Source organism: Candidatus Fokinia solitaria, from assembly GCF_003072485.1.
GTDB classification, from domain to species: Bacteria; Pseudomonadota; Alphaproteobacteria; order Rickettsiales; family Midichloriaceae; genus Fokinia; species Fokinia solitaria.
Genome location: NZ_CP025989.1, coordinates 57,672 through 173,014 on the forward strand (window position 1 = coordinate 57,672; position 115,343 = coordinate 173,014).

Annotated in this window: 96 protein-coding genes and 6 tRNA genes (1 of these 102 only partly in view); 55 read left to right on the forward strand and 47 right to left on the reverse strand. The window is 36.0% G+C overall.

Features of this window, described 5'->3' with window-relative positions; all coding sequences use genetic code 11:
- Nucleotides 1-385 carry the 5' portion of a hypothetical protein gene (locus tag Fsol_RS00305; RefSeq protein WP_108672923.1) on the reverse strand. 113 nt of this gene lie to the left of the window's left edge, so only the first 385 of its 498 coding nucleotides appear in the window; the start codon lies at nucleotides 383-385; its stop codon lies off the left edge, out of view.
- Nucleotides 386-588: 203 nt separating this feature from the next.
- On the opposite strand from Fsol_RS00305, the gene Fsol_RS00310 reads away from it, so the two are divergent.
- Both Fsol_RS00310 and Fsol_RS00315 read left to right on the forward strand, forming a co-directional pair.
- A complete protein-coding gene (locus Fsol_RS00310; RefSeq protein WP_158521580.1) occupies nucleotides 589-828 on the forward strand; it encodes an Asp-tRNA(Asn)/Glu-tRNA(Gln) amidotransferase subunit GatC in 240 nt (79 codons plus the stop codon).
- Nucleotides 829-839: 11 nt separating this feature from the next.
- Entirely contained in the window at nucleotides 840-2,189 is a 1,350-nt protein-coding gene (locus Fsol_RS00315) for a bifunctional folylpolyglutamate synthase/dihydrofolate synthase (protein WP_158521582.1), read from the forward strand.
- A 38-nt stretch (nucleotides 2,190-2,227) separates the two neighbouring features.
- Here Fsol_RS00315 and Fsol_RS00320 read toward each other — a convergent pair whose 3' ends face one another.
- Nucleotides 2,228-3,361, reverse strand: coding sequence for a hypothetical protein (locus tag Fsol_RS00320; RefSeq protein ID WP_108672926.1), 1,134 nt, complete (start codon nucleotides 3,359-3,361; stop codon nucleotides 2,228-2,230).
- 78 nt (nucleotides 3,362-3,439) lie between these two features.
- Between Fsol_RS00320 and Fsol_RS00325 the strand changes: the two genes are divergently transcribed.
- The 3 genes from Fsol_RS00325 to dinD all read left to right on the forward strand — a co-directional run bounded on the left by Fsol_RS00325 (nucleotide 3,440) and on the right by dinD (nucleotide 8,058).
- Complete coding sequence (locus Fsol_RS00325; protein ID WP_145958090.1) at nucleotides 3,440-5,140, forward strand: type I secretion system permease/ATPase; 1,701 nt, start codon at nucleotides 3,440-3,442, stop codon at nucleotides 5,138-5,140.
- A 19-nt stretch (nucleotides 5,141-5,159) separates the two neighbouring features.
- Entirely contained in the window at nucleotides 5,160-6,776 is a 1,617-nt protein-coding gene (locus Fsol_RS00330; RefSeq protein WP_108672928.1) for an HlyD family type I secretion periplasmic adaptor subunit, read from the forward strand.
- A gap of 415 nt (nucleotides 6,777-7,191) precedes the next feature.
- The gene (gene dinD, locus Fsol_RS00335) at nucleotides 7,192-8,058 is read left to right on the forward strand and encodes a DNA damage-inducible protein D (RefSeq protein WP_108672929.1); all 867 of its coding nucleotides are present in this window, start codon (nucleotides 7,192-7,194) and stop codon (nucleotides 8,056-8,058) included.
- Nucleotides 8,059-8,740: 682 nt separating this feature from the next.
- Here the strand turns inward: dinD and rpsN are convergent.
- The 3 genes from rpsN to cmk form a co-directional block, all read right to left on the reverse strand.
- On the reverse strand, nucleotides 8,741-9,046 hold the full coding sequence (gene rpsN, locus Fsol_RS00345) for a 30S ribosomal protein S14 (protein ID WP_108672931.1): 306 nt from the start codon (nucleotides 9,044-9,046) through the stop codon (nucleotides 8,741-8,743).
- 164 nt (nucleotides 9,047-9,210) lie between these two features.
- Nucleotides 9,211-10,914, reverse strand: a complete 1,704-nt coding sequence (locus Fsol_RS00350) for a S1 RNA-binding domain-containing protein (protein WP_108672932.1) — start codon at nucleotides 10,912-10,914, stop codon at nucleotides 9,211-9,213.
- A 54-nt stretch (nucleotides 10,915-10,968) separates the two neighbouring features.
- Nucleotides 10,969-11,652 carry a (d)CMP kinase gene (gene cmk / locus Fsol_RS00355; RefSeq protein ID WP_108672933.1) on the reverse strand — a complete coding sequence of 228 codons (684 nt, stop codon included), beginning with the start codon at nucleotides 11,650-11,652 and terminating at the stop codon, nucleotides 10,969-10,971.
- Between the two features lie 165 nt (nucleotides 11,653-11,817).
- Here cmk and Fsol_RS00360 point away from each other — a divergent pair, with 165 nt between their 5' ends.
- Genes Fsol_RS00360 through Fsol_RS00370 form a run of 3 tightly spaced genes read left to right on the forward strand, consistent with a single transcriptional unit; the run spans nucleotide 11,818 to nucleotide 14,571 of the window.
- On the forward strand, nucleotides 11,818-13,347 hold the full coding sequence (locus Fsol_RS00360; protein ID WP_108672934.1) for a Mur ligase family protein: 1,530 nt from the start codon (nucleotides 11,818-11,820) through the stop codon (nucleotides 13,345-13,347).
- Between the two features lie 47 nt (nucleotides 13,348-13,394).
- Nucleotides 13,395-14,156 carry a hypothetical protein gene (locus Fsol_RS00365; protein ID WP_108672935.1) on the forward strand — a complete coding sequence of 254 codons (762 nt, stop codon included), beginning with the start codon at nucleotides 13,395-13,397 and terminating at the stop codon, nucleotides 14,154-14,156.
- 4 nt (nucleotides 14,157-14,160) lie between these two features.
- Nucleotides 14,161-14,571 (forward strand): YraN family protein, encoded by a 411-nt coding sequence (locus Fsol_RS00370; protein ID WP_108672936.1) that lies wholly within the window; start codon nucleotides 14,161-14,163, stop codon nucleotides 14,569-14,571.
- Between the two features lie 223 nt (nucleotides 14,572-14,794).
- On the opposite strand, the gene htpG is transcribed toward Fsol_RS00370, so the two are convergent.
- A complete protein-coding gene (gene htpG / locus Fsol_RS00375) occupies nucleotides 14,795-16,678 on the reverse strand; it encodes a molecular chaperone HtpG (RefSeq protein WP_108672937.1) in 1,884 nt (627 codons plus the stop codon).
- Between the two features lie 54 nt (nucleotides 16,679-16,732).
- Nucleotides 16,733-17,767: an AI-2E family transporter gene (locus tag Fsol_RS00380; protein ID WP_108672938.1), complete on the reverse strand. Its 1,035-nt coding sequence runs from the start codon at nucleotides 17,765-17,767 to the stop codon at nucleotides 16,733-16,735.
- 78 nt (nucleotides 17,768-17,845) lie between these two features.
- Here Fsol_RS00380 and Fsol_RS00385 point away from each other — a divergent pair, with 78 nt between their 5' ends.
- Entirely contained in the window at nucleotides 17,846-18,571 is a 726-nt protein-coding gene (locus Fsol_RS00385) for an ABC transporter substrate-binding protein (protein ID WP_108672939.1), read from the forward strand.
- Nucleotides 18,572-19,036: 465 nt separating this feature from the next.
- Here the strand turns inward: Fsol_RS00385 and Fsol_RS00390 are convergent, their stop codons facing one another.
- On the reverse strand, nucleotides 19,037-20,875 hold the full coding sequence (locus Fsol_RS00390) for an ABC transporter ATP-binding protein (RefSeq protein WP_108672940.1): 1,839 nt from the start codon (nucleotides 20,873-20,875) through the stop codon (nucleotides 19,037-19,039).
- A gap of 114 nt (nucleotides 20,876-20,989) precedes the next feature.
- Between Fsol_RS00390 and Fsol_RS00395 the strand changes: the two genes are divergently transcribed.
- The 4 genes from Fsol_RS00395 (at nucleotide 20,990) to Fsol_RS00410 (ending at nucleotide 25,826) form a co-directional block, all read left to right on the forward strand.
- A complete protein-coding gene (locus tag Fsol_RS00395; RefSeq protein ID WP_233485216.1) occupies nucleotides 20,990-21,439 on the forward strand; it encodes a 6-pyruvoyl trahydropterin synthase family protein in 450 nt (149 codons plus the stop codon).
- A gap of 272 nt (nucleotides 21,440-21,711) precedes the next feature.
- On the forward strand, nucleotides 21,712-22,962 hold the full coding sequence (locus tag Fsol_RS00400; protein ID WP_145958091.1) for a hypothetical protein: 1,251 nt from the start codon (nucleotides 21,712-21,714) through the stop codon (nucleotides 22,960-22,962).
- Nucleotides 22,963-23,150: 188 nt separating this feature from the next.
- A complete protein-coding gene (locus tag Fsol_RS00405) occupies nucleotides 23,151-24,401 on the forward strand; it encodes a hypothetical protein (RefSeq protein ID WP_108672942.1) in 1,251 nt (416 codons plus the stop codon).
- A 231-nt stretch (nucleotides 24,402-24,632) separates the two neighbouring features.
- Nucleotides 24,633-25,826: a hypothetical protein gene (locus Fsol_RS00410; protein ID WP_145958092.1), complete on the forward strand. Its 1,194-nt coding sequence runs from the start codon at nucleotides 24,633-24,635 to the stop codon at nucleotides 25,824-25,826.
- A 383-nt stretch (nucleotides 25,827-26,209) separates the two neighbouring features.
- On the opposite strand, the gene Fsol_RS00415 is transcribed toward Fsol_RS00410, so the two are convergent.
- A tRNA-Ala gene (locus Fsol_RS00415) sits at nucleotides 26,210-26,285 on the reverse strand.
- Nucleotides 26,286-26,296: 11 nt separating this feature from the next.
- Nucleotides 26,297-26,371 (reverse strand) — tRNA-Gly (locus tag Fsol_RS00420).
- A gap of 296 nt (nucleotides 26,372-26,667) precedes the next feature.
- Here Fsol_RS00420 and Fsol_RS00425 point away from each other — a divergent pair.
- Together Fsol_RS00425 and rplQ are read left to right on the forward strand one after the other, a co-directional pair.
- Nucleotides 26,668-26,934, forward strand: coding sequence for an acyl carrier protein (locus tag Fsol_RS00425; RefSeq protein ID WP_145958093.1), 267 nt, complete (start codon nucleotides 26,668-26,670; stop codon nucleotides 26,932-26,934).
- Nucleotides 26,935-26,973: 39 nt separating this feature from the next.
- Nucleotides 26,974-27,324 carry a 50S ribosomal protein L17 gene (gene rplQ, locus Fsol_RS00430; RefSeq protein ID WP_108672945.1) on the forward strand — a complete coding sequence of 117 codons (351 nt, stop codon included), beginning with the start codon at nucleotides 26,974-26,976 and terminating at the stop codon, nucleotides 27,322-27,324.
- A 188-nt stretch (nucleotides 27,325-27,512) separates the two neighbouring features.
- Here the strand turns inward: rplQ and ispF are convergent, their stop codons facing one another.
- The 3 genes from ispF to Fsol_RS00445 are packed head-to-tail and all read right to left on the reverse strand — an operon-like array spanning nucleotide 27,513 to nucleotide 30,198.
- On the reverse strand, nucleotides 27,513-28,769 hold the full coding sequence (gene ispF / locus Fsol_RS00435) for a 2-C-methyl-D-erythritol 2,4-cyclodiphosphate synthase (protein ID WP_158521583.1): 1,257 nt from the start codon (nucleotides 28,767-28,769) through the stop codon (nucleotides 27,513-27,515).
- Nucleotides 28,762-29,592: a 16S rRNA (adenine(1518)-N(6)/adenine(1519)-N(6))-dimethyltransferase RsmA gene (gene rsmA, locus Fsol_RS00440; protein ID WP_108672947.1), complete on the reverse strand. Its 831-nt coding sequence runs from the start codon at nucleotides 29,590-29,592 to the stop codon at nucleotides 28,762-28,764. The genes ispF and rsmA overlap by 8 nt, the downstream gene beginning before the upstream one ends.
- Before the next feature lie 9 nt (nucleotides 29,593-29,601).
- Nucleotides 29,602-30,198 carry a ubiquinone biosynthesis protein COQ9 gene (locus Fsol_RS00445; RefSeq protein WP_108672948.1) on the reverse strand — a complete coding sequence of 199 codons (597 nt, stop codon included), beginning with the start codon at nucleotides 30,196-30,198 and terminating at the stop codon, nucleotides 29,602-29,604.
- Nucleotides 30,199-30,297: 99 nt separating this feature from the next.
- Between Fsol_RS00445 and Fsol_RS00450 the strand changes: the two genes are divergently transcribed.
- Genes Fsol_RS00450 through yihA form a run of 3 tightly spaced genes read left to right on the forward strand, consistent with a single transcriptional unit; the run spans nucleotide 30,298 to nucleotide 31,815 of the window.
- Nucleotides 30,298-30,867, forward strand: coding sequence for a NifU family protein (locus Fsol_RS00450; protein WP_108672949.1), 570 nt, complete (start codon nucleotides 30,298-30,300; stop codon nucleotides 30,865-30,867).
- A gap of 17 nt (nucleotides 30,868-30,884) precedes the next feature.
- Nucleotides 30,885-31,211, forward strand: coding sequence for a Grx4 family monothiol glutaredoxin (gene grxD, locus Fsol_RS00455; RefSeq protein ID WP_108672950.1), 327 nt, complete (start codon nucleotides 30,885-30,887; stop codon nucleotides 31,209-31,211).
- Nucleotides 31,204-31,815 carry a ribosome biogenesis GTP-binding protein YihA/YsxC gene (gene yihA / locus Fsol_RS00460; RefSeq protein WP_158521584.1) on the forward strand — a complete coding sequence of 204 codons (612 nt, stop codon included), beginning with the start codon at nucleotides 31,204-31,206 and terminating at the stop codon, nucleotides 31,813-31,815. Before grxD ends, yihA begins: the two co-directional genes overlap by 8 nt.
- Here the strand turns inward: yihA and Fsol_RS00465 are convergent.
- Nucleotides 31,808-32,347, reverse strand: a complete 540-nt coding sequence (locus Fsol_RS00465; protein WP_158521585.1) for an NADH-quinone oxidoreductase subunit J family protein — start codon at nucleotides 32,345-32,347, stop codon at nucleotides 31,808-31,810. The two genes, yihA and Fsol_RS00465, sit on opposite strands and share 8 nt — an antisense overlap.
- 76 nt (nucleotides 32,348-32,423) lie before the next feature.
- Nucleotides 32,424-32,499, reverse strand: a tRNA-Lys gene (locus tag Fsol_RS00470).
- Nucleotides 32,500-32,863: 364 nt separating this feature from the next.
- Between Fsol_RS00470 and Fsol_RS00475 the strand changes: the two genes are divergently transcribed.
- Nucleotides 32,864-34,882 carry an ATP-binding protein gene (locus tag Fsol_RS00475; RefSeq protein ID WP_145958094.1) on the forward strand — a complete coding sequence of 673 codons (2,019 nt, stop codon included), beginning with the start codon at nucleotides 32,864-32,866 and terminating at the stop codon, nucleotides 34,880-34,882.
- 123 nt (nucleotides 34,883-35,005) lie between these two features.
- Here the strand turns inward: Fsol_RS00475 and Fsol_RS00480 are convergent.
- Nucleotides 35,006-35,080: transfer RNA gene (locus Fsol_RS00480), tRNA-Asn, on the reverse strand.
- Between the two features lie 92 nt (nucleotides 35,081-35,172).
- Nucleotides 35,173-35,793: a ribonuclease D gene (locus Fsol_RS00485; RefSeq protein ID WP_108672954.1), complete on the reverse strand. Its 621-nt coding sequence runs from the start codon at nucleotides 35,791-35,793 to the stop codon at nucleotides 35,173-35,175.
- A 67-nt stretch (nucleotides 35,794-35,860) separates the two neighbouring features.
- On the opposite strand from Fsol_RS00485, the gene Fsol_RS00490 reads away from it, so the two are divergent.
- Complete coding sequence (locus Fsol_RS00490) at nucleotides 35,861-37,099, forward strand: glutamate--cysteine ligase (protein WP_108672955.1); 1,239 nt, start codon at nucleotides 35,861-35,863, stop codon at nucleotides 37,097-37,099.
- 33 nt (nucleotides 37,100-37,132) lie between these two features.
- Nucleotides 37,133-37,576 (forward strand): ATP synthase subunit B family protein, encoded by a 444-nt coding sequence (locus Fsol_RS00495; protein ID WP_108672956.1) that lies wholly within the window; start codon nucleotides 37,133-37,135, stop codon nucleotides 37,574-37,576.
- Here the strand turns inward: Fsol_RS00495 and secD are convergent.
- Together secD and ispE are read right to left on the reverse strand one after the other, a co-directional pair.
- Complete coding sequence (secD, locus tag Fsol_RS00500) at nucleotides 37,565-39,106, reverse strand: protein translocase subunit SecD (protein WP_158521586.1); 1,542 nt, start codon at nucleotides 39,104-39,106, stop codon at nucleotides 37,565-37,567. The two genes, Fsol_RS00495 and secD, sit on opposite strands and share 12 nt — an antisense overlap.
- A gap of 51 nt (nucleotides 39,107-39,157) precedes the next feature.
- Nucleotides 39,158-40,084, reverse strand: a complete 927-nt coding sequence (gene ispE, locus Fsol_RS00505) for a 4-(cytidine 5'-diphospho)-2-C-methyl-D-erythritol kinase (protein WP_108672958.1) — start codon at nucleotides 40,082-40,084, stop codon at nucleotides 39,158-39,160.
- Between the two features lie 11 nt (nucleotides 40,085-40,095).
- Here ispE and Fsol_RS00510 point away from each other — a divergent pair, with 11 nt between their 5' ends.
- From Fsol_RS00510 to Fsol_RS00520, 3 genes are read left to right on the forward strand one after another with little or no spacing between them, the layout of a single operon-like run.
- Complete coding sequence (locus Fsol_RS00510; protein WP_108672959.1) at nucleotides 40,096-41,295, forward strand: FAD-dependent monooxygenase; 1,200 nt, start codon at nucleotides 40,096-40,098, stop codon at nucleotides 41,293-41,295.
- A gap of 14 nt (nucleotides 41,296-41,309) precedes the next feature.
- Nucleotides 41,310-42,065, forward strand: a complete 756-nt coding sequence (gene lepB, locus Fsol_RS00515) for a signal peptidase I (RefSeq protein ID WP_108672960.1) — start codon at nucleotides 41,310-41,312, stop codon at nucleotides 42,063-42,065.
- Entirely contained in the window at nucleotides 42,062-43,168 is a 1,107-nt protein-coding gene (locus tag Fsol_RS00520; protein WP_108672961.1) for a D-alanine--D-alanine ligase family protein, read from the forward strand. The genes lepB and Fsol_RS00520 overlap by 4 nt, the downstream gene beginning before the upstream one ends.
- 216 nt (nucleotides 43,169-43,384) lie before the next feature.
- On the opposite strand, the gene secY is transcribed toward Fsol_RS00520, so the two are convergent.
- Entirely contained in the window at nucleotides 43,385-44,671 is a 1,287-nt protein-coding gene (gene secY, locus Fsol_RS00525) for a preprotein translocase subunit SecY (RefSeq protein ID WP_108672962.1), read from the reverse strand.
- A 46-nt stretch (nucleotides 44,672-44,717) separates the two neighbouring features.
- Nucleotides 44,718-46,565, reverse strand: coding sequence for an NADH-quinone oxidoreductase subunit L (gene nuoL, locus Fsol_RS00530; protein WP_108672963.1), 1,848 nt, complete (start codon nucleotides 46,563-46,565; stop codon nucleotides 44,718-44,720).
- Nucleotides 46,566-46,782: 217 nt separating this feature from the next.
- Between nuoL and metK the strand changes: the two genes are divergently transcribed.
- Nucleotides 46,783-47,928 carry a methionine adenosyltransferase gene (metK, locus tag Fsol_RS00535; protein WP_108672964.1) on the forward strand — a complete coding sequence of 382 codons (1,146 nt, stop codon included), beginning with the start codon at nucleotides 46,783-46,785 and terminating at the stop codon, nucleotides 47,926-47,928.
- 59 nt (nucleotides 47,929-47,987) lie between these two features.
- Complete coding sequence (locus Fsol_RS00540) at nucleotides 47,988-48,962, forward strand: ACP S-malonyltransferase (protein ID WP_108672965.1); 975 nt, start codon at nucleotides 47,988-47,990, stop codon at nucleotides 48,960-48,962.
- Between the two features lie 120 nt (nucleotides 48,963-49,082).
- On the opposite strand, the gene Fsol_RS00545 is transcribed toward Fsol_RS00540, so the two are convergent.
- The 3 genes from Fsol_RS00545 to rplF all read right to left on the reverse strand — a co-directional run bounded on the left by Fsol_RS00545 (nucleotide 49,083) and on the right by rplF (nucleotide 50,950).
- Nucleotides 49,083-49,748 (reverse strand): cell division protein FtsQ/DivIB, encoded by a 666-nt coding sequence (locus tag Fsol_RS00545; RefSeq protein WP_158521587.1) that lies wholly within the window; start codon nucleotides 49,746-49,748, stop codon nucleotides 49,083-49,085.
- A 98-nt stretch (nucleotides 49,749-49,846) separates the two neighbouring features.
- Entirely contained in the window at nucleotides 49,847-50,410 is a 564-nt protein-coding gene (locus Fsol_RS00550; protein ID WP_108672967.1) for an elongation factor P, read from the reverse strand.
- 6 nt (nucleotides 50,411-50,416) lie between these two features.
- Nucleotides 50,417-50,950 (reverse strand): 50S ribosomal protein L6, encoded by a 534-nt coding sequence (gene rplF, locus Fsol_RS00555; RefSeq protein WP_108672968.1) that lies wholly within the window; start codon nucleotides 50,948-50,950, stop codon nucleotides 50,417-50,419.
- A 178-nt stretch (nucleotides 50,951-51,128) separates the two neighbouring features.
- Here rplF and mutS point away from each other — a divergent pair, with 178 nt between their 5' ends.
- Nucleotides 51,129-53,558 carry a DNA mismatch repair protein MutS gene (gene mutS / locus Fsol_RS00560; protein ID WP_108672969.1) on the forward strand — a complete coding sequence of 810 codons (2,430 nt, stop codon included), beginning with the start codon at nucleotides 51,129-51,131 and terminating at the stop codon, nucleotides 53,556-53,558.
- A gap of 88 nt (nucleotides 53,559-53,646) precedes the next feature.
- Nucleotides 53,647-55,191 (forward strand): cell division protein FtsZ, encoded by a 1,545-nt coding sequence (ftsZ, locus tag Fsol_RS00565; protein ID WP_158521588.1) that lies wholly within the window; start codon nucleotides 53,647-53,649, stop codon nucleotides 55,189-55,191.
- Between the two features lie 328 nt (nucleotides 55,192-55,519).
- On the opposite strand, the gene Fsol_RS00570 is transcribed toward ftsZ, so the two are convergent.
- Both Fsol_RS00570 and ligA read right to left on the reverse strand, forming a co-directional pair.
- Entirely contained in the window at nucleotides 55,520-55,816 is a 297-nt protein-coding gene (locus Fsol_RS00570; protein ID WP_108672971.1) for a hypothetical protein, read from the reverse strand.
- 548 nt (nucleotides 55,817-56,364) lie between these two features.
- Nucleotides 56,365-58,629: an NAD-dependent DNA ligase LigA gene (gene ligA, locus Fsol_RS00575; protein ID WP_108672972.1), complete on the reverse strand. Its 2,265-nt coding sequence runs from the start codon at nucleotides 58,627-58,629 to the stop codon at nucleotides 56,365-56,367.
- 213 nt (nucleotides 58,630-58,842) lie between these two features.
- Here ligA and tgt point away from each other — a divergent pair, with 213 nt between their 5' ends.
- The 4 genes from tgt (at nucleotide 58,843) to tyrS (ending at nucleotide 64,340) form a co-directional block, all read left to right on the forward strand.
- Nucleotides 58,843-59,901 (forward strand): tRNA guanosine(34) transglycosylase Tgt, encoded by a 1,059-nt coding sequence (gene tgt, locus Fsol_RS00580; RefSeq protein WP_108673545.1) that lies wholly within the window; start codon nucleotides 58,843-58,845, stop codon nucleotides 59,899-59,901.
- A 122-nt stretch (nucleotides 59,902-60,023) separates the two neighbouring features.
- Nucleotides 60,024-62,123, forward strand: a complete 2,100-nt coding sequence (gene recD2, locus Fsol_RS00585) for an SF1B family DNA helicase RecD2 (protein WP_267895683.1) — start codon at nucleotides 60,024-60,026, stop codon at nucleotides 62,121-62,123.
- Nucleotides 62,101-63,087: a 4-hydroxy-3-methylbut-2-enyl diphosphate reductase gene (ispH, locus tag Fsol_RS00590; protein ID WP_108672974.1), complete on the forward strand. Its 987-nt coding sequence runs from the start codon at nucleotides 62,101-62,103 to the stop codon at nucleotides 63,085-63,087. Before recD2 ends, ispH begins: the two co-directional genes overlap by 23 nt.
- On the forward strand, nucleotides 63,084-64,340 hold the full coding sequence (gene tyrS, locus Fsol_RS00595) for a tyrosine--tRNA ligase (RefSeq protein ID WP_108672975.1): 1,257 nt from the start codon (nucleotides 63,084-63,086) through the stop codon (nucleotides 64,338-64,340). Before ispH ends, tyrS begins: the two co-directional genes overlap by 4 nt.
- A 181-nt stretch (nucleotides 64,341-64,521) precedes the next feature.
- On the opposite strand, the gene Fsol_RS00600 is transcribed toward tyrS, so the two are convergent.
- The gene (locus tag Fsol_RS00600) at nucleotides 64,522-66,702 is read right to left on the reverse strand and encodes a VirB4 family type IV secretion/conjugal transfer ATPase (RefSeq protein ID WP_108672976.1); all 2,181 of its coding nucleotides are present in this window, start codon (nucleotides 66,700-66,702) and stop codon (nucleotides 64,522-64,524) included.
- Between the two features lie 95 nt (nucleotides 66,703-66,797).
- On the opposite strand from Fsol_RS00600, the gene Fsol_RS00605 reads away from it, so the two are divergent.
- Genes Fsol_RS00605 through Fsol_RS00620 form a run of 4 tightly spaced genes read left to right on the forward strand, consistent with a single transcriptional unit; the run spans nucleotide 66,798 to nucleotide 76,430 of the window.
- Nucleotides 66,798-67,088, forward strand: coding sequence for a VirB3 family type IV secretion system protein (locus Fsol_RS00605; RefSeq protein WP_108672977.1), 291 nt, complete (start codon nucleotides 66,798-66,800; stop codon nucleotides 67,086-67,088).
- 9 nt (nucleotides 67,089-67,097) lie between these two features.
- Nucleotides 67,098-69,494 carry a VirB4 family type IV secretion/conjugal transfer ATPase gene (locus Fsol_RS00610; protein WP_108672978.1) on the forward strand — a complete coding sequence of 799 codons (2,397 nt, stop codon included), beginning with the start codon at nucleotides 67,098-67,100 and terminating at the stop codon, nucleotides 69,492-69,494.
- Entirely contained in the window at nucleotides 69,487-72,291 is a 2,805-nt protein-coding gene (locus Fsol_RS00615) for a hypothetical protein (RefSeq protein ID WP_108672979.1), read from the forward strand. The genes Fsol_RS00610 and Fsol_RS00615 overlap by 8 nt, the downstream gene beginning before the upstream one ends.
- The gene (locus Fsol_RS00620; protein WP_108672980.1) at nucleotides 72,288-76,430 is read left to right on the forward strand and encodes a TrbL/VirB6 family protein; all 4,143 of its coding nucleotides are present in this window, start codon (nucleotides 72,288-72,290) and stop codon (nucleotides 76,428-76,430) included. Before Fsol_RS00615 ends, Fsol_RS00620 begins: the two co-directional genes overlap by 4 nt.
- A gap of 46 nt (nucleotides 76,431-76,476) precedes the next feature.
- On the opposite strand, the gene Fsol_RS00625 is transcribed toward Fsol_RS00620, so the two are convergent.
- From Fsol_RS00625 to Fsol_RS00635, 3 genes are all read right to left on the reverse strand, one after another.
- Nucleotides 76,477-76,553: transfer RNA gene (locus Fsol_RS00625), tRNA-Arg, on the reverse strand.
- Between the two features lie 97 nt (nucleotides 76,554-76,650).
- Nucleotides 76,651-77,496 carry a hypothetical protein gene (locus Fsol_RS00630; RefSeq protein WP_108672981.1) on the reverse strand — a complete coding sequence of 282 codons (846 nt, stop codon included), beginning with the start codon at nucleotides 77,494-77,496 and terminating at the stop codon, nucleotides 76,651-76,653.
- A 56-nt stretch (nucleotides 77,497-77,552) separates the two neighbouring features.
- Complete coding sequence (locus Fsol_RS00635; protein WP_145958096.1) at nucleotides 77,553-78,164, reverse strand: hypothetical protein; 612 nt, start codon at nucleotides 78,162-78,164, stop codon at nucleotides 77,553-77,555.
- 14 nt (nucleotides 78,165-78,178) lie between these two features.
- Here Fsol_RS00635 and Fsol_RS00640 point away from each other — a divergent pair, with 14 nt between their 5' ends.
- The gene (locus tag Fsol_RS00640) at nucleotides 78,179-79,657 is read left to right on the forward strand and encodes a hypothetical protein (RefSeq protein WP_108672983.1); all 1,479 of its coding nucleotides are present in this window, start codon (nucleotides 78,179-78,181) and stop codon (nucleotides 79,655-79,657) included.
- A 14-nt stretch (nucleotides 79,658-79,671) separates the two neighbouring features.
- On the opposite strand, the gene Fsol_RS00645 is transcribed toward Fsol_RS00640, so the two are convergent.
- Both Fsol_RS00645 and Fsol_RS00650 read right to left on the reverse strand, forming a co-directional pair.
- A complete protein-coding gene (locus tag Fsol_RS00645) occupies nucleotides 79,672-80,541 on the reverse strand; it encodes a CDP-alcohol phosphatidyltransferase family protein (protein ID WP_108672984.1) in 870 nt (289 codons plus the stop codon).
- Nucleotides 80,542-80,630: 89 nt separating this feature from the next.
- A complete protein-coding gene (locus tag Fsol_RS00650; protein WP_108672985.1) occupies nucleotides 80,631-81,155 on the reverse strand; it encodes a DUF2610 domain-containing protein in 525 nt (174 codons plus the stop codon).
- A 124-nt stretch (nucleotides 81,156-81,279) separates the two neighbouring features.
- Between Fsol_RS00650 and Fsol_RS00655 the strand changes: the two genes are divergently transcribed.
- The gene (locus tag Fsol_RS00655) at nucleotides 81,280-81,999 is read left to right on the forward strand and encodes a 3-oxoacyl-ACP reductase (protein WP_108673546.1); all 720 of its coding nucleotides are present in this window, start codon (nucleotides 81,280-81,282) and stop codon (nucleotides 81,997-81,999) included.
- Between the two features lie 3 nt (nucleotides 82,000-82,002).
- Here Fsol_RS00655 and ruvA read toward each other — a convergent pair whose 3' ends face one another.
- Nucleotides 82,003-82,623 (reverse strand): Holliday junction branch migration protein RuvA, encoded by a 621-nt coding sequence (gene ruvA, locus Fsol_RS00660; protein WP_108673547.1) that lies wholly within the window; start codon nucleotides 82,621-82,623, stop codon nucleotides 82,003-82,005.
- Here ruvA and Fsol_RS00665 point away from each other — a divergent pair.
- Entirely contained in the window at nucleotides 82,610-83,548 is a 939-nt protein-coding gene (locus tag Fsol_RS00665; RefSeq protein ID WP_108672986.1) for a murein hydrolase activator EnvC family protein, read from the forward strand. The genes ruvA and Fsol_RS00665 overlap by 14 nt on opposite strands.
- A gap of 95 nt (nucleotides 83,549-83,643) precedes the next feature.
- Nucleotides 83,644-84,921, forward strand: coding sequence for a phosphopyruvate hydratase (gene eno / locus Fsol_RS00670; protein WP_158521590.1), 1,278 nt, complete (start codon nucleotides 83,644-83,646; stop codon nucleotides 84,919-84,921).
- A 30-nt stretch (nucleotides 84,922-84,951) separates the two neighbouring features.
- Here eno and Fsol_RS00675 read toward each other — a convergent pair whose 3' ends face one another.
- From Fsol_RS00675 to rplB, 3 genes are all read right to left on the reverse strand, one after another.
- A complete protein-coding gene (locus tag Fsol_RS00675; protein WP_108672988.1) occupies nucleotides 84,952-85,554 on the reverse strand; it encodes a shikimate kinase in 603 nt (200 codons plus the stop codon).
- Nucleotides 85,555-86,588: 1,034 nt separating this feature from the next.
- Nucleotides 86,589-86,876 (reverse strand): 30S ribosomal protein S19, encoded by a 288-nt coding sequence (rpsS, locus tag Fsol_RS00680; protein ID WP_108672989.1) that lies wholly within the window; start codon nucleotides 86,874-86,876, stop codon nucleotides 86,589-86,591.
- A 25-nt stretch (nucleotides 86,877-86,901) separates the two neighbouring features.
- Nucleotides 86,902-87,735, reverse strand: a complete 834-nt coding sequence (rplB, locus tag Fsol_RS00685; protein ID WP_108672990.1) for a 50S ribosomal protein L2 — start codon at nucleotides 87,733-87,735, stop codon at nucleotides 86,902-86,904.
- Nucleotides 87,736-88,041: 306 nt separating this feature from the next.
- Between rplB and Fsol_RS00690 the strand changes: the two genes are divergently transcribed.
- Complete coding sequence (locus Fsol_RS00690) at nucleotides 88,042-89,409, forward strand: cryptochrome/photolyase family protein (RefSeq protein WP_108672991.1); 1,368 nt, start codon at nucleotides 88,042-88,044, stop codon at nucleotides 89,407-89,409.
- Here the strand turns inward: Fsol_RS00690 and mraY are convergent.
- Nucleotides 89,406-90,431: a phospho-N-acetylmuramoyl-pentapeptide-transferase gene (mraY, locus tag Fsol_RS00695; RefSeq protein ID WP_108672992.1), complete on the reverse strand. Its 1,026-nt coding sequence runs from the start codon at nucleotides 90,429-90,431 to the stop codon at nucleotides 89,406-89,408. The genes Fsol_RS00690 and mraY overlap by 4 nt on opposite strands.
- Nucleotides 90,432-90,587: 156 nt before the next feature.
- Between mraY and Fsol_RS00700 the strand changes: the two genes are divergently transcribed.
- Entirely contained in the window at nucleotides 90,588-92,297 is a 1,710-nt protein-coding gene (locus tag Fsol_RS00700; protein WP_108672993.1) for a cation:proton antiporter domain-containing protein, read from the forward strand.
- A 66-nt stretch (nucleotides 92,298-92,363) separates the two neighbouring features.
- Nucleotides 92,364-92,822 carry an NADH-quinone oxidoreductase subunit NuoI gene (gene nuoI / locus Fsol_RS00705; RefSeq protein WP_108672994.1) on the forward strand — a complete coding sequence of 153 codons (459 nt, stop codon included), beginning with the start codon at nucleotides 92,364-92,366 and terminating at the stop codon, nucleotides 92,820-92,822.
- Here nuoI and Fsol_RS00710 read toward each other — a convergent pair.
- From Fsol_RS00710 to Fsol_RS00730, 5 genes are all read right to left on the reverse strand, one after another.
- Nucleotides 92,779-93,783 carry a DUF6765 family protein gene (locus Fsol_RS00710; protein ID WP_108672995.1) on the reverse strand — a complete coding sequence of 335 codons (1,005 nt, stop codon included), beginning with the start codon at nucleotides 93,781-93,783 and terminating at the stop codon, nucleotides 92,779-92,781. The genes nuoI and Fsol_RS00710 overlap by 44 nt on opposite strands.
- A gap of 69 nt (nucleotides 93,784-93,852) precedes the next feature.
- Complete coding sequence (locus tag Fsol_RS00715) at nucleotides 93,853-94,458, reverse strand: 3,4-dihydroxy-2-butanone-4-phosphate synthase (protein WP_108672996.1); 606 nt, start codon at nucleotides 94,456-94,458, stop codon at nucleotides 93,853-93,855.
- Nucleotides 94,459-94,626: 168 nt separating this feature from the next.
- Entirely contained in the window at nucleotides 94,627-96,459 is a 1,833-nt protein-coding gene (locus Fsol_RS00720; RefSeq protein WP_108672997.1) for a ribonucleoside-diphosphate reductase subunit alpha, read from the reverse strand.
- Nucleotides 96,460-96,648: 189 nt separating this feature from the next.
- Nucleotides 96,649-96,725 (reverse strand) — tRNA-Pro (locus Fsol_RS00725).
- Between the two features lie 85 nt (nucleotides 96,726-96,810).
- Nucleotides 96,811-98,019: a phage portal protein gene (locus Fsol_RS00730; RefSeq protein ID WP_108672998.1), complete on the reverse strand. Its 1,209-nt coding sequence runs from the start codon at nucleotides 98,017-98,019 to the stop codon at nucleotides 96,811-96,813.
- A 72-nt stretch (nucleotides 98,020-98,091) separates the two neighbouring features.
- Between Fsol_RS00730 and Fsol_RS00735 the strand changes: the two genes are divergently transcribed.
- A complete protein-coding gene (locus Fsol_RS00735; protein WP_108672999.1) occupies nucleotides 98,092-98,553 on the forward strand; it encodes a protein-export chaperone SecB in 462 nt (153 codons plus the stop codon).
- Nucleotides 98,531-99,280 (forward strand): lysophospholipid acyltransferase family protein, encoded by a 750-nt coding sequence (locus Fsol_RS00740; protein WP_108673000.1) that lies wholly within the window; start codon nucleotides 98,531-98,533, stop codon nucleotides 99,278-99,280. The genes Fsol_RS00735 and Fsol_RS00740 overlap by 23 nt, the downstream gene beginning before the upstream one ends.
- Nucleotides 99,281-99,329: 49 nt before the next feature.
- On the opposite strand, the gene Fsol_RS00745 is transcribed toward Fsol_RS00740, so the two are convergent.
- On the reverse strand, nucleotides 99,330-99,707 hold the full coding sequence (locus Fsol_RS00745; RefSeq protein WP_108673001.1) for a VOC family protein: 378 nt from the start codon (nucleotides 99,705-99,707) through the stop codon (nucleotides 99,330-99,332).
- A gap of 163 nt (nucleotides 99,708-99,870) precedes the next feature.
- Here Fsol_RS00745 and Fsol_RS00750 point away from each other — a divergent pair, with 163 nt between their 5' ends.
- Together Fsol_RS00750 and coaBC are read left to right on the forward strand one after the other, a co-directional pair.
- Entirely contained in the window at nucleotides 99,871-100,950 is a 1,080-nt protein-coding gene (locus Fsol_RS00750; protein ID WP_108673002.1) for a C45 family autoproteolytic acyltransferase/hydolase, read from the forward strand.
- A 13-nt stretch (nucleotides 100,951-100,963) separates the two neighbouring features.
- Nucleotides 100,964-102,160: a bifunctional phosphopantothenoylcysteine decarboxylase/phosphopantothenate--cysteine ligase CoaBC gene (coaBC, locus tag Fsol_RS00755; RefSeq protein WP_233485217.1), complete on the forward strand. Its 1,197-nt coding sequence runs from the start codon at nucleotides 100,964-100,966 to the stop codon at nucleotides 102,158-102,160.
- Here the strand turns inward: coaBC and Fsol_RS00760 are convergent.
- From Fsol_RS00760 to Fsol_RS00775, 4 genes are all read right to left on the reverse strand, one after another.
- Nucleotides 102,129-103,025 (reverse strand): DMT family transporter, encoded by an 897-nt coding sequence (locus Fsol_RS00760; RefSeq protein ID WP_108673004.1) that lies wholly within the window; start codon nucleotides 103,023-103,025, stop codon nucleotides 102,129-102,131. The genes coaBC and Fsol_RS00760 overlap by 32 nt on opposite strands.
- Nucleotides 103,026-103,154: 129 nt before the next feature.
- A complete protein-coding gene (locus tag Fsol_RS00765) occupies nucleotides 103,155-104,363 on the reverse strand; it encodes a cation:dicarboxylate symporter family transporter (protein WP_108673005.1) in 1,209 nt (402 codons plus the stop codon).
- Between the two features lie 18 nt (nucleotides 104,364-104,381).
- Nucleotides 104,382-105,545: a hypothetical protein gene (locus Fsol_RS00770; RefSeq protein WP_158521592.1), complete on the reverse strand. Its 1,164-nt coding sequence runs from the start codon at nucleotides 105,543-105,545 to the stop codon at nucleotides 104,382-104,384.
- A complete protein-coding gene (locus Fsol_RS00775; RefSeq protein WP_108673007.1) occupies nucleotides 105,542-106,147 on the reverse strand; it encodes a ribonuclease HII in 606 nt (201 codons plus the stop codon). Before Fsol_RS00775 ends, Fsol_RS00770 begins: the two co-directional genes overlap by 4 nt.
- A gap of 26 nt (nucleotides 106,148-106,173) precedes the next feature.
- Here Fsol_RS00775 and Fsol_RS00780 point away from each other — a divergent pair, with 26 nt between their 5' ends.
- The 8 genes from Fsol_RS00780 (at nucleotide 106,174) to fdxA (ending at nucleotide 114,235) form a co-directional block, all read left to right on the forward strand.
- The gene (locus Fsol_RS00780) at nucleotides 106,174-107,598 is read left to right on the forward strand and encodes an Hsp70 family protein (RefSeq protein WP_108673008.1); all 1,425 of its coding nucleotides are present in this window, start codon (nucleotides 106,174-106,176) and stop codon (nucleotides 107,596-107,598) included.
- A gap of 111 nt (nucleotides 107,599-107,709) precedes the next feature.
- Nucleotides 107,710-108,882 (forward strand): hypothetical protein, encoded by a 1,173-nt coding sequence (locus Fsol_RS00785; RefSeq protein ID WP_108673009.1) that lies wholly within the window; start codon nucleotides 107,710-107,712, stop codon nucleotides 108,880-108,882.
- An 8-nt stretch (nucleotides 108,883-108,890) separates the two neighbouring features.
- On the forward strand, nucleotides 108,891-109,073 hold the full coding sequence (locus Fsol_RS00790) for a hypothetical protein (protein WP_108673010.1): 183 nt from the start codon (nucleotides 108,891-108,893) through the stop codon (nucleotides 109,071-109,073).
- Between the two features lie 156 nt (nucleotides 109,074-109,229).
- On the forward strand, nucleotides 109,230-110,132 hold the full coding sequence (locus tag Fsol_RS00795) for a hypothetical protein (protein ID WP_108673011.1): 903 nt from the start codon (nucleotides 109,230-109,232) through the stop codon (nucleotides 110,130-110,132).
- Entirely contained in the window at nucleotides 110,053-111,159 is a 1,107-nt protein-coding gene (locus Fsol_RS00800; protein ID WP_233485218.1) for a hypothetical protein, read from the forward strand. The genes Fsol_RS00795 and Fsol_RS00800 overlap by 80 nt, the downstream gene beginning before the upstream one ends.
- Before the next feature lie 99 nt (nucleotides 111,160-111,258).
- Complete coding sequence (locus tag Fsol_RS00805; RefSeq protein ID WP_108673013.1) at nucleotides 111,259-112,548, forward strand: Na+/H+ antiporter NhaC family protein; 1,290 nt, start codon at nucleotides 111,259-111,261, stop codon at nucleotides 112,546-112,548.
- A gap of 175 nt (nucleotides 112,549-112,723) precedes the next feature.
- A complete protein-coding gene (gene tuf, locus Fsol_RS00810; protein WP_108673014.1) occupies nucleotides 112,724-113,905 on the forward strand; it encodes an elongation factor Tu in 1,182 nt (393 codons plus the stop codon).
- 6 nt (nucleotides 113,906-113,911) lie between these two features.
- Entirely contained in the window at nucleotides 113,912-114,235 is a 324-nt protein-coding gene (gene fdxA / locus Fsol_RS00815; protein WP_108673015.1) for a ferredoxin FdxA, read from the forward strand.
- The last annotated feature ends 1,108 nt before the right edge of the window (nucleotides 114,236-115,343 follow it).

The following is a 115,343-nucleotide window of genomic DNA, read 5'->3' on the forward strand; positions in this document are numbered from 1 at the left end:
TAATGGATGCAATATGATGTTTCTCGGTATTTTTTTTCGCTCTTTTTACAGCTTTATCGTGTTCGCTTTTCATATACTTTACTTTCCTGTTTGCTTCCTCGATTGCTTTATCATAATTAGTATATGCTTCGCTGATCTCCTTTTCCGTATATGTCGTCATCGTTTCATGATAGTGAATCATGTCATCCTTCCTTTTATACTGCTGCTTAAGCTCTCCTAAGGACGCCTTTATTTCTCTGAATATCTCTATCAACTTTCTCCGTAATGCAATGTATAGCGGCTTACGAGAGAATTTGATTATTATTAGTACGCATACAACGAATCCAGCATTTGCAATGAAGCTGTGTGAATTGATATAGTGCGAAATTTTAAGAAAAGCATTCATCAGATCTTCGTACTGTCATCTGTACGATTATATTGCAAAGTAATGTATAAAATACAAGAAATTTTCATGATTTTATATATTTGATAGCATACCGCAGTATCGAGCGATAGAAAAAGTAAGAACAATATGATACTTATACAACATTAATCGCTTTGATAATCAGCATGGATATAAAAAACCTCTGTAAGCTTTGTGCAATTCATATGGAACCGCAAGAAATTGCATCAGTTGCGGAGAAATTAAAAACAGTAATAGATGCACTTGATAAGATTGCTGAAGTAGATACTACCGGAGTGGAGCCAATGTATAATGTATGCACTGAATTAAAAAAAGAGTCGCACTATGCGCTGCATGACAAGAACGACGTGGTCGATGTTTCTCTATATTCTGGCAACAAGCATAAAGGATATTTTGCTGTTCTAAGTAAAATTATGCCTTCTTAATGAGTATCACAATGCCGCCATGGCCTAAGTTACTGAATAATAACGTACAGCCAGGCCTTGAGAGAATTAAGGAGATTATAACGGCATTACGTGTAGATATGAGTGCATTGCCGCCTGTAGTGCATATTACCGGTACAAATGGTAAAGGATCAACTGTAGCATATCTTGGAGAATGTTTTAAAAATGCAAAATACAGTACTCATAGGTATATATCGCCTCATTTGATAAAATTTAATGAACGTATAGTAATACAAGATCGAGAGATATCCGATGAACAACTAGAAATTTTATGCAACTACGGAAGTCATATTATAGGAAATGAAGGCAAGTTTTCGTTCTTTGAAGCTACAACAGGATTAGCTTTATATGAGTTTTCTCAAAAAAAAGCTGATGTACTGTTATTAGAAGTTGGAATGGGCGGAAGCTTTGATGCTACTAATGTAGTAGAGGAGAAAATCTTGAATATCATTACTCCTATTTCTATGGATCACGTTGAATTTTTAGGAGATTCTCTTTCTTCAATTGCCATGGAAAAATGCGGTATTATTAGACTAGATTCTATAGCAGTTGTCAGTTGGCAGCCGACGGAAGCAGCAAATGCCATTATATCATATTGCGAATCGAAGAATGTTTCTTTGGTACTTTTTGGTAGAGATTGGAATTTTGAAGTTTTTGATGAAGAAATTGAGCTACACTTCCGATTGCCAAGACGACTACGTAATAAAGTGCTTGTCGATTCTCTCGCGCTTATCGGTATAGAAAGTCTTGAAGGAGGCACTGTATTTAGAATACCAAAACCGACACTTGCTGGTATACATCAAATTTTGAATGCGGCGACGGCTGCAATTGCGATGCTTATGCTTGGATTGCTTTACTATAAAAAGATCTCTCTTCTTCATATATCTGAAGCGGTGAAGCATGCATTTTGGCCAGGAAGAATGCAGACAATCACTTCTCACGATCTTGGATATAACTTACCGAGTAACGTAACGTTGATTTTTGACGGAGCGCATAATGTTGCCGGTGCAGAAATGTTGATGGCGAGTATATTACAACTCAAGAGTAACGCAACACCATTATACGTAGTACATGGTCGTACAAAGGGTAGAGATATTGAAGGCTTTTTACGTTTTTTTCAGACGGAAACAGTATTACTATGTGTCACAGCGATTCGTAGCGAACCTAAATCTGAAAGCAGTTTAGTACTTTACGATAAAGCAACGAAAATGGGATTTAACTGTAAAATAGTTGAAGATGTACATGCTGGTATCGAAGAGTGCATATCTCACGCAAAGGATAAGAAAGCGCTTATACTCGTTTGTGGATCATTGTATTTATTCTCAGATCTCAAAACGAAGTAAGGCGTTTTGTACGAAGGGCGAAAACTGAATATGCAGCCTCAAAATGTGCCCGCTATATTGCACATTACCAAGTTTTGAGTATCTTTTCCTTTATACTGCGTCTTTGATATTCCAAAGAGTATTGCGATGTGCTTGTTGTAGTGCACTTCAAAAAGTCCGATTTGATTTGATACATGTTCTTCACCGAAGAAGGTATCACTCATAAAGCCTATTCTAAATCTGCTAATTCCATATGAAGCACCTAGATACATACTGCTTTCATCTCCCTTTAGTGATTCTGCAATATTATCGAATAAAGCGCCAGCAAGGGATAATTGTGCGCCCATGTATCCTATTTTCATACCATATATCATACTGCTACAACGATTGTTACTTCTCTCTAAATATGCGTTTTCTCCACCACACCAAGTGGCAAAATCTACGTTTTTAAATTTACCGCAATAAGAGACGATGGCACGTATGTTATCTCTGTACTGTTGTGGCGTTATACTTGCTGTATGCGGAAGGATTGATGTTTTTCCTAGATATTCGCTTGTATTCGGTACATAAGTAACGCCAACGGTAAAATCGTTATAGCATCCTACGAGACTGACTTTATTAGCAAATAACTGATTATTCTCGTATAGTGGTTGTTCACCAAGAAATGAAGAATATGGCTTTATGTTAGCGATGTTTTTAGTATCCGCGTCATCAGTGCTTAAACTCTGTTGTAGTAATGCAATAGGGATATATCTCATAGTATGAGTACGAAATCCTATCAATTGATACTCTAGTGGATTGATGCTTTTATCCGTTTTCATGCTTAATACTAACTTTTGGTATGTGCCAGGAGTAATGTCGTGCTTTAAAATACCGTATACATTCTGCAGTATAGGCATACCATTCATTACTTCACTCCATGAGGTATATATTGCCCCTTCTACGCCTATGATGTACTTTAAGTAATCTGAAATTCTCTTTTTATATTTTAGCTCTCCTGTTAGAATAAGGTTATTACCGTATGTAACATCGTTACCACTTTGTTCGCTTAATGTATTCCACATCTCAAATCCCATTTTCGAAGAAAACACGCCTTTTGTAGTATTTTCCTCGTTGTTGCTATACGCATTGGAGTATGATGTAGATGTACAAAATAGATAAAATGCATATAATGCACCAATATATTTGTACATTCAGAGCGCAGATGTTTATTTATAAAAAGTAATTAACTATAATTTTTCAGGGTAGCAATAGAATATTTTTAATATAGCGTGATTAATAGAAACCAAAACACCGATACTCCTATCAAAAATGCATTAAGTGCAATACGCACGATGGTGTGGTATGCGATTCTTACAAGTAGTGCTTCTGCTGCTTTAAGTGTGTGGATCTCGTTTTTTAGTTTAAATGTGTTAGATAAAGCTATACCTAGTGGCAATCTCGATACTTTAGGCGCTTTTACATTTCTAGTAATAGTCGCTTATCTTGTAAACAGTGCAATTACCGGTGGTAGAGCTTTCGTAATGAGTAAGATCTCTTCATGGTTTGAGTATAAGATTGCAGATGCAGTACTTCATAATGCGATAAAGACTTCACTCGTTGCAAAGAGTAATGCTGGTAGCCAAAGTATCAGAGATTTACAAACTCTTTGTAACTACATTGCATCAAATGCACCAGTGATGCTTATAGATGCACCTTGGTCGCTTGTATTTACTATAATACTTTTCCTCATACACCCTATGATGGGCACTTTGGCACTCATAGGATCTATCGCGATAATTATAGTAGGTGTCGTGAATGAGAGATATACGAAGAAACTTGTGGAAAAGCATAATGAAAATTTTATCGCAAGTATGAAATATGTAGATAATCTCACTAGAGGCGCAGAGGTGCTTGAATCTATGGGAATGTCAAGAAGAGGTGTAGAAATATGGCATAAGATTAATCTGAAAGTGAACGAATCGAGGATAGATAATAGCAAAAGACAAGCTTTTGCCACAGAATTCAGCAAACTTGTACGTGGTATATTACAGGTGTTTACGACTTTAACAGGTGCTTATCTTGTAATTAAAGGCGAAATAACATCAGGTGCTATGATTACTGGCTCAACGTTGGTTAGTAAAGCGTTAGAACCATGGGGAAATGCATTAAATGCGGTGAAAAATGTGCTTAATGTGAAAAAAGCTTACGAAAGACTAAATAGTGGATTTAGAAGCTTTGTTCATGATGAGGAATTGATGCAAATGCCCGCTACTGAAGGAGTAGTTTCTATAGAAAATGTGTATTACGCACCGCATGGTAGTAATACGTACTTCATAAAGGCGATTAACATGCATATGAAGCCAGGACAAGTTTGCGCTTTGATTGGTCCTAGTGGCTCAGGAAAATCTACTCTTCTTTCGATCATTGCTGGCGCTAAAGAACCTGGACTTGGAATAGTAAGGATAGACGGTAGTGATAGAAAAAATCTTCGAAAAGAGGATTTAGGAAGTTCTATAGGATACTTACCTCAAGATGTACAGTTGCTTTCCGGTACTGTTAAAATGAATATCTCGAGGCTTGATGCTGATGCAAATTATGAAGATATCATACAAGCGGCACAGATAGTAGGTGCACATGAAATGATTACTCGTCTCCCTAATGGTTATGATACTGATGTTGGAGTGGATGGTAGTAATCTTTCTGGCGGACAGAAACAAGCAATAGGATTGGCGCGTGCATTCTATAAAATGCCTCAGATCGTATTGTTAGATGAAGCCGAAGCAAGTCTTGATGATTCAAGCAGGGTGAATCTTGTAACAGCTATAGAAGTACTAAAGGAACAAAAAGCTACCGTTGTACTTGTGACGCACAACCCTATGATGCTTCAACTTGCTGATACTGTAGTGGTAATGAGAAGTGGCGAAATAGTGATGTCAGGACCTTATGCGGAAGTGACTAAAGCTCTGCAGCAAAAGCAGAAGATTCAGTAGTTATAATTACAATTTTCCTATGAAGTATATGAAAAGATTTTTAAACTGGTTTTCGAGAAAATTCAGTACTTTTACCTCGTTTCTTGGTTATAAGAAGCGAAAGAATGAAAGTGAGATAAAAGATGTTTCTCTTAGTAAAGAGGATGCAAATTCTAATGATGTAAAAAGTGCTCAGATTCAGCATCTTTTATCACAGTTCTTACAGAGTGAACATAAATGTAAGAAAACTCTCAAAGATGGATGGAAGCTTATCCAATCATCTATTTGTGAAATTGTAGCTTTCCTTAAAGGTGAAGGTGGCGCAATTCCTGCGCTTCAGGAAAAAATAGACCAAAGTTTAAAAAGTGCTGTCAAAAAACCGATAAAGTTTGTAATGCTAGCATTGGCAACGTTTTTTGTAATATTCATACTATGGGCAGGATTTGCCCCTATAGATAGTGCGGTAATTGCTAGAGGAGTATTAGTTTTAGAAAATAATAGAAAAAGCATACAACATCTAGAAGGAGGAGTCATAAAAACAATATTTGTCAAAGACGGGGATATAGTAAAGAAAGGCGATCCGATAATACAGCTGGAGGGCGCGAGTGTTGTATCAGATATGCAAGCAACTCTTTCTACTTTGAGATTTCACATAGCTACTGAAATACGTTTACTTGCTGAGCTGAATAAATATAAGACACTCAATTTTAATAGTCCTGAGCTTGATCCTAGTGATCCAGAAGTGAAGGATATTATCGCTACTCAAATTCGAGTTTTTAATGCAAGAAAAGAAGATATGCAGGAAAAACTTGCACTTTTCGCAAGCGAAAAGAAAAGAAAATTAGATGAACTGAAAGAATATGAAAAACAGCTTGAAGTTAGCTCTAAGACTCTAAAGCTAGAAGAGCAGAAACTACAAGATGTAGAGAAATTGTCAGAATCTAAAATATTGTCAAAATTTCAGTTAAGCGATACACAAAGGATATATAATGAACATCTGAATGTAGTGAGTAAGCTGCGTGGCGCAGTTGCTGTGACTCAAGAAGAAGTGAAAAATAGCGATGTAAGAGTGGCAAGTTATTTAAAAGATACAGTCTCTAAAATCTCCGATGAATATAAACAGAATCATCTCGAGCTTTTGCAGTTAAGAAGCAGATATCTGCAAGCTTTGGATCGTTATCAGAGATTGATTATTAGAGCGCCAGAAAGTGGCTTGGTTACTGGTCTTAGATATCATACCGAAGGCGGAGTGATATCTCATGCAGATAATACTATTGCAAGTATTATTAATCCTAATGACGATATAATCGTAGAAGCTTATATAATGCCGCAGGACTTAATTAGAGTGCAAGAAGGAATGAAGGCTAAAGTGCAACTTGAAGCAGAGAAGCAGCGTCTAGTACCTAAATTACCTGCAGAAATCTTCTATGTTTCAGCAGATAGACAAGAGAGACCTCAGACTTCTCAGACCCTTCCTCCTGAATTCTATTTGGTGAAATTAAGAATACTTGGTGAAAAAGTAGAGTTCTTAGGTAGTGAAGTTGAGCTAAGGCCAGGAAAACCTGTCAGTGTGTACATAAGTAAAGGTGCAACTACCATGGCGAAGTACTTCCTTGGCGCTATATTGGATAGCATGAATAGAGCTATTGTAAGGTAATTAGAAAGCTATTCGTGGAAGTTTTCTGTTAGCAACGTTGCACTTCAGAAAACTTTCATCGTACTTTTTAGTAACGTTCTACAAGATTTAAGATAGAGGCCAATATGTGTAATATGAGTGCTATTGGTGCGAAGTAGCAGTTTAGCACGTTGAGGAATTGCGCTAAAAAAATCGTAACGCTATTGAGAGTTATGAAATAATCAAAGTTTACAATAAAACATATTGTTTATCTCAAAATGATTATTTTTTTTATTTCGAGCTAAAAGATCGTAAATAGATATGTACGTATGTTGTTTTTGAATTTAGTGTTTGTGAGAAATAAAAAATATTGCCTTATTTATTACATGATATGCTAGTATATTGCATCGAGTTGTGCTACCCTTACGGAGGTATTTTATAAGCTAGTAACAGATTTATGTCACATTCTTCCAATCTCGATTTGCACAGATTATTTGATGAATTTATTAGAAAATTGGAACTCAGTGTGAATTATGACGAAGATGGTGTTGATTTTTGGTATGCAAGAAAATTGCAAGAAATTCTTGAATATAAAGAATGGCTACTTTTTCAAGAGGTAATAAAAAAAGCAGCGTATGCTGCTTGTAGTGCTGGTATGGCAGTTGAGAAGAATTTCCAGGAAATCTTTACTGATATTGAAGGTAAGAAGGAAAGTGATTATCGACTTACGAGATATGCATGCTACATGATAGCGCAAAATGCGGATGCTGGTAATAAGGCGATCGCTTTAGCACAAACTTACTTTGCTACATTAGTGAGAAAACAAGAGATAGAGCAAGAAAGAGAACAAGAAATAGAGCGTAGAGTGGAATTAAGAGAAATGTCAAAAAAAGAGAATAAGAAATTGACCAAAGCCGCAAAAAATGCAGGAGTCAGAAATTATGGAGCGTTTCAAAATGCAGGCTATCGAGGTCTATATAATGGTAAAACGTCATCGGATATTGCGAAGTATAAAAAGTTACCTGAAAGTGCTACTATTCTCGATCATATGGGCAGTGAAGAACTTGGAGCAAATCTTTTTAGAATAACGCAAGCTACAGGCAAAATACAAAGAGAGAAGGTAAAAGGAGAGTCAGCAGCAAATAAGATTAATTATGACGCAGGATTGCTTGTTAGAGACACGATCGAAAAAATGGGAAATACTATGCCAGAAGATTTACCTACTGCAGAAAATATAAAAAAAATAGCGCAGCAGAAGAAGAAATTGCAAAAAGCTAATGATAAAGATTTTAAAAAAGTAGAAAAGAAAGAGCAGAGAAGCTAAATGAAAATCAGGTAATTGAAGAAAGGTATATATGGATAGTGTTTTGGCTTATTATGCAAGATTTGATAGCTTTCACATTAGCATTCGGATTTTGAAAATAGATCATGTAGCGCTTTGTAGAGTTGCTACAGCAGTGTATTTAGTTTTGCTTTGCGCTGGTTTTATAGTTTTGTTATGGTTTTAAAAGTGAAATAAGCATGTTCATCACAAGATAGCAGTAGTTTTCATCGAGTAATGTTAATTAGATATGTTTTTTACTGATAACGTAGAATATCAGGACTTACGAATTAGTTTTTACTATATTACATTTTGTGTCAGAGTTAGCATTAATCATTTTCGTATATCATTCACGTATTTAGCGCTTAAAATCCTCGAATAGTGCTGAAGTTTCTGCTAGAAAACGTTAAAGAGGCAAGTAGAAGAAATCGTACCTCTACTCTACATAAAATTGCCTCGAGACACCACGCAACATACAAATATACTTATGAATACATGCGCAAAACTCTGCTTGTACTTCTTTCCTGTAATGAATCCTCAGTTGACGTTTTGAAAGAATAGCATCTCAAGATGCAAGAGTAAAAAGCATACCATTCAAACAGCGATCGCATACAGAATTGAAAAAGCTGAACTTCTTTAAATTTTTGATATGCTACTAAGAATGATGCGATTCTATAAGATTTTTCTACCAACTTGCTTTTCTTACGCCAGGTAATAGTCCTTTAGTTGCCAAATCTCTAAGACATATTCTTGAGAGCATAAAATGTCTATATACTCCTCTTCCTCTGCCAGTAATTGCACAGCGTACACGCACTCTAGTATTACTGCCATCTCTAGGCATAGAGTTCAATTTTATTTGCGCTTTGAATCTTTCTTCGACAGATCTGTTGGTATCTCTAACAATGTCTTTTAACTCTTTTCTTGCTGAAGAATACTTAGCGACCATTTTCTTACGCTTCTCATTTCTTGCTATCACGCTTTGCTTTGCCATTAGTTAGAAACCTACTTTACCTTATTATCTACCGTAGAATGATAGCAAAAAACATGCGAAAAACTAGTAAAATTTTACTCTTATGAGAAAATCACAAAAACCTTCAGTGAGAACTATGAAAAGTTCATCGCCGAAGGTGTAATGCAGAGTGTTAATTTAATCTCTTAGCTAGTTTGACCGCTACATTTTATTGAAACAGGGACGACCTTTAGTACGTTATTTTCATCAAATCCTGCGATTTTCAATGTTAGATTTGCCCCTATCATAGCAGTTGTATCGAAGTCTTTTGTATCACCTAGTATATCCTGCATATTAGCTATATCGATATGTACGGAGAACTCTCCTGCTACTTCCGCTTCTAATGAAGAAGTTCTAACTTTTGTAACTACGCCATTCACTGATTCTTGTTTTTGTAGTGATTCAATAACGGTATTGATCTCCTCTCTTTCTTTGCCTATTGCTCTAATGCTACACGTAATCTTTTCCTGTTGTGCATCTGTTTTTAAAACGAGACACTTCAACTTCATATCAGCAGTATAGTTCTTAATCTTTTCCTGTGCATTTTTCCACGCTATTTCCAATATTGGCACGAGTAGTATAAGAGATGTATTTTGCTCAGGCACGACAAAAAGACCAAATTCTTCAGATACATTCTTTACAACGACATTCAAAATAGTACCTACAGGAGTTTGCGCTATGAAATCCACCCAAGGATTTGGTTCGCACTGTTTTTTACTAAGGCTTATTTTTCTTTCTTCAATATTAAATTCTAAGATCATCACCTCTATTACGTCTCCTACCTGTATCGTTTTATTTGCTGTCATGACTTTCTGCGTCCAGCTAATCTCTGAAGAGTGTACTAATCCACAGATACCGAGTGTAGGTTCTATATCTACAAATACGCCATAATTTACTATTCTTGTAACAACGCCTTTATGTTTTGTTCTAACCTGATATTTGTCTTTGACATCGTACCAAGGATTTTTTTGCATCTGCTTTAATCCTAACGATATCCTCTTAGTATTTGGATCATAACTTATAATCATTGCCTCTATCTCTTGTCCTACATCTAATACTGCAGATGGATGTGGTACTTTTTGCCATGAGATATCGGTAATATATAGAAGACCATCAACGGGACCAAGATCGATGAAAGCACCATAATCGGTGACATTTTTCACGACACCTTTCACGACAGAGCCTACTTGAATACTTTTTAAGTATTCGTCGCGATACTCATTTCTCGTTTCTTCTATGCATGCTCTTCTTGAGACTACAAGATTACCGTGCGTATCATCCATCTTAATTATCTTTACTAGTATTTCATCTTCTAGTAATACCTCCTCTTTAATAGGTCTAACATCGACTTGGCTACCAGGTAAGAAAGCTATCAAATCACCAAATTCATCAATTTGACTAGATTTATCTTCAACAATAGTACCTAGCAGTTTCACTGCGAAGCCGCCCTTTACCTTGCCTATTACCAGACCTCTAACAGCTGATTGAGAATTAAACGACTCTTCTATCTTTTTCCAACCATCTGCTAGCATCGCTTTTTCTCTACTAAGGAGAGTGAGTCCTCCTACTTTTCCTCCATCTATATTTTCGACATACACATGTACTTGATGTCCTATCTTTAACTCAGAAGCGTTTTTGAACTCTGAAAGCAATACTCTGCCTTCACTTTTTCCACCGATGTCTATCGTAGCACACTCTTTATCTAAGCCTACTACTACTCCATTAGCGAAACCACCTTGCAGAGAGGACGAAGTGGATTCTCCGAGTAATTCTTCGAAATCCTCATTAATTTGGATATCGAATTCGTTATTTTGATTCTTCTTATTATGAGAAGGATTGTTGTCGTGCATACGAAAGATTTCTTTGTTAACAGAAATGCAGCTACTTCGTGAGGCGAAACTCAATTACAGACAAAAAGCGGAAATTTTTAATAACACAAACGCTGCTAGAAATTCCACGATCTCCTCTATACTTGCAACTTCTGAATCTACTACAATCGCATCCTCGCTTACAGATAACGGATCGAGAATTCTCATTACATCACCTGTATCTCTATCCTTTACTTGCCGCAATATCGACTCATGTATAGAAGAGAATTTTGAATTTTTCAACTGTTTTACTCTTCTTTTAGCTCTCTCTGAAATAGATGCTGTGATGAAAATTTTACATAAACAACTATTTCCTGCTACCAATGCTGCGTCTCTTCCTTCCAGAAGAAGAAATTTATAGCGATGTTTATACATCGCAATCATATCAAGTTGTACCTGTGTCGCTAACTTTCTGATTGAAGAGTATGCGGCAATCTTGGAAGTGATACTAGATATATTTGGCGTATAAAGCAGTGCATCAGATACTTCAGAGAGGTGATGAACGATATCATGTGTAACTTCTGCTGCTAAATTATTACACTCTGCTTCAAAAGCGATATCCGATAAATGCTCTACCTCTACTTTTTCGCAAAGGAGAACTGCTAACTTTCTATATATGCTGCCAGAGTTTATATGATATCCGTCCAGCTTTTTTGCTAGTGCTGAAGTGATGGTACCTTTTCCAGATGCGGCAGGGCCATCGATTGCTATAATATTCATTAAATATCACTCTATGTTTATAATCATTGTGATGATATAAATCTCGATAAAATATGCTAGTAAGGAAACTAGTTACATGCTATATCGAAGTTATTAGAGATTTAATTTAGCTACGATAACTGTGCAATAGTTTATTGCGCAAGTATATGATGAAGACTTATCGTTATGAATCACAAAAAAGTATTTATACTTGGTTTTTCTATTACAGGATGCGCGATACTGAAGCATGTATTGTGTTATTTTTGTGATGTGACGCGTATATTCTGTGTAGATGATCTAATATCTGAAGAAGAATTTGTCGCGAGGACATCGTTAGATTGTGACGATGAGAGGATTATTTTTACAAATTCAATACAAGCCTCTCGTGTTATAGAAAACATGAAACAGCATGAAACAAAAGATGTGATTGTTTTTTGCAGCCCAGGAATACCGATGGATAATACTTTAGTAGTGACATGTAAAGCATGTAACATTGCTTTATCATGTGATTTTGATCTGCTATATACGGCTTTACTTCGGCACGGTATCAGTTTTCATGATGGAAATGATATTGCGATATTTATTACTGGTACAGTAGGAAAATCTACCACTTCTTTTGGATTAGCATCAGAATTGAGAAAGATGGAAAATGAAAATCTTGCTGTAATACTGTCCGGGAATATTGGTATACCTGTTTTATCGGTATATGAAAATATTATTGCAGCAAAAAGAGAAAGGAAAAGAGTAGTATGTATCTTTGAATTATCTTCCGCACAACTTGAGCTATTGAATGAATTTAGTCCAACAATCAGTATTTGTCTTACAGTTTGTGTAGATCATTTAGATCGGTATAACTCGATAGAAGAGTATCTATATTATAAAAGTAAGATATTTTGCCATCGAAAGCATGAACCAATCTATAATGTATTGTGTATAGATTCAGAATACTCTCAGCATATTCTAGATAACGTCAGAAAATTCCATAATCTTGAGAGTACTGCCGTAAGCTATGTAGATAGAGCGAATGAGTGGTACGCGCTTGGTGCAGTGTGTGAAAAAAGAGAGTTTATACCATTTTCCACGAGAGATATTGCCAATGGAGTCAGCTTTTCTGAGGGAGTATTAAGTATGAGATATAAGGAGAAAAACCGCTGCGCATTTCAAATTGAATCAACGGCCGCCATACCGAAAGAAAATATTGGCGTTATAGCGCTTCTGACATTTCTGATTACTAATACACCTCCTACTGCACAGATAGATTTGCAAACTTTGCCGCATTGCTTGGAGCAATGTTATCCCAAGAGTAAGAAATATGAAGTGGTAAAGTTTATCAATAATAGCAAAGCCACAAAGCAAGCCGCAGTGGAATATTCGTTATCTTTGTATAAGAATGTATTGTTAATTGTAGGAGGAAAATCTAAGGGAGAGAAATTAATCGAAATTCTTACGAAATTTCACAATATTAAGGCAATTTTCCTAATAGGAGAAACTACTGATAGATTTGCGTATGAAATAGAAATATCAAATGCGTCATTGCAGTATTACAGATGCTACACATTAGATATAGCAATGAGGAGTATAAAGAATGTTCTTGACGAAGGTATTGCGCAACCTTATACCGTGCTACTATCGCCGATGTGCAGTTCACTCGATCAATGGAAGAACTTTCAAGAAAGAGGTACTTTTTTCAAAAATTTCATAATTGATCATTATTGATTTATGCACTAGAATCAAAAACAGATGGTGCGATTGCCTCATGAAGTGTGATTTCTTATCGTTTACTGCTGTGTACACTGTTTGTTCTCGTAGCGTGGTGCACTGCTGCTGCTGAGGTACAGAATGATAAGTTTATATTTTCAATATATGGCGCTGCTTCTAATAGTACTGCAGTCGACGTGACTTATACTAAGGATAGCGCCGCAAAGTTTTCTAATATTTCTTCCGGATTATCTCCACGTATTGGTGTGCAGATTGGAGGCCTTCTTTGTAAGAGAGGTCATATTGGTATTGATGCATCATATGCACGTAGTCTCTATGCTAATTCTGAATTTTCGATATCTCAGAACTCGATCGCGATAGCAGGGTATGGTACAGGTTATTTTCCTCTAAAGAGTGAGTACTATCTCCTATTAGGTGGTTTTTACGGTTTTGAATATAGTATTTTCGAGCAGCAGGATAATGGCTTTTGGAATGATACAATTGCTTTGCAATTCGGAGGAGGAAAAACATTTAATAAGATAAGAATAGAATTTTTTATCAATGCTAGAGGTATAAGTTACGACAATGTGGTATTTATACCGCAGAAGTTGAATAATAATTTGGCTCAAGACAGTATTGTGATGCCAGAATCAGCGGCACGTGTAAGTGATATCACAAAGTATGATGCAAGTACAAATGTCGTTCACAATAAACCAACTTTATATCTGTTACTCAATCAAGAAGAGACAAAGAACACTAGTATCACCGATTTACGTCCAAGTAATAGTGCGATAGAATACGGATTGCGTCTAAGCACTACTTTTTGATTGTATGAAATTTCAGCGTATTTTCTCTAACAAGTATGGAAAATTCGGAGAGGAACTTGTGAGTGAAATGTTGTCAAAAAAGAATCATATGAGGATTGCGAGCAGATATAAGACTCCCTACGGAGAGATCGATATTATCACTGCGTATGGTGAAAATTTAGTTTTCAGCGAGGTAAAAGCACGCAATTTTCATAAAAGTGCGTTCAATGTATGTGATCGTGCAATTACTAATCACATATCATTTGATGAATTTGAAAAGATTTTTTCTGAAAGGCAAATGCAGAGGATAATAAATGCGGCAAGTTTCTTTAACGCTGAAAATCAACAATTTTCGAACTATAATCAGAGATTTGACTTATATATCATAAGAGGAAAAGAAATAATTGAGTACTTTGAAAATATATCAATGCGATAACTTCTTTACTTGAGCGAGTCATAAATAATGCTTCCCCTATAATATGTGGATTTAGGAGTGTCGTTTCTCGTTTCATTGACTGTTAGAGACTCACATTTTAGACGCGAGCTGATAACATGGTCTCCATCTCCACGAGAGAGAATACTCCAAGATCTATATGTAAAAAGGCAAAATACTATGACAGAAGCTAGTAAAATTGCCTTTCTTAGATAAAACATATGATTTATTTAAACATGTTATCTAACATTGTTTCGTATAAAAATTTCGTAAATTTATGCGGAGTTTGTATTGGCTCATCTTGCATCAAGCATGCGCATGTAAATAGTGCTTCAATCATATCATTAAGCTTTTCAACATTCTCATTTCTTTTCAATCTTATTACCATTTCATCTATTAATGGATGCGATTGATTGATTTCTAATACCTTTGTAGATCGTTTTGATAATTGCCCTTGTTCAATTAAAAGCTTCTCTACTTTAGAATTCATTCCTCCTTTTGGAATAGATAGACATACTGGACTTTCTTCTAGTTTTTGCGATATCACAACGTCTTTCACTCTTTCTTTCAATACCTCCTTCATGTGATCTGCTAATTTTTGCACATCTACTTTAGCTTCGAGATGTTCTTTAGTAGTGTCATCTTGCTTATTATCGAGTGATATATCTGCGTTCAATACCGATTGAAAATTTTTCTCTTGGTATGATGATACAACAGTTGTCCAGAAGTCATCTACAGCATTAGTTAATAGTAGCACTTCTATATCCTTTTTCTTGAATGATTCAAGCTGCGGATTTTGCATTAATTCTTCGAGATTTTTCCCTGTGATATAGAAGATTTCCTTTTGATCCTCTTTCATATTGCGTATGTATTCATCCAACGATATAAGCGTGTGCGGAGATTTTGTCGTATAGAATCTGCTAATTGCTAAGATAGCATTTCTTTCACTCTCTAGCATATATTGTTCACACAAGCCTTCTTTTATTATTTCTCCAAATAAATTCCAGAATTTTTGACCTTTTTCTTCTTCCATCATCATTTTGCTGATTTCTTCTAGTGACTTCTTAACAACAGCGCGTGATATTTTTGTGCACTCATCATTTAATTGAATCGATTCACGATTTATGTTCAACGGTAAACTTTCTGTATCTATTATACCGCATAAGAATCTGAGATACGGAGGTATGATGCTAAGTTCGCGATCGCCGATAAAGACTCTTTTGACATACAATTTTACTCCTTTTGCTTTTCTTTCATGATCGAATAAATTAAAAGGCTTTATACTTGGTACGAATATCAGCGCTTTATATTCTACTCCGCCTTCAGCAGTCCAATGTATGGTACTCATAGGAGCATCCGGAAGGTAAGAAAGTTTTTTGTAAAATTCATTATATTCTTCTTCAGAGATTGTCTTTTTATCTCTTAGCCATAGCGCTATACCACTATTTACTGGAGTTTTTTGATCTGCGGAGACGTAGTATATTTTGAAAGGAATGTGTTCAGAGTAAGTTCTGATTATGTCTGTAAACTTGTACTCGTTTAAAGCTGCTGCTGCCTCACTTTTCAGTTTCAATCTTACTACCGTACCGTGCTTTTTAGTTTCGTCACTCTTTTCTATTGTAAATTCTTCTACTCCGTCCGACTTCCAGATAAAAGTTTCATTACTGCCGAATTTTGTAGATATTACGGTTACTTCATCAGCTATCATAAAGCTAGCATAGAATCCTACTCCAAACTGACCAATTTGACCGTTTGCTATTTCTTTGGAATGTTCTTGTATAAACTTTTGAGTACCAGATCTCGCCACTATACCTAAATTTTGCTCCATTTCTTCCGCTGTCATACCGATACCATTATCGGATATTTCTACAATGCCATCTTTCTCATCAAATTTAACCGTTATTTCATATTCTTCCTTTACTGAGTCGATATCTGTACTTTGTTCGCCGGATTGTAAAGTGTACCTCAATTTGTCACATGCATCTGATGCATTGGAGATCAGCTCACGAATTGCAACATAATCGCCTTGTTTTGTATAAACTGAATGTATCATCATGTGGAGAAGCTTGGTAGCTTCTGCGCCAAATTTAGATTTTTTAATTGTCGACATGTTAGTGAAAAAAAACTTTCTATTTCATACCAGTAGAATATCTATGTCTAAATCTTAAAAATCCAAATTTTTATCTGTAGAATGCAATAATTCTTTGAGTAGCATAAGTAAAAATGACGCTAGAGGTATTGCGAGTAGTATGCCTAATATATTGCCGAATTTTGCGAATACGAGAACGGAAAATATAGTAATAATTGGATGTAATCCGAGTTTCGTCCCTATTACGTTTCTTAAGAAGATGAAATTTAGAACAGAATATCCAGTGAAGAAGAGTAGTAATCCTAAGATTTTAATTCCAATTCCGAATTTAGCTATAGCGACTATAAAGATGCAAGAATACATGAGAATACCTCCGATATATGGAATATAATTAGAAATCGCTGCTACAATCGACAATTTTAATGCGCTGTCGATACCGAAAATGCAAAGCGCTGCATACGTAGCAGAGCCATGAATAAAGGATAAAGTAGTATATAAGGAGAAATATTTTATTAAGATTCCGCGTCCGTTATCTCCGATTTTTTTGAGTAGAATAATTTTTTGCGGAGAGAATATCTTTGATGTTAGCAATCTGTACGTATTTGCCTCTTTCATGGCGTAGTATGACGTAAACGGCACTATACAGATAAATAGTCCGAATGATATAGCATTGAGCCAGGATATCTGAAATACATCATATATAAGCTTTGTATAATGTCCTATATTGAGATTTGACATCACTTTATCAATGTACATGCCGTCCGCTGTCATGGCAGTGCTTTCAATAATTGATTTGATATCATCAAGGTACGATGTAAAATATGCATCTTTATTGCTGACTGCATTATGTATTATGCTGATACCTGCCATTATCCCCCAGATGATTATTGCCCAGAAAAGCAGCACTATAATCGTGCTTAGTGCAGCCGATATTAGCGCTGCTATGTTTTTATTGCGCAGCCGCTTTGCTAACGGCAAATAAAATGGAAGAGTGATGTATCCGAGTGCGCCTCCATATATGAAAGGTTTTGTTATGTCATTCATGAGACTTATGCATATAATTAACATTATAACAATGAGATATATACTTTCTTTCTGTTTGATGCTCATATCTTGACTTCTGAATCCTCATTTTATACCTTCAGCACGATATTAACGAGTTATCATGCATGGTTATTTATAAATAATATGAAATATTCTACTGTCATTGCCAAATGTTTTTTGTGTTGCTTTCTTGTTTTTAAAAGTGTTTTCGCTTTAGGAGTAGAGGAATTGAGAATAGGAACAGAAGGTATGTATCCTCCATTTGAGTTCTATAAGAATGGAGAAATTACAGGATTTGACATAGAGCTAGCGAAGTTGATTGCGCAACAACTCGAAATGAAGTGCGTATTCGTGGATATGGCTTTCAGTAGTCTCTTTCCCGCTGTAAATGTAGGAAAAATCGATATGGCAATTGCTACAATAACAGCTTCAGCAGCAAAAAGAAAAAACTTCGCATTTTCTGATTCTTATCATAAGGATGAAATAGGCATGCTGTATATCAGTGATAAAATAAGCAAAAAAGAAGATCTATCAGGAAAGATTATAGGAGTGCAATTCGGTAGTACTGCTAATGTCGCATGGGTTAACGAGAACTGTAAAGATACAAAGATAATCTATATGGATAATAGCAATATGTTGGTAGAAGCACTGCAAGCTAAACGTCTTGACGCTGTGATTGTTGATGCGCCGCAAGCAAAGTATTTTGCTAAAAATAATAAGCTGAAATGGAAGCTTTTAGGTACTTTATCTGACGGTTATAGGATAGTAATGAAAAAGGATTCGAAATTACTTCCTAGAGTGAATGATGCATTAAAGACACTTATTAGTAGTGGAGCAGTCGATAAACTCAAGAAGAAATGGGAATTATAGTATTTTTCATTATCTGTATCATGTCCGTTGAGAAAAGTTTCATGAGATGATTGTCGAGTGCTTGTATCCTGTTGGATTAACTGCTTGAAAAGCACTTCAAGTTCTTATGAGAAGCGCTATAAATACTAATGCTGATATTTGCCTCTTAGAGAAAAAGATTCAATTCACTCACTCTTCAGAGAATTAATATCATAAGAGAGGAAGGCTCATTCTGTAGAACTGACAGCTGATATCAAGCAATATTTGATAATTTATTTAAGCACTTATTGGTGCTTAATTCGCCAACAATCAAAATGAAATACAATACTTCACTCCCTACGCCCTGTATAAAGAAGCTTTGTTCACGGGCAAATCCTCGCTTAAATTTGTTCGATGTAAAAACGTTAAGACGTACTGCATATTCGTACTAAAGCGAATGAAATGAAGAGTGATATCGATTCACTATAGTATTCAGCTACTGACGCATCATACTTTTGATACTCCTCCTCTTGAGTAGTACATTTCCCACAAATAGGAATAATGTCCGTTCTTAGCCATTAGTTGCTCGTGTGTACCATCTTCAACAATTTTCCCTTCATTAAAAACGAGTATCCGATCTATATGCTGCAGTGTGGAAAGTTTATGCGCTATCATAATAACGGTTTTATTTTTCATTAACATTTTCAATGCTTCTTGAATTTTCTTATCGGTGGTAGAATCAAGTGACGATGTGCATTCGTCCATAATTAGTATTGGCGCATTTTGTATCAGCGTTCTTGCTATGCCTATTCTCTGTTTTTGCCCTCCAGAGATGGAAAATCCTTTCTCTCCGATTATTGTATCATAGCCGTTTTCCAAAGAGGTGATGAATTCATGACATTGGCTTAATTTAGCACTTTCTTCCACTTTATCGAATGGTATGTTGTGATTACAATACGCTATGTTATCGCGAATACTTCTGTTAAATAACATCACTTCTTGCGGCATTATGCTGATTAATTGACTTAGCTCTCTAGGAGAGTACTCTTCGATTTTTTTACTTCCTATTAAAAGTTCTCCACCATGTTTCTTGTAAAATCCGATAATGAGATTTACGAAGCTTGTTTTACCACTGCCAGAAGTACCTACTAATCCTACTCTTTCTCCTTGTTTGATGACTACAGATAAATCGGAAAATAGCACTTTGCTGTCATGATACCCGAATGTGACCTTATCGAATACCAAAGTATGATCGCTTTGATGCTGATGAGATATATCATCTTCTTGAGAGAGAAATTCTTCATGAGTACTATATAAGACTACATGTTCTACTAGTACATCTTCGCGTACATTTTCCGTTACGACATTAATACTCTGTTTTGCACGTCCAGCTTCCAAAAGAGTATAAGTGATTTCATCTGCAACAAACCACATTGTACTCATTATATTCATGCTATTTTGCACGATGAAGATTACATCTCCTGTCGATATTATATCTGCTGTCCACATTTTCGCAGCTACAAAAAAGAGGAAACTTACGCTAATAATGCTGATGCTTCCTAAGCATAGTTTGACTAGTTCTATATTAATCAACGAATATCTGCTTGCTCTCATTTCATCTCCTTGTATTTTGCTTATATATCTCATTTCATGATGTTGTTTTGAGAGAGCTCTGATTATGAAATTATTCATTATTGTATCTAGAATAGCAGCTTGTACTCTGCTGCGTTTCTGTGATGCAGTTTGCGTTAGTCTTACGGAGCGCTTAGAAAGTACCACCATTACTACAATGTATATTGAAAGCCATGCGATAAACATGGACGATAGTATTGGATGTACGTCGAATAAAAACAGCGATGACAATATGATCGAGATGATAACGGGGATAAATAAGTTTGTTATGTTATCAAAGATCATGTAAAGGCTGCGCGGTAAGTCATCTATCCGATAACTGAATGCATTCAATTTTTGCCTGTCAAGAAAATGTTCGTGCTCATGCTTCAGTACGCTTTTAAGGCATGATAATCTGATATCTGCTTCGAATTTTGGAATAAAATGAGATGATGTGAGACCTTTTGTTCTGCTAATTGCTTCTAGTATGATCCAAAAACCTATACCTACACCTAAACTTTGGAAAAAAATACGCGTATCGTGTGTTTTATCAGAAATATCATTTAATATATCAACTAATTTTCCTGTGATGTACGGTAATACGACATTGTGAGATAAATTACACAATATGCCAGTGCTTAATATAAGAAATGCACTAAGAAAATGTCGTCTGAGAAAGAACTGCAAAAATCCGAATACGGTTTTTGGAAGTGGAATATTATTACGTGTAGTCATTCACATACTCTACTATGTATGATCATAAAAAGCTCCTTGGATGCAGAGTGCCAAGTGTATATTATAAATTTAAACAGCGAAAGCTGAATTCTCTATAGAAATTTTGTTTCAAATATGAGTATCGAGAGCAATAACATGATATCATGCACAAAGAAGATAGAGTTTGATGCAGCACATAGAATTATTGATCACCATGGCGCGTGTAAAATGTTGCATGGACATCGTTATGTTATAGAGGTAACTTTTTCGAAATTTCTCAAGGATTTTACTAATCACGACATGGTAATCGATTTTATCATCATAAAGCAAAAATTAGATAGTTGGATAAAACAGCACTGGGATCATAATACGATACTTTCCGAACAAGACAAAGATCTCGGTAATTCTATTGAAAAGTGCACTTCTCAGACGATTTTTTACTTGAAAAAGCAGCCTACTGCAGAAAATATGGCGATATTCTTGATGCAAGAGATTATACCTGTGCTTTTTGACGAATATGGCGTAAAATGTACGAGATTGAGATTAAGAGAAACACCATCATCATTTGTCGAGGTATTGATGTAATAAGCTTATCCAGCTGTTCTTGTTTTTATTATTAATATTATTTGTCTTTTATTACAGCGTAGATATTGAGCCATAATTTGACATCCAATTTGCATCTAGAATTCTATTGGAAGCGATATATTGCTGGCTTTACAGCAATTACCGCAGCTGTAGGAAAGTAGATGAACTTTTTATTTTAGAGAAAGGTATATATACTCTACCGTCGATTGAGCTCATAATTTTAATATTTTATGAAAAATCAATCGATCGTTAAATAAATAATATATAATCCTATGAACAATATTACCATAGCGAATAATTCTTTCATATCAATATATCGTTCGTGTTTGAAGCACGCTCTAACATTACAGGAATGTGTTACCGATATTATGTCAAAAGAATTGAAATCGTTGTATAATGGTGCGATACAAAACTTATCTAGAATATCGTACGCTATAGACATCAAAACAGATGAATCGCCTGAGCTAGATGCGGAATACATCCAGATGTTAAATAAAACAGCATTGCGCAATCAAACTCTTTATTTCTTCAAATCTGAAGCGCTGCTTGCGCATGAAAAAATGATGAGAGAACACATTGAAATTATGCAAGACATGGATGATCAATATGAGGAGATGATTCACCTTCGTACTCTTATTGCACATGGTAACGATATGCTACCGCCTATACGAGCAGAGCAAAAAGAAATGAGAAGTAATATATATGATTCAGACGATAAGATACAAACTCTAAAGATGATGAAGCCAGTGCTGTATAATGCTGCGTTATACGTGATCCATACGAAAGAAGTAGCGCCTACAGCGAAAGATTATCGTCTTTTACAGCATGATATGCTTATAGCTGAAAAACTAAATGAGATGCAAATTAAAGAGAAATATGCTGAAAAATTTACTGATGCAGATACTTTTATAAAAGAGCACTATGGCAAAGTAGAGGAGTTGCAGGACATTATATCTCATCTTCTAGGTAAGTCCGAAGTCATGATACTTACATATCACTCAATGCGTAAGATTCATGAAGAATTAGCAGCGGAGAATATGATGCTTCTGCAATTGAGAATAAAAGAGCAAGTTATGCGGACGCAGCTGAAAGCTATAGAAAAGGAATATTCTGATATATATGCATTTATTGTAAAAAGTATAGATCTTAAATACACTGGTATATTAGGTGAAATGCACGAACTCTCGGAATACATGATAGATTTGCTTTTTGGTACATCTGTTAATACGACGAAAGATGCAGTGATATATAATGTATCCTCGACAGAGTACGAGCAAGCGCCTCTTTCCTTCTTATCTAAGAGAACGAATGTAGTAAATGATATGCAAGCTGAGCACATACAAGATTCTGTAAATGATACGCAAGCTAAGCACCTACAAGATTTTGTAAATGATACACAGGATGAACAGTTATCAGATGATGTACAGAATGAATCTTTAGCAAACTCTGCAGATAACATTAGTTATGAAGAATCAGAATTTAATGATGCATCATCTAACATTGCTATGCATAATGATCTGTAAGAAATAGCAAAGATTCACATACGTCAATTATCGATAGCACACTTTTGCAGCTAATTCTTACAGCTGTAAGGAAGTAAATTAACTTTTCCTCCAGAGGAGCGCATACATGATAATTGACGATCGATCACGCAATTTTGGTATTTGATAAAAAAATCGATCAATTAATTGAATAAATAATATATAATCCTATGAATAATATTACTATAGCGAATAATTCTTTCTTATTGATGAATGATACATGTATAAGGTATAGTTTATCATTACAAGAATGTGTCACTGATATTGTGTCAAAAGAATTGGAATCGTTGTATGATGATGCAGTGCGAAACTTCTCTAGAATGTCGCGTACTATAGGTATCAAAACAGATGAATCACCTGAGCTAAATGCGCAATACATTCAGATGTTAAATAAAACAGCGTTACGCAATCAAACTCTTTATTTCTTCAAATCTGAAGCGCTGCTTGCGCATGAAAAAATGATGAGAGAACACATTATATTAATGTATGATGTAGAGAAGCAGTATAAGGAAATTACTCATCTTCGTGCCATTGTTACGCATGGTAACGATCTGTTACGGCATATACGAGCAGAGCAAAAAGAAATGAGAAGTAATATATATGATTCAGACGATAAGATACAAACTCTAAAGATGATGAAGCCAGTGTTGTATAATGCTGCGTTATACGTGATCCATACGAAAGAAGTAGCGCCTACAGCGAAAGATTATCGTCTTTTACAGCATGATATGCTTATAGCTGACAAGCTATATGAGATGCAAATCAAAGAGAAATATGCTGAAAAATTTACTGATATGGATACTCTTATAAAAGAGCACTATAGCAAAGTAGAGGAGTTGCAGGACATTATATCTCGTCTCTTAGATGATTCCGAAGTCATGATACTTACATATCACTCAATGTGTAAGATTCATGAAGAATTAGCAGCGGAGAATATGATGCTTCTGCAATTAAAAATAGAAGAGCAAGTTATGCAGATGCAACTTGAGACAGTAGAAAAAGAGTACTCTGATGTATATGCATTTATCGTAAAGAGTGTAAATCTTCAATATACTGGTATATTAAGTAGAATGTATGAATTGTTGCGATACATGGAAGATTTGCTTTTTGGTACGTCTATCAAAACGATAGAAGACGCAACAGTACATAATACATCCTCGACAGAATACGAGCAAGTGCCTCCTTTCCTCTTATTTTGGGGAACGAATGTAGTAAATGATATGCAAGCTGAGCACATACAAGATTCTGTAAATGATATGCAAGCTAAGCACCTACAAGATTTTGTAAATGATACACAGGATGAACAGTTATCAGATGATGTACAGAATGAATCTTTAGCAAACTCTGCAGATAACATTAGTTATGAAGAATCAGAATTTAATGATGCATCATCTAACATTGCTATGCATAATGATCTGTAAGAAATAGCAAAGATTCACATACGTCAATTATTGACAGCACACGTCTTCATGTCGGTACTTTAAATCGTACTGACATGCAGATCTGATTTTGTAGCTAATTCTTGCAGTTGTAGGGAAGTAAATTGACTTTTTCTCCAGAGGAACGCATACATGATCATTGACGATCGATCACGCAATTTTGGTATTTGATAAAAAATCGATCAATTAATTAGAGAAATAATATATAATCCTATGACTAATATTACTATAGCCAACTATTCTTTCGTATCGGTATATAATACATGCATGAAGTATAATTTGACATTACAAAAATGCGTTATCGATATCACATCAAAAGAATTGAAATCGTTGTATAATGGCGCGACACAAAACTTGTCCATAATGTCACGTACTATAGGTATTAAAACAAATGAATCACCTGAGCTAGACGCGGAATACATCCAGATGTTAAATAAAACAGCGTTACGCAATCAAACTCTTTATTTCCTAAAATCTGAAACTCTGCTTACGTACGAAAAAATGATGAGAGAACACATTACGTTAATGTATGATGCGGAAGATCAGTATAAGGAAATTACTCATCTTCGTACCATTGTTACGTATGGTAACGATATGCTACAGAATATACGTGCAGAGCAAAAAGAAATGAGAAGTAATATATATAACTCAAATGATAAAATACAAACTCTAAAGATGGTGAAGCCAGTGCTCTATAATGCTGCATTATATGCGCTTCATACGAAAAAAACAGGACCTACAGAGAGAGATTATTACTTTCTACAGCATGATGAGATCATGATGAACATACTCGAGGAAATGAAGATTAAAGAGAAATATGCTGAAAAATTTACTGATGTTAATACTCTTACAAAAGAACATTACAGTAAGGTAATGGAGTTACAAGGTATCATACATCACCTTCTAACACTCCCTCCTATTATGATATTGATATATGATTCAATGTGTAAAATTCATGAAGAATTAGCAGTAGAGAGTATGACGCTTCTGCAATTAAAAATAAAAGAGCAAGTTATGCGGATGCAACTGACAGCTATAGAGAAGGAATATTCTGATGTGTATGCACTTACTATAAAGAGTGCAGATCTTAAGTACAATGGTATATTAGGTGACGTACATGAATTCTCAGAGCATATAGTACATCTTCTTTTGCAGCCTATTATGAATGTTAATGCGTACGGCAAAATGGCGAAGGAAGCTATAGTAGATATGCTTTCAACAAAATCAACAGAACACGAGAAAGCGCATAATGCTTCTCTTTTAGTAAATAAGACAGATGAAGTAAACGACATGCAAACTAAACATCTGCAAAATGTCACAAATGATAGCAGTCATGACGCATTAAATTATGAAGAATCAGCACTTAATGATACGTCATCTAACGTTACTATGCATAATGAACTGTAAGAAATAGCAAAGATTCACATACGTCAATTATTGACAGCACACGTCTTCATGTCGGTACTTTAAATTGTACTGACATGTAGATACGTTTTTTCCGTTATTTCTCCACAATTTTAAAAAGCAAATAGAGAGATACACTTACTTGTTATACCGATAATTGAAGAGGTAATGCACCGTAGCTTTCTGTGATTAGCTTCCGTCTCGCCGAATGATAGAGAAAGATGTTAAATGTGCGGTATTTCTCGATTTTTTTTTACGTATCACTTCTGCGCTTTGATACTAAGTTTGAAGCTGCGTGCTTTTGAGGAGAATGTATGAGCGAGTTTCGATAAGACTACTGTTGCTATACAAAAGTGTAATGAAATAAGTAGTAAAACTACTAAAGGTGGTGGAGGCAAACGGATTCGAACCGATGACCCTCTGCTTGCAAAGCAGATGCTCTACCAACTGAGCTATGCCCCCATTCTGCATTTTGGAGCAGGCGAAGGGAATCGAACCCTCGACTTCAACCTTGGCAAGGTTGCGCTCTACCACTGAGCCACGCCTGCATCCTCACGAAATGTATAACTGAAAATATCAAAATTTACAATAAACACAATAAAAAACTACGAGATACTGTATGCAAGGTAGTCTCCATCAGCGTGATCGATGTGGAAAAATCAGCTACAGTGTAAAAAGTATAAAAAGTGCAGTAAATCCAGTCTTATACTAAGTGCTAATATCTTGCATAATGCTTTGATTCTATCTCGTGGAAATGCTTTTCGTTTGCTTTTGTAGATACCTTGATGTAGGCTATGTTAGTTCATGGCATTTGTACATCTGCAAATTGTCTCATCTGTAATATTTGTTTAAATTCAAAATCGTGAACGATATCCAACAAAGTGTTTACATGATTGTAGCGGAAAAGTCAGGTTTTTCCGTTGAGAAGATAAATGATGAGCTAAATCTGAAAGAAGAGATTAAGGTAGATAGCCTTACCTCTGTAGAACTCGTTATGGCATTAGAAGAGAAGTTTAGAATTGAAATCTCTGATGAAGCGATGCAAAAGGTTGAAACTGTCGGCGATATCATAAAGATAGTTGAAGCTTTAGTAGCAGAAACGAGAAAATAGTAGTAAATAGTAGCATGTTAATTTTTTCCATATAAGTCGATGCGTCATAGGATTGGTCATAGAAAATTTGGCAGAAATTGCGGTCATCGTACTGCTATGTTTAGAAATTTGCTGAAGTCTCTTATTACTCATGAGAAAATAGTTACAACCGTGGCTAAAGCTAAGGATGTGAGACCTCTAGTAGAGAAATTAGTTACAAAATCTAGAACGGAGTCGTTACATACTAGACGATATGCGATATCTCTCTTAGGTGGTAATTGTACTGCAGTAAATAAGTTGTTTACTCTTGGTGCAAAATATACTTCGAGAAATGGCGGATATACGAGGATCGTAAAAATTGGATACAGAAAAGGAGATTCTGCACCATTAGCAGCAATTTCTTTTGTTTAATATTTCTTAGTTTGTGTGCTTTGCTGCTTTTCGCTAATAGTATGAGATAAGCAGTATTTCGTAACTTTCCGTAAGAGATTCTCGGAAAGAGCGCTTGGCGTTTTCGCTTGTTTTGCCTCCGGTAATGGAAGAGATAGAGTATGAAATTTTAGGACGTTTATCTGATTACTCTCTGTGAATTACTGGTATTATCCTTTATATAGTAGAAGAGTACAGTGCGCATATATTGCATCTTCAGTAAAGATACCTGTATTCTCGGTAGTAGTCGCTTTGACTGTTATATTAGTTGACGAGGTAAGTGTTAGGAGTGCTATATTTGCCCTCATATCCTGTACATAAGGCTGTATTTGCGGCTGATCAGCAATGATTGATATATCGATATTGCCGATTTTATACCCTTTTCGCTTCATCAGAGTGACTGCATGTTGTACAAAGACTTCGGATTTGGCATTTTGCCACTTTATATCGCTATTTTGAAAATGAGTACCGATATCAGCTTCTCCTATTGCGCCTAATATTGCATCTGTAATTGCATGTAATACTACATCTCCGTCAGAATGTGCCACAATGTTGTACATGCATTTAAACATTATTCCGCCAAGTGAAATTTGCTCATACTTCTCGGATTTTTTCAATCTATGTATATCTATGCCAGTGCCTATTTTGAAGATATTACGATTTTCATTGTGATGTTTTATACTCTCTTCTGCCATAACGTATTTTCTTGCTTTTTCTAATTGCTTTGGAAAAGTGATCTTAAAATTATTTAACTCTCCTTCTACTCTTAATATCTTGTAATTTGTTGCATGATGCTTATTAAGATAGTAAAGTAGTCCAATATCGTCTATTTTTGCTTCATTCGGTATTTCATGTAGCCTTTGATAGGCATGTTCTATTACTGGAAATCTGAAAATTTGAGGAGTCTGTATTGTATAATATTCTTCTCTTTTGTATACGGATTCTTCTCCACTATATAGCCTAATTGCGTCAACGATTGGTAGTGTTGGCTCTATGGCATCGTATTCAGCATGAGATGACATATATTGCAGCCAATCATCTACTGATTTGTGATTGAACAAAGGCCTAACGGAATCATGTATTGCGACTATAAGTTTATTTAAGCTCCCTCTATCTTGCTCAGCTTTATGCGTTTCCTTTATTGCATTGATAGCATTCATTACGGACAATGCTCTTGTTTCTCCGCCACGTACTATAACAAGATCCTTTTGAGAAGCATTGCGATATCTTGCTATAAGTTGCTCATGTTGTATGAATGCTTTATCAAGTACAAGTACGATATACTCTAATGGTAGTAGCTGAAATTTTGATATAGTGTACTCGACTATATCAGTATCATGGTGCAATTTGTGAAATTGCTTTGGTATGGTACCATCTGAGAATCTTATACCTTGTCCAGCTGCAAGTATTATTCCGATATTAAGCATCAGATGCATAGAAATGATTTAACTCATCAAAGATAGATAAAAGCTCAATTCTTGTCATATTTTCTGCTCTTTTACCGAGATCAATCCCTTTAGCGCAGAGAGACTGCGTGAAAGCATCATAATTATGTAGGGATTTCAGCACATTTCTTATACTTTTCCTTCTATTGTGAAATAGTATTCTTCCAAACTTCATTAAAGATTGGCAGTCGTATTTTGTATCAGCTATCGGCTCTATATATATCAAAGATGATTGTACTTTAGGTGGTGGAGAGAAGACATTAGGCTGAAGATCGAATAATACCTCTGTTTTACATAATGTGTTGATAACAAAGCTTAGAAAGTTACTGCATTTTTCCGCATCTTCACATATCAGATCAGCTACTTCTTTCTGTATCAATATGGTAAAACTCGAGAACATATTAATAGTTTTAAGCCATTTCCAAATAAGTGCTGTAGCGATATTATACGGTAAATTACCTATAATAGTGATTTTACCTTCAATTTGCTGCGAGAGAACATCTCGTATTACGGCATATTCATCTACTTCAAGCGCATCGCAATGTACTACACCTAAGTTACGATATAAAGCTGCAATTTTCTCAAGATGTGAAATGAGATTACGATCTCTTTCTAAGCATATAAGAAATTTAGGCATGCCAACCTTCATTATAGATTGTGTCAATATTCCACACCCACCGCCTATCTCAATGACTATGTGATCTGTAATATGATTTGCATGTAATACTATTTTATCAGTGATATCAGAATTTGTTATGAAATGCTGTCCTAGCGCTTTTATCGGCTTATGATTAATGCTGTCCACAGAGGTAACTTAAATATGAAAGGCAGTTTTTATTTTACTCTTATACTGTCCGAATGTTCTTGCTTTTGAAAGACCTCTATCAATCTGCTGATAGCATTCTTCTTGATTTGCCGTTTCTTTCGAAAGAGATGAGAGTAACGTATAAAGAATTGCGCTAAGAATGAGTCTTTTAGTGTAAAAATTTATATCACTAGATGTATCACGGACTTTTCGCCATATGATATCAGCTTGACTGTAGCAAGTTGCCGTAGTGGTAATCTTATTCTCAATTCTTGTAGCGTAATTGAGTATCGGAAGTCTTTTTTCTCCTAATGATAGGTATGTGTCGCATATCGTATATAATATAGCTCTTATATTTTCTGTTATGCTATTGGATTGCAGTGGAAAATCCTCCAAGCACTCGGTAGTTAGATACAGTTGCAAAAATTTTGTATAACCGGAAATTGTGCTATCGGTAAAGTAAAACGCTAGCCATTTTGCATCCATTACACTCCACAGATATTCTAATATGTCTTCATTCCATCCAATTTTAGAAGAGATCTCGAAGCTTTTGTGCATTAACTCATTTCCTTCAGAACGATGTCTCTTTACAAGAAAACTGTACATCTCATTCAAAAATGTTTATCATCTCGTACACTGACGATGCGACTTGAGTTGCTTTGTTAAAGCACTTTTCGTTGCGATGAACATAAAGTAGATTTAGAAATGTCATATGTCAATCAATTGGTGAGTATTGAAAGTACTCCAAATCCAGAAGCTAAAAAGTTCGTCTTTCAAGCTAGATTAATAGAAAGTTCAACATCGTACATATTCGATAGATCGAGTATATCAAGGTCTTATACTTCCGAATTAGCGGATCTTATTCTAAAGAATGAGGCAGTTTCTGATGTAATGATTGCCGGTGATTTTGTTGTAGTGACAAAAGTTAAAGGTTCTGAATGGAGTTCTCTACAAATGGAGTTATCCTGCTTGCTTGTAGAATATTTCTGCAACTCTCAAGGAGATATCGTAAAATGCACTAATGATGAAGAAAAAAACTGCACCAATGATGAGATTTCTAATCAGATAAAAAAGCTTTTAGATGAACTCGTTAAGCCTGCAGTTGCACAAGATGGCGGAGATATTGTTTTTGTGAAATTTGAAGAAGGAAAAGTATACGTTAAAATGACAGGCGCATGCAACGGGTGTCCGAGTTCAACTTATACTTTGAAAAATGGCGTTGAGGTAATGCTGCAGCATTATATCCCTGAAGTAGTGGAGGTGATTGCTATTTAATTAATCAGTAATGAGCTATGAGTGATATACAGAAAAAAATAGAAGATATTATCAATGCGAATGATATCGTGCTTTTCATGAAAGGTACTGCCTCTATTCCAATGTGCGGTTTCTCCAGTACGGCAGTAGCGATTTTGAATCGTTTTAATCTACACTTTTTGACGATTGATGTATTGTCAGATAATGATATCAGAAGCGGTATCAAGATATATTCAGAATGGCCAACAATCCCTCAGTTATATGTTAAGCAGCAATTCATAGGAGGTTCTGATATTATGAAGATAATGTACGAAAATGGAGAATTTGAATCGTTGTTGAGAAAACACATGTTGTATGATGAGTAATAGTATCAACTATAAAAATGCTACATTTGTATGTGGTACTACAAGCGTTAGTTATGCGTTAAAGCAACTACAGTATCCTGAGATTGCCGTATACGGAAGGTCGAATGTTGGAAAATCAAGTATTATCAATGCAATCACGGAATGTAAGGGATTATGTCGAAAATCGATGAAGCCTGGCTGTACAATGCAGCTTAATTATTTTTTGATTGATGACAAATTGATGATAGTCGATATGCCAGGGTATGGCTTCGCAAGACGTAGTAAAGTCGAGATCGGAAAAAGCTATAATATTGCAAGAAATTATATAGCGAATAGCACATCTCTGAAGGCTTTACTGTTACTGATTGATATAAGGAGAGGATGCAAAGAGAATGATATTGAGATGATAAAGCTATTATGCGAAGAAGGGAGAAGATTTGTAATAGTATTCACTAAAGGCGATAAAGTATGCGAAGAAGCGAGAGAGCATGCTAGATTGAATCTAGAGAGTATTTTAAAAGAGCATGGCCTAGATGAAGGTATAGGAGAAGCAACGATTGTCACAAGTAGTAAAAAAGGTAAAAATATATCAGCATTAAGAGAATTAATCAGTGAAGTTATTTAGAATCGCGATCGATACTAACACCACTGCCTGATTTAGGAGTAACAAGTTTTACGGAATGTTTTGATATATATTGCTTCCACATAGATTGCGATTTGATAGTGCTACTGTGTTTGATGCACAATAAGACTGCACCTATAGTAGCTATCAGTAAGATAAAGCCTATCAGTATTACGTACTGATAATGAGAGTCGTACAATGCAATACCGATTTCTGTTGCTTTGAATACCTTTGGCTGTTTGACTTCGCCTTCTATGTTGAGTAAATACACGTTTACGCACAACAGCGGTACTACTCCAAGAAATGGCCATAGTGCTATTTTTGATTTTTCGTGCATCTCACTTTCTTGTGACATGCCTACTATTGCGAATAAGAAAAGTACCGCAATCGCGCCTACGTATACTATGAGTAGCATGAAGGCAAGATACTCCGCACCCATCATTATGTATAAAAATGATGTACCTACAAACGCAAGTATTACACCAAGTGTAGTGTAAACAAGTACTGATGAAATAACGGTGTATGCTAAGCACAAAATAATAGTGGAAGATATGCAGACGAAAAGAAAGTCGGCGGATAATATCGTTGGACTCATGAACTCGAGATTGTTATGGTGATCCTGATGCGACTCGAACGCATGACCTACTGATTAAAAGTCAGTTGCTCTACCGACTGAGCTACAGGATCACGGCAGTATCTTGACACTACGAGTGGATGGTATAAAAATATGGCTGACTTGTCTATATAATTCGGAAGTTTTCTGAAAATTTCCAAGAAGTTGCTTGGTGAACCGATTGGCGCTGAAGAGATGAGGAGAGGAGGGGAGGAGATGATGGAGAACATGTAATTCTATTTTGTCTCTGAACTTTCGATGTCTTAAAATAACTCACCAAGCAGGCAGGGAGGGCTGTTTCCTTCATGCGAGTTAACGATCATAGACTGTCACAGTTTGAAACTGTCTCAAGTAGCGCTTTAGAGTATTTCTCATATCCGTTGAATTATTTGGTAGAATTTGGTAAATCGTACCAGATATGAATGTAGAGCGGATGATATGAGCTTTGAATTGCTAGGCACGCTGAATAGAGTTCGCAGAAAGAGTAATAAAGGATACGATGTGCTAAGTCCTATTTATGAACTACTTCTCAATGCTGTCAATGCCGAATGTAATAACGAGAAGGTAGATAAAGATGTTACTATCGAGATAGAATACACAACGAAGGAGATACATAAGAAAAAGTATATTAATTATATTAAAATTTCTGATTACGGAGTTGGATTTAGCGAAGACAATTTTCAATCATTCAAAAATCTGTACTCAAGTACAAATCAAAAACTTGGCTGTAAGGGAGTAGGAAGATTTCAAATTATGAGATCTTTTCATCAGATCAAAGTTAAGAGCTTTGATGATAATAAAAGATTTTCTTTCGATTTAGCGGAGTGCAACTATAACCAAAACAACATAGAAGGATTTTCAGAGAAACAGAGCCTTAATAGTTGCGATGCTGAAGCGAAAAAAACGGTAGTTGAATGTGTTTATGATATAGCGAAAAAGAATAAGGATTTTGATGATGCTATACCTATGGCAGCGCCTGATGAAGAGGACGTGAAGGAGAAAATTTTTTCAAAATTACTACTGAAATTAATATTACTTAAGAAAAGTGAATTTTGCATCGATATTAAATTGCAAGGTAAAAGTTTCATTACAAATACTGATATTGACGATCTGTCTGATATTGAGCAATCTTTTACTATCAAGGATATTGATGATAAGTTTACAATCTATCATTTGGTGACTAACCGTATTAAAGCAAAAACGAATGAATGTAGAAATTATATTACATATGTAGCGGATGCTGTTGAGGTGACGAAAGACACATCTTTTTTTCAAGGTAAATCAAAATTTTTATACGAAGATGATGAGAAGAAGCGATATATAGGTATTATAGAAAGTGACTATTTAAATAAACATGTTTCAGATAATAGGGAGGAATTTGATATAAAGCAGGAGACTTTTGATAGTATTACAGAGAGTTGCAATGAACAAGTTGAGCGTAAGCTGAAAAAGGAACTCGAAAAGTACTATTCTGTTCAAGAGGATAAAATTAATAGAGTAAACGATATGTATCCATTCTTAAAAGTAAAAGATCGATGTTTTGAGTACAAGCCGGATGACACGGAGGATGATATAGCTGAAAAAGGTTACATTTATTTGGCAAAAAAAGGATTTAAAAGCTTTAATGGTCTTAAAGAAAGGCTACTACAGTTCAATGAGAAGATAGCAGATAACATAAAGGACAAACAAGGAACATTATTTCCAGAGACTTCTTTAAAAGAAGAAATTTGTAATATAGCTGACGCAATTCAGAATGTTAGGAAGGATTCTTTAGCACGCGCGGTAACAGAAGAGTATGTAATCTTGCGGTTACTCGAAGAATATATTAAGCAAGAAAGTAAAGAATCTTGTATACATGAGCTTGTCTTTCCAAGATTTAAAAAGTACAGTAACGAAGAAAAAGAAGCATATGATAAAGCCAATTTATGGCTGATTGACGACAAGTATATCGGTTATAACCATGAGTATATCGCTTCTGATCTAAAAATTGAAGACTTTGAAGTGGAACTATCAGACAGATCTGGGGCAGCGAATAAAGAGAAAAGAAAGAGGCCAGATTTATGTATATTCCAAGATAGTGAACACATCGAGCCAGTAGTGATAATAGAGTTTAAATCACAATCATCACGAGAGCAAATAAAGCACGTTACTGACCAGGTCGAGGAGTATGCGAAGATAATCAGTGCAATGTCGAGTAATCGATATTCGAGATTCACATTACTGATTATTCAGCCGATTGAAAAAATGGAATCTACTCAAGGTTATCTGAATGAAGAGGGCTGGACTATTTTGAAAGAGTCACATCATTATATGAAGGTTCCGCAAGGTGTATATAATAACAAAAGAGAGCCAATACATCTAACGTATGAATTAATAAGTATAAAGAGATTTGCAGAATTAGCAAAAAAGCGCAAAGAGAAGTACATAAAAGCTTTAGGGCTAGAGCTGCCGAAATAGCTTATTTTAGCGAGTGTATTCAGCATTTTCGCAATTTCTGAATTCTCATTTTGGATGGGTAGATTATCTTGATTACCCTAACCGTAAGCACAACTCGCCGTTACACGCGACCGTGCAGAGACTTGGCTCCCCGGGTTGGATTCGAACCAACGGCCAAGCGGTTAACAGCCGCTTGCTCTGCCACTGAGCTACCGAGGAATTTATGAGACATACATCATCTCACAATATAGAGTAGTATACGATTTTGAGTGTACGTTCAATTACAAATTAGCAAATTCACTTCTTAAATTCTAAAAACAAAAAATTTGCTCATTAAATCCGACAATATCTAGTGCAGCGATCGTTGGAATTACGTCAAAACATTTTTGTGCTACCTCCATTTTTCCATCTCTTATAAGGATCTTATTTAATTTCTCCACTAGCTTATGTAAATACAATACATCATATGCAGCGTACTCCTTTTGTTCTTCTGTGAGGACTGCTTCTCCCCAATCCGATGTTTGTTGCGTTTTAGATAGTTTTACTCCGAGTAATTCTGCGCAAAGCGATTTTAGTCCGTGATAATCCGTAAAGGTGCGTGACAACTTTGAAGCGATTTTTGTACAATATATATTCTTCATTGATATATTAAATGATTGCTGTAGTTTTGCTACATCAAATCTTGCGAAATGAAAGATCTTTAAGAGTTTTTCATTAGACAGGAGCGTAGTGAGATTGACCGCTTCTATATAGTCGTTTTTGCTGCGGAAATGCACGAGATGCACTTCATCTGTGCCGAAGCACAATTGCACTAAACACATCCTATCTCTCATTATATGCAATCCCATTGCTTCTGTATCAAGCGCTACGGCAGTGTATTCATTCTCGAGTAGCGACGACGGTATATCGTTAATGTGATAGTGTACGATCATACAAAAAGATTGACTAAAACAGTATCTAAGAGGAAGATTATCATCCTTGTCTAGATTATAAAAAATCGTGAAAGAGTACAGTAAAATATGCGCTTTACTTTCTGAGAAGAAAGAAATGACTGCTAAGTGGTACAAAGAACTAGTTGATAGATACACTGCCAATGACATCGTTGTGCCTTTATATTACTCGATTGATTTCAGAGAGTCCTGCTATAAGAGTACCGTGGTAGATTGTAATATGTTTCCTGCGGGTTTCATGCATGTACGGTATAATGAAGAAATTGTACAGGCATTTCAGAAGTATATTTCAGAATATACTGATAAGTTTCGTAAAAGTATATCAGCAATATATCTTATACCTGAGAACTTTACTCGAAACTCATTCTATATACGGAATGTTGTAAGATTGTCGAAGATTCTTCGAGAAGTGGCTTTAAGACTCAAGGTAGAGTTTTCTTTATTGTTGGACACTGATAACGAATTGTTATTTATCGAATTGCAAGATGCAATCATGAATTTTCGACAATTGCCAATTTTACAGTATAATACCACCATAAACGACGATGCTTTAATCATTTTGAATAAAGACCTTACAAATGGTATGTCTTCGATATTATCGTCTGCGAAGAGTGTGTTACCTAATCCTCTATATGGCTGGTATCGCAGAAGTAAGTATAACTTTTTTCAAAAATATGAAGCGCTTGCAGTGGAAGTTTCAAAGATTCTGAATTGCGATTCGTGGTTCTTTTGTTCGTTGATATCATATGTCTCAATGAGTGGAGATAGTTGGAAGAGTGAAAGCGAATCTTTAGCATTGGCAGTAGATTCTCTTATAAAAAGAATTAGCGAAAAATATGCATTATACGGGATTAAAGATGCACCTAAGGTATTTGTGAAATCAGACAACGGTACATTTGGTAGGGCGAATATTGCTGTATTTTCAGGCGATGACATCAGAAAGCTTAATAAGAAGAATAGAGAAGAGCTTTATAAAAGCGGTATAGAAAATAACTTTGTAATACAAGAATGCGTGTATAGCACTTTATGTAATGAAAACGAGAAGCTGTTTCTCTCATCATTAATGTCAGAGAATGCTTCGTGCGAACGTATGCTATATACTATTGGCGGACAGCATCACGCCACTTTATTACGAACTAATACCAAAAAAGGAAGTGGCGAGAATCTGAATACTCCTGGAATGTCAATCGCAAATATAGACCATATACCTTACAGTAATCCTTTGGAAGGCCTTATAGTACAACTTACTACTCTTGCTACTATGGAAGAGTTATCTTGTATATGCTAGACTTCTACGTGTGAAGGAGCTTAATTCGTGAAAATGATACTGATACCATTAGATTATTGGATTTCAAATCTGATTTGGCTATGCATTTCTCTTGGTGCATTGTTTTTATTTTGTCATTTTGTATTTATTCCTAGACTTATGTATAGAAAGCGGCAAAGAGCGGATGTATTGCAGTCTAATGTCGCTTTAATAAGTAAGATCGAAAAAGAGATAGAGCTTATACAGGTACAAGTAGAGCAGGAACTGCATACTACTTCTCAAAAATGTAAAGATATCGATGCTAGCGCTATAATGAAAGCAAGGGACATAGTAGAATCTACTAGGACAAAGTTGAAGCAGCAGTACAGGGAGCGCTATATGAAAATGAGCGCAGAATTAACAGTGAGTGCAGAAGAATTACATAGTACTACTGATGAGTTAGTTAAGGACGCATATCTGCAAATTGTGGAAGAGTATCGCCTTAAATCACATCTCTAATCTTTTCGCTTTTAAATTACTACACCATATTGCAGCGCAAAAGTACGTAGTACCTACTGCTGTGAAGACAGATGATAGTATGCCTACAGTAATTGTAACTGCAAACCCTCTCAGCGCACTCATTCCGAATATGTACAAAGCGAGTGCTGCTATGATTGTTGTGATGTTAGCGTCGAGAATTGTTCTCATTACCTGCGCATAAGACTTTTTAATCGTAGCAACGATATGTTTTTTAGAAATACTACCTTCTTCCGTTCTGATGTGACGAAGCTCCTCTTTTATTTTTTCAAAAATTAGAATATTTGCGTCAACTGCCATACCTAGAGTTAGTACGATACCTGCGATTCCTGGAAGCGTAAGTGTTGCATTCATAAGCGATATAATGCCAATTATGATAACAAGATTTAAGAACAAACTGATATTAGTAAAAAGTCCCCATATTTTGTAAAAGAGTATCATGAAAACTACGATACATAGCAGTGCAATGATAGTTGCGACGGTGCCAGAGTGTACCGATGCTTCTCCTAGTGTAGGACCTATTACCTTTTCTTCTACTATTGTTAATGCTACTGGAAGACTACCAGAGCGCAGCATAGAAGCTAATTCGTTGGCACTTTCTAGTGAAAATGAACCTGATATCATACCATTTCCTCCACGTATAGGCTCTTTTATTGATGGCGCACTGATAATTCTATTATCGATGACAATTGCAATATATTTTCCTACGTTTTTAGATGTATATGTGCCGAATTTTTGCGCGCCTTCGCTATTTAAAGAAAATGATACTACATATTCACCACCATTACTCAGTGCTCTCGCATCAACTATCATAGAACCGTCTATAATAGGGCGCTTATAGACGTATAGTTTTTTCTGATCTATATCGTTATTCAAGAGAGGCAATTCTTCCATGGAAGTACTTCGTGTTCTCTGTTTATCTGATAAAACAACTTCTTTTAATTCAAGTTTTGCGGTAGTACCGAGTAATCTCTTGATACTCTGCATATCGTAGATTCCTGGTATATTGAGTAAAATTTTATTTTCCTGAAATTTTATCACCTCTATTTCTTTTGTCCCTGATTCATCAACTCTTTTTTTTATGATTTCTATAATTCTCTCTATCAACGATTCGGTAATTATTTGATTATGCTTTTCTGTAAGAGTGATGTTAATACCGTTTGTTGTTTCCGTTACGCATTGCGTACACGTAGTTTTTCCAAGATCTGAAACTAATTCTTTCAACTGTCTCTCATCCAACTTTACACCTACGATTTGTAGTACGTTATCCTGTATATCTATACTCGAGTAGCTTATGTTATTCTTGTACAAGAAAGATTCAATATCCGTACTTTTAGACTCAAGAGCAGTCTTAATGTATGAATTAATATCGAGTTCCGCAGTGATGGAGATACCTCCTTTTAAATCTAACCCCATTGTGATTGGTGCAGTGATAAAATGCCTCTCATTATATTTGATACCTTTCGCATTTAAAAATGTAGGAATTGCACAATATGTAAAAAAGAAGCACACAAGACAGTAGAGTGTTAGCGACCATTTAGAGTAATTCATTATTTTCACTTATTAAAAATTCACCTTAGATACATATACTGACCAGTTATTTCGAGTTTTCCTTAACTTCTTTGCTTCCAATAATGCTACTCTTTCGGTTACAAATAATCCAAAACATGCAGAACCAGTACCTGTCATACTGTAATATACGGCTGAAGTTGAAGCTAACGTCTTTAATATGTCTGATATCTCAGGATATAAAAGAACTGCCGTCTTCTCAAGATCGTTACCAATAGCGAATACAAAATCTTTTCTTATTTCCGGTGTATTTCTCATTTCGAGAATTTTCTTGTCATACGTTTTATCCGCTTTTTTCAATACAAAATGTTGATATACGTCACTTGTATTGCAACTGAAATTAGGACACACTATGACTGCATAGTAGCGATAATACGGAGTGAGTTTTATAAGCTTCTCTCCTTTATGTCTGCCTAATGCGCATCGATAATTACGTGTAAAAAACGCAACATCTACTCCTATTTTATAACTGATTAGCACGATATCTTTGATGGTGAGATGCTCTAAGTTCTCATATAGGAAACGTATTACTGTAGCAGCATTGGAAGAACCGCCGCCAAGCCCTGCACCGATAGGAATCCTTTTTTGGATCTTAATTCTCATTCTCGATATCAGATCTATAACGTAGTGTTGTTTACCATATTGCGCCTCTAGTAACTTCAGTATTTCCATTACTGCGCTAAGTATAAGATTATGCTCTACACTTTCGATGCTTTCCCCGGTATCTGAGAACATGCTAATGCTAGCAGGAGAAAATTTAGACCTTCTTTTGTTAAATGTTATCGTAATTGTGTCAAACAGATTAATCTTCGCAAGCAATGTGCATACTTCGTGATAATTATCTGGTAATATGTCGCAAATTTTAAGGAAGAGATTCAATTTAGCGTACGATTTTGCTATGTATTCTTTTGTTATATCCATTGCAGTACATAATGCTTAACAAATATGATGTAGCGATTATCGGAGGAGGCGTTACAGGTATGACACTGGCACATACACTAGCTCACAATGATATGCATGTAATCCTTGTAATTGACAATGCAGATTGCACTTTACAGCAAACACAAATAAAACATGAAAAACGAAATGATAGAGCTTTTGCGCTTTCTCATAATGTTATATCATTTTTGCTGAAGAACAAGCTTTTAGATGAGTGTGATATAAGCAAAGAGAAGCGAATTGATGATATACTAGTAATAGATGAAGATGAAAAAGAATTGGTATCGATATCAAAAGCTGATAATGCTGGCAATAGTATAGGATATATGATCTCAGAGTCAAAGCTGAGAACAACGATAGCGGATAAATTAAAAACGACTCTTCATAATGTGGAGTTATTGTTTGTGACATCCATTGATGAACTTCATGTTGATGAAGGAGAAGTGCTTATACATTGCACCTCTGACGGAAAAAAAATTGAATGCAAGGCGAAGCTATTAGTTGCCGCTGATGGTAAGGATTCATTTGTTAGAAAGTATTTCAATATTGCTTCATATGAGAGAAGCTACATGCAAACAGCAATGTGCTTTAATATCAATCATCCGTATAGCATTAAGAATACGGCAATAGAGAAGTTTAGCGCAAATTCCACAATTGCACTACTGCCGTATAGCTCTCCGTATGAGTCATCAGTAGTATTGATATTGAAAAATCAGAGTGCAGAAAAAATCAGTACTATATCTAACAGTGCACTAGAAAAGATATTAACTCTTGAATTGCGTAATCTATGTGGCAATGTCGAAATTACTTCAGAGATTCAATCGTACCAGTTAATGGAAAAAAGAATGCAGAAGCTATATCACACAAGAACCGCTTTTGTAGGAGATGCTGGTCATGTAATACATCCTTTGGCAGGGCTTGGCCTTAACCTTGGATTGCACGACGTGATCAGTTTAAGTGAATTAATACTGAGATATAACAGTGTACAGATTGATATTGGCGCAATGACGTTGTTAGAACAGTATCACTGCGATAGAAAATTGCAGATTAATTCTGTGTCACTCATGACAAATGCAATGCACTATATTGGAGTACAAAGTAATAGCAAATTTATACGTAATATGATTAAGATAGGGATGAATGCATTCAATTGTATGAATCCGCTGAAAAGGAAGATTATGCAAAATATATAAATTTGTACTAAGTGATGAAGTCTAACAAGTTTGTCAATTCAGTATTGAAGCCGCTGCTGATAGCACTTCTGCTATCTTCTATTATAAGAAATTTTATCTTCGAAAATTTCGAAATACCAAGCTCTTCTATGGTGCCATCTTTGTTGGTAGGAGATGTAGTAATGGTAAGTAAATTTTCCTATGGATATGGTAATTACTCAAGTTGGATTAATCCGCATTTACATCATAGAATATTCAATAAAAAGCCTCGTATTGGAGATGTCATTGTATTTCACTGCGGTTTAGTGAATGCACCTACGTGTATTAAGAGATTGATAGCAATGGAAGGAGATGTTGTCCGAGTGCACGGTGTCGATGTGTACGTGAATAATGTAATCGTAGAGAAAACTCAAATTGGTGATGGAGTTGAGGATTGCGATACTGGAAAATTATGCAAATATCGAGAATATACCGAAAAACTTCCAAATGGAAAAGAGTATGATGTTCGTTATAGAGAAGTGATGTATGTGCGTGAGAAGGAAGAATTTTCAATTCCAATTAGCATGATAAGAGCGGAAGGAACGTATGTAGTACCGCAAGGAAAATACTTTTTTATGGGCGATAATAGAGATAATTCTAATGATAGCAGAAACTTTAACGGCTTAGGTATGGTGGATGAGTTAGATCTTATAGGTAGAGCTGAATGTGTCATATGGAATACAGATAAGATAATAACTGCTATATCCGAAATGAATGTCGCTAAAATGAAGGAGATTTTTAGAATATTATGAATAAGGTAGAGAGGAACGTACTTCTTATATGTGGTGGAGAATCGCCGGAGCATGAGGTATCTATAATTTCCGGTAGAAATGTATTTAACTGCTTAAAAGATGATTTTAATGTGCTTGTAGTCACTATCAGTCGTAGCGGCATATGGTACTTACATGCGTCATTTCCTCATATTACATCGTGTGATGATGAAATGGCTGATAAATCGCAAATTTGCCATCTCATAAAGAATAACGATGGAGTGATGCTTCATACTGAAAATAAGCGCAAATATAGCATAGACGTAGCATTTCCGTTAGTACATGGTGCATCGGGGGAAGATGGTATGCTACAGGGTACATTAGAGTTATATGGCATAAAATACGTTGGTAGCAATATAGCAGGCTCGGTGATTTGCATGAACAAAATTCTGACAAGAAAGATTTTATCTTATCATGATATTGCAACAGTGCCTTTCTTGGAAATAAATGAAGAGAATTTCGTAGGGTATCATGAAGCTTCTAAGATGTTAGGAGTAGAGGATATGATTGTGAAGCCGTGTAGTTGTGGTTCTTCTATAGGAGTTTCCGCTGTACGTTCTGAAGTAGAATACGAAAACGCAATCAGAAATGCATTATTGTATAGTTCTGATGTATTGGTAGAAGTAATGATAAAAGGAATGGAGTTAGAATGTAGTGTTCTTGAAAAGATAGAAAACGGCAAGCGCACGTTATTTAGCTCAGATGCGGGACAGATAATAGTAGAAGATGGATTTTACTCATATGAAGCTAAGTATTGTAATCAGAAGAATGTCGTTACGGCAATACCTGCTTCCATTACGCATAAACAGCACGAAATTATCGCACATACTGCTGAATCTGCATTTAAAGTCTTGAAATGTAGAGGATGGGCAAGAGTAGATTTTTTAATGGATGATACTAACCTTTATGTGAATGAAATTAACACAATACCAGGTTGCACTTCGATTAGCATGTATACGAAGTTATTAGAATCGAAAGGTATGTCACAGAAAGAAGTGTTCAAGACTTTAGTAGATGTAGCACTCAATGATAACGCAGAATTAGTGTCTTCATATCATTCAAATAGCGTGATAATGTGCAGGTAAAAGTAATAAATCAAAGTCACGAAGCGCAAGAAAATAGTAGCAGTAGATGAGGTACAAGAGTGTACTATGCGGAAATTTATAAGTTTTTTTCATACTCTTTGATAACCTAAAAGTACAAGTTTCAACTTACGAGTATATAGAAAATAGAGTGACTTTAGTATTTACGCCATAAATACCAGTTTATCGAAAAATGACGATGAGATGACTGAAATTGCACTATCTTATTACAGCCCGTCCCTTTTTTATAAGACTGCTGTACTGAAGAGTAATTAAATAGTTTTGAATATATTGAAAAAGTTCGATAGAGACGTTTACGACTATTAGAAGACTTGTACCTCCTAAATAAAACGGTAACGAGTATCTTGCGCCTAACATTTCCGGTACAATGCAAACAAACGATATATATGCCGCTCCTATAACATTAAGTTTTAACAGGATAGATTCTATATATCTTGCAGTATGCTCACCAGGGCGTGTACCTGGTATAATAGCGCCATTCTTTTTTAGATTATTTGCAGTATCAGCAGGATTGAAAACGACGGAAGTATAGAAGAAGCTGAAAAAGATTATAAATATTAAGTATAACGCGATATATAATGGCTTACCATATCCAAAATTTTGCAAAAGCCAAGTCACTATCGGATTAGTAGAAGCGCTTAAAAGATTTATAACGGTAGAAGGGAAAATTAGTACAGAGCTAGCAAAAATAGGCGCTAAAACACCAGAAGTATTTATCTTTAGAGGGATGTGAGTAGAATCCCCGGAGTATATTTTATTACCAATCTGCTTTCTTGGATAAGTGACGGCAATAGGTCTGTACGCTCTTTCAAAAAATACTATGATGAAGAGAAGTACTGCAGTAAAGAATATAAAGCACAGTAATGAAAATACGGAAATAGCATTTACCTTCATCATACTAAAGAGTGAAGTGATTGAGGGGATCAAACCTGCTAAGATTCCAGAAAATATTATCATAGAACTACCATTACCTATTCCATGTTTGGTAATCTGATCGCTTAGCCATATCATGAATACAGTGCCACCTACCATGCTTATGGTACCTACTAATCTGAAGTGAAATCCTGTTTTTATAACTATACCAGCGTTATCGATTGAAATCTGTTCTGCACCACTGACTAAAGCATAAGCTTGGAAAAATGCCAAAAGCAAAGCTAAATACTTCGTATACGAAGCGATTTTCCTTCTTCCTGTCTCGCCACCTTCTTTTTTCATTTCACTCAAGTAAGGTACTATTGCAGATAACAGCTGCATCACGATGGAAGCAGTGATATATGGCATGATATTGAGGCCAAATATTGACATGCGTGACAAAGCGCCACCAGTAAACATATTGAAAACGCCTAATAATCCCTTTGCAGAAGCATCGTCTGCTACTTTCTTTAATACCGTCAAATCTATACCTGGAATCGTGACATAAGTTCCAAATCTGTACACTAAGAGGGCTCCTAAGACAAATAGCACTCTCTTAAGTATTGGCAGCATCTCGTTGTAAGGGAAAAATGTTCTATATCATGCTATAGTACAATAGTTACAGCTTAAAGTACATTAGCAAGATTGCAATTGTAAGCACCGTAATACAGATTGCTCTAAGGGTAAATTCGATTCTTCCACGGTATATTTTTTGCAATACTTGAGAGATAAAAGTATATGCTTCTATAATTTTTGATACACCTCCATCGAGGACAGAATGCTCGATAAATATAGCTATATCAGCTATTTGATATAAGCTTCCGGCGCATTTCGCATAAAATTCTTCGAAGTAGAATTTTTTATTTACTGCAAGGTATGCAATGTTTTGAACTGTATTAGGTATAAATCGTAATGTAGTGTACTTTCGAGTCATGAGATATGCGACTATACCTCCTAATAATGTACATGCTATTGGTATGTGCTCAATTTGCGATGAGAGTGTCTGAACGTTAGTGGAAATTCTAAAGATGCTGGTGTGATATCCTACATAACCTATTATTGCCGATAATAGACTGAGGAGTATCAAAGGTGCCTTCATTTTCCATGTTTCAGTATCGCTTAAGTATTTTTGTGTGCCATTACTGTGAAAAATGATCAGCAACATTCTGAAAGAGTATATTGCGGTAAAGAATGCACTAATCAAACTTACTATATAAGCTATATAGCACAGCACACTATCGGCAGCGCTTTGATATATACCGCTTATAATCATTTCTTTAGAAAAGAATCCTCCAAATGGAAATACTCCTGTAATGGAGAAAATGCCAATTATCATAGCGCAATAAGTAAGTGGCGTACTTCTAATAGAAAGTTTCATTTTAAAAATGTTCTGTTCTCCGTGCAGTGTATGTATGATGCTACCTGCGCACAAGAAAAGTAAGGCTTTAAAAAATGCATGAGTGATTAAGTGAAAGACTCCCGTTGAGTATAAGCGTATTCCGCATGACATGAACATATAACCGAGTTGACTGCATGTAGAGTAAGCGATGATTTTTTTAATATCAGTCTGAAAAATTGCCATTATCCCCATGAGGAAGGCAGTTATCGCGCCAACGCTTAATGTAATATTTGAAGCTATCGTTGAGTACTCAAATATCGTCTGACATTTTACGATTATAAAGATACCTGCTGCAACCATTGTTGCCGCATGTATCAATGCTGATACTGGAGTTGGTCCTTCCATTGCATCCGGTAACCATACGTGGAAAAGTATTTGCGCAGATTTGCCCATCGCACCGAGTAGAATACAGCATGCAATAATATCTATTGTAGCATCATGTTCTTGTAGTGAGCTGATATAAAGTGCGATGTTGTGAAAATCGGCACTTCCACACTTCAATACAAGTTGAATTATTCCAGCAAGAAGAAAAATATCCGCGATTCTATTTGTAAGAAATGCTTTTAGCGCAGCTTTTGTAGCGCTGCTTTTCTCAAACCAAAAACATATTAGAAAATAAGAGCAACATCCTACTCCCTCCCAGCCTATAAACATTTGAAGCAAATTTCCGGATATCAGAAGAAATACCATAAAGAATGTGAAAAGTGCTAAATATAGCATATATCGCTTAATGGAAGGCTCATTACTCATGTATTCGATAGAATACAAATGTACCGCTGCGGAAACGATACAGACGACTAATAAAATTGCAGCAATTGTCGTATCTATTGTAATGCTAAAGTCGAATTTTATATCTTCGACCTTCAGCCAACTGTAAAATGAATGCTGTATTTCTGCTGAAGAAAGGAAGATCTCATAAAAAAGTAATGCTGCGCAGAAAAGACTTAGCAAAATTCCTGTCATCGATATAAGTTCGCAATGCTTTCTAGTGGTACTACAAAAGAAGTATTGTATTATGCCACTTAGTAATGGTGCCGTTAGAGTAAGCGAAGCAAGGTATATCAGCATAAGTGAAGAGAACTATATTCATTGACGAGTGTGAATAAATTTATTAGAAACATCAAGGCTTGGATTTCTAAAATCGTATGCGATACATGGTGATTTTTACGTCGAAATCCATAAGAAAAGTATTTATAACATCTTCGAAAACAGAGATTACATCATAGTAATTGCTTATCGTATGATGTTAATGATAAGGATTTTGATAACATAATAGTCTTGTGTAATGCCTTTTTTACTCACTTCTGAATCTGTTTCAGAGGGGCATCCGGATAAAGCTGCGGATCAAATTTCCGACGCAATCCTTGATGCGATCTTAAAGCAGGATAAAAATGCTCGTGTAGCGGCTGAAACTGTCGTGATGCGTGGACTAGTATTGCTATCCGGAGAGATTACTACTTTTGCAGATGTAGATTACTGTGGTGTAGTTCGTAATACGTTGAAAAGAATTGGATATACTGCTGGTGATTGTGGCTTTTCATCTGATACTTATCCAATATTAGTAAATTACAATAAACAGTCGGTAGATATAGCGCATGGTATACAGTGTAAGAATGATTCTGGCGAAGGCGCGGGAGATCAAGGCATTGTATTTGGTTATGCGTGTGATGAAACAAGCGTATTAATGCCTGCATCGATATATTATGCGCATTGCTTAATGAAAAAACATGCAAGTGTCAGAAAAAACGGCATGTTACAGTGGTTGAGACCAGATGCAAAAACTCAACTTACTGTGAGATATGATGAAGAAAGTGGTAAACCTATAGCTTTTGATACTGTGATATTTTCTACGCAGCATGATGAATCTGTGAGAGATTCTGCTATTAAGCATGGTGTAATAGAAGAGATAATTAGACCAGTGCTGCCGGCGCATATGATAGATGGAAATACGAAATTTCTCATTAATCCAGCAGGAAGATTTGTAATAGGTGGACCAATTGCAGATACAGGCTTAACGGGGCGGAAAATTGTTGTAGATACGTACGGCTGTGCTTCTCCGCATGGTGGAGGAGCATTTTCCGGAAAAGATCCGTCGAAAATTGATAGATCAGGTGCGTATTTTGCACGTTATATTGCCAAGAATATTGTCGCTTCCAAATTAGTGAAAAAGTGCCAAGTGCAGATTGCTTATGCAATAGGAGTAGCCGCACCAGTAAGCATAAACATCAATACATTTGGCGTAGATGGTATCAGTGATCGTGCGTTAGAAAAGATTGTACAACAACACTTTGATCTGAGGCCGCGCGCAATTATAAAAGAGTTGAATTTATTACAGCCGATATATGAGAAAACTGCTGTATATGGACATTTCGGACGAGAAGATGAAAGTTTTAAATGGGAAGACACAGATAAAGTACATCTGTTTAAATGAATGAAGATAGAGTATGAATAAGCAGTAAATGTAATTAAATTTGATATAGAATATAGAAAATGGCACAAGATATTGTTTTACTGTTCCCTGGACAGGGCTCTCAGTACGTGAAAATGGGGCAAGATTTATATGAAGAATTTTCAGTTGCACGGGAAGTTTTTGAAGAGGTGGATGATGCGCTGGAGATGAAACTCACAGACGTTATCTTTGGTGATGATATAGAGTTGTTGACTACAACATATAATGCACAACCTGCAATAATGGCAGTTTCAATGGCAGTTGTACGTATCCTTCAGAAAGAAATGAAGAAGAAATTCTATAGTAGGATTAAAGTAGTAGCTGGACATTCTTTAGGCGAATACTCAGCACTTTGTGCAGCAAATGGTCTTAGTATTCGAAATACTGCAAAGCTTCTGTTTGAAAGAGGGAAAATAATGTATGATGCCGCAGCATCATCTGCTGGCGGAATGTTTGCATTACTTGGCTGTTATGATATTGCGGCGATAAAGGAAATGATTGCCTCAGTTAAAAAGTGCTGTGAAGACGATAGTATATGCGAAGTAGCGAATGATAATGGTGCAGGGCAGGTAATACTTAGTTGTACAGGTGATGCATTAGTAAAACTTCCAGTTTTTGCTTTAGAAAGAGGTATTAGAAAAGTAATAAAATTAAATGTTAATATGCCGTTTCATTCCTCTATAATGAAGGAAGCTGCTTCATGCTTTACAAAATATTTGAATGTAATAGATATTAAAGATACTGATATTCCAATAGTTACAAATTATGATGCTAAGGCGCATGTCGTTGCAAGAGAAATAAAAGAAGTAATAGCATTGCAAATGAATAACTTGGTGAGATGGAAAGAATCTATCGAATACATACTTCAATCATGTAATCCGCATTGTTTTGTAGAGGTAGGCCCTAAAAGAGTTTTGAGCGATCTTGCGACAAGGATGCTGCCAGATGAAGCTAATATCAAAGTATTTTCTACTAGTACGTTAGAAGAAATTTCAGATTTTCTGAATATTACTTAAAGTTCTTCTGTTTTTGTAAAGAGAAGCTTCAAGCTGCTATATGATATCGCGATAATAGCTATTTTCTAATTGTAGCATTTATAAACGCGTACTGTGATTCACTGTAGTATAAAGCAGTGGCTAATCAGCTACGTAATCGTTGTTTTTATATGCTACAGGAGTGAGAAAAAGTTTTTCAGGAAAAATACGAAGATCTATTTTAGAATATTTTGTTATCATCGATGGCAAATATGGACGTAACGTGGAAAGCGCTATCTTTGCATTTTTTTGCGGCAGCATGATAACTGTGCCATTCTTGCATACTATATTCCATCTCCTGCTTTCAATAAGATGAAGGTAAAGTATGTGCGATGATATATTACCGATCACATCGTAAATTATTTTTGCATTGTAGATCTGAAATGCTGCATTTTTACCGTATACCGAAAGCTTAATCTTGGATAATGGCTCATATAAAGCCTTATTTGCAGCGCTATGGTAAGATAGTACATCTCCGTATTGATCTATCACAAGAAATGTTGATGAATCCAAGGATTCATACCATAGTGCAAAAGGCTCTCTTTTTTCAGCTAATATGATAGCGGTATTGTCAATGAAGACTCTTACTGAGAGATTGTTTAGTAACGTATTTTGAGATGTTAGCGCATAGTAGATTTGATATGCAGAGGGATGTGTATTATAAAATGTTTTTTCAATTACTGTCTGAAGATATTTAGATAATCTTCGATCATTTGAGAGAACGGTAGTACTGAAACGAAAATGATGTACCTTATCCTCGCGAAGCACAGCAAAAAGAACAGCTGCTAAAGTGGCATAAGTTACAAAAAATAGGATATAACATACAAATATACAGCGACACCTTTCGTAGAATGCGTGCTTCATCGTTAGATTCTTTCCAGGTATACGTCATCTTCTGTTCTTACACGTATTTCGTCGCCATTTTTTATGAATTGCGGCACCATTACTTTAATCGAATTATTGACAATAGCAGGTTTATACGAACTTGTGACAGTTTGTCCCTTAATAGATTCTTCGCATTCAGTAACGGTAGCAACTACCGATTCCGGTAGGGTACATGATACTATATTTCCTTCATATTTTTGCATTTTTACTATCATGCTTTCCTTTAAATAGCCTACTTTCTCTTTTCCAATCATGTTCTCATGTACGGTGATCTGTTCGTAGCTTACGAAATTAATGAAGGATAAATTTTCTGCAATGCTGTAAAGAAACTGATACTCTTCATCTTCGATATACGCTTTCTCCACATTCTCGCTTGTTCTGAATCGTATATTTTTTTTCGTGCTATCTACTATATCCTTTATTTCAGTTTGCATATAAGCACCCCCTTTCCCTGGCTGTACATGCATCACCTTAATGACTCTCATCAGTTTCTTCTCGTACAGCAAAATATCACCTACTCTAATATCTACGGCGGAAATCTTCATACTAAGCTACTTTTTCTTACCTTCTTTCATGATAATACGTTCTCCTGCATACCTTACTCCTTTACCTTGGTAAGGCTCCGGTGGTCTGAGCTTTCTGATTTCTGAGGCAATTTCTCCTACTACCTGCTTATCAATACCACTTATGACTATCTCTGTAGGAGTTGGAGTTTCAATACTGACGCTACTAGGAATACCGTAGAAAACAGGATGACTGAATCGCAATTCTAAGACCAATATCTTGCCTCGTATTGCAGCTTTATATCCAGTACCTACTAACTCCAACTTTTTGCTGAATCCTACACTAACGCCGCGCACCATATTATTTACAACATTTCTTGCTGTGCCCCACATAGCTCTACCAAACTTATCCTCACTGTTCGTACTTACTGTAAGCGAATTACCTTCATGATGAAATTGTACAAGCTTAGGAAAAGAGAATTCGAGTTCACCCTTAGGGCCAGAAGCTTTTATGTAACTACCGTCTATCTTCAGTGATATTCCTGTTGGAATCGTAATAGGTACCTTGCCAACTCTGGACATTTCTCTGAAAAATCTATTATTTCATACAAATTAATACATACACGTACTTGCTTAGAAGATCAATGCGTGAAGCATTCTAAGATACTTGAGTGATTTCTTGGTAGAAATGATATTTTGCATAATTTTATGCTCATGATAATATTCTGATTATTAATGAAATAATTAGTGATGATCGACTATGGTGACACCGATGATGATGCAGTATTTTGCACTCAAAAAAGCTAATAGTGAGTATATGCTTTTCTACAGAATGGGCGATTTTTATGAGTTATTCTTTGATGATGCAGTCGTTGCGGCAAAAATACTTAATATAGTACTGACAAAACGTGGTAAGTGCGATGAAATCGATGTGCCGATGTGTGGTGTGCCGTATCATTCGAGTAATTTCTACATACAAAAATTACTGAAAGCAGGATATAAAGTAGCAATTTGTGAACAGTTAGAAACTGCGGAAGAAGCGAAGAAGAGAGGCGCAAAAACTCTTGTGAAGAGAGATATTGTGAGAGTAATTACTCAAGGTACTTTTTTTGAGGAAGAGACAGAAAGCGGAGTGATACATAAGTATATTGCGTCTGTTCATCCGTATAAATATGAAGGTAGCGATGATGAAGGATTTTGTATGGCTGTACTCGATCTTGGTACTGCCGATTTTTCTGTCATCAAAGGTCAGAAAAAAGATTTTATGAACTACTTATACGAGTTCAAAATCATAGAACTATTATGCGCTGACAAAGTTGCAGAGAAATGTGATTGGATGCGAGAAGCGCTACGCCTTTATGGCGCTGATAACATCCTCACTAGAAGACCAGATGTCTTATTCAGTCACAGCAGAGCAGTAGAAGTTGTGAAAGATGTATATAACCTTCCAGCCGTATCTTCATCTTTCGATGAGTACGAAATTATCGCAATGGGCGTGCTATTGGAGTATATCAAATTCACTCAAAAAGAGCATATACCGCAGCTTAATTTACCGAAAAGAAGAGATGACAGTATTTTTGTCAAAATAGATGCTGTAACGAGAAAGCATTTGGAGATAGAAGATAGCGCTAATGAAGGTAGTACGTTATTTTCCACAATAGATTATACTGTTTCTTGCATTGGAAAGCGTCTTCTCAAGATGTATCTAAGAACTGTATCTAAAGAACTTCACGTGATTAATACTCGTTTAGATGGAGTGGAAACGTTTTTAGGACATATGAAAATCGTAAACGATATAAGAGAGTTGTTAAAACAAATGCCGGATATTGAGAGAGTAGCGACAAGAATAACAGCAGGTAGATGCACAGTAAAAGATCTGATGAATATGCGTGATGGATTAAATGTAGCTACGCGAATTTTTCATTGTATAGAAAGAGAGGAGTTATCCAAAAAAGTTAGAGCGATAATAGAGGAAATGATATCATTTGATGATTTATTACACGTTCTGAATAGCACACTTAATCCTGTAGTACTGGATGTAACTGAGCATAGCACTTTTATAAAAAGAGGATATCGTGCACCGTTAGATGCTTTATATGATTTAAGAAATAACGCTAGTAATAGAATTGATGCTTTAAGAAAAAAGTATGTTCAGTTAACAGGTATTGGTAATTTGAAGATCTCTAAAAGTAGTATTTACGGTTATTGTGTAGATATTACCTTATCTCAGTCTGAGAAGCTTTCAGGTACAATGTTCGTAAAAAAGCAATCACTTACGAATGTTGTACGTTATAAAACTGCTGAATTAGAAGAGTTAGAAACAGAAATTCTTACGGTGCAAAGCAAGATCGACGCTATGGAAAAAGAGATATTTGAAGAAACACGTTTAGCGATAGTAAAAAGAATAGAATATATCGCTATATGTGTTGCTGTAATCGGAAAAATTGACGTAATAACATCGTTTGCATTTTTGGCGAAATCTAGAAATTATGTCAGACCAACTATGACGAATGATTTCAATCTGTTGATTGAGGAGGGAAAGCATCCAGTATTGGACGTTCTTTTAGGAGAAAATTGTATATCAAATGATTGCATTTTTGATGAAAACGTCAATTTGCAAATCATTACCGGTGCAAATATGGCAGGCAAAAGTACCTTCTTGCGGCAAAATGCGCTCATTGTTATTATGGCGCAAATAGGGAGTTTTATACCGGCGAAGAGGGGGAGTATAGGATTAGTAGAAAGTATTATGACAAGAATAGGAGCAAGCGATAATATTACAAATGGAGAATCCACATTTATGGTGGAAATGCTGGAAACTGCACGCATATTGCAAAGCGCCTCTCAGAATTCTCTCATATTACTCGATGAAGTAGGTCGCGGTACTTCAGCTAAAGAAGGTATGGCTATCGCAATAGCCGTCACAGAGTATGTCCATGAACAAATAAAAGCAAAAACTATATTCGCCACTCATTACCATGAATTAGGAAATTTAGAAAATACTCTCCATAAAGCTAAATCTTATAAAATGGATGTCACTGAACATAATGGTAAAATCACTTTCATGCATAAAATATCACAAGGTATAGCTACTCACTCATATGCATTACATATCGCAAAACTCGCAGGTATGCCTAAATCCCTCCTCCAAAGAGCTTCTCAAATCTTCCTCAATCACTCTTCTTATTAGATAGAGAATGTTGAAGTGTAAATATTTAAGATTGCAATTTTTTGTGTTTTTTGTAACATCTCATGATAAATAAAGTGCGATGTATGCTATGAATTCAAATATCCGCCGAACCTCTTCATTGAGTAAAAAAATAGAAAATTCTGACAGTGGCTTTAAGCTTGACGACAAAATTCTCGTACTCGGAGTCGGAGGTGCGGGAAGTAATGCAGTAGAAAGAATGCTTGAAGCAGAAGTGCCAGGTATAGAGTTTTGTATAGCAAATACAGATGCACAAGCATTACAAACGTCGAAATGTCCTAATCGTATACAGTTAGGACCAGAGATTACTATGGGGCTAGGTGCAGGTGCAGATGCTGATGTAGGCAGAGTATCAGCAGAAGAATCAATGGATGAGGTGCAGAATATATTAAACGGTGTGCGCTTGTTGTTTATAGTATGTGGAATGGGCGGAGGTACAGGTACTGGCGCCTCTCCTGTAGTTGCGCAAATTGCACATTCTAAGAATATACTGACTGTCGCTATGGTTACGAAGCCATTTGATTTTGAAGGTAGTAGAAGAATGCGTGTAGCAGAAGCTGGTATTGAAGCATTAGAGCCATATGTCAATTCTATGATAGTAATGCCAAATCAGAATGCTTTTAGAGTGGCGACAGATAAAACTACCTTTGAAGCAGCATGTGCGCTTTCTGATGAAATCTTGAAACATACGTTACGCTCGATAACTGGACTGATAAAAGAGAAAGGGCTGATTAACTTAGATTTCGCTGATGTGAAATCTGTAATGTCTTTCAAAGGAAGAGCAATGGTAGGTGTTGGAGAAGCGAGTGGAGAGAATAGAGGAAGTGTCGCTGCAGAACAGGCTATACATAATCCGCTTTTGGACGATACAACGATGGAACGAGCACAAGGCATATTGGTAAATGTCACTGGAGCAAATAATATGACGCTTTTTGAAATAGATGAGGTCGTTAATAGAGTAAAAGAAAGATCTCCGGATGCTTTATTGATTTTTGGTGCGGTGTACAATAACGATAAAAAAGACGTGCTAAGTGTAACTGTAATAGCAACTGGATTGGATCATGGCGCCGATGTAAAGCAAAAAAGTCCTGTTCAAACTACTCCTAAGTTAAGTGGACATAGTGTGCCTTGGAATCAATTACAACATGATGGAAATTTCCATAGATCTGAAGCGCAGCACAGTTTAAAAGTGACGATGGATAGTATTGCGAGTAAATCTCATCAGCAAGAAAGTGATGCTGATAGAATTGCAGTAGCTGAAAATCATGAAAATCCGTTGTATAATGTAGAGCGGCAGCATAATTCTTCTCAAGAGTTGAATGAAAAACGCAATTCTTCTTTGCGTAACATAAATAATACTCTTTTTACGCCACCTAAGAAATATGAGCTTTTCAAGAACCTCGCTAGTAATACGCAAAATATAAAGGAAAATGACGATAGAAAAGTACGTATAGAAATAGAACCTGAGAGTAGTATAAATAACTCTGATGAGAGAGAGCCTGAGAAAAATGAACTCGATTCTACAAAGAGAGTAGAAGAAATTTCTGTATCAGATGCACGTCCTAAGAAAAAAGATTTCTTTGATATTCCGTCGTTTTTACGTAGGAAGAAGTAATTTATTCATAGAGTAAGTAGCAGTAGATATCACTACTACAACCTTTACTATTGTTGAAGTTTTGCGTATGTAGTGTTGCAGTCAAGAGAAGGCGAAGAAGTGAAAGTATTTGAAGAAGTTTCTGTTGTGTGTCTTTCATTTTATTGAAAAACTTACTGAGCATCGAGACGTTTAAGTACTTCGCTTTATTGAAGGGTAAGAAAGTGTTATTTGCCTATTTTTGCTGATTCGATCTATGATTTTTCATTAATGAAGAATACATTGTGAGTTTCTGCTTAGTGGAAAATTTCCTTCATAGAAAGCCATCTTAATGCAATATCTTCACCTTCTATTCTTTTACCAAAGTAAAACTCATTATGTTTTTAATCTCAGGTATATTAGCCATTATTTCGTTAAACAAAGAGTACGACGTTATAGAATCAACTATCTTCTTAGGTATGCTTTCAATCTTAAGTATGTCTCTATTATTTTCTTCGTTGAAGAGTGTTAGTTTTATAAGAAGTCTGTGATAAGTAACGTCATAAGCGGCCTTTGCATTTTTGTATACTGCGGTGCCACTTGTATTGCGACTTGCTTCTTGCAATCCACTTCTGATTAGCGCATCTTTCGTTATTGTATCAAGCAAAGAGGATAGTGTTATATCACAAATTTCTTCTTTAATTACTGTTTAGTCAGTATGCTGTCAGATCAATAGTATTATTTCATAGATCTATCAATGATATCGTAAGTACGTTCTGAATTGCTTTGTTCACTGAAGAAATCTTTTATAGAGTGAGATTATTACCTCATAAAGCTATTTATAGAGTACAGCGCATCTATATTTTGACTTAGCTTCTATTATTTTCTTTCGTTGAAGAGTGTTAGTTTTATAGGAAGTTCGTAGTAAGCAATATCATAAGCAGCTTCTGAATCTCTTCGCGTAGAGAAGGAATTTTACAGAGTATTTTATTTCGTTAGCGATGTATTCGGTGAAGAATGCGGCATATCTGTTTCTTTCAATTTCTTATCTTACGTTTAATGAGTTGTGTTCGACAAAGAGTGGTTATGCTGTAAGAGAATAGTAGTTAATGATTCAGCGGTGTTCTACATTTCCCTGCGTAGTGAGATGATCTGTATAAGGAGGACTATTTCTTTAGCGACGCTATGCATGGAATGCAGCGCATTCTTTTGCGTTTATGTGGAAATTGCTGTTAGTTCTCGAACCTCCGTTGCTAATGGAAAGCAAGCTGAGAGATCTTTTTCTGTACCGCGACTTGCTTCTTGCAATCCACTTCCGATCAGCGCATCTTCCATTATTTCATCAGGCGAAGAGGATTGTTTTCGGTCATGTTCTATCTTCACGATAATATCCTTAAGTTCATCTTCCATTCTTTTTTTCAATGAAGAATGTTGTTTTAGAAGGAAAGCTTTTTTCTCACTGATGCTATTTATATAATGCAGAGCTTTATTTCTCACCATTTCTCTAATCAGTTCATCTTTCATTCTTTTCCTCAATGGAGAATGTTGTTTTAGAGGGAAAGCTTTTTTCTCACTGATGCTATTTGCATAGTGCAGAGTTTTATCTCTCACCATTTCTTTCAATGAAGAATGTTGTTCTATAGAGAGGATGTCATCCAATGCATGAATTAGTGCTATATTTTCTTGTGCAGTGAAGAAATTCTTTATAGAGGCAGCTGTTTTCTCACCTATGCCTTTCATACTAAGCGTTCCTTCTGATATTTTTCTCATTAGATCCTTCAATGAAGAGATTTGAGAAGCGATGATCTTTGCGCTTTCCTTACCAACATGCGGAATACATAATGATAATATGAGATTACATAGCGATACATTATAAGACTTCTTTATTGCGTATATAAGATTTTGCACACTCTCCTCTCGCCAGCCATCCAATCTTAATATACTCTCAATTTTTGCATTATCAGTTGCAATTTTTAATATATCGACAAACCCTTTTATAATTTCTGCTTGATATAATTGTCTGATTTGTTTTTCACCAAATCCCGCTATATTCATACAATCTTTGCTTACAAAATGTATCATCCTTTGTATAGTTCTTTCACAACATGAAATATTTGGACAAATCAGTGTCGCGTCTGTTTCTCTTACTAATGAATGACCACAGAAAGGACATTCTGTGATACTTGAAAATTTTGGCAACTCTGCTTTCTCATCTCTCTCGGAGTATAATACGTCGCAGATGCACGGTATAACTCCGCCAGATTTTTTGACAGTGATAATATCTCCTATTCTGATATCACGCTTCGTAATTTCTGCAAAGTTATGTAGAGTTACTCTCGTAATAGTTGTACCCGATATTATGATTGGTTCGACGACTGCAATTGGTGTGAGATTGCCATGCTTCCCTACCTGTGGCACTATGGCCAATAATTTTGTTTCGTAAGAATCTGATGAGAACTTATATGCCATTGCACCTCTAGGCGCTGTAGCTGTATATCCAAGTGCATCCTGTATTTCGAGGTTATTTATTTTGCACACTATGCCATCTGTATCATACGAAATTTTTTTATTATTTTGCGCGACGGAAATATCATGATAAAACTCTCGAATTTCATTTATGCTATTCGCAATTTTAAATTCTGAAATAACGTCGAAACCGATTGTAGTTAAATATTTTCGTACTTCGGTGTAATGCATTTTATCCTCTTGCAGAGTAGCGCTACCCCATACAAGATATGAGAGTATTTTATCGTTTTCGAATCTATTCTTTAACTGTCTTAATATACCTGATGCCGCATTTCTTGTCGTGGAAAAAGGCTTTTCTCCATTTTTTCTCAAAGAACTATTAATTTCTTCAAATACACTATTTTTTATGAAAATTTCTCCACGTACTTCAAATTCTTCGTAGTGACAGCCACTTTCTAGAAATGAAGGAAAATTCGCAATTAAATGTACATTTCTCGTAACGTCTTCTCCGTTTTCTCCATCGCCTCTAGTCAGAATGTGAGTCAATTTTCCATTCTTATACAGCGCGCTAAACGAAAGACCGTCCACTTTTGTTTCGCAGCATATAGGGTACAGCAGACTTATGTCCTGTTCTTTCTTTTTCAATAGAGTTGCAATTCTCTGTAACCACTCGTCTAATTCTTCCTCGTTAAATGCGTTATTTAATGAGTACATTCGTTTTACATGAGATTTCTTTTCAAATCCTTTATTTGTGAGAAAGCCTACTGTACTGATGACACCGTTATCGTACATCTTCTGTACTGTTACTTTGTAATCTGCTCTTAGATCAGATGCTTCCGGTATTTCATCAATCATCTTGAATAGCATCTCATAATACTGAATGAGCTTTTTCTTTCTTTCATCATACTCGCTGTCTGAGATGAGTGATTGATTTTGTACGTAGTACGCTCTGTTGTATTTTCTGAGTGCTTTCTCCAGCGTTTTAACTGTTGTTATCAGTGGAATAAGACTCATAACTTGTGCATAAGCTTTATTATAGCATGGTACTTATATACGCCTTTACTCGCAAGATTTATATGCACTTTTATTAGTAAGATATTTGCAAATTCCTTCATGTGTAGTAACAGATTATACAAAAAATCGTAAGTTTTATTTTGAATAATAGTGTTGAATTTCTCAGTATTTCATAAGAAGGAAAGTAATGCATCATCGCAGCGTATACTAAAGATGAACGGAGAGGCTGTGTCTCTTAAGAAAGGTAAAGCAAGAGTTGGTAGAATTGAAACTGCCCATGGTATCATAGAAACGCCATGCTTTATGCCTGTAGGTACGAAGGGAACTGTGAAAGGCCTGAAAAAGGAAGATATAGAAGCAACTGGCGCGCAAATTATACTTGCAAATACGTATCATATGATGCTGCAGCCTTCTGCTGAAAGAGTCCAGCAATTTGGAGGATTACACAAGTTCATGAACTGGAATAAGCCTATACTTACCGATTCAGGAGGATTTCAGATCATGTCGCTTAGTGGATTATGTAAACTTACTGATGATGCTGCGATATTTCGCTCTCATATCGATGGTGCGATGCATGTTTTAACGCCATCTCGTTCAATAGAGATTCAACATATGCTAGGAAGTAATATTACGATGGTGCTTGATCAGTGTATTCATAATCCTGCGGCGCATAAAGTAGCAGAAGCGGCAATGTATCGTTCTACAAGATGGGCTGAACTTTCCAAGAATTCATATAAACCGCGTAAGGGGTATGGTATTTTTGGCATAGTACAAGGGGGATTATATGAAGATTTGAGAAGAGAGTCTGCGAAGCATCTTGTCGATATGGAATTTGATGGATATGCAATAGGAGGATTAGCTGTTGGTGAAAGTCAAAATGAAATGTTTTCTGTATTGGATTATATTACGGAGTGCTTACCGGAGAATAAGCCAAGATATCTAATGGGTGTTGGTACTCCTTCCGATATCATTGGTGCAGTGGAGAGAGGAGTGGATATGTTTGATTGCGTGATGCCTAGTAGATGCGGTAGAAACGGCAGAGCATTTACCAGTGCAGGGCAACTCAATATCAGAAATGCAAAATATGCATCAGATTGCAATAATCTTGATTCTGAATGTGATTGCTATACATGTATGCACTATACAAATGGATACTTACATCATCTTTTTAAAGCGAAAGAAATGCTTGGCGGTATATTGCTAACGATACATAATCTGCACTACTATAACTCGCTTATGAGTATTATCAGAGAGCATATACGAAACTGGTGAAGCACAATACATTGATAGATTTAATCTTGTGAGAGTGATGCATTATGCTAAACTGATGTCGAGTAAGTGGTGTAAGATTATGCCTTAGTACTTTAATCGATTTGTAGATAAGTATGTTTTCCATGTCGCGTAGGGAGGTAAAATCTGATTCCTCAGTCAAAATGTACTTGTGTTCCGGTATACTGAAAGGTGTTGGTGAGCAGATTGGACGAAAAATATACGAGCGTTTTGGTGAGGAGAGTCTGAAAGTAATGGAAGAAAGTTATGATAGATTGACAGCGATATCAGGAATCAGCTCAAGAAAAGCAAAAGATATACATGATTGTTTCATGAAAAATAAGCATGAATACAAAAGAGTGATGTTCTTTCAGCGATATAGTATTACACCGTACATAGCTTCTAAGATTATTCAACGGTATGGCGCAAATTACGAAGAAGTGATTTCGAAAAATCCTTATAGATTAGCAAGAGAGATCAAGGGTGTAGGATTTTTAAGCGCTGATCGTATAGCTGAAAATTTCGGAATCGCAAAAAATTCTCAGGAAAGGATAATGGCCGGTATTATTCACGTCATATCCGAATTTGGAATTGACGGTTCTTCCGGAGTAAGTATTGGCACTTTGGCGAATAAGAGTGCGATCACTTTAGAAGTATCTTCTGAGGATGTGCTGTCAGCACTTATGATTTTACTGAAAGAGAAGCAGCTCTTCTTATATGAGTATTCATTCTATTCTGGTGGTAGAAGGATAGAAAGTGAGGAGGAAATCAAGCGTCATCTATACAGTGCTGAAGACGATGTGCAGAGTATTGTAATGCTTCCTGTGTATTACCATATGGAAAATGGAATAGCGCGAAAACTCGTACAAATTATCCGTAATAGTGGAAAGAACAAAATTCAATCTCTAGACATAGAAGAAGGATTACATTTCATTTCGACTGCGTTTAATGTGCAGTTATCAGATGGACAGATCAGTGCTTTTAGAAATATATTCACGCACAAAGTATCAATTATTACAGGAGGGCCTGGTACTGGTAAGACGCAGCTAATATTTTCTGTTATTAAAGCAGCAAAACAGCAGATGTCAGATATAAAGATAAAGCTTGTTGCGCCAACAGGTAAAGCTGCGAAGAGAATAAAAGAGTCTTCAGGAGAGAATGCTACCACAGTTCATAGGTTACTTGAATTTGATCCAGTTATTAGCACTTTCAGGTATAATGAAGAGAACTTATTGAAGTGCGATCTGATTGTAGTAGATGAAAGTTCAATGATAGATATCAGATTGATGAATGCTTTATTAAAAGCAGTTTCGTTGGATACTACCATGGTTTTTGTAGGAGATGTGGATCAGCTGCCATCGGTAGGTGCGGGGCAAGTTCTGAATGATATGATTACGTCGAATATGGTGAAAGTTGCTTACTTAGAGAAGATTTTTAGACAAGTGGAGCATAGTAAAATAGTGCAATATGCACATATGATTAAAAATGGCAATGTACCTAGCTTTCAAGCAGGTACTGCAGTATGTGACGGCGGTGATGTAGTATTTTTTGAAGAAGAGTTACCGGCAAATGTCCCTAATACTGTGATCAATTTGCTTCAAGGAAATATGCTTCGTCTTTTATTTGGATTAGAGGATAGTAATGAGATGAAACGGCAAAATCTCAGATACATTATGGATAATGTGCAAGTGATATCGCCAATGCAAAAAGGAGAAGCAGGAGTGCGCGCATTGAACATTGCTATGCAAGCAAAGTTGAATCAAACGCAAGAGTATGTGAAAGGGCTGAATTATATGTACAAAGTTGGAGATAAAGTAATGCAGGTGGAGAATAACTATAGTAAAAAAGTCTTCAATGGCGAAATAGGAGTAATCGAAGGGATAGATGCACAACAAAAAGAAATTCGCGTACTATTCGAAGAAAGGGGAAAAGTTGCTTACAAAAGAACAGAATTGGAGCAACTGAGTCTTGCATATGCTATTACGATCCATAAATCTCAAGGTTCTGAGTACAGAGCAGCAATCATACCTATCATGATGCAACATAGTGTGATGCTTGAGAGAAGGCTGATATATACCGCGCTTACTAGGGTAAAGGATATAGCAATTTTCGTAGGGCAGAAACGCGCATTTGGGATGGGAGTAAAACGCGCAAATTCGGCAAAAAGGTATACGGCTTTGCGGTATATATTACAGTCTCTTGATGATGGAAAAAATTGTCAATAAAGTTATTCTTGCACGTCCAAGTGGATTCTGTGCTGGTGTGAGGAGAGCGGTAGAAATATTAAACAGATGCTTGGATGCATATGGCACTCCGCTGTATGTGAAACATAAAATTGTCCATAATCAAAGAGTTGTTTCGGATATGGAAAAGAGAGGTGTGGTCTTTATAGAAGATATAGAAGAAGTACCATGCAATTCGAATATCGTATTTTCTGCGCATGGTGTCAGTAAAGAAGTAGAAGAGAAGGCAAAAGAAAAAAAGTTACGTATTATAGATGCTACATGTCCATTAGTTAAGAAGGTACATAGAAAGGTAGAAACAATATCTACTTCCGAAATGTATGAATTAGTAGTGATAGGATCGGCAAAGCATCCTGAGATTATAGGTACTATAGGACGTATACCAAAGCATATACGATACCATGTAATATCTTCTACAGACGAAGCTGAAAGCCTCAATACAGGTAGTGTCAATATACGATATATTACTCAAACAACTCTTAGTGTAGATGAAGCACAAGACATAGTAAGTGTTTTAATAAAGCGTTTTCCAAGCATCAAACAAGAGAGTGATATTGATATATGCTATGCTACTCAAAATAGACAGGATGGAGTAAAAAAACTCGTAGAAGTAGCAGATGTGATCCTTGTAGTAGGATCAGCTATCAGTTCCAATTCCAATAATTTGGTAAAAGTAGGTATGTATCATGGCAAAAAGACATTTCTTATTGAATCACTTAGCGAATTGGATACTATTCATGAAGCAATTCTGCATGTAAGACAGTATGCAGTCGCGCCTATCAATATAGGTGTTACTGCTGGTGCGTCTACACCCGATGTAAGTATCATTGAGGTGGTAAGTACTTTGCGGAAGCGATATAAAGGAGTAATATATGAGGAGTTGGACGTGCACAATGAAGACGGTATCTCGTTTAAAATATCACATAAATTTTCTAATTCAAAATGAATGATCTTATCTCATTTCTACAGAACCGTGGATTTGTATATCAGTCTACAGATCTGAATGCTACTAGAGAGCTTTTTTCGAATTCCGTTGCTGCGGGATACATAGGATTTGACTGTACAGCAAAATCATTACATATAGGAAGTTTAGTACAGCTAATGCTGTTATCACACGTAAGAAATGCAGGGCATAACGTGATAATAGTGCTAGGTACCGCTACCACTATGATCGGTGATCCTTCTGATAAAACGGAGATGAGGCGTATGATGCCATATGACGAAATTGTCAGTAATAAACGTGCTATCAGAGCGAATCTTCTTCATTTTTTTGGAATAGATGAAGATAGAGATGGTGTTTTTCATCGGCAGGATAAAGGCGATCTCATTATTGTAGATAACAGAGATTGGTTAATGGATGTGAAGTATGTCGAATTTCTAAGAGATTACGGTAAGTATGTGTCAATTAATCGGATGCTTTCATTTGAGCACGTCAAAAGAAGGCTTGAGTTAGATCAGCCACTTTCATTTCTCGAGTTTAACTACATGTTATTGCAAGCATATGATTTTCTCGAGTTGAATAAAAAGTACAATTGTAGTGTGCAGTTTGGTGGATCAGAACAGTGGGGTAACATTGTCGCAGGAATAGAACTGGCGAAGAAAGTATCTGGTATTGATACAATGTATGGTGTTACAACTCCACTTATTACCAATTCTAGTGGTGTGAAGATGGGGAAAACGGTGGATGGTGCTGTATGGTTGAATAGCGATATGAAAAGTTCATATGATTTTTGGCAATTTTGGAGAAGCGTGGACGATAAAGACGTAAGGAGATTTATGCAGTTATACACTTATATGAGCTTAGAGGAGATATCTGAAGTTTGTAATGATAATGATATTAATCAGCAGAAGGTTATACTTGCAAATGCTGTAACTACGATCTGTCATAGCGCAGAAGAGGCAGAGAAAGCACATGAAAAAGCTTCAGCGATATACGAGAAAAAGAATTTCGATGATGTGCAAAGTTTTACTGTAGATTTCTCTAGAGATAAAAGTATTCCGTTATGCAATGTGATGGCTTCCACTGGTATTACATCGTCTATAGGTGAGGCTAAAAGACTGATTAGTGGTGGTGGTGTAAGGATAAATGGTATCGTTGTTGAAGATGAGTTACATAATTTATCAAAGGAAGATATAGCCACAGAAAAATGCATCATTTCTATAGGGAAAAAACGTTACTTTAAGTTAGTGGCGAGCTAGAAGTATTTTTTTATGGTGTTTTTTCGCCATAGATTATGGTTATTTTTGATATGATGAGTAATAATTATATTTTACATCAACATATTGTATTGAATTATTAGTATTATTTTGCTATTATAAAGATGTGTTGATTACGAGGACTCATGTTTATATTTTTTCAGTCTCTACGTGATCACACTTCTCATTTTCCACTATTAATAGTTGAGAATGTTAGTACATCGTCTTGTATAATAAGTACGCTATCTTGTATCTTACTCATATTACGTACCTCTTCAATCGCTTCATTAGTCAGACCAAGAGATTGTTTATACTTCTTTGGAAAGTGAGCATCTCCTATCAATATTCGCGTTCTGAAGGATTTTAAAATAGGATTTTTATTATGAGTTGATCTGTATATAGCTTCTTTATTATTTAAATCTCCAATTATAAAAAGATTACACAATAACATTTTCTTTAAGAGAGCTTTGACCATCTCTTCAGCGAACGGATGCGCTAAAAGCGGAGATAGCTCTGATATATAAATTGCTTTTGGCGTCGTATTCTTTTCATATACATTACATAGTTCACTCAATGTAATATAAAGAAATATAAATCCTATAGTTGCAGTTTCCGATAGTAGTGATTGCGGCATTTCTAGTATAGCTATATTACCACTCTTAATTTGTTCGGTAATATCTTTTATTAAGCTATAGTATTCTAAAAGTTTTAAATAGCATTTCTTAGTATTTTCACTTGCATTATCGAATAATTTACGCAACTCCTGCTCTTGAGTTGTGTTAGAAAGCGCAGTATGTATCTGTTTTATTGTATCATCTTGTGAATCAATTTCATAAAGATCCATATTTTGAAAAATTAAAGAAATAACAGACTCTAAGTAATCACCTTGAAAATATCTCTTTATCAGTTCTACCATCTGCAAGTGTGACACATTGTTGTTCACATGAGGTTTATCTGTAAAGCGTAAAAAAAGTGAATTAATTTTATTATTTGCAATATATTCTTTTATTAAATTTTTTAAATTTGAATCACTAATTGCAGTAGGTGATTTCACGATTACTGTATGTTTTACCTTATCATGTGACAATATGTCGAAGAAAAACGGCTGTTGCGTCTTAATGTTTTTCAGAATCGCTAGTGGCACTCCAAATTTTGTACCATTATAATTACCGACTTTTTGTGAAATTATACTTCCTAATAGTATAGAATTGCTAACAGGGCTGAAATTTGCTCTATGTAAGTATTGTGAGTTGCCTGGAAAAGAAGAAAGAAAATTGCTTATATTATATAAATCTTCTTTCAAAGTAGTTACGCCTAACGAAGCAAGTTTAGTATGAATTTTTGTCAATTTATCTTGCAACTCTTCTTTGTTTTCTCCATATGCAATAATTGTGATCTGAATCATGCAACATCCTCCTTTATCTCGTATTTCATCTATGGTTTGATTGATAGATGATATTTCCATCATTTTTGTAGATTGCGTGATTTTATAAAGATTCTGTAAATTCGTTAGAAAAGCAGAATATTCTTGATATTGTTCAGGAAATATCAATCTTTCGCAGATAATAAAATTTGTATCGATCTCTAAGATCGTATTGATGTGCTCTTTATGTAAAGGGTAAGGATATTTGAAATTAAGAGTTGATATATATCGCTTTTGAAATATATCGGACTCAATTACGATGTAATCTAAGTGATCGCTAATTCGTGCTCTACTATCGTATAGTGCATCATTATGTTCGAGGTAATGCGGAACATGCTGAGAGGTTAAGAGATAATTGAGAAAAGTCATTAATTCAGACTCTTGATAATTATTATATTGTTTTAATTGTAACTTCTTCGGTTTGTAAATGGATATTGCCTCCGTGAGTTTTGACATTATTTCCGAGAATTGTTTGTATTGTCGCTCGAATTCTTCCGTTACTGTTTTTTTATATAGCAGTAATTTCGCTCTATTTACTAATTTATTGGTACTAAAAACGTTTCTAATGCCTTTATGTACTACTACAATATGCAGACTATTCCATAATGCGTGATCAAATTGACAGTTTTTACTAATAGTAGTAGGAAGTACAGTGCCGGCATTTTTATATACCAATTGTATTAAATCTTTATAATCTCTTACTAAATAAATATATATCGCAATATTTTTTTTATATTCTAATTCTAAACTATGAAGCATGCTATGCACACGAGTTTTGAGATCTGTCTCTCCTTGTTCGAATGGTGAAGACTCTTCTATGCTGATAGCTTGTACTAATTCTCCTTCTTTAGTAAGGATGATTTCATCAGAGATTTGCCCTATAATTGAGTATAATTCCTCAAGTTTTGACTCTTTTATAGTATTAAAAGCTTTATTTTGCATATCATGAAGCTTTTTATATATAGGCTGTCATTTTTTTATTGCATGCACAAGAGAATTTTCCTCTAATTATTAAAGACGAGTAAAGTTCCTTCAATATGAACGGTCAGATAAGAGCTGATTCACTTTTCTTAGGTCTAACGCGCCCTACCTTGTTATTTGGCGTTAGCTATGTATTTGCGATAGTAAACGTAATGTTATGTTTTTGCTTATTCGCTGCTACTCACGACTTTAAGTTTATCTTCGGTATCATTCCAATGCATGGCGTAGGATACTATTTCTGCTCTAAAGAACCGCTATTCATCGAATTATTTCAGGTCAAGGTCAGTAAATGCATGAGAAGTAGAAACAGAATGTACCATGGCTGTAACTCATATGATCCTAATTAAATATCTTCTATGTTTAAATTTTTCCCTGGAAAGGCGCCTAACTGGACGGTATTTAGCAATGAGTATCAAGCAAGCGGCTTTATAAAATATACTAATCATTTAGATCAGGAAACTGTTATTACGGATGATAATTCTCTCATAAAAGTTATAAGCTTATCTGGTTTTCCATTTGAAACAGCAGATGATGAAGCCTTAGATTCTAAAAAAGACATCAGAAATAGCTTATTTAAAGGCATGGCAAACGAAAATATCGTTCTGTACTTCTATGTCATTCGCAGTCTTTCGAAAGGACTTGAGATGAGTTCTTACTCTAGTATGCCGGAGGGTTTTGCGATGCTATTGGAAAAAAAATGGCAAGAAAGATATAGGCATTACGATGCTTTCGTGAATGATATATATGTCGCAGTAGTAGTATCAATAAAAAGCTCAGGCTCCGTTTTAGATAAAATTACTGGAAATGTAGAAGATAACTTTAAACTTAGAGTCGCAGAAGCTTACGAGCAACTTGATGATGCAACAAAGCGTATAGTGAATACGCTGAAGGACTATAGTCCAAGAATATTAAGCATCAAGGAAAAGAATGGTAGCTACTATTCAGAACCTTTTTCATTCTTTTCAAGAGTGATAGATGGAGATCAGAAAACAGAGATTTTATATGTTTTAGATAATTTAGGGAAATACGTAGTTAATAAAAGGCTAAGTTTTAAAAAGAGACATATAGAAATAAAGCAGAATAATAACACTACAAAGTATGCTGGAGTTGTAAGTTTAAAAGAATACTGTCCAAGAACTTGGTCAGGTATTATGGATCGTTACTTAAAATTGCCATTTGAATTTATAATTACGCAATCTTTTAAATTTACCAATAAGCAGATGACGATTGGTAAAATGCAGATTCAACAAAATAGGATGATTCAAGCGGAGGATAAAGGATTATCGCAGATAGTTGAGATTACGGAAGCGTTGGATAAAGCTACTACTGGCGCTATAAGCTTTGGACTGCATCATCTTACCATCACTTGTTTTGGAGAATCTTCGAAGCAACTAGATGATAATATATCCATAGCGCTTGTAGAGTTGAGTAATATCGGTGCAGTAGGTGTTAGAGAAGGAGTAAACATGGAGCCTGCATTTTGGGGGCAGTTGCCTGGAAACATAGAGTTTATAGTTCGTAAATCAATAGTTAGTACTTATAATATTGCGGGATTCTGTTCGATGCATAATTATCCTAGAGGAAAGCTTAGAAATAATCATTGGGGAGATGCAGTAACTGTATTAGATACGACATCCGGTACTCCATATTATTTCAATTTTCACTTACGTGACGTTGGACATACGATGATCATCGGACCAACTGGCGCTGGAAAAACTGTAATGCTTAATTTCCTTGCTGCGCAAGCGCAGAGATTTAAAACTCGTCTTTTTTTCTTTGATAAAGATAGAGGTGCAGAGATCTTCTTAAGAGCTTTAAATGGAAAATATACGTTAATTGATCCAGGTAAATTTTGCGGCTTTAACCCTTTGAAACTGCCTTCTAATGGCGAGAATAGAGCATTCTTACTTGAGTGGTTACAGCAACTAGTCACATCCAATGGAGAAACGGTTACAGCAGAAGATATTTCCAAATTACAAAGTGCTATAGAAGGAGCTTATAAGCTTGCGCCGGAAGATAGAAAACTTTCTAATATAGCGCCTTTTCTTGGCGTAAGCGGCCCTGGTACATTGGCGGGACGTCTTGAAATGTGGATAGGAGAAGGTGCGTTAGCAAAGGTATTTGATAATAGCGATGATGTTGTGGATTTTACAGATGCGAGTGTATTTGGATTTGAAATGGCAGAAGTATTGAGAAACAAGAAAGCACTTGGTCCTGTACTGCTATATCTCTTTCATAGGATTAACATTTCTTTGGACGGCGCACCTACAATGATCGTACTGGATGAGGCATGGGCTTTGATAGATAATCCTGTATTCGGACCTAAAATCAAAGATTGGCTGAAAGTTTTGAGAAAGTTGAATGCTTTTATAGTATTCGCAACACAGAGTGTAGAAGATGCGACGAAAAGTGCCATTAGTGATACATTAGTTCAGCAAACTGCTACGCAAATTTTTCTTCCTAATTTAAAAGCTACCGACGTGTATCGTACGGTGTTCATGCTTACTGAACGAGAATATAATCTCATTAAAGCAACTGATCCAGGAAGTCGATATTTTCTCATAAAACAAGGTAATGATGCAGTAATAGCGAAAATAGATCTCAGTGGAATGGATGATGTAATTTCGATATTATCTGGCAGAGCGGAAACAGTGTTGATATTAGATTCAATTATCGCTAAATACGGTGCCAATCCTGAAATTTGGCTTCCAAAATTTCACAAGCGATTAAAGGAAATGCAAGACAATGAATAAAATCATTTCATGCTTGCGGAAATTACTCTTAATATTTCTTTTAGCATCGTCATTTAGTGTAGTGGAGATACCTAAAGCTGAAGCTACTATCAGATACAGTGGAGTGCTTCAGTTTATGAATCAACCACTGATATCGGATAGCTCATTCTATCACTTTATAATGTCTTTGATAGGAGTAGTTCATAGCTGTTTATTGGAAAAGCCTCTTTATCTTACAGAGCAAGAAGTGCTGAAAAATACATGCATACCGTATGCGATAATGCAAAATCAAAGCTTTTGTCAGAATAGCAAATCTCTACTGACTACGAGATCGATGCTTACTTCGTCACTATTAATCCCTTTAATCATTGGTACTCTTACTGCGATAGCTATTCCTGGAGTAGGTGAAGTGGTACTTGCTGCTGTCGGCGGATTAATAATAGAGCTGTGTAATATATGTGCCAATTATTACGTTAATGTTCCATCGGATCTTGCAAATTTTGCTGTAGGTGCAGAATGTAGACAAAATACTAGTACAAAGCAATATAATTTCTACTCCACTGGTAGCGGACTTTACTCAGCTTTTGATATTCCATTTTTGTATCAATGTAATTGCGGTATGCAAGCGTTAATTGCGAAAATCAATATCGCAGACCTTACCGCAAGTGATATGGAAAAAATGTATGGATGCATGGATGGTATGCCGCAGTGTATGAATCCTAAGTTACGTGCATTACCGGCAAAGATCGCTAGTATGTTGCAGCCAGTTGCAGATATCTCAGGTAGCTCTACTTTTGCACTACCTCAAATAATAATAGTGAGAAATGTCGATATTCCGATATGGGATCTAGGAAAACGTAAAAAAAGAAATACTAATGCTCCTTGTCCATCTCCTGGAATAGGAGATCAGACGATGCTATTGACATACGAGCAGATTAATAGCGCGTATAAAACAAAGGACAAAGTAGGCGCTTATTTCAGTATGGCACGTGGACGTATTACATTACGTGCGGTGAAAATGGCAGGATATGGATTACCTCCAGTGATTATCGGTGAAACTACAGTCTCTCCTCCAGTAGAACTACCAAACGTAAGTGATAGTCTGACGGCTTTTTTACAAGACACCATATGTATGACGTTTCTTACTGGTAGAGTTGATCTTAACTCTCTTGGAGTTGGAATGCAAAGTAGTCAAGGATCCACAGATAGTACAAATTCGGTAATTATGTTCTTATCATCGGATTTTCATATTTTAAGTACAGTAGTTGGCTGTATACAGACAATTTTAATTAAGATTTTTGTTAATCCTACAAATCCTGAAGAATCATTCCTCGCAATAGTACAAGCGCAATTTACGAATGCATTTTTAGTAGTGGTCGTATTGTATATGGTATTTGTAGGCTTTAACTTACTAATACATCCAGATCATCTTACAAGAGGGCAAGCATTCGGATATTTGGCAAGATTAGTAGTAGCATGGTACTTCGGTATTGGAAGTGTATGGTTTTATATACCATACAACAGCATGACTAATGTTGCTGATGAACGGCAAGGCGTTGGACTGTATGAAGTAATACTGAATGTCATGAATGGTATTGCGAATATATTCATGCAGTCGGTAGAGCTAACAGATCCGATGAAGTGGTGTACTTATGCTCTTCCAGGTACGAATAACAGAAATTTACTTGGCCCTAATAGAATAGCCGTAGGTGCTAACGCTACAACTGTATCGGCTGAGGTAAGTAATGTAAGTGTCTCAAAAAGCACAACTACTGCGAATACCTCGGCAACTGTTACGCCTGCTTTAACGAATTTTAACGATATAACTGATAAAATAGCACCAGATCAAGCGTTGTATCCTACTCCAGTACCATACCTTGGTAACGGTCAATATATATATCTTAGTGTATGGGATTTTATAGATTGCTCTTTAGCGGTATTAATGAGTTTTGGCACTTGTCAATACTCTTTATTGCAGATGCTAGTTTTCATTTTTGTGAGTGCAGGATTGCTTGCAGGTGTTAACGGATTCATATTGAGCATTGTTACTTTGATATACCTTATCTTCTTACTAAATGTGATATTTAAGTTTACTCATATGTTTATCTTATCAATGCTTACTATCACTGTACTTATATTATTAATGCCGATTTGGTGCGCATTTTACCTTTTTGAACCTACAAGAGATATATGTCAGCATGCTACGAAGCTTATCATAGGATATACTCTATATCCTGGCGTGCTGTTTGCACTGATTGCTTTGTTTCTCACATGTATGAATTCAATTTTTTATGGTGTATCTCCAGCGCAGATTACAGCGGCAACGACCTCTAGTGGAACAAATGAATTATCATTGAATATGACTGACTTATGCAACGGCATCAGTTCAGTCTTTTGTGCAATGTATAATGTAGCGCAAACTAATAATTCACACAATATTGGAATAATAGCGAACACTCAAGGAAGCATAATAAATATTATGGAAAATTGTGCTGCTTCTCCATCTCAAGCTGTAGCACCCTTTGTTACTAGTATACAGATTTTTCTTTTTACTCTTACGCTTTTAAAGCAAAATGCCGTAGGACAGCTGCTAGTACCTATGTTTAATATGATGCTAATGACAATGCTGTTTTACTATTTTTCAGATTCTATGGTTACCTTCGTAGAAGGGCTTACTGGAGTAGCGTCGCTAAATGAGACTGCGAAAGGCAGCTTATCAGCAGAGGAGACTATGGGAGGAGTGGGTAGTATAAGTGGTGTTGCCCTTAAAGCGCCAAGCAAAACTGTTTCCTTCTTAAACGATCTAATTCGGAAATGAAAGAGCGAAATAAGAGATATAGTCTGGCGATTTTATCACAGTATCTCGCGAGTATAGGTATGATTTTTCATGTAATATGTCTTATCGTACCTTTTTTATTTTGTATTTATCTGCGTAGCGCTTCATCGTCGGATTTTTATAAAAGTTGCACTTATAGCTATGATACTGGATTCTATAATCCGATATGGAGTAATTTCAATCACGAAGCTGATATCGCAGAACTACATTACGTAGGTGCAGTAGGTGCGAAATGTTGGGCTAGATGCCAAAAAGAGTGTGCTGCATTGTTTGGCATTACGCTTCCTGCAGATTTTAAATCTACTATACAAAGCGATATTCAAGGTGGCATTACAAAGAAAGATGTCACTAAGTTAGATGATTTTATTGAAGATAATCTTAATACGCAGGTAGATCTTAATCTTATAGAGGCAAATCAGGATACTATACAAGAATGTATTATTAGCTGTCAAAGTGGTATTCCATACACTTTAAGCACAATAAAAGTACCGAATAGCGATTACAATTCACTGTCCGAAATAAATCTATTGTATCCTACTAGCCCGTATAAGATATCAAATGCAAACAATACAACTCAATCCACTTGTACTACTACTACGTCAGCAAATGCTTTGATTGATGACTTAAATCCTGCATATCCGTACAACACAGAAATAGTAGTGAAAGGAGGAGATCAAGTCACTCTCGAGATATATAACGACAGTACGATGAAATACCCTACTGGTATTACTGAAGTAGGTATGAGCGATCAGCCTGTGATGTGCGGATTTCAAACGTCTTACATTTTTCCTTTTCCATATTCTATCTACTCACTTGGAGGATGGAATAATGCCAGTAATGGATATGCTGGATGCCAAACTCCTGCAGATTGTGCTACTACCACTGAGATAACAGTGACTGATCCGTGTGATAGTTTATCAGGCGGGCAAAAGAAAAAATGCGAAAAAACGCAAAGTCAGTGTGCGAAGGGTAAGAATAAAAAAAACTGCTCCTCTGTTCAAGATACGACAACTACAGAACAGATAGAGATTACGCCGATTAATACGCAGTATAATCTTGGTATTGGCACGTGGAGCGCAAGAAACGCAAACGTGTATTTTCCATCGCAATTTGTGATGAACGGTAGCTTTTTTAAGATAGAGTATTATGGAAATTATTTGTATGACTGCAACTACTTGCAGCCTAGACAGGATAATTCAAGCATGGAGACAAGTTGGCAGCCATATTCATGTAGAAATCACGCTGATCAATACAGCTTATTGCTATATTTCACTAATGATTATAATGATGCAGATTGGATAGCCGGTAATATTTCAGGAGGTATTACACTATCATCTACAATATTTAATATGAAGGAATTGCTCAATTTTCAGAGTACTCCAACGCCAAATATATCGAAATCCTGCAATTATGAGGAAGGTATTATTCGTTCTAATGATGATATTATTGCGATAAAAGATGAAAATTCTTTAACAATGATAAAGAAGAATGGCGAATATGATACAACAGCTAAAATAAATGGCGGTACATACAATTTTCAATCTAGTAGTGATGGTGGTACTTTTTCATCTACCAATGCAAGTGGTACTACAAAAAACGCAACTGTTTCAGTTCAAAAAGAATCAAGCGATGTCAGAGCATTTAGTGTAAGTGATGAAAATAACGATTATAATGGCACTGTTAGCACTCAGAATAATGAAATCAGCGCTACGCTTGATGGTAGTACTGTATCTGCGTCCGAAGAAAATGATGATACACCTCAAAGCATCCAATTCGCGAATAGTACAGGACTACAAGGTGCGATTTATACGAGACAGTATCCAGACAGTATGCGCATTGTTGCAGATATGGATAGTTACTTATATGGCTACTTAGGAGCATGCAGTCTTAGCTTAGACACAGCGCCGCTGTCGTTTTTGCAAATGTTTCAATGCTTCAATAATGCTACACATCGTCAAAGGTGCCAGTTTCAAAATGAAGAATCACTATATATCAGATATAATAGAAATGCACTTCCTGCTATAAGCTTTGCTGGATATTTAAGCGGTCTTCCTTCAGGTGTTTCTGCGATTGGTCTAAGGCATTTTGAGCCTGCTTCGTCATCTTCTGCAACTATACCTCAAGTTTATTGGACTGATAATGTAGGAGGATTTAATGTGATACTCTCCACTGGAAATTGTGTGCTGTCAAATGGTGCAGGATTAGAATATGCTGTAGTTCCTACCGAATTTGTATCTACAAGCGATGAAAGTTATGCCATTTCAGCGGTAGAGTGGAAAGCGGTACCGTGGCAATCTGGTACTACACAAGCGACGGTATCTATCCCTTTTGGCACTCCAAAAGGGTATTTATTTCTCAGAATTCGATATAGTCCAAGCATTACTACTACTTTCGAAGATAGCGATGTGAATAGTGAGATATTTTCATCATATCAAACATATATCGCAAAGATACAGAATGCATTGCCGAATACGAATGCTGCAAATGGATATATTGTTGGTATATCTGTTACCGCAGGGAATGATACAGATATCCTTGCGCAGAGTTCTGATTGGCAGCAATACGTGCAATACGAAAAGAGCGATACATCTACAAGAATATTTCCTCGTATAGATCAAAATAAAGCATGGCAATATACAATCACAGGAGATAATCAGTACACTGTCATCGTAGATGGAAATCCTAATAAGAAGCAGTATGAAGCACATGGTACTGGAGAGAATGATTATCATGCTGCCGCGCAGAAAGAATTTGATGAATGGCAATATACTGTTGGAAATGAAAATAGTAACTTTATAGTAAAAAAAGATGCTACTGCAGGGCAATATATAGTACAAGGCAATGTTGGAAGTGAGAATGGCAGCGTAGTAGTAGGGAAAGGACCTCTTAAAGGGCAGTACACTGTGCAGGGTACCGTGATAGGTAAAGATAGCGGCAGTGTACTGCCAAATGACTCTGGATTACTATCTTTGCAATCTTCTCCTACTGCATCATCTAGTAAAGGAGGGCCAGTTTGTAGATTTATAACGGCATATGTTGGCATGCTATTTGGCGGTGCCGATATATTAAAGCGTGATGGAAATTCTGTTTCTCCATCTGAAGCGGGAGCAGTAGGAAAATTATTTGATGGAATAGTGCAAAATCCGATGATGCTGCTAATTGTTCGATTTGCCATACTACTGAGTATTGTGATTCATGCATTAAAATTTTTTATTGGTATGTCTGAAGTGACAACAAAGGAAGTCATTTTTACGATAGCAAAATTTACTACGATAGCATGTTTCTTTAGCGCAAGTAGTTGGCAGCTATTTTATGACTTTTTCTTTAAACCGTTTTTAGGAGGTATGTTAGCTGTCACCAATATTGCATCCGGTGCGCTTGCATTAGAAGATCTTGTACTATGCAAATCATGCGTAAATTCGTGCGATACGGGAGTGTTTGTATTAAATAACCTCGATTATATTTTCAACTTTATATGGAGTTCAATGTTGAAATTATTATCTCTATTGAGAGGTGTGCTGACATTTTGTGCCGGTATAATGTTCATGATAGCGGTATATATTTACGTAGTAGCGATGTTAAAGGCTGCAATGATGTATCTATATGCAGTAACGGTAATGGCCATATTACTCATTTTTATTCCGGTTGTAATATCATGTATTTTGTTTAATTTTTCTCACAAAATTTTTTGGAGTACAGTGAAGTACTTATTTGGAATAACAGCGCAAGTTGTACTAGTCTTCAGCGCATTGTCTTTTTTGCAAGTAATAACCTTTATTCTAATATCCGCAGTATTCAATTTTACTATATGTAAAATATGCCTTTGGAATTTCTTTGGTTTATGTGTTCTTCATGGATATACAGCGCTGAGTGATGCGCACTATCCTATTGAATCTCAAGTTGGATTATTTATTATGCTGCAGATACTTTGTTTTCTTGCGGTAAGTTGTCTTACACGAAATGCTGTAGTATTCTTTTCTGCACTTGGTGCAAAAATTGCGGAAACTGCAAAAGGAGTCTATGGATCTGACGGTGGTAAAGCAGTCGGAAACTCTCTACAAAGTGTGAAAGGTTGGCTTTCTGAAAGAGCGAGTAGCGCATATCGCTACTTTGTGGATTAAAGGCTATTTACTGCAGAATAATGATCTCTGCGCTTTACGACTCATATGGCGTGTCCTGAGAGAGTCGAACTCCCGACCTAGTGCTTAGAAGGCACTTGCTCTATCCAGCTGAGCTAAGGACACACGCAAAAGTGGCTTTATGCGAAACTTTTATGCATGCTAAAGCCACGAAAAGTGTAGTATAAATCGTGATATATCGCAATCAAAATATATCATCAATCTATTGTCGTAATGTTCTACTAATATGATGACTATCGATAAGGTAATTTGCTCTATATGGATTTATTTCAATCCCGCCTCTTCTCATGTAATTTCCATATACCATTACATTACTTGCTTCATATTTCAAAGTGATATCAAGCAATATTCGCTCGATGGAAAATTCGTGGAAGCCGCTCTGTTTTTCGAAAGAATTTAGATATATCGATAAAGCACTTTTATTCAGTTCTATACCGGTATAGTGTATCGTTACAGTTGCAAGATCGGGCTGTTCTGTAATAGGGCAATTGCATCGAAAGGTATTGGTATACATGACATCGTCGACGTTTGTAGTAGAATTGCAATGAGTAACGTAATCCATTCTTCTATGAAAGGTGTCTTTTGCAAGAGCTGCCATGCTGAGTTCTTCTAGTTCTTTAGTTTTTGTATCTAAGCAGATACCTTGACGCTTTACCGGCTGTAAGTAGCTGTCAATATCGAAGATCCTTACATTTATTGTAGTTTCTAATGCACTGCTGAGGTCATCGGAAATAGTAATGCTTAATTCATCTCTGTCTCGAAAAGTCCTATTACGTAAAGATGATAGATATATCTTTGCTGATTTAGACTCTAGAAGGTACTCGCTTTGCGCATCGTACTTGAATTCTAATACGCATGCTTCAGGAATATGATATGAATCAAGCCAAATTAGTTCGTAGCATCGCCATAGATCAAAACCGTGCATTTTCGACACAGAACTTTGACTATCTATAAAAGTTTTTCTTGAGAATTCGCGGGGTATTTTACATAGCACGTACGGCGCATATTGTGTAGGAATTTTTGTATTTTTTCCAAGAAAAGTATCCATTGTTTTTATAAAATTCTCAGTAACTGATAAAAAAGATGTAATTATATATCTCTCCTTTAAGAGAGTATTGTTAGATTGTGCAAGTTTTTTTTCATCTTAGTGAGATAACGTAACTCTATTAAATATTTAGAAACGTTATCGTACTGTGATAGCGTGATTATTTTTATAATTAACTTCTGTAATGTAAAGACTTTATCTTTTATTGTTGTCATTATTTGCAGCTTGCCTTCACTATCCGACTCCTCGAATTTGATATTTAGCATAAAAAGATCTTTTAAAATACTATCATCCGCTACTTCCTTTATTCTATGAACTTGTAGTATGTATTCTACGCGTGATACGAAATCAGAAAGTGTGACGAGTGCTCTATTGCATATAGATGCTCTATGCATTGCTATCAATTTTTCAAATTGCGTTGCGTAAATATGCTTATCAGGGTGAAATTTTTCCTGTTTTTGGTTGCATTTTAGTAGCAGAATATCGTTAGAGAAAGTCTCTTGCTCTGTGATATTCAATATATCAAAGAGCGTAATCCAATTTTCAGCATTTTCAAAAGGAGTATCCTTATACAACACCATTTTATCGTCGAGTTGTATTACTTTTCCACACTTATTGCATATATCCATATCATGCGAAATTGCGCAGCAACTAACACATTTAATGTTCATTATCGTTTAAAAAAGTGAAAAAACTCAGCAAAATATTTTCCAGCATCTTAAAAGAGGACTTTTATTCATTTTTTCATAAAGCTTTTCGCACGCTACATCCTACTCAAGAACTATATCAGAATTGGCATATAAGATGCTTTATAGAAAATATAAAACTTATTGAAAAAGGCATTATAAATCGTCTGATAGTCAATATACCACCAAGAGCATTAAAATCTATCATATTTAGTGTGATATGGCCATCTTGGATATTAGGACGTGCGCCGGACTCGAAAATTATTACTGTTAGCTATAATAAATCTCTTGCAATAAAGCATAACATGGATTGTAAAACAGTAATGCAATCAGATTGGTATTGTGAGTGTTTTCCATGTGCAAAGCAATTTCGATTCTCTAAAGATAGAATCAGTACGGCACAGCTAGGATACAAATTTGCAACTTCTCCAAATTCAACTTTATTAGGAGAAGGTGCGGACATTATTATTATTGACGATCCGCAGATTCCGCAAAATATAAATTCTCTCGAGTATAGGGAAAAGACTTACTATTGGTTTCAAAGTGTATTATTTTCTCGTCTTAATTCTCCTAAAAATGGTATTATATGTTTGATTATGCAAAGATTGCACGAGCAAGATTTGAGTGGCAAGTTACTGCAAATTGATACTGGAGATTTTCAAAAATGGCATCACGTTATTATAGAAGCGCTAGCGTCTTCTGATAGAATATACAAGTTTGGTGATTATGAAGTTAAAATACCGAAGAATCAGCCATTTGATACTTTCAGATATACGAAAGATTCACTATCTTCTCTAAGAAATGCAGTAGGAGAAAGCGTTTTTCTATCTCAATATCAACAAGAGCCATTAAAGCATAGAGAAGATAGCATAGTGCGGGAAGATTGGATTCAATGGTACAATGATAACATGGAGAAAAAATTTGATATGATATATCAAAGCTGGGATTGTGCTAGTAAAAGCAAAGTAGGTAATGATTACTCAGCTATGACAGAGTGGGGAATTAATGATAGTGGCGTATATTTATTACAAGCGAAAAGGGTAAAAGCAGAATACTTGAAATTAAAGAACTTTATTATTGAAGAATGGCAAAAGAGATATGATCAATACTCGCATAAGATGCTTGGCGTTATTATTGAGGAAGCTGCTTCAGGTATACAGCTTATTCAAGAATTACCTCATATCACGAATCGTAGAATGAGAGTAATTTCGTATAAACCGAAATACAGTAAGAAAGCAAGATTATCCTTAGTGTCATTTCTCTTTGAAGTCGGAAAAATATTTTTCCCTAAAAGATCTATAATAAAAAGAGGAGATAAAGTTGAAGACGATCACGTAATGGCTTTACTCAACGAAATAGTATCATATCCGTATTGTAAAAATGATGATCTGATGGATTCTGCAGTGCAATTCTTACACTGGTATAGTGCTAATGTATGCAATAATCCGAGAACATTACCGAAAATTCGATTACTCTAACGCTAATATTAATATTATTGTTTTTTGCAGTATTTTTCTCGTAGATATTCTCTTGTTCCTGTATGATTTTTACAGATTTTCTCGAATTTTATTACACTGAATGGTATAGAGCATATATAAATTGTCAATAGTAAGGGAATTGCATTCCATGGCACAGTGAGGACGTACGCTATATATAATGCAGATCCAAGTAGCGCAATTGGTATATATGCTACAGGAATTTTCATATATTTTAGAGAAAATGTTGGCAGTGTGCTGACGAGAGATAAACTGATTAGTACTTGATATATCAGTATTATTTCTGCGGGGATTTGTAGCGTTTTCATGACGCTGAACTTTAACATTAATGGTAGCACTAAAAGCATCGCACCTACTGGTGCTGGTATGCCGCAGAAAAATGCTCCCATGCCAAACAGTATTTTTCTTATTCTCACATCTTTATCATGCGTGTACTGTGACTCTGTGCAATATGTTTCTACATCTTCTAGTGAAATACTTTGCGTATTGAATCTTGCTAATCTTACAGCCGTACAGCTTGGAAATAAGATTGTGCACAATAAAAACACAGTTGCATCTTGCGCTATGGTATATGTTGAAAGCCATATATGCATTAAGATAGCAGGTGCTATTCCAAAACTTATTACGTCTGCAATAGAATCTAAATTCTCTCCAAACTTTGATGTTGCTTTCAATAGTCTTGCTGTGTATCCGTCTATGCTATCCATAATGGTAGCAATAATGATCAGTACTGCAGCTTGCTCGAATTTGAAGGAGATTGAATATACAATCGACAGTACACCTAATGATAGAGAAACTAAGGTAATAAGGGATGGTAATAGCTTATAGAATGATACTATTTTTAGTATGCTTATTTTGAATTTCATGCTTTTATGCGTATATATTCAATGCACGATCCTACATTATCATGGAGGATGAGTCGATAATTTGCACTTAATAATTTATATCAGCGCTTCTACGGAGTATCTTGCGCATCTTTTGTGGAGGTATCTTCCGTAGGCGTAGTATCTGCAGGAGTATCTTCCGTAGGCGTAGTGTCCGCAGTGGTATCTTCCGTAGGCGTAGTGTCTGCAGATATAGCTTGAGTTTCTGTAATTATTCCTTTCTTTTTGAGGTTATTTTTAAGATCTTCTCTTTCTTCCGCGAGTGCAGATGGTTGTGACTTTCTTTTTTGTTCTTCCTCTGCTTGTTTCGACTGTCTTATAAGTTCTGCGACTGAAATGTGATACTTATGAGAAATTTCGACAAGTTCGTGTAGCGATTTTTCTACCTCATCAGGAATAGTGATTTGTTTTTCACTTAATGCTTTCATCTGAAATTCTATAGGATTATCCTTCTTAGGATATCCGACAGATATTGTAATTTGAGATGGTGCACCATTTATGAACGCAGTGACCGGTATTTTTGCGATTTCCGGGACTTTTTTAACCTTCTGACATAGAGGCTTCATAAAATTTTCTGTATCGGATTGATCCGGCATTCTTTATGGTAGAGAGTAGCGTTATTTGAATTGTATAAGTGTTATCTTTTATATGCAATAGATATTGACTTGTGATATAAATTTTACTCTAATTAAAGATAATATAAATATTTTAAAAAATATGATGTCGCGTCGCGTATTAATAACCGGTGGTATAAAAGGGCTTGGTAAAGCTATTGCGAAAAAGTTTTACGAAAGCGGTTATACAGTTGCTGTCACTTATAATTCTGATAAAGCAGCAGCAACGGCAATAGAAAAAAGTATTGTCACAAAGGCTTTTTGCTGGGATGTAGGTAATTTTGAAGAATGTCAGTTTCACATTTCCGCAGTGGAAGATTATTTAGGTGGAAATGTAGAAATTTTGATTAACAATGCGGGTATTACGCAGGATAGAATGTTTCATAAAACCGAGCATAATGATTGGGAATCAGTACTGCGCACCAATTTATTTTCGGTATTCAACATGTCTCGTTGTGTAATACAGAAAATGAGAGATAATAAATTCGGTAGGATCATCAATATTAGTTCTGTAAATGCCAATGGTATGTTAGGACAGACAAATTATTCTGCTTCTAAAGCTGGAATAGAAGGCTTTACAAAAGCACTTGCTTTGGAAAATGCTGCATTAGGAATTACAGTTAATGCAATTGCACCTGGATACCTTGGTACGGATATGGTGATGCATATGAAACAAGAAGATTTACAGAGAGTAGTTTCAAAAATACCAATAGGTAGACTTGGTACTCCTGAAGAAATCGCAGAAATTGCAGCATTTTTAGCTAAAAATAGTACTGCTTTTATCACAGGTGCAGTGATTAATGCGAACGGAGGTTTGCGGGTATAGTAGTTAAAAACGCGATAAAGATTTGAGTGCTTCCTGAAGTAGTTGTTCTTTGGTAATGTCGTAGGACAATTTTTGTGAGATGATATCAAGAGTTTTCTGCGCATCATTTTTATTGAAGCCGAGATATATCAATGCCTCTAGTGTCTCATGATATATACTCGGCAATGGAGCTTGTTTGTTGTTTTCCGAATAAGTGCTTCTATCTATCTCTGTGTATAATCTTTTAAACGCATTCGCGGTATTTAATTCGGTTACCATTCTCGTAGCTATTTTTTTCCCTATACCGCTTATTCTTTCAAAAACACTGACTTTACTATCTCCAATAGCATCAATTATCTCAGCGACGGATAGTTCGCCTAGTATTGTTATTGCTAGTTTTGCGCCTATACCATGTACTCCTTTCAATAATTGAAATATCTTCTTTTCCTGTTTCGTTGTGAAGCCGAAAAGCTGTACCGCATCTTCTCTAAATTGCTGTTCGACATAAAATGCGACTTTATCTCCAATCTGAAGAGATTTGGCGATGTGTGGCGCACAATACACTATATATCCTATGTCATGTACGTTTAATAACACGTAATCATGTTCGAATTCTTGCACTGTACCTTCTATGTATCCTATCATTTGCTTAATAAATTTTTCCGACGTTGCGAATTGCAGTCGTTTTAGTTATCTTACGCATATAGGAAATATAGGAAATGTGGTGAAAAGTATAGAATTGAAAGTGTTAGTACTAGTGTACTGCATTATATGTCTTTCCTCTTGTACTACAACTCGTCAGTCTCTGCTTGTTGTTGATGGACAGAGTAGCGATCTTTTGCAAGAGCATGAAGAAGCAGAGTGCGATACGATAAAGGATGTACAAGAAGAAGCATCGAAAGAAGTAGGAATGCCAGTACGATCTTCTGCTGCGGTGGAAAATGTTTCCGATACTGAATCACGGAATCAAGAAAAAAATAGTGATGATGGTGCTGAGCAGAAAGTGCCAGAAGTTACAGCAGAAGCAAAGGAGCATGATAATTCCACTGTTGAGGTGCAGCAGGTATATGAAAAGCGAAAAGAGGACGTTGAAGCTGACGAATATTCAAAAGATAGTATCTCGCATAAACATGAGAAGAGCGTTGCTTCATCTGAGCAGCAGGAAGATGTATCATCATCTGTGCAGGGTATAAGAAGCGCTAATCCGATGAAGGATAAATCATTTATGTGGCCAGTCTCTGGATCAGTATTAAAGCATATAGAGCAGCAAAATGACGATTTCAGAGATGGTATTACAATAAAAGCAAAAAGCGGTACTTCAGTATTCTCCGCTGCTGATGGAGTTGTGATACTTTGTAAGCATGGTAATGAAGTATACGGTAATTATGTCGTAGTAAAGCATGGAAAGTATACCGTTACGTATGGCAATTTGAAAAGTATTGAGATCAAAAAAGGACAGCAAATCAAAAAGGGAAGTATAATAGGTACAGTAGGTAGAACAGGGCAAGCTAAGCAACCACAGCTTTTCTTTTCAGTAAAGAAAAAAGGAATAGTAATTAATCCAGAATAAAGTGATTTCTGCAGTAATGTGATGTATTGTATCTCGTTTCTTATGTACAGTTGACAGAGTGGTGATGCTTTAGTAATGTGTCGCGGTATACAAAAGTGATAAGAAAAATTGTGTTTATCATTGAGAATATTAGAGCGATTGAGGTGTTGGATAGTAGGGGCAATCCTACAATCGAAGCTATTGTTACGTTAGCTGATGGAGCTGTAGGGAAGTTTATTGCACCTAGTGGTGCTTCCGTAGGAATGTATGAAGCAGTCGCAAAGAGAGATGACGATGGCTTTAGTGTGAAGAATATAATTGATGATGGTTTATCAAGAGTACAAGTCTTGTGTGGAATGAGTTTTCCTTCACAGTTGGAGTTTGATACAGCATTAGCTGGTATTGATGGCACTGTTGATAAAAGTGTACTAGGAGGGAATTTTTGTATTGCTGTTTCAGTTGCATTCTGTGTGGCATGCGCTTCTAAGAAGAATGTATCGATATCTCATTATATAAGCACTTTAATGGAGATGCGTGGATATACCGTTGAAGATAGAAAGCATAAGTGTACTCCTATGCTGAATGTAATAAATGGTGGAATGCATGCAGTTGGAGGATTGGATTTTCAAGAGATTATGATTACTCCAATGATATTTGATACTATATCGGAAAAAATAATTGCAGGAGCGAAGATATTTTGCGAGCTTAAAAGAATTTTCAAAGAGAAAGATTATAGTATAAATGTTGGCGATGAGGGAGGGGTAAGTTTTGGTGGCGGTAATATAATGGCAGCTTTTGATATTCTGAATGAAGCAATTGTAAGAGCAGGCTATAACCTTGATAATGTAAAGATTTCGCTTGATGTAGCAGCTTCTAATTTCTGCGAAATGAAAGATGAAAGTTTCCTGTACAACTTGTCAGAATTTAAACATCCTCTCTCTTCTGAGCAATTATGCGAGTTTTATTGCGATCTTGTGAAGCAGTGTGGCAATGTATTAAGTATTGAAGATCCGTTTCATGAAGAAGATGAAAAGGGATGGATGATGATTATGAAGAAGTTAGGAAAAGAAGTGATGATTGTTGGAGATGATTTATTTGTAACGAATCAAGAAATAATTCGCAGTAAAAAAGCATCTGCAAACGCAATCATTATAAAGCCTAATCAAATCGGATTATTATCGGAAGCGATGGAAGCTGTAATGTTAGCAAAATCTAATGATATGATGTTAGTGTTTTCTCATAGATCAGGAGATACGGAAGAACATACCATTGCAGATATTGCTTATGGTTGTGGTAGCGATTTTGTGAAATTCGGCGCGCCATGCAGAGGAGAACGTACAAGTAAATATAATCAATTGCTGAGAATATATCATGAATTCGAAGGCGGAGAGTAAAGCCGCTAAAAGTGTTCTTCGAGGCAAACGCTATACAGTTTTTTGTATAAACCTGTTAACGTGTTGCGTTCTGTTTTCGAAAAACGTGTTGTTTTTGTGATTTAACTCTATTACTTTCTTCGCTATGAAGTAAGTAATTTGATGCAATTCAGTTGTATTATTTATTAAAGTATGATTGAGTTTTGGCGCAATCGCTTCCACATCACTAATCATTTTTTCCACGAATGCATATTTGTCTTTTGCGTGTGCAAAGGACGGTCTGATATCACGCCTCATCAAACGTTCATACAAGATGTCTTTATCCGCAAGTATAGCGATAGATATCGATTTCTCCTTTATTACGTTGTATAAAGTCGGAGTAAATGTAATATTGCCACTTGCTGATATTACCGATATTCCATAGCTTAGTATTTCCTTTAAAGTCTGTGCTTCTAATTGAGCAAGATACTCTTCGCCCATAAAATCATATATTTCGGTGATAGAAAGCATTTTTCGACTTTCTATAACGGAATCTACGTCATAGAATGGCAATTTTAATTTTTTTGCCAATCTTCTGCCTATAGCACTTTTACCGGAACCCATTGGCCCTACTAATACGACAGATTTGGTGATATTTTTGACATTCTGTAACATATTTTTTTCAAAAATTTAAAAATTCGTTCATTAGAAAAGATTTATTTTTGTATGATGACTAGATTTCTTTGATCTCATAGCTTGAAAAAAGGCCTCTATTGTGCAGCAAACAAAGGAGAAAAAATATCTTATATAAAAATGCTAACACAGGCGAAAATTTTGTAGCAATACTTTTTTCAAATGTTAACTGATAAGTTATGTAAAATGTGAACACATATACACTCTTGTCATAGAAATTATGTGGATTTTCATTGTATTAATAATTTCTCTAAGAGAAGATGGATATTTATGTTATGATCATCAGATATGCTTAAAATGCGATGATTATCGAGAAAATATTGTGTACTGACGAGATATTGCAGAAGTAAGTATGCCAAAGAGTTACCTTCATATGAAATTTATATGAATATTAGTGAAGGAAATGATGTACGTAATTGCATAATAGTAGCCGTACAATGGATTGTACTGTTATTGATATCTTATTATAGAATCGATTATGACTATATGAACGTAATAAAAAAATGATGTATTTCTCTCATAAGATGTAAGCTAGATTTTTAGCGTATTTCTGTAGTCTATTACTATGTTATGAAATTCACTTACACTTTAGAAAATATTTACATTTCTTCAAAAGAGCTAAGTTCTGCATAAATGATAAAACGCCTTCTTATGCTGAATTGCGTAGCAAAAGAAGTAATACAATCTATATGAGGAAATGAGAAAATAATAAGAAAGATTTAACCGATTTAGTAAATTGAGAAAAGAACAAGGCGCGAAAGGCGCATAACGCACAAGAGGCTTAATATATCGTCATAACTTCAATAAAAGAAAGTACTTCTACATATATCAGAGGTATAAAACTCAAGCAGCTTTTTTCGATGAGGTGGCAAAATTCAATTAACGCAGTAAACACTGGTATCAGATAGAAGAGATATATACAGCCTCCACGGAAACTTTGCCTACTACTATCAAAGGCGTCTACAAACTATCTAGTAGAACGACAAAGATTTTACGCTACTTTTTAGTATTTTCTGCTACTTTCTGTTAGAACCGTGTCCTTTAAAAGTTCTAGTAGGAGAAAATTCACCAAGTTTCTTTCCAACCATTTCTTCTTTTATCATAACGGCTACATGTTTTCTTCCATTATGCACTGCCAGCACCAATCCAACAAACTCCGGTACTATAGTGCAACTTCTCGACCACGTTTTAATAGGCTTTTGATCATTTTCCTGCATTGCTTTTTTCACTTTTCTCAAAAGTCTCGGATCGACGTAAGGCAATCTTCTTACCTCTCTTTCTTTCTTTTGTTGAGCCTGCGACATATTTGATTATCAAAGATTAGAAAAATTATTTATTTTTTACGTGAACAATGAACTTATCTGTTCTCTTATTCTTTCTTGTTTTTAGTCCTTTAGTACCTTTACCCCAAGGAGTAACAGGATGTCTACCTCCAGAAGTCTTTCCTTCTCCACCGCCATGAGGGTGATCGACTGGATTCATCGCCACACCTCTTACAGTTGGCCTTACTCCCATCCACCTTTTTCTACCTGCTTTTGCGAATTTTATGTTTCTATTATCCTGATTTGATACAACTCCTACTGTAGCAAAACATGTTCTCAATACTTTTCTTGTGATAGTTGCTTTACCTGATTTCAATCTTACCAGAACATAGTCACCATCGCTACCAGTGACCATTGCAGAGCATCCTGCAGATCTTACCAATTGTCCGCCTTTATTAGGCTTTAATTCGATATTATGTACTACCGTACCAGATGGCATCTTTCCCAAGGGAAGCGTATTACCTACCTTTATCTCTGCGCTATCGGAAGAGATGACGGTATCGCCTACCTTGAGGTTATGTGGTGCGATAATATAAGAATACTCGCCATCGGAGTATTTGATTAAAGCTATAAAAGAAGTTCTGTTAGGATCGTATTCTAACCTCTCAACAGTTGCTTGTACGTCTAATTTCCTTCTTTTAAAATCTATGATTCGGTACTTTACTTTATGTCCTCCACCTTTATGACGCACTGTGATGCGCCCCATGTTATTGCGCCCGCCACTCTTATTCAATGAGGTAACTAAGCCCTTAAATGGCTTTCCTGCCCACAAATCATCGCGTGCAACCGACACCAAGCCTCTAGTAGAGGAACACATAGGTCTGTAAAATTTTAGCGACATTACTCGAAATGCTTCTATTACTGAACTCGCACATGCTATAACAAAGAATGCAATAAATCAATAACTTAGGGATAGCGAGAACGATTTGTTAATGAATCTGCACTCTGAAATCTATGAGACCTTTATTAGCGAGATGTTATATTGTTGTATTGAAAATTTTCGTAAAAATGTTGCTGTTAATTGTTATAGATACATGAGAAATAGTGCAATGTGTTGTAGTAGTTTTTATATAAAGCTTCAGAACATAATTCGTATTGTTTTATATATTGAAAAAGTACTCTGATAACCGATTTATAAAAAATGTAAATGCAGCGTTCTAGAATTAATCTCGTAGTGATTAAAAACGATATTAGATTGCACGATAATCCAGCTTTATTTTATGCAGCGAATCAAGATTTGCCGATTATAGTAGTATGTATAGATGAAAAATTGACAGGTCACGCTAGTAGATGGTGGAGATTGAATGCTGTACGAAACTTTATGGACGTATTAGCGGATTATAAGATACAAGTAATATTCGTTGAAAATATATTAGCGGATTTTCATATGATAGTAGCATTTTTTGAAATAGCTGGAATTTATCACAATGACGATTTGCCTAAATTCTTACTTACAATGTTGATTGAGTGTCATATTACGCTTCATAAATTTTATCCTAATCGATTATTTAGCGACGCTTTTAGTGATGTGCAAATTAAAGTCTTTAGTGCGTTTATTAAAAAAGCATTGGATAGACTTGAAGAAATAGCAGTAATGTTACCGTTACCGCGATTTCGTAGTATTCACGATTCTTATCGTTTGCGTAACGTAATGTGCGCAATCCCTCAAATAAAAGGGATAAAATGGTGGAGTGAAATGGAAAATTATTGGCAAATAGGTGAAAAATTTGCTTTGCAGAAATGGCAATTATTTCAAGAGAATGCGCGAGAAAGAAGCATATTACTGTATGCAGAACGTAGAGATATCATGTCTGTTAACGGTACTTCATTACTTTCTCCTCATATCCACTTTGGAGAAATAAGTGTAAGGCGAATGCTATGTGATATAAAATCAATGCTTGTAGATCAATCTGTTCACAAATTTCTCTCAGAATTATTTTGGCGAGAGTTTTCTTATCATACTTTGGAACATATGCCAGACTACTACTATCGCTCAAAATTAGCGCACTTTGATAAAATAGAATGGATAGAGAATGATTTGATAATAAAGAAATGGCAGTGCGGTAAAACGGGATATCCTATTGTAGATGCTGGTATGAGGCAATTATGGAAGATCGGATGGTTACCTAACAGAGTAAGGATGATTGTAGCATCATTTCTAATCAAGAATTTGCATGTGAAGTGGCAGTATGGCGCAGCGTGGTTTTTGGATACTTTGGTAGATGCTGATGTTGCAAGTAATGCATTTGGATGGCAATGGATATCAGGAAGTGGAGTTAGCGCATCTCCTTATTTTAGAGTGATGAATCCGTTTTTACAAAGTAGGAAATTTGATAAAGATGGAGAATACATAAAACGATGGATACATGAGCTAAGAGATGTTCCGGCTAAGCATTTGCATGATGTACTGCATGAGCAGCAGTATATTTCGCCGATAGTTGATTTATCTACAACAAAAGCCGCTTTCTTGAAAAAATGTATGATGGCAAGTCGCAATGCAGATCTTGAGAATTAATGTACACCTGCATAAAACAGCAACAATCCTATAATGCATGATATTACTGAAAGGATACCGAATCTGATATTGATCTCATTTTCTGTCCATCCTTTTTTTTCATAATGATGATGTATTGGCGTCATGAGAAAGAGTCTGTTTTTAGTAATTTTATAGTGAGATACCTGCAAGATAACAGATAATGTCTCTAATACCGGTACTATTGCGAATAGCGGCAGCAACAATTCGCATCTCGTAATCAATGCAATGCAACCTATAAATCCACCTAAAGCCATACTACCTACATCACCCATGAAGATTTTTGCAGGATGTTTGTTGTATACTAAGAAACCGAATAAACTGCCGAGTAATGAGAAGCAAAGAGATAATAATACTGCGTTACTTACTGTTTTAAGCAATGGTAATTCACTATTCGAGAAATGAGAAGATAAGTATAAAATAGCAATTTCTGCCGCTATTACTATAATGCTTGTAGTAGTGGCCAGCCCGTCTACTCCATCGGTCAGATTAAAAGCATTGGATGATGCAACTAACACTATAGCGCCCCATATGCAATATGTAAGTAAGCTGACTTGAATATTTACATTTAGTATTGGTATCCATATCTCACATTGCGATTGATGATATTGCGAGATATAAAAAGTCACAATCAAGCCTATTATAAGTTGCGCGCATAATTTCATTGTTGCAGAAAGACCGTTTGAATGATGAAATTTCACTTTTAAAAAATCATCATAAAAGCCAAGTATGCCATAGCTTAGCATGCATAATAGTGGAGACCACAAAAAAAGATGCCTTACATCATCGTGTTTCAGCATCATTACAATATGTGTTCCAAGTAATATGCACGCAAATGCTGTTCCTCCAAATGTAGGTGTATTTTTCTTTTGAATAATATGATTTGTAGGACCATCCTTTCTTATTGGCTGTCCTTTAGGTACAAGTTTTTTTAACAGCGAAATTGCTACCTTAAGATAAAGGATGCATGCGAAGAAAGCGCTAAAGAATGTGATAATTGGCATATATAGGATGTCTATATCGTATTTTCCTCACTAGTTAAATATGAAAAATGGTACGAAGTCCATGATAATTATAACAAAAAATGAATACTATTTGATGTTCTTTAGATAACACGTATAATCTATCAAGACGATTTAGAGATAATATGTGTATGGACGATGTTTGATGTATTGATACTACTATCGGTCTCTATTTTTATTGTCGTACTGTCACATAAAATTAAGTTAAGTCCTGTATTAGGGTACTTAACGATCGGCGCGGTACTTGGCAAGCATGGATTCAATATCGTGCAAGATCATTCGGTGATAGAGATGCTTGCTGAACTTGGCGTAACACTTCTGCTGTTCGTCATAGGACTTGAGCTGACATTCGAAAGGCTGATAAAAATGAGATGGTATGTGATCGGAATGGGTGGAGGACAGGTGATTCTCACATCGGTGCTGCTGTCTATCATAATCATGAAACTCTCGTCTCTCGAACATCATGTATGTATCTTAATAGGAACGTCTCTCAGTTTATCTTCGACAGCGATTGTAATGCCAGTACTGGAAGAGAACAAGAGGACGTCCACTCGCGTAGGACGAGCTGCACTCGCAATACTGTTATTGCAAGATATTATAGTTGTATTATTGTTTTCTGTTACTGAGCTTCTATCCACAAAAGAAAGTACTGATACAATACTTTCTGCGATGGGGATTGCGGCTTTGAAAGCAATGGTTGGAATTATTGGTATTACTATTGCAGGACGTATTTTTTTGAGACCGTTTCTATCATTGATTGGAAGCGTGAAGAAAGAGGAAATATATGTGGCAACTGCTGTTTTCTTAGTACTTGGCGCTTCGCATGTGATGAAGAAATTTGGCGTGTCAGAAGCAATGGGCGCTTTGTTAGCAGGGATATTGATTGCTGAAACAGAATATAGACAGAAAATAGAAGAGAGTATCATGCCATTCTATGGTCTATTGTTAGGATTGTTCTTCTTTACTGTAGGTATGTCTCTTGATTTAGACGAAGTAGCGCAGAATTATGAGAAGATTTTTTGTGGCGCAGTCATATTACTTGTTTGTAAAGGGTTGATAATTGGAATACTGTGTCGATTATGGAAAATGAGTTGGGGCGCAGCGGCGCATGCTGGTTTAGTTTTAGGACAAGGAGGAGAATTTACATTCGTGTTATTCTCCTTAGCATCTGGAAAGGGGCTGATTGAGCCAGAAATGACCCGTTTGTTATATATGATTATCACCATTAGCATGGCTTTCACACCGTTACTGGCTTTTATTGGTATGAAGATAGAGGATTTAGTAGAATCAAAGAACTTGTCATTAGCTTCGAAAGAACGTAGTGAAATAAGTGATCTTGAACAACATGTAATAATTGCAGGATTTGGTAGAGTAGGGCGTACTGTGGCATACATGTTAGAACAAGAGCAAATACCGTATGTTGCATTAGATAGTAATGTTATGCTGGTAAAAACAGCTAGAAGAGAGGGTTTTCCGGTATTTTATGCAGATTTTCTGAAAAAAGAGTCATTAGACACTGTAAGAACAGATAAAGCGCAAGCTGTAGTATTGTGCATGAGTGATAAAGGAATACTTGCAAAGGCAGTACGTATGTTTGGTGAGTATTTCAGTGATGTACCTCTTATAGCCAAAGTAGAGGACTATAGGCACTCAAGGGGAATCAAAAAGTTAGGTGCATCTCAAACAGTACCAACTACGATAGAGACGGGGCTGCAATTAGGAGGATGTGTATTAATGAGATTAGAGATACCTGAAAGTGAAGTGATAAAATTAAAGCAAAAAATTAGGAAAAATGATTATCTATTGATAGAAGAAATAGAATTATTCAAAGGTGTATCGCACGATTAGTGATGCTGAAGTTTACATCATATTCATTATTTGCAATACTAAACGCAGAAGGTAGTTAGAAAGAAGATGTTCGGAAATTTATTGATGTTCTTGAAGTTTATTCTTCTATATGATGTAGTAAAGGGCATAGCAATAGGTGTACTTTATTGCTTCAAGCCTAAAGTTACGATTCGATATCCGTTCGAAAGAAATCCAGTCGGCACGAAGATGAGAGGAGAGCACATGTTGCTGTTATATGATAACGGAGAAGAGAGATGCATAGGCTGTAAATTGTGTGAAGCCATATGTCCAGCACAGGCAATTACAATGGCCACGACTCAACTCAGTAATGGCACCAGATGTGCAACGCACTACGATATAGACATGACAAAGTGTATATATTGCGGATTATGCCAAGAAGCATGTCCTGTGTATGCAATAGTGGAAGGGCCAAACTATGATTTCGCTAAGGAAACTCACGTAGAGTTGGTATATACAAAATCTAAGTTGTTAGATAATGGAAAGAGGTGGGAGAGAGTTCTGTAGAAACAGGATAATTGCGGTAGTAACTGTGAATTCTTGCGAGTAATTTAGGATAGATGCATTCAAAATAAGCTTTACACGCGATCTGAAATTTGTACCAATCGCTGTTTTGAAATTGAGAGATATCTTGCACAAATATCGTGTCATCAATGATTTCATGGTTGCTTATCTTTTTTATCCATTTCATTTCGTCGAAGTATTGTAGCTTTTTACTATAGGTAAGTTCTATATATTTACGATATTCTTGTATTCTATATTTTATATTTGGTATTTGAAATGTACTACCAAGAAATTGCTGCAGCTGTCTCTTGCTTTGTATATAATTAACTTTAGAGTGTTGTCTGAATTTCATATAATGCTTCAGAAGATATATTGCTGCTTCTATGAAAATAGCGTTATTATCCACGAGAGGGTTCTTTAGCCTCGTATCATACCACACGGTATTTATCGAATCCGGAAGAGTAAATGCATCTAGATGCCCTATTTGAAGGTAAGATCGCGGAGGGTATAATGCATTTATCTCATCTATTACTCCTGAAAAATTTTGATGTGCCCATGTATCAGCGTAAGCATGCGATGCTATGCCTATGTAGTAAGGATCTTTAGTCTCTAATCCTTTTATTAGCATTTTTTTTGCTAAGTTGGCATTCTTGGTAGTGCATAAAAAATTTTTCACTTGATCGCTTCTATTTATCGCTACTATCTGCGGATTTCCAGGTACGAAGTGAAATGCAAGATATAATATAAGAGGCAATTGAGAAGGATTCATTATATTATTACTGCAGCTTACATGATTTGTGAAAAGCTTGATATTTTTTCCTGCTTTTGCCAAGTAAACATTGTATTGAGTATGATTGTGATCAACATACTGTGCGCTATACGCTATTTTACAAGCATCTTTGAATGTGAAGCCTGCGGTAATAGCGACAATAAAGTTGACGTAGTAGTGAAATTCAAAATTCATTTTCGATTTTAGCGTTTCCAGCTGTATGCATACATGCGTATTGTAATCTGCGGAAGATGATCGACGATTTTATCGCTTCATCGCGATGTGTAGAAGTTGCGCCACGCTTATGCATATCAGTTTATGTTCTGATGCAAACTGAAACACATCATTTCCTGCTAGTGGAAAGCCTTTTGCGTCCAGTACTTCACATCCTGCGCCTGCTTCATGCATATTTGCTAGCTGCATCAGAAAAACAATAGACTCTGTATGTCCTTTTCTCGTCTTTAGTCCTCCATCTCTAGCGATAATTGGAAAAATGTGTCCCGGAGTTTTAAATGAATGCGCGATAGATGTAGGATCTGCTAGTGCGTTGATAGTTTTAGCTCTTTCCATCGTAGAAATACCAGTAGTAGAGTCTATATGATCCACTGACATCGTAAAAGCAGTAAAATCATTGCTTCCTCTTACATCTTGTAACTTCAAGGAAAGTTTTGTTGCTATAGAGGCTGAAATTGCTACATATACAAGACCTCTACAATGAGTTACCATAAAATTGACGATTTCTGCTGTCGCCGCTTGTGCAGCTACTACAACATCGCATTCATTCTCTTTTTCAGCATCGTATAAGAGAATTGGTAGTCCATTTTGAAGTGCTTCTACAGCTTCCTTCACTTCATGATAGTCATGCTTCATTGTCGTACTACGTAGAATAATCTGTCGGTAGAGTGGTACATGCTATAATGAAAGTCAATCTAAACTTGAAATGAATTAAAGTCCTATTTGCATAGGCCTCTCTTTTGCATCTGTTGATTTAGATTTATCGTATATTTTTACTTTTGAAGTGCTACAAAATTGACTAGATCATTGACATACATCACATTCATCATTGGTTGTATTTTTACGTGTTCCGATATTCATCTCGAGTTGCGTCATGCTGCTATTTTGCTCTGCATGAGAGATCTTCACATTTTGAAGTGACCGAGATCTCAAATAGTAGAGAGATTTAATACCTAATTCCCATGCTCTTTTATGAAGGTTATGAAGGTAAGTTTTATCTACATCAGGTGGTAAGAAGAGATTTAAAGACTGCGCTTGACATATATATTGCTGTCTTTCTGCCGCTTGTTCTATCAAGCACATTTGATCTATTTCAAATGCAGTTTTGAAAATCTCTTTTTCTTCTTGTGATAGAAACGACAAATGCGCTACTGATCCATTATTTGCCATAATGGAAGTCCATACTTCCGGAAGATTCTGATCTTTTTCCTGTAATAATTTCGTAAGATTCTTATTCTGCACGTAGTGCGTACCGGATAATGTTTTATGCGCTATACAATTGGCTTGCCATGGCTCTATGCATGGTGACGTATTACCGTTGAGGATAGAGATAGAAGCGGTAGGAGCTATGCCAGTGACGTGTACAAATCTTTTCATTACGCCAGCTTTTTGCGCATCAGGACAAGCGCCTCTCTGTTTAGCAATTTCCGTCGAAGCAATATCAGCTTTCTTTTTTATGTGAGAAAAGATTTCTTGATTGTATTTTTTAGCGAGTTCTGAGTTAAAAGGAATCCCCTTTTGTTGAAGAAAATCATGCCATCCCATTACTCCAAGGCTGAGACTGCGTTCTTGAGTAGCGGCATAGACAGCGTTTTTATGCCACTGAGAACCTTTGGCTGAGCCTATAAAATCCTCTACTACATTGTCGAGGAATAGTAATATGTCGTATATGAATCTGTCGTTGTCTTTCCATTTTTCATAATCTGCTAAATTCACAGAAGATAAGATACATACTGCAGTTCTTATTCTTTCATTGTAATCTTCACCTGTTGCAAGAACTATTTCGGTACATAAGTTTGAAAGCTTCACTTCTAGTTGTAACTTCTTATAAATGTCAGGACGTTGCTTATTTACGTTATCTATGAAAATGATATACGGTACTCCTGTTTCTAGTCTACTTATAAGCAATTGTATCCATATTTCGCGCGCTTTGACAGTTCGGATAATTTCTCCAGTGGCAGGGCTTCTAAGATGCCAGTCATCTCCGTTAATCATCGCTTTCATAAAAGCATCTGTTAACAGTACACCGTGGTAGAGATTGATAAATTTTCTGTGCAAATCTCCACTTCCTACTAATTTCTTCGCATCGATAAATTCTCTAATTTCCGGATGTGAATCTTGTAGATATGCTGCTGCGCTTCCTCTTCTAAGACTTCCTTGTGATACAGCAAGCACCGCTGAATCTGACATCTTTAAAAATGGCATTATACCAGAAGTACGGCCTTTCCCGCTAATTCTTTCACCTATAGAACGGACATTACCCCAGTAAGTACCTATTCCTCCTCCTGCTGCTGAAAGCTTACCGTTCTCATGTATTGTATCGAGTATTCCATCTAAGCTATCCGGGACTTCATTTAGAAAGCATGAAACAGGATATCCTCTTGTAGTACCGCCGCTGGATAGTACGGGTGTAGGTGGAGAGAAATATCCTAAACTCATGTAATCGTATAATCTTTGCGCATGTTCGCTATCGGATGCGTAGTATGATGCGACTCTTGAATATAAATCCTGTGGCGTTTCATTACCTATTAAATACCTATCTTTCATCACTGTACGGGAGAATTCTTGTAACCTCTCGTTACGTCGTAAGTCTATGCTGACATGAAACTTGCGTTGCTTGAAAATGATATCGCTCATGTGAAAGTTTCTCGGTAAATGTGTTGGAAGTATAGAGATGCGTCACAAAAAAAATACAAATAAAAACATAAATTTCAATGCGAAAAGATGCACTATAAAAAACACACAAATAAACACATACATTTATCATTGCTCGTGAGAGGCGTAATATCAGTTCTTAGTAGAGAAGTGTGATTTGAAGGAAGTTTATGGTCGGGGCAGAGAGATTTGAACTCCCGACCCTCTGGTCCCAAACCAGATGCGCTACCAGACTGCGCCATGCCCCGTAGCTGCACATCAAGAAGGATCATGCAGCGTAATACCTTGATTGTTACCTTATACTAATATAGATGTCAAGAAAGTGTGCGGAAGCTAAAATTTTTGATTTATGTCTTTTTCTGCCATAGGCTCTAATCCAAGCATTGCTCTTTTCTCATTAATAGTAATAAAGGTAGCTTTTTCTAATCTTTCCCATGTTGAATGCACTCTATCTGCCATTGCACTTAAGAGAGTTGCATCATGCTTGAGTTGAAAGTTAGTAGTTTTCTTAATTAACCATTTGTTGAGGTGATGTACAGTATGCTGTACCAGCGGTATTACCGTTTGCTCGAGGAAAGAGATTCTAGCTTGTTCGAAATTATTATATTTATTTTCGCCCGGAAGTCCGAGTAACTGAGGAGGTACACCTAATCCTATTGCAATTTCCCTTGCACTGCACATTTTAGATTCAAGAAAATCCATGTCTTGAGGAGAAAATCCAAGACTCTTTAATTCTAGTCCTCCTTCTAGTAGCAGCAATCTGCCAGCATTATCAGGACTTGTAAATGCATTTCGAATAGATTCTTGCAGTCTTTCAAATTCTTCTTGATTAACGTAATTTTGCAGTGTGAGTACAGCACTAGGGCGCGCACCATTTTGCAGTAGCGATTGATTCCAAATACTTGCTTGATTATGTTGATCGACACTGATAGCAATGGATTCAATAGATGAGAGTCCATACCAGTTAGATAATGGATTAAAGTTTTTGATATGTAGGATGTTAGACGTACCATCTTCTGCAACTGCATAGTCGCAGTATGAATTACCGATTGTGTGTCTGTACCCTGCACGTTTACCATCTTTTCCAGCTAAAACGTTAATCGCACTTGGACAAAGAAGTTCTAATGTCTGAAAATTCATGTTCTGATCATCGCTTTGTTTTCCAAGAACGAATGCATTTCCGCTAATAAGGCGGTAAGTATACAACGATTCTAGAAAATCTGTGCCGCTTTGTTCTGAGTTAGGATTTCTAAGTAATTCGAGAATTGGATGATTATGCAATAATATATCACCTTTATTTGATGCTTGATAAAGTTTTATTGGTATACTCGCTGCCGTATTTGCAATCATCTTGATTGCTCTATGTACTATTACGTTTTCTGTATATGCTTTTGCGAATTCTTCATATCGTCTGTTACTCCATACAGGCTTACCAAGCTGATATATATAAGAGGAGCCAGAAGGTTTAACATCGGATTTCATGTGTAACATTTTTGATATTCTTGACAGCATCGTATTTGTAGTTAAATTATTCTTGGACACTCAGACTATGCTACAGGTGTGTAATGCGTGGTAGTAGCTTAGTTATGAAATATTATTTTTATTCGCAAAAACATGGAAAATAGCGATAAAGCAACCTCTTCCTTAGAGGGACAACAGGTACCAGTGTTGGAAGTGCAATTTCAATTCTTAAAGGATTTATCATTTGAGAGTAATGGACACTACATTTCTTCTGAATCACCTATACAGCAGGATATTAGAGTATCATTTGATGTAAATGTAGTCGTGTTTGACGTTCGCAATACATATGACGTGGTGCTGAACTGTAAAGTAGAATCAATGTTCAAGGAGCAGTTAGTTTTCGTCGTGGAGTTGCAGTATTGCGCGAGAATTACGATAGCAGAGCACGTATCTGAGCAGGATAGAGAAATTATGTTATTCGTTACAACTCCTACTTTGTTATTTCCGTATGTGAGAAACATCGTTTCTGATGTTGCATGTCTTGGCTCTTATCCAGTGCTATTGTTAGCGCCGTTTGATTTCGCAGCATTATATGCGCGAAAAAAGTCAGAATGATGGCGCTATTATGAATTTTGTCAGAACTTGCGTATTTTACTTTACACTATCCGTATGGACGTTTTTTATTACGGTGATTTTCTCTCCAGTCTTCATTTCTACCGTTATTAGAAGAATAGTAAAACGGAAGATCGCTGTTATATGGGCGTTTGGAGTGATGATTCTTTTAAGGATAATTTGCGGGGTAAGGTATCGTGTATTATGCGATAATGCTTCCGTAATCAGCGAAAAAAGAGTGCTTATTGCTTCAAAGCACGAATCGCCATGGGAGACGATATTTTTTTTCACTTTGTTCAAAGGACTATCATTTGTTGTAAAAGAGGAGTTACTTAAGATTCCATTCTATGGATGGTACTTAAAAGTGCTAGATATGGTGCCAATAAAGAGAAATGCAGGCATGGAAGCATTGCGAAAGATAGTAAAAAGTGCAGAAGGAAATTTAAAAGAAAGTGGAAGTTTTCTAATCTTTCCGGAAGGTACAAGAGTATCTCATGGCGTTGTTGCCGAGTGTAAACACGGTATATATGCGGTATATAAAAACATCACAGAAAAATTTGGAGACGTTCCATTGATACCAGTAGCTTTAGATTCAGGTAAGTTGTGGAAAAAAGAACGATTTAGTATCGAATCTGGTCTTATTACTGTGAGAGTGCATGATAAATTACCACAAAATCTATCAAAAGAAGAATTTATGAAGACTTTACAAAGTAAAATAAATTCAATTTAATGTTCGATTTTCAGTAGATATATCATGCACTTCATATTGTTACTTCATGTTACTTACCTGATTTCGAATAAAGTGCAATCGCATTTCCCTCGCTATCTGTAATTATTGCTCTGAAGCCATAATCTCCGATACTTTCTATAGGTTTTAGAAGAGTGGAATCACTCTTTAACGCAGCTGCTACTGCTTCATTGAGAAAACCTTCAACATTTAAATATATTAATGCTCCATTCTTTGAAGGTTTTCTATCTTCCATTACAGCTAAACATCCAGAAACGTTGTCATTCACGTGAGGTAATAAGCCAAATTCTAAACCGTGTTCTGAAATTTTCTGAACTTTCTGATTTAAAACTGCACTATAGAATGCAATTGCACGTTCGAGATTTTCGACTGGTATATCAATCCAGCATATAGTATGTTTTTCAGTCATATATTGTAAAAAATGATATCAGTACAGTATTCTTTCCTTGTGTCAATGACAGAAACTCCTTTGCGGATACTTTATTTTGTATGCTACTATCTGTTAATACTGTCGTATTGTTTATGCACTGAAATCGGTATGACATTAGCAATTTTTTGATATAAAATTCATCATGAGTATAAAGCGTATTACTTTGAAAGGGACGAAATACGAAATGGGATTTCAGTATGGCGCAGTATTGCAAGCTGAATTAAAAACCTCTCTTGGTATTATCAAAGAGTTTTTTATCGGTAAGCACCATTTCTCTAACGATGCGCTGTTAAACAAAACAAATGCATTTTATGAGAGATATCCGAGTTCGTTTCAAGATTTCATAAAAGGTGTTGCTAATGGTGCAGATCTCACTTTAGGCGATGCGAAGATATTGAATGGTATGGAAACTCTCAATTCTCTGATAGCTAACAGAAGCGAAATAAGCGCTTGTGCTTTTGTGGCAATACCTCCATTTAAAACTGGAGACTCTGTAATTATAGGAAGAAATTATGATTTTCCTGCACCTTTTTCAAAGCTAGCGAAGTATTTACTTATCACAATCTTGCTAGAAGAGAATGCAATACCAACTGCCTTTATAGGAATGCCAGGTCAGATATACTGCTCTACTTGTATTAATCAAAATTCACTATTTGTAGAGTTTAATAATGCGACTCCATCTGGTGGAAAAGCTGTAAATCAAGAGAGAGAATCTTTACTTATAAGTCTGTTAAGCACGCTTCAGAGTAGCAGAAACTTGCTAGAATTGGATAGTAAGCTTCAGCAATTAGAATCTGACTACTCTCTTGTTGTAAATGTGGCTGATAAAAAGTATGTCAGAGCGTATGAATATTCTTCATATTATGGAATGAAATCTTTTACTCCGGAGGAAAATAGTGTGTACGCCTCAACTAATTTCTATCTAAATAAGACATGGAATAGATCTGTCATTTCAGATGAAAATACTTGGTATGGTGTAACTAGAATGAATAATTTGTTGAATCTTGCAAAAACTGCCGTTTCTGTATCTGATGTAATGAATATGCTGGATAGAAAATTATCCGATGGAGGTGCTACATGGAATTTGACTATATATCAGATAATTTATGATGCTGGTGCATATAATCTACATATTAAAAGAACGCTAGAAGATGAAGAATGGGAATGTATCGATATGCATGAGTTGTTCGCTGATGTACCGCTTCATACTCAAGAATTATAATTTGAAATTTATTATGAGTATTAGAGTAATATTAGGCATTACGGGAAGTATTGCGGCTTATAAAGCTATAGATCTTGCTAAAATACTATGTCGTAGTTCTTGTGATGTACGAATAGTGCTATCGAAAACAGCGCATAATTTTGTTTCGATTTTAACGTTAAAATCTCTCTTTCCGAAAAAAGTATACGAGTATAGTGATACTATCGAGAATGGCGAGATGTTACACATATCACTTGCTAAAACATCCGATGTTGTGCTGATAGCGCCGGCTTCTGCGAATACTATTTCCAAATTAGCAAATGGTGTCGCAGATTGCTTGCTTTCTACTTTATGTTTAGCTTCACGAAGCGCGATTGTGTGTGTACCCGCGATGAATGAAGGAATGTGGAAAAATGCCTTTGTGCAGAGAAATGTAGAGATATTGCAAAAAAATGGAGTTCACATATTAGGACCAGTCGATGGAGAGCAAGCATGCGGTAGCACAGGGATCGGTCGTATGGCTGACATTTCAGACATAGCGAGTTATATCATTCAATTACAGACTCCAAAGCTACTATTAAGTAAAAAAGTTGTTATAACGGCAGGGCCTACAAGAGAAAAAATCGATCCAGTGCGCTTCTTGAGTAACTACAGTTCTGGTAAAATGGGGTATGCAATTGCAGAGGTAGCGCGAAATATGGGCGCAGATGTTACGTTAATTAGCGGCGTTACTTCATTAAATACACCACTTGGTATCAATTTTATTTCTGTAGATAGTGCTTCCGATATGTTAAATGCTGTAGATAAGGAAGTGCATAAAGCAGATATATACATTGGAGTTGCCGCAGTATCGGATTACAAGCCTGAATCATATTCAGCGCAAAAAATAAAGAAACAGGATAATACGGATGTGATGAAGCTAAATTTGGAAAAAAACGTCGATATTATAAGATATATCAAAGAGAAATATCCAAAAATCTTCTGTGTAGGATTTGCAGCGGAAACGAATGATTTTGAAAAGTATGGTCTACAAAAGATAAAAAGCAAACATTTGGACGTTGTTGCTATTAATGATGTGTCGGATAATAAAGTCTTCAACAGTGATTGCAATGAGATACTATTACTCACGAAGAACGGACAGTCCTTTCACATACCGCATGCTACAAAAGATATTGTAGCTGCTGCATTATTGAAATATATTAGTGCGCTTTCTGAGTTTTCTGCTCCGTAAGTTTCTTTATTACTCTAAGCATTGTTATGTTGATACATATTAGTATTCCCGCGGCAAGTAGATAGTATGGTCGAGGCGGAGTACCAAGTAATACAAAACTCCAAAACGTCATTAATGGTAACTTTAAATAAGATACCGGAGTGAGAAAATTCAAGGTTGCTAGCTTTATTGCTAAGAATAGCAGTATCACGTTTGTTATTCTCAGAACGCTTATAACAAGGAGTGATGATATATCGCTTGCAGTAAAGGCGGATATCTTTTTAACAGAGAAAAATAGAAGGAAAAGTGCGGTAAAAGCAAAAGTATAAAATACCTGTACTATAAAATGTTCTGTCGTAGTTTGTTTTTTACATACTACTTCGTAAAATGCCCAGGAGAATGATGAAATTACGGCCATAACAAAGCCATAAACTGAAACTTCAATATGAGTTTTAAGAGTGAAAAAAATTACCGCGTAGCACAATATACCGGCAATAAAGGATATCCATCGCAGTTTTTCATTTTTAGTAAGGGAAGCGATAGAGACGGTAAGTATAGGAGTGATATAATTTACTAATATAGCTTGCGCACTACCAAAGTGCTTTACAGCTTCTATCCAAGTTACCATGCCCGCTATGCTTAGCACAGAACGTAACACGTATGGCATCATCTTCGCTTCTTGTAACTCCTTCCTGTAGAATAAGCTTACAAATGGCAGTAATATCGCTGTGCCTAGTATGCATACTACTCCGAATTGTTCTAACGGTCCTATGCTACTGTTTCGAAATTTTTCAAATCCAAGAGAAAGCAAGCAAAAGCAAGAAAGTGCTAATACCTTACATAGTACTCCAACGATATATCTTCTATAATCTGTAGACATTAACATATGATTTGACGGTAATAGTGAGATTATCGAGTAGCGATCTTCTAAATTATGATAACAAAAGCAATATGGAGATCAATATGTGCACTATACGAAGATTGCGCAGTTAGATTATGGTGTTGTTTTTCTGTTTTATTTAGGCAATTTTGACGTATTTCTTTTTAAAACTTTGAGATATATTCTATCGAAAATAATAGCAAAGAGATTATTTCCTATTACATTTCCAGCAGTACCTATGCTGTCCATTACGATATAGATTGCCGTCATAATGCCTAGTGCTTCAGGTGTAAAATGTAGATATTCTCCTAACATTGGCGCAATGATAAAAATCCCTCCGCTTGGAATACCACTTCCGGAGAATTTTGCGATATTTACTATTAATAAAAGCATTAATATTTCATATGTGGAAAGTGACACAGATGCGCTTTGATGAACTAAGATAGCAAGAAATGGAATTAATATACTTTCTCCTATTGTATGTACTGTAGTAGCTATGGTAATTGCCGCTTTTCCGTTTTCCTTATTTAGCACATTTTGCTCTACCGCTTCAATAGATAAAGGCAATGCAATTGTACTGGACATTGTGCTAAAGCCTGTAATGGTAGGCTTAATCAAAGTGATTGCGATTTGTTTTGCAGAGCGATTAGTTGCTGCAAGTGCAGCGATTATGAACATTATTCCTAGATATATAAACATCAGGCAAATACTGATAGTAAGATTTACGGGATACGAGCGAAGTGTATTTTGTAATCCTTTGTCTTGCAGTATTTTAAATATGAATCCCGCTATGAAAATTGGTATTAAGGGAAGTATTACATAGTTGATTAGAAATTTTACCGCTATCCTTATGACGCTGGCAATCTTATCTACCGTGTAGCGATAGCAGCTATCATGTATGTTAATGATAAGTCCAAGAAATGCGGAGAATACGAAGACTACAACGTTTAAGTATAAAGGGAATGTAGGTATACCTAATACGAAGAGTTGTTTTATTGTTTTATCTGATATGGAAATCTGACTATCACAGCAAGTTATAGCGGTAAATTTCAATGCAATTGCAGATGTAAAAACTGAGGTAAATATGGATAAAAAATTCGATAGAATTATGCAAAGTAGCAGGAGAGTAATAAATCGTATTCCTTCCTTGCTATCGAGTTTTCTGAAGCAAAAATATACGGAGTGAAAGATGATAAATGGTACGCATACTCTCATTATATCTTTTAAGAGGAGGCTTATAGAATATATAAAAGATTGTATGCGAGATGAAATATACTCATGAAAAAATAGCACAGATATTATAGCTAAAATAATTCTAAATGAAGAAGATTTCAAAAAAGACATTTTAATATATGTAATTCGTTATAGCATTTTTTGTATACTATCGTGGTATTCTATGACATCTTGAAATGACTGAATATTGGTATTCTTACTGTATTTTTCAAATTTGTTTTCGATACTATTAATCATTTCGTAGAATGATACTTTACCATCTAAGAATTGCTGAACATAAAATTCGTTTAATGCATTTAATGCGATAATAGACGAGTGCGTCATGTTTATTCTTGCAAGTTTAAATAATGGAAATAGATCCGTATCAATATCGTAAAATTCAAACGTTCTGTTTCTTATTAATTCACACTCTTGTTGTAAATTTTGCGCTTTGTGTACGTCATATTTCTGTGGATATAGTATTGCGGCTATAATAGGAGAGAACATTGTAGGTGTACCGCAGTGCATGATAGATGTACCGTCTTTATATTGAACGATCCCATGTACTGTGGCAGTAGGGTGAAGTAGTGCATCAACATTCTGCATCGGAATATTGAAAAGAATTGACGCTTCATGCATCTCAAATACTTTATTCATCATAGATGCAGAATTGACTGTAATGACGTTCCCCATCTTCCAAATCGGATGCGTAAGAATATCATCTTTACTAGCATTTTTAGGTAGTATCTTATTTTTCCATATAGTACTACCTGTAGCGGTGAGTATAAGTTTTTTCACATTGGTAGTATTACATGTGTTTGTAGTATTATTAAGTGTAAGTATGCTATGTATCGCATGATGCTCTGAATCTATCGGAATTATTTCTACTTTAAGTTTTGTCGCGTGTTCTATAAATAATTTATTGCCGCATATTATAGCTTCTTTATTAGCGATAATCAGTTTTTTGCATGAGTACATTGTTAGAATAGTTGGAATAAGACCAGCTATGCCACTAATTGCACTGATGCATATATCATGTTTTTCGTGTTGTAAAAAATCGTGTATCTCTTTCGTTTCGTGAAGTATGCGTACTTTCCTGTCGAAGTTAGTATTTCCAATTTGCGCAATGGCGTTTTTATTTGCAACTATTACGTTTGCGATGTTGAAAGCCTTTACTATCTTTTCGAGTTTCTGAATATCGGAACCTCTTACCATAATGCTTTTCACTTTATGAGTATCACGAAGCGTGTAAAGTGCCTCAAGTGCTGTAAGTCCAACGCTTCCTGTCGCGCCAAGTATTATAATGCTTTTCATGTATAGCAAAGAACTTTCTTTAACATGCATTTTCTATGGTATTGTGTAGATCCATTTCGTCGGAGAGCATCTATATGATATTTTGTTGCATAACCCATGTTTTGCTCAAGTTTATATCCGCTATATCTACTACTCATATGCTGTATGATGGTATCTCGTGTCACTTTTGCAATGATCGAAGCTGCGGCGATTGTGACTGATTTAGTATCGCCTTTAACTATAGGAATAACAGTAGCATCGAGTACCTCGATTGTCCTATTTCCATCTATAAGCGTGACGCAATTTGGAGATTGAAGCATTTTTATTGCACGCTGCATGCTTAATTTGGCAGCATTCAAGATGTTTAATTTCTCTATTTCATCGATGCTTGCCGCACCTACAGCATATTCTACTTCTAAATTCATTAGTGCTTCATAAATGACTTCCCTCTTTTTAGCTGATAGCTTTTTAGAATCATTAATGCTAAGTGATAATAAACGTTCATCATATACGACTGCTGCGCTTACAACAGGCCCTACTAACGAACCTACTCCGCATTCATCGGCACCAATGACAGTCCTTGTTTTATATTGCCTCTCTATCTCGTTATTTGGTAATATCATTACGATTTTCTTATCCGAATTTAATTATGACTGAAATCAAGAAGAATGTTGTAGTTGGTATAGACTTTGGCACTACGAATTCACTTATAGCATTCGTGAATGAGGATAGCAAAGTGATTGTTGTGCCAATTAATGAAGATGCTGATTATGCTACTTTATTGCCGTCTGTAGTGCGCTATGAATCTGCAGAGAAGATTATAGAAGTTATTTCTATAAAAAGATTAATAAACAATAGCGTAAAAGGAGATTTAATCGATTATTTTAGCGCTGAAAGTCTTGATTTGAAAAAAGACGCAATAAGTATGGCGGCGCAAATTTTTCAAAATCTTAAAGATAAAGCAGAAGAGTACACTAAATCTACTATTACCGACGCTGTAGTAACAGTGCCTGCGCACTTTAATGATTTCGCGAGAATGAATATTAAAGCTGCGGCAGAATCTGCAGGATTCAATGTAATTAGAATGATAAATGAGCCTACAGCAGCTGCGATAGCGCATTGTATGCTTGATAATTCAAGTGATAGAAGCATCGTGGTATATGATTTAGGAGGAGGTACCTTTGATGTTTCTATTCTCCAGGTTAAAGATGGAATATTTAGAGTAATCTCTACTAATGGTGATAGTACTCTAGGCGGTGATGATTTTGATATTGCACTTGCGGAGCTGCTAGATGCAAAATGCGGCTTTGATGGAGAGATTATTACAAGTGATGCTATTTTATGCGCGAGAAAAATAAAGGAAAGATTAAGTTTGAATGAGAATTATACAGGTTTTTGGAAGGGAAATGAGATAAGTTGTACCCGTGATGAATTTGAAGCAGCTACTGAAGCTTTAGTAGATAAAACTTTTGACGTAATGCGTGCTGCATTAGATGATGCTGAATTAACATTAAATGATATAGATGAAGTCATCTTTGTAGGAGGAGCAACCAAAATGCCGATAATTAAGAAAAAAGCGAGGCAATATATGCACAGAACTGATATTTTAGGAAATGATATACTTCCAGAAGAAGCTGTAGTAATAGGTGCTGCAATGCATGCTAATTCTATTACTCAAAGCGCAAATCATCTTTTATTGGATGTTATTCCACTAAGTATTGGTATAGAGGTATTTGGTGGTGCTGTTGAATGCATTATTCCTCGTAATACTCCTATACCAATTATGGCAAGAAGTGTTTTTACAAATTCTCATGAAAAACAAGCTTCCTTTGATATACATGTTATTCAAGGCGATGGAGAACGTGTAGCACAGTGCAAGACTTTGGCACGTTTCAAAGTGCCAATTGCGGATAAAATAAAGAGACAAGAAGCAAAACTTGAGGTTTTGTTTTGCGTAGACGTAAACGGTATATTGAGTATTACCGCTGTCGAAAAAGCAGGAGGTACTACGAGAGATATAATCGTTCAGCCTCAGTACGATTTATCGGAGGAAGATATTACACCATCCTTGTAAAGGAAAGTGAAACTTAATGTAAGATAAGACAATGATTTTTACGTGTAGTGGTATTGATTATCGTACATTATGTGTTGTAACATCTCCATGTTAAGAATAAAAATATAGTTGATGATGAAGAAGAGGTTATATCTATGTATTCTATGTGTCTTTTTTCTTGGTGTCTTATATGTAGCAGAGTCTAAGGCGTCCGAGTTAAGTAGAAAGGGAGATTATTTTACCTTTATGGCTTTGACCTCTGAGATAGTGCCACAAGTGAAATTACAGCAGTATCTCGAGCGTGGAGTCGGCGCTGAAGTGACGGGCACTGATGTAAAGAGTATTACAAATGGTACTGTACTTGTGCCTGGTTTTATATTTGGAGGAGGTTACATGTTTCGTGATATTGCTTTGAGTGCTTATTTTAGCCATTCTGCGAGAAAGCTTTCTCAGAGTGCATTGCAGTTCTCAAATGAGATGAAGATAGTTGGCAATTCAGTAGGACTTTCGGTGGTAAGGTACATTTCTGATATGAAGGTGCGCCCTTTTCTTGGAGTTACAGTGGATGTTTTGAGCTTGCAGTACACTTTATCTGGCATTAGAGCGTTTGATGCAAGTGGCGCACTCGCGGATAGTGATGTAGTGCGAGTAAGTGGCGCGTTGAAGAATAGAAGTGATGTGGTGTTTTCTCCTCTTTCAACAGAGGTAGAGTATAAGACAATATGTCTTGCTGCGAATGATGAGAATTATACTTGCGTTCAGAATGATGTGCCTTCAGTGTCGTATGCTGCACTGCCTAAAGATGTGCTGTCGTTGCTTGCTTTCAATAGCGAGTTAAAAGCCACTAATAAGACGAAATTAGGATTTTCCTTCACGGGAGGATTGTCATTTAGAGTAGATAATATAGTAATAGAAGGATTTGCGGCAGCGAACTTGAGGTCTAAATTGACTTTTGGTAATGAAAAAGCAGTATACGTAAATCGTAGTGCGCTGAATACTGTAGTGTCCGATGGTGTGCCGTATGATGATGTAAAGAGTGTATTAAATGGTAAGTATGTGTATCTTCAACAGAATGGCGTGTGTGATATGACGGTAGTGCAAAATCAAGACTGTCAAAATAGTGGTATGATGACTGGACAGGAAGCTATAGATAGTATAGTTGTTGACGGTAAAAAAGGAGGAGATTTAGCATCTTACGTTTATACTGATGCCACTACTTATAAGGATTTCAGAACCTATATTCCGCAGGAAATTGAGGGTACGCCAACTTATACTTTAGGAATCAGAGTACTTCTATTGTTTTAAAGGAAGTGATGAAAATTGATATTACAAAATTACTGTTGTTGCTGATTGTCGCTTACATCATCGTTGGATGTGCTGGCTCCGTTAAGCGTAAGATGGGTGTGTTACCTTCTCTTCCTAATGAGAATGCCGTTCTGCATAATACCGTACCACCGTCTAAAAGCACAAAAGAGCTGATTATACCTCCTGCATAGGATTATTATTATGCATCTGATGGTAATTTCTTTATTTATGTTATATTAATATTTACACTATAAAATCGAATCATTATTGATAAAAGTTCTTTGCCTTAAGTAAGGATAATGATATCATCCTGGCATATATGAGTTTATAGAGTTTAAAATATTGATATGAAAGTTGCTACGTATGATATACAGCTTTCTGATACTTATATGATAGAGGAGTTCGTAAACTCTTTTGCTAGGTATAATGAGCATTTTTCACCTTCGTATCCTTATTGGAGCTATAGAGCTGTACCGATGATGTATCTTGAAGATGAAGCGATTGAAACAGCGATACGAAGGTATTTTTCGCAAAATGTACTATTTGAGGTATATTTTGAAGAGCTATATAGCGTTGCGAGGTTGATGTATGTTTTGGATGCGAGAAAAATCTGTAGTGCTGCAAATTCTTTCAAGATATCTCTTAGTTTACTGGAAGGTTTATTCAATGAAAGTATCAAGAAGAGAGATTTTTGGATGCAAATGGTAGCTTTAGAGTCGAAAATAAACGAAAGCTTTACACGACATGGAGGTACTGGTTTACCGTTTTCATCAGCTAATATGCTCAATACGATAAATGATGATATACAGAGTAATAACAAAGAGAAGGTAGTAGCAAGTGAGAAGCTACAAAAAGAAGAAAAAAGTAAAGCAGAAGTAGGATGTGTGAACAAAGTGGAAGAGTACTTTAAGAGAATATGCGAGGAGGATGAGCTGCAGAATTTAGAAGATAAGAGGAAGAAAGGAGATGATAAAGTGGCAAAGGTAGTGCAAGAAGTGGTGAAGGTAGTGCAAGAAGTGGTGAAGGAAGAAGAGCCGGTAGTGCAAGAAGGTAAGGAGGAAGAAGAGCCGGTAGTGCCAGTAGGTAAGGAGGAAGAAGAGCCGGTAGTGCCAGTAGGTAAGGAGGAAGAAGAGCCGGTAGTGCCAGTAGGTAAGGAAAGAAGAGAAGGTAGTGCAAGAAGTGGTGAAGGAAGAGGAGAAGGTAGTGCAAGAAGTGGTGAAGGAAGAGGAGAAGGTAGTGCCAGTAGGTAAGGAGGGAGAAGAGAAGAGGAGAGAAAGATGGGAAGGATTAAGTGAGGAGCAGAAGAAGGAAATGGAGAAGCTGCAGATTTCAGAAGAGAGAATAAAAAATATTATAGAGATACGACAAAAAGAGATTGATATATATCAGGGAAAAGATTACGACGACAAGATGATACTCATTCGAAAAAAGCTAAGTGAGAAATCGCTTCAATATGGACTACTAGCAAATCAGATAGAACAGAAGAAGTTGCTAGGAGAGTTAGATTCTATTCTGGAAATGGAAAAACAAAAGAATGAGAGAGAGTATGAGCAATGGGTAATAAGAGAAGAGAGAGATCATGAGAAGTTGAAACATGTACAAGAGCAGGAATTGCCAAAGTTTATAATCACTGAAAACGATAGAAGAGCAGTTATAATAAAAGAGATGAGTGAGAAATCGCTTCAAGCGAACATAATAGCGGATCAAGCGTGGCAAATGGAATTAAAAGGAGATGTAGGAGGAGCTGCTGCACTTCGAAAGCAGTATCACTCTCCTCTTAGAGATGATGCTTATAAGATCAGCATGAAATTACACGATCTATACAGTATTGCTCCGTTTGCTCCTGCTAGATTAGAAGATAAAGATGTTGTGATGAAAGGAGGTACGAGAACAGATTACAGGACTTATACCTCTCCTAATAATCCAAATGTGTTATTCACTCACAGTTCAAAGAAGTTTTATAATGCATTTAAGGACGTTATACATAAGATACACTTCTGTAAACCTATGAAAGTAGGAGACTTCAATCCTTCTATATTCGAAGGTGATAGAAAAAAGGAAATAATGGTCGCTCCTATGTGTACTTCTCCTCATTGTTGTCCAGGAACATCAGAGTTAACTCCTAGAGAGTTTTTCGTCGCAGATGATCATTACAACAATGCCGATGTATTTACCCTCTCTACCAATGATATGTTATACACTACATACGACGGTGTAGTTCATCACAATGGCGGCATCGATTCCTCCATACTTCATACAGATAGCGTTATATCTTAGTTCGTCCTCGCTTCCAAGTACAGCAGCACGTATTTGGAAGCTTTCCATCTTACTTCTTCTTAGCTCCTGTTTTCCCTCTCATACTCCATTTATAGAACAATGTTCTTTTCTCTTCTACCTCTTATACTCTTCTTACTATTATTTCTCTCTTCTGGCTTATACTTCTCTATAAATGCCGTTCAGAATCCTTTCTACCAACTCTCTCCTTTACTCATAATCCTTCCTTGCATCGCTTTAAGCTGGATTCTCCATAATGGTACTTCGAAAACTAAACAATCCTCTTTCTTAAATGGCATCGCTAATCATGACATCCTCATGATGTGTATCATCTTCCTTTTAGCCGGTGCATTTAGTGAGATAATGAGTAAAATAGGTGCAGTCTCTTCCATCGTAAATCTTCTGCTTACATTCATTCCTTCAAATCTACTATTACTTGGACTTTTCATCACCGGCGCCTTCATTTCTACCTCAATAGGCACTTCTATGGGCACTATCGCTACTCTGATGCCTTTAGCAACTGCTTTGAGTGCGAAAAGCGGGTTACAGATTGAACTAATTTCGGGCACAATACTTGGTAGTGCAATGTTTGGCGATAATCTCTCTCTGATTTCCGATACTACAATAGCTGCTGTTTCTTCGCAAAACGCAGATCCACGAAAAAAATTCTACATCAATGCTAAACTGGCTTTCTATTCTGCTGTAATCGTCGCAATAGTATTGCTATTTCTAGGTTTTGCAAAAGCAAATGAAATTATAGCGGTAGAAAAATATTCTTTGCCTCTGATTATACCGTATGTTCTACTACTTACACTATCAATGTCTGGTGTAGGTATTTTTTGCAGTTTGATACTAAGTATTTTAGCAGCAGGAATTATAGGAATTATCGCAAATCCTACTTATCACTTTTTGAATTTTACAAGCGATATCATAGCTGGATTTTACACTATGAATGAAATTATGCTTTTATCTCTCATGATTGGCGGCTTATCAGGTTTAATGGGAAATTCACTCAGTGTACTAGGTAAAAAACTTACCATTGTATTGGCAAAAAAGATGCACAATAAAAAAGCATGCTCTTTTGCAATCGCTGTGATCGTTACGATATTCGATGTGCTTTTAGCTAATAATACAATAGCTATCATAGTAAGCGGTAAAGCAGTAAAAGATGTAGCGATCGAAAATGGCCTCCCTCCACATTATACTGCAGCAATTCTTGATGTCTTCTCATGCATCTTCCAAGGACTTATCCCTTATGGCGCTCAAGTCTTACTTGTAAGCAGCTTTACAGGCCTTTCACCATTCATAATCCCTCAGTATGTATATTACTGCCACATCTTGCTCCTCATCTCATCTTACTTCCTTATCTCACTTCCTAAAAAGATGTCTTAATATCTTCCGTAAAAGACGATTATTGTAGCTTCAAGTGTAATGTATATTTTCTTATAATTTATATTAAGCTGTTGATCTTAACAGGCTCTTGCTGTAAGTTTTGAAATTATAAGTGCAGTGTGTGACGAGAGTTACATACTCATGCGGTAAATCAAATTTAAATTTGCGTAAGATAATGAAGAAATTCGAACGTACCAAGCCACACGTAAACATCGGAACAATAGGCCATGTTGATCATGGTAAAACAACTCTTACTGCTGCTATTACAAAGTATTTCAGTGAGTCATTTGTTGCATACGATAAGATAGACAAAGCGCCAGAAGAAAGACAGCGTGGTATTACAATCAATACTGCGCACGTGGAGTATGAAACGAAGAATAGGCACTATGCGCACGTTGATTGCCCTGGACACGCGGACTACGTGAAAAATATGATTACTGGTGCTGCGCAGATGGATGGTGCGATACTTGTAGTAGCAGCAACTGACGGTCCTATGCCTCAAACTAGAGAGCACATACTACTTGCGCGCCAGGTTGGTGTACCGTCAATAGTGGTATTTATGAATAAGATGGACCAAGTAACGGATCCAGAACTTGCAATGCTTGTTGAAGAGGAAATAAGAGATTTACTTACGAAATATGGCTTTCCTGGAAAAGATATACCAATTATAAAAGGATCGGCTTTGAAAGCTTTGGAAGCTGCTTCATCTGATGCTTCAACTGGCGATGGTGCATGCATAGGGGAGCTTCTTGCAGCGGTAGATTCGTATATTCCTACTCCTCAAAGAGAACTCGATCTACCTTTCTTAATGCCTGTTGAAGATGTGTTTTCGATTTCGGGTCGTGGTACCGTTGTAACGGGACGTATTGAGAGAGGTATCGTGAAAGTTGGCGCAGAAGTTGAGATTGTAGGCTTCGGATATAGACACAAGACTGTTTGTACTGGTGTGGAGATGTTTAAGAAGATGCTTGATCAAGGACAAGCTGGAGATAATGTCGGTCTTTTATTGCGCGGCATAGCAAAAGAGGATGTGGAAAGAGGATGTGTTGTTGCAGCGCTGAACACGATAAATCCTCATACTAATTTTGAAGCGCAGTTGTATGCGCTAAGTAAAGAGGAAGGTGGACGTCATACAGCGTTTTTGAATGGCTATAGACCACAATTTTTCGTGAGAACTACCGACGTTACTGGTACTATTCAACTTCCTGAAGGAACTGAGATGGTGATGCCAGGTGACAATGTAACGATTAATGTAGAGCTGATAGCGCCTATTGCGATGGATGAAGGACAAAGATTTGCAATTCGCGAAGGTGGTAGAACAGTAGGTGCAGGAGTAGTATCTAAGATTATCAAATAGCTTTATATGACTCATGTAGTAACTGATAAATGTATAAGATGTAAGTATACGGATTGTGTAGAAGTATGCCCTGTTGAATGTTTTCATGAAGCGAAGAACATGCTTGTGATAAATCCTGATGAGTGCATTGATTGCGGCGTATGTGTAGCTGAATGTCCTATAGGAGCTATTCAATCTGAAATAGATGCTGAGCCTATATGGCTGGAGATAAACTCAAAATATGCTAAGAAGTTTCCTCGCATTCTCGAGAAGAAGATGCCTATGGCGGAAGCAGAGGTTTATAAGGACGTTGTAAATAAGGAAAAGTTTCTTAACGAAAATGATGAGTAACTTTGTAAAGATCGTTTAGATAGATTCGCAAAGATTGCTTAGATAAATGATAAGTGATTTTTACAAGGACTTCTTGAGAAAATGACTGTGTTTCTGCGAGTTTCTCGAGAAGCCGAAAGAAATTTCTGTAATAGCTTTTCCATGTGTTTATAGAGCTTCTACAATAGAGGCGCTTTATCTGTTTATAGAAAGGATGTTACTGATGAATCGATGGTGCTGCTTTTCTCATGATGCGGTGATTTGATTACTGCGAAGTTCTTAGTGAAGATGATGAGTAACTTTGTAAAGATCGTTTAGATAGATTCGTAAAGATTGCTTGGATAAATGATAAGTGATTTTTACAAGGACTTCTTGAGCAAATGACTATGTTTCTGCGAGTTTCTCGAGAAGCCGAAAGAAACTTCTGTAATAGCTTTTCTATGTGTTTATAGAGCTTCTGTAATAGAGGCGTCCTATCTGTTTATAGAAGAGATGTTACCGATGAATCGATGGTGCTGCTTTCTTCATGATGCGGTGATTTGATTACTGCGAAGTTCTTAGTGAAAATGATGAGTAACTTCATAAAGATCGTTTAGATAGATTCGCAAAGATTGCTTAGATAAATGATAAGTGATTTTTACAAGGACTTCTTGAGAAAATGACTGTGTTTCGAGTTTCTTGGAAAAGTTACAGAAACTTCTGTAATAGCGCTTTTCTATGTGTTTATAGAGCTTTCTGTAATAGAGGTATCTTATCTGTTTATAAAAGAGATGTTACTGATGAATCGATGGTGCTGCTTTCTTCATGATGCGGTGATGTTTGAAATGGTATCTATATCTTCACAATACTGTTATTTCAAGATGTAAAGTTCAAGTTCAGACTATGTAAGAAAAACGTAGTAGATATGTTATATATCAGTCTTATTACAGCAAAACGATGCTATATCGCAGAGCTAAGGCTATTGTTACTACTATTATGTCGCTTCTTACGATAAATATATTTGCGCGAAAACGATAAGTAGTAAATATTGCTATCTCATTATCATCCCTTGCTTAGTTTCAAGAGATGTGCGTATATCTTTTTCTTCTATGATAAAAAAGTTATTCAAAGCTTCTGAAATTTTTCCGAC

What these genes read in the sequence shown, in the direction of transcription:
- Fsol_RS00310 (WP_158521580.1), top strand. Translation starts at nt 589, where the DNA reads ATGGAACCGCAAGAAATTGCATCAGTTGCGGAGAAATTAAAAACAGTA.
- Fsol_RS00315 (WP_158521582.1), top strand. Translation starts at nt 840, where the DNA reads ATGCCGCCATGGCCTAAGTTACTGAATAATAACGTACAGCCAGGCCTT.
- Fsol_RS00320 (WP_108672926.1), bottom strand. Translation starts at nt 3,361, where the DNA reads ATGTACAAATATATTGGTGCATTATATGCATTTTATCTATTTTGTACA.
- Fsol_RS00330 (WP_108672928.1), top strand. Translation starts at nt 5,160, where the DNA reads ATGAAGTATATGAAAAGATTTTTAAACTGGTTTTCGAGAAAATTCAGT.
- dinD (WP_108672929.1), top strand. Translation starts at nt 7,192, where the DNA reads ATGTCACATTCTTCCAATCTCGATTTGCACAGATTATTTGATGAATTT.
- rpsN (WP_108672931.1), bottom strand. Translation starts at nt 9,046, where the DNA reads ATGGCAAAGCAAAGCGTGATAGCAAGAAATGAGAAGCGTAAGAAAATG.
- Fsol_RS00350 (WP_108672932.1), bottom strand. Translation starts at nt 10,914, where the DNA reads ATGCACGACAACAATCCTTCTCATAATAAGAAGAATCAAAATAACGAA.
- cmk (WP_108672933.1), bottom strand. Translation starts at nt 11,652, where the DNA reads ATGAATATTATAGCAATCGATGGCCCTGCCGCATCTGGAAAAGGTACC.
- Fsol_RS00360 (WP_108672934.1), top strand. Translation starts at nt 11,818, where the DNA reads ATGAATCACAAAAAAGTATTTATACTTGGTTTTTCTATTACAGGATGC.
- Fsol_RS00370 (WP_108672936.1), top strand. Translation starts at nt 14,161, where the DNA reads ATGAAATTTCAGCGTATTTTCTCTAACAAGTATGGAAAATTCGGAGAG.
- htpG (WP_108672937.1), bottom strand. Translation starts at nt 16,678, where the DNA reads ATGTCGACAATTAAAAAATCTAAATTTGGCGCAGAAGCTACCAAGCTT.
- Fsol_RS00380 (WP_108672938.1), bottom strand. Translation starts at nt 17,767, where the DNA reads ATGAGCATCAAACAGAAAGAAAGTATATATCTCATTGTTATAATGTTA.
- Fsol_RS00385 (WP_108672939.1), top strand. Translation starts at nt 17,846, where the DNA reads ATGAAATATTCTACTGTCATTGCCAAATGTTTTTTGTGTTGCTTTCTT.
- Fsol_RS00390 (WP_108672940.1), bottom strand. Translation starts at nt 20,875, where the DNA reads ATGACTACACGTAATAATATTCCACTTCCAAAAACCGTATTCGGATTT.
- Fsol_RS00395 (WP_233485216.1), top strand. Translation starts at nt 20,990, where the DNA reads ATGAGTATCGAGAGCAATAACATGATATCATGCACAAAGAAGATAGAG.
- Fsol_RS00400 (WP_145958091.1), top strand. Translation starts at nt 21,712, where the DNA reads ATGAACAATATTACCATAGCGAATAATTCTTTCATATCAATATATCGT.
- Fsol_RS00405 (WP_108672942.1), top strand. Translation starts at nt 23,151, where the DNA reads ATGAATAATATTACTATAGCGAATAATTCTTTCTTATTGATGAATGAT.
- Fsol_RS00410 (WP_145958092.1), top strand. Translation starts at nt 24,633, where the DNA reads ATGACTAATATTACTATAGCCAACTATTCTTTCGTATCGGTATATAAT.
- rplQ (WP_108672945.1), top strand. Translation starts at nt 26,974, where the DNA reads ATGCGTCATAGGATTGGTCATAGAAAATTTGGCAGAAATTGCGGTCAT.
- ispF (WP_158521583.1), bottom strand. Translation starts at nt 28,769, where the DNA reads ATGCTTAATATCGGAATAATACTTGCAGCTGGACAAGGTATAAGATTC.
- Fsol_RS00445 (WP_108672948.1), bottom strand. Translation starts at nt 30,198, where the DNA reads ATGTACAGTTTTCTTGTAAAGAGACATCGTTCTGAAGGAAATGAGTTA.
- Fsol_RS00450 (WP_108672949.1), top strand. Translation starts at nt 30,298, where the DNA reads ATGTCATATGTCAATCAATTGGTGAGTATTGAAAGTACTCCAAATCCA.
- grxD (WP_108672950.1), top strand. Translation starts at nt 30,885, where the DNA reads ATGAGTGATATACAGAAAAAAATAGAAGATATTATCAATGCGAATGAT.
- yihA (WP_158521584.1), top strand. Translation starts at nt 31,204, where the DNA reads ATGAGTAATAGTATCAACTATAAAAATGCTACATTTGTATGTGGTACT.
- Fsol_RS00475 (WP_145958094.1), top strand. Translation starts at nt 32,864, where the DNA reads ATGAGCTTTGAATTGCTAGGCACGCTGAATAGAGTTCGCAGAAAGAGT.
- Fsol_RS00485 (WP_108672954.1), bottom strand. Translation starts at nt 35,793, where the DNA reads ATGATCGTACACTATCACATTAACGATATACCGTCGTCGCTACTCGAG.
- Fsol_RS00495 (WP_108672956.1), top strand. Translation starts at nt 37,133, where the DNA reads ATGATACTGATACCATTAGATTATTGGATTTCAAATCTGATTTGGCTA.
- ispE (WP_108672958.1), bottom strand. Translation starts at nt 40,084, where the DNA reads ATGGATATAACAAAAGAATACATAGCAAAATCGTACGCTAAATTGAAT.
- Fsol_RS00510 (WP_108672959.1), top strand. Translation starts at nt 40,096, where the DNA reads ATGCTTAACAAATATGATGTAGCGATTATCGGAGGAGGCGTTACAGGT.
- lepB (WP_108672960.1), top strand. Translation starts at nt 41,310, where the DNA reads ATGAAGTCTAACAAGTTTGTCAATTCAGTATTGAAGCCGCTGCTGATA.
- Fsol_RS00520 (WP_108672961.1), top strand. Translation starts at nt 42,062, where the DNA reads ATGAATAAGGTAGAGAGGAACGTACTTCTTATATGTGGTGGAGAATCG.
- secY (WP_108672962.1), bottom strand. Translation starts at nt 44,671, where the DNA reads ATGCTGCCAATACTTAAGAGAGTGCTATTTGTCTTAGGAGCCCTCTTA.
- nuoL (WP_108672963.1), bottom strand. Translation starts at nt 46,565, where the DNA reads ATGCTGATATACCTTGCTTCGCTTACTCTAACGGCACCATTACTAAGT.
- metK (WP_108672964.1), top strand. Translation starts at nt 46,783, where the DNA reads ATGCCTTTTTTACTCACTTCTGAATCTGTTTCAGAGGGGCATCCGGAT.
- Fsol_RS00540 (WP_108672965.1), top strand. Translation starts at nt 47,988, where the DNA reads ATGGCACAAGATATTGTTTTACTGTTCCCTGGACAGGGCTCTCAGTAC.
- Fsol_RS00550 (WP_108672967.1), bottom strand. Translation starts at nt 50,410, where the DNA reads ATGAAGATTTCCGCCGTAGATATTAGAGTAGGTGATATTTTGCTGTAC.
- rplF (WP_108672968.1), bottom strand. Translation starts at nt 50,950, where the DNA reads ATGTCCAGAGTTGGCAAGGTACCTATTACGATTCCAACAGGAATATCA.
- mutS (WP_108672969.1), top strand. Translation starts at nt 51,129, where the DNA reads ATGGTGACACCGATGATGATGCAGTATTTTGCACTCAAAAAAGCTAAT.
- ftsZ (WP_158521588.1), top strand. Translation starts at nt 53,647, where the DNA reads ATGAATTCAAATATCCGCCGAACCTCTTCATTGAGTAAAAAAATAGAA.
- ligA (WP_108672972.1), bottom strand. Translation starts at nt 58,629, where the DNA reads ATGAGTCTTATTCCACTGATAACAACAGTTAAAACGCTGGAGAAAGCA.
- tgt (WP_108673545.1), top strand. Translation starts at nt 58,843, where the DNA reads ATGAACGGAGAGGCTGTGTCTCTTAAGAAAGGTAAAGCAAGAGTTGGT.
- recD2 (WP_267895683.1), top strand. Translation starts at nt 60,024, where the DNA reads ATGTCGCGTAGGGAGGTAAAATCTGATTCCTCAGTCAAAATGTACTTG.
- ispH (WP_108672974.1), top strand. Translation starts at nt 62,101, where the DNA reads ATGATGGAAAAAATTGTCAATAAAGTTATTCTTGCACGTCCAAGTGGA.
- tyrS (WP_108672975.1), top strand. Translation starts at nt 63,084, where the DNA reads ATGAATGATCTTATCTCATTTCTACAGAACCGTGGATTTGTATATCAG.
- Fsol_RS00600 (WP_108672976.1), bottom strand. Translation starts at nt 66,702, where the DNA reads ATGCAAAATAAAGCTTTTAATACTATAAAAGAGTCAAAACTTGAGGAA.
- Fsol_RS00605 (WP_108672977.1), top strand. Translation starts at nt 66,798, where the DNA reads ATGAACGGTCAGATAAGAGCTGATTCACTTTTCTTAGGTCTAACGCGC.
- Fsol_RS00610 (WP_108672978.1), top strand. Translation starts at nt 67,098, where the DNA reads ATGTTTAAATTTTTCCCTGGAAAGGCGCCTAACTGGACGGTATTTAGC.
- Fsol_RS00615 (WP_108672979.1), top strand. Translation starts at nt 69,487, where the DNA reads ATGAATAAAATCATTTCATGCTTGCGGAAATTACTCTTAATATTTCTT.
- Fsol_RS00620 (WP_108672980.1), top strand. Translation starts at nt 72,288, where the DNA reads ATGAAAGAGCGAAATAAGAGATATAGTCTGGCGATTTTATCACAGTAT.
- Fsol_RS00630 (WP_108672981.1), bottom strand. Translation starts at nt 77,496, where the DNA reads ATGGATACTTTTCTTGGAAAAAATACAAAAATTCCTACACAATATGCG.
- Fsol_RS00635 (WP_145958096.1), bottom strand. Translation starts at nt 78,164, where the DNA reads ATGAACATTAAATGTGTTAGTTGCTGCGCAATTTCGCATGATATGGAT.
- Fsol_RS00645 (WP_108672984.1), bottom strand. Translation starts at nt 80,541, where the DNA reads ATGAAATTCAAAATAAGCATACTAAAAATAGTATCATTCTATAAGCTA.
- Fsol_RS00650 (WP_108672985.1), bottom strand. Translation starts at nt 81,155, where the DNA reads ATGCCGGATCAATCCGATACAGAAAATTTTATGAAGCCTCTATGTCAG.
- Fsol_RS00655 (WP_108673546.1), top strand. Translation starts at nt 81,280, where the DNA reads ATGTCGCGTCGCGTATTAATAACCGGTGGTATAAAAGGGCTTGGTAAA.
- Fsol_RS00665 (WP_108672986.1), top strand. Translation starts at nt 82,610, where the DNA reads ATGTATCCTATCATTTGCTTAATAAATTTTTCCGACGTTGCGAATTGC.
- ruvA (WP_108673547.1), bottom strand. Translation starts at nt 82,623, where the DNA reads ATGATAGGATACATAGAAGGTACAGTGCAAGAATTCGAACATGATTAC.
- Fsol_RS00675 (WP_108672988.1), bottom strand. Translation starts at nt 85,554, where the DNA reads ATGTTACAGAATGTCAAAAATATCACCAAATCTGTCGTATTAGTAGGG.
- rpsS (WP_108672989.1), bottom strand. Translation starts at nt 86,876, where the DNA reads ATGTCGCAGGCTCAACAAAAGAAAGAAAGAGAGGTAAGAAGATTGCCT.
- rplB (WP_108672990.1), bottom strand. Translation starts at nt 87,735, where the DNA reads ATGTCGCTAAAATTTTACAGACCTATGTGTTCCTCTACTAGAGGCTTG.
- Fsol_RS00690 (WP_108672991.1), top strand. Translation starts at nt 88,042, where the DNA reads ATGCAGCGTTCTAGAATTAATCTCGTAGTGATTAAAAACGATATTAGA.
- mraY (WP_108672992.1), bottom strand. Translation starts at nt 90,431, where the DNA reads ATGCCAATTATCACATTCTTTAGCGCTTTCTTCGCATGCATCCTTTAT.
- Fsol_RS00700 (WP_108672993.1), top strand. Translation starts at nt 90,588, where the DNA reads ATGTTTGATGTATTGATACTACTATCGGTCTCTATTTTTATTGTCGTA.
- nuoI (WP_108672994.1), top strand. Translation starts at nt 92,364, where the DNA reads ATGTTCGGAAATTTATTGATGTTCTTGAAGTTTATTCTTCTATATGAT.
- Fsol_RS00710 (WP_108672995.1), bottom strand. Translation starts at nt 93,783, where the DNA reads ATGAATTTTGAATTTCACTACTACGTCAACTTTATTGTCGCTATTACC.
- Fsol_RS00715 (WP_108672996.1), bottom strand. Translation starts at nt 94,458, where the DNA reads ATGAAGCATGACTATCATGAAGTGAAGGAAGCTGTAGAAGCACTTCAA.
- Fsol_RS00720 (WP_108672997.1), bottom strand. Translation starts at nt 96,459, where the DNA reads ATGAGCGATATCATTTTCAAGCAACGCAAGTTTCATGTCAGCATAGAC.
- Fsol_RS00735 (WP_108672999.1), top strand. Translation starts at nt 98,092, where the DNA reads ATGGAAAATAGCGATAAAGCAACCTCTTCCTTAGAGGGACAACAGGTA.
- Fsol_RS00740 (WP_108673000.1), top strand. Translation starts at nt 98,531, where the DNA reads ATGCGCGAAAAAAGTCAGAATGATGGCGCTATTATGAATTTTGTCAGA.
- Fsol_RS00745 (WP_108673001.1), bottom strand. Translation starts at nt 99,707, where the DNA reads ATGACTGAAAAACATACTATATGCTGGATTGATATACCAGTCGAAAAT.
- Fsol_RS00750 (WP_108673002.1), top strand. Translation starts at nt 99,871, where the DNA reads ATGAGTATAAAGCGTATTACTTTGAAAGGGACGAAATACGAAATGGGA.
- coaBC (WP_233485217.1), top strand. Translation starts at nt 100,964, where the DNA reads ATGAGTATTAGAGTAATATTAGGCATTACGGGAAGTATTGCGGCTTAT.
- Fsol_RS00760 (WP_108673004.1), bottom strand. Translation starts at nt 103,025, where the DNA reads ATGTTAATGTCTACAGATTATAGAAGATATATCGTTGGAGTACTATGT.
- Fsol_RS00765 (WP_108673005.1), bottom strand. Translation starts at nt 104,363, where the DNA reads ATGTCTTTTTTGAAATCTTCTTCATTTAGAATTATTTTAGCTATAATA.
- Fsol_RS00770 (WP_158521592.1), bottom strand. Translation starts at nt 105,545, where the DNA reads ATGAAAAGCATTATAATACTTGGCGCGACAGGAAGCGTTGGACTTACA.
- Fsol_RS00775 (WP_108673007.1), bottom strand. Translation starts at nt 106,147, where the DNA reads ATGATATTACCAAATAACGAGATAGAGAGGCAATATAAAACAAGGACT.
- Fsol_RS00780 (WP_108673008.1), top strand. Translation starts at nt 106,174, where the DNA reads ATGACTGAAATCAAGAAGAATGTTGTAGTTGGTATAGACTTTGGCACT.
- Fsol_RS00785 (WP_108673009.1), top strand. Translation starts at nt 107,710, where the DNA reads ATGATGAAGAAGAGGTTATATCTATGTATTCTATGTGTCTTTTTTCTT.
- Fsol_RS00790 (WP_108673010.1), top strand. Translation starts at nt 108,891, where the DNA reads ATGAAAATTGATATTACAAAATTACTGTTGTTGCTGATTGTCGCTTAC.
- Fsol_RS00795 (WP_108673011.1), top strand. Translation starts at nt 109,230, where the DNA reads ATGAAAGTTGCTACGTATGATATACAGCTTTCTGATACTTATATGATA.
- Fsol_RS00805 (WP_108673013.1), top strand. Translation starts at nt 111,259, where the DNA reads ATGTTCTTTTCTCTTCTACCTCTTATACTCTTCTTACTATTATTTCTC.
- tuf (WP_108673014.1), top strand. Translation starts at nt 112,724, where the DNA reads ATGAAGAAATTCGAACGTACCAAGCCACACGTAAACATCGGAACAATA.
- fdxA (WP_108673015.1), top strand. Translation starts at nt 113,912, where the DNA reads ATGACTCATGTAGTAACTGATAAATGTATAAGATGTAAGTATACGGAT.